The 95,059-nt window shown below is 58.0% G+C and carries 89 protein-coding genes, 1 tRNA gene and 2 pseudogenes; 70 read left to right on the top strand and 22 right to left on the bottom strand.

Annotation, left to right across the window (positions count from 1 at the left end; all coding sequences use genetic code 11):
* Nucleotides 1-48: 48 nt before the first annotated feature.
* The 3 genes from HMPREF3142_RS25035 to HMPREF3142_RS25025 all read right to left on the bottom strand — a co-directional run bounded on the left by HMPREF3142_RS25035 (nucleotide 49) and on the right by HMPREF3142_RS25025 (nucleotide 1,874).
* Complete coding sequence (locus HMPREF3142_RS25035; RefSeq protein WP_008803899.1) at nucleotides 49-531, bottom strand: WbuC family cupin fold metalloprotein; 483 nt, start codon at nucleotides 529-531, stop codon at nucleotides 49-51.
* A 249-nt stretch (nucleotides 532-780) separates the two neighbouring features.
* Nucleotides 781-855 (bottom strand) — tRNA-Arg (locus HMPREF3142_RS25030).
* A gap of 89 nt (nucleotides 856-944) precedes the next feature.
* On the bottom strand, nucleotides 945-1,874 hold the full coding sequence (locus tag HMPREF3142_RS25025) for a formate/nitrite transporter family protein (RefSeq protein ID WP_008803900.1): 930 nt from the start codon (nucleotides 1,872-1,874) through the stop codon (nucleotides 945-947).
* A 289-nt stretch (nucleotides 1,875-2,163) separates the two neighbouring features.
* Here HMPREF3142_RS25025 and mlaA point away from each other — a divergent pair, with 289 nt between their 5' ends.
* A complete protein-coding gene (gene mlaA / locus HMPREF3142_RS25020; protein ID WP_012967489.1) occupies nucleotides 2,164-2,925 on the top strand; it encodes a phospholipid-binding lipoprotein MlaA in 762 nt (253 codons plus the stop codon).
* Nucleotides 2,926-2,986: 61 nt separating this feature from the next.
* On the opposite strand, the gene fadL is transcribed toward mlaA, so the two are convergent.
* Complete coding sequence (gene fadL / locus HMPREF3142_RS25015; protein WP_012967490.1) at nucleotides 2,987-4,309, bottom strand: long-chain fatty acid transporter FadL; 1,323 nt, start codon at nucleotides 4,307-4,309, stop codon at nucleotides 2,987-2,989.
* A gap of 373 nt (nucleotides 4,310-4,682) precedes the next feature.
* Here fadL and HMPREF3142_RS25010 point away from each other — a divergent pair, with 373 nt between their 5' ends.
* From HMPREF3142_RS25010 to sixA, 4 genes are all read left to right on the top strand, one after another.
* On the top strand, nucleotides 4,683-4,967 hold the full coding sequence (locus HMPREF3142_RS25010) for a YfcZ/YiiS family protein (protein WP_012967491.1): 285 nt from the start codon (nucleotides 4,683-4,685) through the stop codon (nucleotides 4,965-4,967).
* 157 nt (nucleotides 4,968-5,124) lie between these two features.
* On the top strand, nucleotides 5,125-6,435 hold the full coding sequence (gene fadI / locus HMPREF3142_RS25005) for an acetyl-CoA C-acyltransferase FadI (protein WP_008803904.1): 1,311 nt from the start codon (nucleotides 5,125-5,127) through the stop codon (nucleotides 6,433-6,435).
* Nucleotides 6,435-8,579 (top strand): fatty acid oxidation complex subunit alpha FadJ, encoded by a 2,145-nt coding sequence (gene fadJ / locus HMPREF3142_RS25000; RefSeq protein WP_070612840.1) that lies wholly within the window; start codon nucleotides 6,435-6,437, stop codon nucleotides 8,577-8,579. The genes fadI and fadJ overlap by 1 nt, the downstream gene beginning before the upstream one ends.
* A gap of 209 nt (nucleotides 8,580-8,788) precedes the next feature.
* A complete protein-coding gene (sixA, locus tag HMPREF3142_RS24995) occupies nucleotides 8,789-9,274 on the top strand; it encodes a phosphohistidine phosphatase SixA (protein WP_008803906.1) in 486 nt (161 codons plus the stop codon).
* An 18-nt stretch (nucleotides 9,275-9,292) separates the two neighbouring features.
* Here sixA and smrB read toward each other — a convergent pair whose 3' ends face one another.
* The gene (smrB, locus tag HMPREF3142_RS24990; RefSeq protein ID WP_008803907.1) at nucleotides 9,293-9,844 is read right to left on the bottom strand and encodes an endonuclease SmrB; all 552 of its coding nucleotides are present in this window, start codon (nucleotides 9,842-9,844) and stop codon (nucleotides 9,293-9,295) included.
* A gap of 167 nt (nucleotides 9,845-10,011) precedes the next feature.
* On the opposite strand from smrB, the gene prmB reads away from it, so the two are divergent.
* From prmB to HMPREF3142_RS24960, 6 genes and pseudogenes are all read left to right on the top strand, one after another.
* Entirely contained in the window at nucleotides 10,012-10,944 is a 933-nt protein-coding gene (gene prmB, locus HMPREF3142_RS24985; RefSeq protein WP_002913346.1) for a 50S ribosomal protein L3 N(5)-glutamine methyltransferase, read from the top strand.
* A 42-nt stretch (nucleotides 10,945-10,986) separates the two neighbouring features.
* A complete protein-coding gene (gene aroC, locus HMPREF3142_RS24980; RefSeq protein WP_012540962.1) occupies nucleotides 10,987-12,072 on the top strand; it encodes a chorismate synthase in 1,086 nt (361 codons plus the stop codon).
* Nucleotides 12,073-12,074: 2 nt separating this feature from the next.
* A pseudogene (mepA, locus tag HMPREF3142_RS24975) lies at nucleotides 12,075-12,898 on the top strand (penicillin-insensitive murein endopeptidase).
* The gene (locus HMPREF3142_RS24970; protein WP_008803911.1) at nucleotides 12,898-13,707 is read left to right on the top strand and encodes a sulfite exporter TauE/SafE family protein; all 810 of its coding nucleotides are present in this window, start codon (nucleotides 12,898-12,900) and stop codon (nucleotides 13,705-13,707) included. Before mepA ends, HMPREF3142_RS24970 begins: the two are co-directional and overlap by 1 nt.
* Nucleotides 13,707-14,255 (top strand): elongation factor P hydroxylase, encoded by a 549-nt coding sequence (locus HMPREF3142_RS24965; RefSeq protein WP_008803912.1) that lies wholly within the window; start codon nucleotides 13,707-13,709, stop codon nucleotides 14,253-14,255. Before HMPREF3142_RS24970 ends, HMPREF3142_RS24965 begins: the two co-directional genes overlap by 1 nt.
* A 31-nt stretch (nucleotides 14,256-14,286) precedes the next feature.
* On the top strand, nucleotides 14,287-14,568 hold the full coding sequence (locus tag HMPREF3142_RS24960) for a YfcL family protein (RefSeq protein ID WP_008803913.1): 282 nt from the start codon (nucleotides 14,287-14,289) through the stop codon (nucleotides 14,566-14,568).
* A gap of 61 nt (nucleotides 14,569-14,629) precedes the next feature.
* Here HMPREF3142_RS24960 and mnmC read toward each other — a convergent pair whose 3' ends face one another.
* On the bottom strand, nucleotides 14,630-16,618 hold the full coding sequence (gene mnmC, locus HMPREF3142_RS24955; RefSeq protein ID WP_008803914.1) for a bifunctional tRNA (5-methylaminomethyl-2-thiouridine)(34)-methyltransferase MnmC2/FAD-dependent 5-carboxymethylaminomethyl-2-thiouridine(34) oxidoreductase MnmC1: 1,989 nt from the start codon (nucleotides 16,616-16,618) through the stop codon (nucleotides 14,630-14,632).
* A gap of 158 nt (nucleotides 16,619-16,776) precedes the next feature.
* Between mnmC and fabB the strand changes: the two genes are divergently transcribed.
* A complete protein-coding gene (fabB, locus tag HMPREF3142_RS24950; RefSeq protein WP_008803915.1) occupies nucleotides 16,777-17,997 on the top strand; it encodes a beta-ketoacyl-ACP synthase I in 1,221 nt (406 codons plus the stop codon).
* Between the two features lie 209 nt (nucleotides 17,998-18,206).
* The gene (locus HMPREF3142_RS24945) at nucleotides 18,207-19,388 is read left to right on the top strand and encodes an MFS transporter (protein WP_070612837.1); all 1,182 of its coding nucleotides are present in this window, start codon (nucleotides 18,207-18,209) and stop codon (nucleotides 19,386-19,388) included.
* Between the two features lies 1 nt (nucleotide 19,389).
* Here the strand turns inward: HMPREF3142_RS24945 and HMPREF3142_RS24940 are convergent, their stop codons facing one another.
* Nucleotides 19,390-20,127 (bottom strand): GntR family transcriptional regulator, encoded by a 738-nt coding sequence (locus HMPREF3142_RS24940; protein WP_012540966.1) that lies wholly within the window; start codon nucleotides 20,125-20,127, stop codon nucleotides 19,390-19,392.
* 195 nt (nucleotides 20,128-20,322) lie between these two features.
* Between HMPREF3142_RS24940 and HMPREF3142_RS24935 the strand changes: the two genes are divergently transcribed.
* The 4 genes from HMPREF3142_RS24935 to HMPREF3142_RS24920 all read left to right on the top strand — a co-directional run bounded on the left by HMPREF3142_RS24935 (nucleotide 20,323) and on the right by HMPREF3142_RS24920 (nucleotide 24,124).
* Nucleotides 20,323-20,637 (top strand): PTS sugar transporter subunit IIB, encoded by a 315-nt coding sequence (locus HMPREF3142_RS24935; RefSeq protein WP_022066023.1) that lies wholly within the window; start codon nucleotides 20,323-20,325, stop codon nucleotides 20,635-20,637.
* Nucleotides 20,638-20,745: 108 nt separating this feature from the next.
* The gene (locus HMPREF3142_RS24930) at nucleotides 20,746-22,092 is read left to right on the top strand and encodes a PTS sugar transporter subunit IIC (RefSeq protein WP_032730862.1); all 1,347 of its coding nucleotides are present in this window, start codon (nucleotides 20,746-20,748) and stop codon (nucleotides 22,090-22,092) included.
* The gene (locus tag HMPREF3142_RS24925; RefSeq protein ID WP_023340577.1) at nucleotides 22,079-22,390 is read left to right on the top strand and encodes a PTS lactose/cellobiose transporter subunit IIA; all 312 of its coding nucleotides are present in this window, start codon (nucleotides 22,079-22,081) and stop codon (nucleotides 22,388-22,390) included. The genes HMPREF3142_RS24930 and HMPREF3142_RS24925 overlap by 14 nt, the downstream gene beginning before the upstream one ends.
* 60 nt (nucleotides 22,391-22,450) lie before the next feature.
* Nucleotides 22,451-24,124, top strand: coding sequence for a carbohydrate porin (locus tag HMPREF3142_RS24920; protein ID WP_046621451.1), 1,674 nt, complete (start codon nucleotides 22,451-22,453; stop codon nucleotides 24,122-24,124).
* A 58-nt stretch (nucleotides 24,125-24,182) separates the two neighbouring features.
* On the opposite strand, the gene flk is transcribed toward HMPREF3142_RS24920, so the two are convergent.
* The gene (gene flk, locus HMPREF3142_RS24915) at nucleotides 24,183-25,163 is read right to left on the bottom strand and encodes a flagella biosynthesis regulator Flk (protein ID WP_048271941.1); all 981 of its coding nucleotides are present in this window, start codon (nucleotides 25,161-25,163) and stop codon (nucleotides 24,183-24,185) included.
* Between the two features lie 110 nt (nucleotides 25,164-25,273).
* Between flk and pdxB the strand changes: the two genes are divergently transcribed.
* The 10 genes from pdxB to HMPREF3142_RS24865 all read left to right on the top strand — a co-directional run bounded on the left by pdxB (nucleotide 25,274) and on the right by HMPREF3142_RS24865 (nucleotide 35,096).
* On the top strand, nucleotides 25,274-26,410 hold the full coding sequence (gene pdxB, locus HMPREF3142_RS24910) for a 4-phosphoerythronate dehydrogenase PdxB (RefSeq protein WP_063266736.1): 1,137 nt from the start codon (nucleotides 25,274-25,276) through the stop codon (nucleotides 26,408-26,410).
* A 63-nt stretch (nucleotides 26,411-26,473) separates the two neighbouring features.
* Nucleotides 26,474-27,487 carry an aspartate-semialdehyde dehydrogenase gene (locus tag HMPREF3142_RS24905; protein WP_012967501.1) on the top strand — a complete coding sequence of 338 codons (1,014 nt, stop codon included), beginning with the start codon at nucleotides 26,474-26,476 and terminating at the stop codon, nucleotides 27,485-27,487.
* A complete protein-coding gene (truA, locus tag HMPREF3142_RS24900; RefSeq protein WP_008803925.1) occupies nucleotides 27,487-28,299 on the top strand; it encodes a tRNA pseudouridine(38-40) synthase TruA in 813 nt (270 codons plus the stop codon). Before HMPREF3142_RS24905 ends, truA begins: the two co-directional genes overlap by 1 nt.
* Before the next feature lie 26 nt (nucleotides 28,300-28,325).
* Nucleotides 28,326-28,985, top strand: coding sequence for a DedA family protein (locus HMPREF3142_RS24895; protein WP_008803926.1), 660 nt, complete (start codon nucleotides 28,326-28,328; stop codon nucleotides 28,983-28,985).
* A 186-nt stretch (nucleotides 28,986-29,171) separates the two neighbouring features.
* Entirely contained in the window at nucleotides 29,172-30,092 is a 921-nt protein-coding gene (gene accD / locus HMPREF3142_RS24890; protein WP_002913220.1) for an acetyl-CoA carboxylase, carboxyltransferase subunit beta, read from the top strand.
* A 75-nt stretch (nucleotides 30,093-30,167) separates the two neighbouring features.
* Entirely contained in the window at nucleotides 30,168-31,436 is a 1,269-nt protein-coding gene (folC, locus tag HMPREF3142_RS24885; protein WP_012540972.1) for a bifunctional tetrahydrofolate synthase/dihydrofolate synthase, read from the top strand.
* Nucleotides 31,426-32,121, top strand: coding sequence for a cell division protein DedD (dedD, locus tag HMPREF3142_RS24880; protein WP_008803928.1), 696 nt, complete (start codon nucleotides 31,426-31,428; stop codon nucleotides 32,119-32,121). The genes folC and dedD overlap by 11 nt, the downstream gene beginning before the upstream one ends.
* A 216-nt stretch (nucleotides 32,122-32,337) precedes the next feature.
* Nucleotides 32,338-32,826, top strand: a complete 489-nt coding sequence (cvpA, locus tag HMPREF3142_RS24875; RefSeq protein WP_002913214.1) for a colicin V production protein — start codon at nucleotides 32,338-32,340, stop codon at nucleotides 32,824-32,826.
* A gap of 33 nt (nucleotides 32,827-32,859) precedes the next feature.
* Nucleotides 32,860-34,377, top strand: coding sequence for an amidophosphoribosyltransferase (purF, locus tag HMPREF3142_RS24870; RefSeq protein ID WP_002913213.1), 1,518 nt, complete (start codon nucleotides 32,860-32,862; stop codon nucleotides 34,375-34,377).
* A gap of 134 nt (nucleotides 34,378-34,511) precedes the next feature.
* The gene (locus tag HMPREF3142_RS24865) at nucleotides 34,512-35,096 is read left to right on the top strand and encodes a UbiX family flavin prenyltransferase (RefSeq protein WP_008803929.1); all 585 of its coding nucleotides are present in this window, start codon (nucleotides 34,512-34,514) and stop codon (nucleotides 35,094-35,096) included.
* 65 nt (nucleotides 35,097-35,161) lie between these two features.
* Here the strand turns inward: HMPREF3142_RS24865 and HMPREF3142_RS29615 are convergent, their stop codons facing one another.
* The gene (locus HMPREF3142_RS29615) at nucleotides 35,162-35,323 is read right to left on the bottom strand and encodes a hypothetical protein (protein WP_163595256.1); all 162 of its coding nucleotides are present in this window, start codon (nucleotides 35,321-35,323) and stop codon (nucleotides 35,162-35,164) included.
* A 45-nt stretch (nucleotides 35,324-35,368) separates the two neighbouring features.
* On the opposite strand from HMPREF3142_RS29615, the gene argT reads away from it, so the two are divergent.
* From argT to hisP, 5 genes are all read left to right on the top strand, one after another.
* On the top strand, nucleotides 35,369-36,151 hold the full coding sequence (gene argT / locus HMPREF3142_RS24860; RefSeq protein ID WP_008803930.1) for a lysine/arginine/ornithine ABC transporter substrate-binding protein ArgT: 783 nt from the start codon (nucleotides 35,369-35,371) through the stop codon (nucleotides 36,149-36,151).
* Between the two features lie 267 nt (nucleotides 36,152-36,418).
* Complete coding sequence (gene hisJ / locus HMPREF3142_RS24855) at nucleotides 36,419-37,201, top strand: histidine ABC transporter substrate-binding protein HisJ (RefSeq protein ID WP_002913209.1); 783 nt, start codon at nucleotides 36,419-36,421, stop codon at nucleotides 37,199-37,201.
* Nucleotides 37,202-37,265: 64 nt separating this feature from the next.
* Nucleotides 37,266-37,952 carry a histidine ABC transporter permease HisQ gene (locus tag HMPREF3142_RS24850; protein WP_004201769.1) on the top strand — a complete coding sequence of 229 codons (687 nt, stop codon included), beginning with the start codon at nucleotides 37,266-37,268 and terminating at the stop codon, nucleotides 37,950-37,952.
* Nucleotides 37,949-38,665, top strand: a complete 717-nt coding sequence (gene hisM, locus HMPREF3142_RS24845) for a histidine ABC transporter permease HisM (protein ID WP_002913207.1) — start codon at nucleotides 37,949-37,951, stop codon at nucleotides 38,663-38,665. The genes HMPREF3142_RS24850 and hisM overlap by 4 nt, the downstream gene beginning before the upstream one ends.
* Before the next feature lie 7 nt (nucleotides 38,666-38,672).
* Entirely contained in the window at nucleotides 38,673-39,446 is a 774-nt protein-coding gene (hisP, locus tag HMPREF3142_RS24840) for a histidine ABC transporter ATP-binding protein HisP (protein ID WP_008803931.1), read from the top strand.
* 5 nt (nucleotides 39,447-39,451) lie between these two features.
* On the opposite strand, the gene HMPREF3142_RS24835 is transcribed toward hisP, so the two are convergent.
* Nucleotides 39,452-39,979: a GNAT family N-acetyltransferase gene (locus HMPREF3142_RS24835; RefSeq protein ID WP_008803932.1), complete on the bottom strand. Its 528-nt coding sequence runs from the start codon at nucleotides 39,977-39,979 to the stop codon at nucleotides 39,452-39,454.
* Nucleotides 39,980-40,098: 119 nt separating this feature from the next.
* Between HMPREF3142_RS24835 and HMPREF3142_RS29610 the strand changes: the two genes are divergently transcribed.
* Nucleotides 40,099-40,215, top strand: coding sequence for a hypothetical protein (locus tag HMPREF3142_RS29610; RefSeq protein WP_004217247.1), 117 nt, complete (start codon nucleotides 40,099-40,101; stop codon nucleotides 40,213-40,215).
* Here HMPREF3142_RS29610 and HMPREF3142_RS24830 read toward each other — a convergent pair.
* The 3 genes from HMPREF3142_RS24830 to yfcG form a co-directional block, all read right to left on the bottom strand.
* Nucleotides 40,195-41,088, bottom strand: coding sequence for a TIGR01777 family oxidoreductase (locus tag HMPREF3142_RS24830; protein WP_070612835.1), 894 nt, complete (start codon nucleotides 41,086-41,088; stop codon nucleotides 40,195-40,197). The genes HMPREF3142_RS29610 and HMPREF3142_RS24830 overlap by 21 nt on opposite strands.
* 18 nt (nucleotides 41,089-41,106) lie before the next feature.
* A complete protein-coding gene (gene folX, locus HMPREF3142_RS24825) occupies nucleotides 41,107-41,469 on the bottom strand; it encodes a dihydroneopterin triphosphate 2'-epimerase (protein ID WP_002913200.1) in 363 nt (120 codons plus the stop codon).
* A 65-nt stretch (nucleotides 41,470-41,534) separates the two neighbouring features.
* Nucleotides 41,535-42,164: a GSH-dependent disulfide bond oxidoreductase gene (gene yfcG, locus HMPREF3142_RS24820; protein WP_012967506.1), complete on the bottom strand. Its 630-nt coding sequence runs from the start codon at nucleotides 42,162-42,164 to the stop codon at nucleotides 41,535-41,537.
* Between the two features lie 190 nt (nucleotides 42,165-42,354).
* Between yfcG and yfcF the strand changes: the two genes are divergently transcribed.
* The 3 genes from yfcF to yfcD are packed head-to-tail and all read left to right on the top strand — an operon-like array spanning nucleotide 42,355 to nucleotide 44,210.
* Nucleotides 42,355-42,999, top strand: a complete 645-nt coding sequence (gene yfcF / locus HMPREF3142_RS24815) for a glutathione transferase (RefSeq protein ID WP_016161591.1) — start codon at nucleotides 42,355-42,357, stop codon at nucleotides 42,997-42,999.
* A gap of 56 nt (nucleotides 43,000-43,055) precedes the next feature.
* Nucleotides 43,056-43,607 carry a phosphodiesterase gene (gene yfcE / locus HMPREF3142_RS24810; protein WP_043876250.1) on the top strand — a complete coding sequence of 184 codons (552 nt, stop codon included), beginning with the start codon at nucleotides 43,056-43,058 and terminating at the stop codon, nucleotides 43,605-43,607.
* Between the two features lie 57 nt (nucleotides 43,608-43,664).
* Nucleotides 43,665-44,210, top strand: coding sequence for an NUDIX hydrolase YfcD (yfcD, locus tag HMPREF3142_RS24805; RefSeq protein ID WP_012540981.1), 546 nt, complete (start codon nucleotides 43,665-43,667; stop codon nucleotides 44,208-44,210).
* 90 nt (nucleotides 44,211-44,300) lie between these two features.
* Here the strand turns inward: yfcD and pta are convergent, their stop codons facing one another.
* Nucleotides 44,301-46,448, bottom strand: a complete 2,148-nt coding sequence (pta, locus tag HMPREF3142_RS24800; protein ID WP_070612833.1) for a phosphate acetyltransferase — start codon at nucleotides 46,446-46,448, stop codon at nucleotides 44,301-44,303.
* Between the two features lie 191 nt (nucleotides 46,449-46,639).
* Complete coding sequence (gene ackA, locus HMPREF3142_RS24795; RefSeq protein WP_008803940.1) at nucleotides 46,640-47,842, bottom strand: acetate kinase; 1,203 nt, start codon at nucleotides 47,840-47,842, stop codon at nucleotides 46,640-46,642.
* 338 nt (nucleotides 47,843-48,180) lie between these two features.
* On the opposite strand from ackA, the gene yfbV reads away from it, so the two are divergent.
* The 4 genes from yfbV (at nucleotide 48,181) to HMPREF3142_RS24775 (ending at nucleotide 51,798) form a co-directional block, all read left to right on the top strand.
* The gene (gene yfbV / locus HMPREF3142_RS24790; protein ID WP_002913194.1) at nucleotides 48,181-48,636 is read left to right on the top strand and encodes a terminus macrodomain insulation protein YfbV; all 456 of its coding nucleotides are present in this window, start codon (nucleotides 48,181-48,183) and stop codon (nucleotides 48,634-48,636) included.
* Between the two features lie 87 nt (nucleotides 48,637-48,723).
* The gene (locus HMPREF3142_RS24785) at nucleotides 48,724-49,218 is read left to right on the top strand and encodes a YfbU family protein (RefSeq protein WP_012540982.1); all 495 of its coding nucleotides are present in this window, start codon (nucleotides 48,724-48,726) and stop codon (nucleotides 49,216-49,218) included.
* An 11-nt stretch (nucleotides 49,219-49,229) separates the two neighbouring features.
* On the top strand, nucleotides 49,230-49,889 hold the full coding sequence (locus HMPREF3142_RS24780; protein WP_008803942.1) for a sugar phosphatase: 660 nt from the start codon (nucleotides 49,230-49,232) through the stop codon (nucleotides 49,887-49,889).
* Between the two features lie 76 nt (nucleotides 49,890-49,965).
* The gene (locus tag HMPREF3142_RS24775) at nucleotides 49,966-51,798 is read left to right on the top strand and encodes an SLC13 family permease (protein WP_008803943.1); all 1,833 of its coding nucleotides are present in this window, start codon (nucleotides 49,966-49,968) and stop codon (nucleotides 51,796-51,798) included.
* A gap of 45 nt (nucleotides 51,799-51,843) precedes the next feature.
* On the opposite strand, the gene yfbR is transcribed toward HMPREF3142_RS24775, so the two are convergent.
* Both yfbR and alaA read right to left on the bottom strand, forming a co-directional pair.
* On the bottom strand, nucleotides 51,844-52,443 hold the full coding sequence (gene yfbR / locus HMPREF3142_RS24770) for a 5'-deoxynucleotidase (RefSeq protein ID WP_002913188.1): 600 nt from the start codon (nucleotides 52,441-52,443) through the stop codon (nucleotides 51,844-51,846).
* Between the two features lie 81 nt (nucleotides 52,444-52,524).
* Complete coding sequence (gene alaA, locus HMPREF3142_RS24765) at nucleotides 52,525-53,742, bottom strand: alanine transaminase AlaA (RefSeq protein ID WP_008803944.1); 1,218 nt, start codon at nucleotides 53,740-53,742, stop codon at nucleotides 52,525-52,527.
* Nucleotides 53,743-54,618: 876 nt separating this feature from the next.
* Here alaA and HMPREF3142_RS24760 point away from each other — a divergent pair.
* From HMPREF3142_RS24760 to nuoN, 14 genes are all read left to right on the top strand, one after another.
* Nucleotides 54,619-55,545, top strand: a complete 927-nt coding sequence (locus tag HMPREF3142_RS24760; RefSeq protein ID WP_008803945.1) for a LysR family transcriptional regulator — start codon at nucleotides 54,619-54,621, stop codon at nucleotides 55,543-55,545.
* 648 nt (nucleotides 55,546-56,193) lie between these two features.
* Nucleotides 56,194-56,640 carry an NADH-quinone oxidoreductase subunit NuoA gene (gene nuoA / locus HMPREF3142_RS24755; RefSeq protein WP_002913181.1) on the top strand — a complete coding sequence of 149 codons (447 nt, stop codon included), beginning with the start codon at nucleotides 56,194-56,196 and terminating at the stop codon, nucleotides 56,638-56,640.
* A gap of 15 nt (nucleotides 56,641-56,655) precedes the next feature.
* Nucleotides 56,656-57,330 carry an NADH-quinone oxidoreductase subunit NuoB gene (gene nuoB / locus HMPREF3142_RS24750; protein ID WP_002913178.1) on the top strand — a complete coding sequence of 225 codons (675 nt, stop codon included), beginning with the start codon at nucleotides 56,656-56,658 and terminating at the stop codon, nucleotides 57,328-57,330.
* Nucleotides 57,331-57,417: 87 nt separating this feature from the next.
* Nucleotides 57,418-59,226, top strand: a complete 1,809-nt coding sequence (gene nuoC, locus HMPREF3142_RS24745; protein ID WP_008803946.1) for an NADH-quinone oxidoreductase subunit C/D — start codon at nucleotides 57,418-57,420, stop codon at nucleotides 59,224-59,226.
* A gap of 2 nt (nucleotides 59,227-59,228) precedes the next feature.
* A complete protein-coding gene (nuoE, locus tag HMPREF3142_RS24740) occupies nucleotides 59,229-59,729 on the top strand; it encodes an NADH-quinone oxidoreductase subunit NuoE (RefSeq protein WP_002913160.1) in 501 nt (166 codons plus the stop codon).
* The gene (gene nuoF, locus HMPREF3142_RS24735) at nucleotides 59,726-61,063 is read left to right on the top strand and encodes an NADH-quinone oxidoreductase subunit NuoF (RefSeq protein WP_002913158.1); all 1,338 of its coding nucleotides are present in this window, start codon (nucleotides 59,726-59,728) and stop codon (nucleotides 61,061-61,063) included. The genes nuoE and nuoF overlap by 4 nt, the downstream gene beginning before the upstream one ends.
* A gap of 31 nt (nucleotides 61,064-61,094) precedes the next feature.
* Complete coding sequence (nuoG, locus tag HMPREF3142_RS24730) at nucleotides 61,095-63,821, top strand: NADH-quinone oxidoreductase subunit NuoG (protein WP_008803947.1); 2,727 nt, start codon at nucleotides 61,095-61,097, stop codon at nucleotides 63,819-63,821.
* Nucleotides 63,818-64,795: an NADH-quinone oxidoreductase subunit NuoH gene (gene nuoH / locus HMPREF3142_RS24725; RefSeq protein WP_002913156.1), complete on the top strand. Its 978-nt coding sequence runs from the start codon at nucleotides 63,818-63,820 to the stop codon at nucleotides 64,793-64,795. Before nuoG ends, nuoH begins: the two co-directional genes overlap by 4 nt.
* A gap of 14 nt (nucleotides 64,796-64,809) precedes the next feature.
* Nucleotides 64,810-65,352, top strand: coding sequence for an NADH-quinone oxidoreductase subunit NuoI (gene nuoI / locus HMPREF3142_RS24720; protein WP_008803948.1), 543 nt, complete (start codon nucleotides 64,810-64,812; stop codon nucleotides 65,350-65,352).
* Between the two features lie 10 nt (nucleotides 65,353-65,362).
* Nucleotides 65,363-65,917: an NADH-quinone oxidoreductase subunit J gene (nuoJ, locus tag HMPREF3142_RS24715; RefSeq protein ID WP_004201743.1), complete on the top strand. Its 555-nt coding sequence runs from the start codon at nucleotides 65,363-65,365 to the stop codon at nucleotides 65,915-65,917.
* Nucleotides 65,914-66,216: an NADH-quinone oxidoreductase subunit NuoK gene (gene nuoK / locus HMPREF3142_RS24710; protein WP_004865088.1), complete on the top strand. Its 303-nt coding sequence runs from the start codon at nucleotides 65,914-65,916 to the stop codon at nucleotides 66,214-66,216. Before nuoJ ends, nuoK begins: the two co-directional genes overlap by 4 nt.
* On the top strand, nucleotides 66,213-68,054 hold the full coding sequence (gene nuoL / locus HMPREF3142_RS24705; RefSeq protein ID WP_012540986.1) for an NADH-quinone oxidoreductase subunit L: 1,842 nt from the start codon (nucleotides 66,213-66,215) through the stop codon (nucleotides 68,052-68,054). The genes nuoK and nuoL overlap by 4 nt, the downstream gene beginning before the upstream one ends.
* Nucleotides 68,055-68,355: 301 nt before the next feature.
* On the top strand, nucleotides 68,356-69,885 hold the full coding sequence (nuoM, locus tag HMPREF3142_RS24700) for an NADH-quinone oxidoreductase subunit M (RefSeq protein WP_008803950.1): 1,530 nt from the start codon (nucleotides 68,356-68,358) through the stop codon (nucleotides 69,883-69,885).
* A 6-nt stretch (nucleotides 69,886-69,891) separates the two neighbouring features.
* Entirely contained in the window at nucleotides 69,892-71,349 is a 1,458-nt protein-coding gene (gene nuoN, locus HMPREF3142_RS24695) for an NADH-quinone oxidoreductase subunit NuoN (RefSeq protein ID WP_008803951.1), read from the top strand.
* A 54-nt stretch (nucleotides 71,350-71,403) separates the two neighbouring features.
* On the opposite strand, the gene rnz is transcribed toward nuoN, so the two are convergent.
* Nucleotides 71,404-72,324 (bottom strand): ribonuclease Z, encoded by a 921-nt coding sequence (gene rnz, locus HMPREF3142_RS24690; protein WP_012967513.1) that lies wholly within the window; start codon nucleotides 72,322-72,324, stop codon nucleotides 71,404-71,406.
* A 57-nt stretch (nucleotides 72,325-72,381) separates the two neighbouring features.
* Here rnz and HMPREF3142_RS24685 point away from each other — a divergent pair, with 57 nt between their 5' ends.
* The 7 genes from HMPREF3142_RS24685 (at nucleotide 72,382) to menE (ending at nucleotide 79,986) form a co-directional block, all read left to right on the top strand.
* A complete protein-coding gene (locus HMPREF3142_RS24685) occupies nucleotides 72,382-72,843 on the top strand; it encodes a GNAT family N-acetyltransferase (RefSeq protein ID WP_070612831.1) in 462 nt (153 codons plus the stop codon).
* Between the two features lie 135 nt (nucleotides 72,844-72,978).
* A complete protein-coding gene (menF, locus tag HMPREF3142_RS24680; RefSeq protein ID WP_070612829.1) occupies nucleotides 72,979-74,268 on the top strand; it encodes an isochorismate synthase MenF in 1,290 nt (429 codons plus the stop codon).
* 82 nt (nucleotides 74,269-74,350) lie between these two features.
* Nucleotides 74,351-76,021, top strand: a complete 1,671-nt coding sequence (gene menD / locus HMPREF3142_RS24675; RefSeq protein WP_012967516.1) for a 2-succinyl-5-enolpyruvyl-6-hydroxy-3-cyclohexene-1-carboxylic-acid synthase — start codon at nucleotides 74,351-74,353, stop codon at nucleotides 76,019-76,021.
* Entirely contained in the window at nucleotides 76,018-76,776 is a 759-nt protein-coding gene (menH, locus tag HMPREF3142_RS24670; protein WP_064171271.1) for a 2-succinyl-6-hydroxy-2,4-cyclohexadiene-1-carboxylate synthase, read from the top strand. Before menD ends, menH begins: the two co-directional genes overlap by 4 nt.
* A gap of 14 nt (nucleotides 76,777-76,790) precedes the next feature.
* On the top strand, nucleotides 76,791-77,648 hold the full coding sequence (menB, locus tag HMPREF3142_RS24665) for a 1,4-dihydroxy-2-naphthoyl-CoA synthase (protein ID WP_032736056.1): 858 nt from the start codon (nucleotides 76,791-76,793) through the stop codon (nucleotides 77,646-77,648).
* Nucleotides 77,648-78,613, top strand: coding sequence for an o-succinylbenzoate synthase (gene menC / locus HMPREF3142_RS24660; RefSeq protein WP_064171273.1), 966 nt, complete (start codon nucleotides 77,648-77,650; stop codon nucleotides 78,611-78,613). The genes menB and menC overlap by 1 nt, the downstream gene beginning before the upstream one ends.
* A complete protein-coding gene (menE, locus tag HMPREF3142_RS24655; RefSeq protein WP_070612827.1) occupies nucleotides 78,610-79,986 on the top strand; it encodes an o-succinylbenzoate--CoA ligase in 1,377 nt (458 codons plus the stop codon). Before menC ends, menE begins: the two co-directional genes overlap by 4 nt.
* Nucleotides 79,987-80,041: 55 nt before the next feature.
* On the opposite strand, the gene nudI is transcribed toward menE, so the two are convergent.
* Nucleotides 80,042-80,467, bottom strand: a complete 426-nt coding sequence (nudI, locus tag HMPREF3142_RS24650; protein ID WP_060619758.1) for a nucleoside triphosphatase NudI — start codon at nucleotides 80,465-80,467, stop codon at nucleotides 80,042-80,044.
* A 137-nt stretch (nucleotides 80,468-80,604) separates the two neighbouring features.
* Between nudI and HMPREF3142_RS24645 the strand changes: the two genes are divergently transcribed.
* The 7 genes and pseudogenes from HMPREF3142_RS24645 (at nucleotide 80,605) to yfaU (ending at nucleotide 88,018) form a co-directional block, all read left to right on the top strand.
* Nucleotides 80,605-81,546, top strand: coding sequence for an Rpn family recombination-promoting nuclease/putative transposase (locus HMPREF3142_RS24645; RefSeq protein ID WP_049162621.1), 942 nt, complete (start codon nucleotides 80,605-80,607; stop codon nucleotides 81,544-81,546).
* A gap of 274 nt (nucleotides 81,547-81,820) precedes the next feature.
* Complete coding sequence (locus HMPREF3142_RS24640; protein WP_004201712.1) at nucleotides 81,821-82,363, top strand: YfaZ family outer membrane protein; 543 nt, start codon at nucleotides 81,821-81,823, stop codon at nucleotides 82,361-82,363.
* A 102-nt stretch (nucleotides 82,364-82,465) separates the two neighbouring features.
* On the top strand, nucleotides 82,466-83,662 hold the full coding sequence (locus tag HMPREF3142_RS24635; RefSeq protein ID WP_070612825.1) for a nicotinamide mononucleotide deamidase-related protein YfaY: 1,197 nt from the start codon (nucleotides 82,466-82,468) through the stop codon (nucleotides 83,660-83,662).
* A gap of 205 nt (nucleotides 83,663-83,867) precedes the next feature.
* A pseudogene (locus HMPREF3142_RS24630) lies at nucleotides 83,868-84,646 on the top strand (IclR family transcriptional regulator).
* Nucleotides 84,647-84,662: 16 nt separating this feature from the next.
* Nucleotides 84,663-85,868 (top strand): L-rhamnonate dehydratase, encoded by a 1,206-nt coding sequence (gene rhmD, locus HMPREF3142_RS24625; protein WP_070612823.1) that lies wholly within the window; start codon nucleotides 84,663-84,665, stop codon nucleotides 85,866-85,868.
* 42 nt (nucleotides 85,869-85,910) lie between these two features.
* The gene (locus HMPREF3142_RS24620) at nucleotides 85,911-87,200 is read left to right on the top strand and encodes an MFS transporter (protein ID WP_038421555.1); all 1,290 of its coding nucleotides are present in this window, start codon (nucleotides 85,911-85,913) and stop codon (nucleotides 87,198-87,200) included.
* Nucleotides 87,201-87,214: 14 nt separating this feature from the next.
* Nucleotides 87,215-88,018, top strand: coding sequence for a 2-keto-3-deoxy-L-rhamnonate aldolase (gene yfaU / locus HMPREF3142_RS24615; protein WP_070612821.1), 804 nt, complete (start codon nucleotides 87,215-87,217; stop codon nucleotides 88,016-88,018).
* Nucleotides 88,019-88,046: 28 nt separating this feature from the next.
* Here yfaU and glpC read toward each other — a convergent pair whose 3' ends face one another.
* Genes glpC through glpA form a run of 3 tightly spaced genes read right to left on the bottom strand, consistent with a single transcriptional unit; the run spans nucleotide 88,047 to nucleotide 92,093 of the window.
* Nucleotides 88,047-89,225 (bottom strand): anaerobic glycerol-3-phosphate dehydrogenase subunit GlpC, encoded by a 1,179-nt coding sequence (glpC, locus tag HMPREF3142_RS24610; protein WP_008803967.1) that lies wholly within the window; start codon nucleotides 89,223-89,225, stop codon nucleotides 88,047-88,049.
* Nucleotides 89,222-90,481 carry a glycerol-3-phosphate dehydrogenase subunit GlpB gene (gene glpB / locus HMPREF3142_RS24605; protein WP_060876315.1) on the bottom strand — a complete coding sequence of 420 codons (1,260 nt, stop codon included), beginning with the start codon at nucleotides 90,479-90,481 and terminating at the stop codon, nucleotides 89,222-89,224. Before glpB ends, glpC begins: the two co-directional genes overlap by 4 nt.
* Nucleotides 90,471-92,093, bottom strand: a complete 1,623-nt coding sequence (gene glpA, locus HMPREF3142_RS24600; protein WP_070612819.1) for an anaerobic glycerol-3-phosphate dehydrogenase subunit A — start codon at nucleotides 92,091-92,093, stop codon at nucleotides 90,471-90,473. Before glpA ends, glpB begins: the two co-directional genes overlap by 11 nt.
* Before the next feature lie 271 nt (nucleotides 92,094-92,364).
* Here glpA and glpT point away from each other — a divergent pair, with 271 nt between their 5' ends.
* Both glpT and glpQ read left to right on the top strand, forming a co-directional pair.
* A complete protein-coding gene (glpT, locus tag HMPREF3142_RS24595) occupies nucleotides 92,365-93,711 on the top strand; it encodes a glycerol-3-phosphate transporter (RefSeq protein WP_070612818.1) in 1,347 nt (448 codons plus the stop codon).
* A gap of 9 nt (nucleotides 93,712-93,720) precedes the next feature.
* Nucleotides 93,721-94,791 carry a glycerophosphodiester phosphodiesterase gene (gene glpQ, locus HMPREF3142_RS24590; RefSeq protein ID WP_023323046.1) on the top strand — a complete coding sequence of 357 codons (1,071 nt, stop codon included), beginning with the start codon at nucleotides 93,721-93,723 and terminating at the stop codon, nucleotides 94,789-94,791.
* Nucleotides 94,792-95,059: the final 268 nt, after the last annotated feature.

Below are 95,059 nucleotides of genomic sequence, written 5' to 3'. Positions count from 1 at the left end.
GGGGGGGGGCAAACAGACGCCAGTCGCGTCTGTTTGGTGTAGCTGTTGTTATTGTGGCGTCGACAGAAAACGGTCCCCCGGCTGCGCGATGGCATACCATGCCATCATCTCTGCGGTGCCCGGTTGGCCTTCGGCAGGCGCCCAGGCCATGGTGTCAACTTCGGCAAGCGGCTGATAAGCACCTTGCTTAACTTCAAAAACCATCCCGCCCGGGTCGAGCGAGAGCACCGTATGCCAGGTACCGGCTTCCATTTCCAGCGCCGTGCAGGTTTCACCCAGCACCACCCGGCGGGTGACTACGCCATTGTCATCAAAATTCAGTACCACAAAGCGGCCTTTCAGCGGCAGCAAAAGTTCGAAGGTATGTCTGTGCCGGTGCGGACGGATATAGGTGCCGGGTTCCATCGCAATGGCGAGGCGCTGTACCGGGTCGCTTAGTTCGGGATGAAAATTGCGATGGGCACGCAAGCGCGGTGCACTGGCTGCCGCTTCGCTCTGCTGCTGCATATCGCTGAGGGTGATCTGTTTCATATCAACGCCTGGCTCCTGTATCGTCCAGAGAAGGTTGCACTGGGGTAGTGGCTTGTGACTGTTTAAGCCAAGGGGCATTGTACGCGGAATGCGCGTTTTTGTCGGTTTATTGTCTGTGCGATTGACTGGGGCGCCCCTTCCTGTCCTGGCTAATCCACTCGTGGATAATTTCGGCAAATTATGATGGCGAGAAGAATATGCCATGGCTGGCGTTTAGGTAATGGTGGGAAATAGCGGTCAACGTTTATATGGTGTCCCCTGCAGGAATCGAACCTGCAACTAGCCCTTAGGAGGGGCTCGTTATATCCATTTAACTAAGGGGACAAGGCGGTGCGAGTATAGCGTTTTTTGCCCGCCTGAGTAAGAGCCATACCGTCTGACTGCTTAAACCCTCGCCACTCACGGCGCTTTTTTTATGCCCGGTCGGCGTTTTTGGCTTTCTCCGCGGCCTGGGCGCGGGCTTCCGCTTTTCGCTTGCTGCTCATATCGTTACGGATCTGCGCATGGCTCAGCAGCGCGAAGATGAAGGTCCCGCCGCAGATATTTCCCGCCAGCGTCGGCAGGGCGAACGGCCAGATAAAGTCGCTCCAGGGCAGGCTTCCGTTAAACACCAGATAAAGGATCTCGACCGATCCCACCACGATATGAGTCGTATCCGCCAGGGCGATAAGCCAGGTCATGAGAATAATCACCACGATCTTGGCCGCACCGGCGACAGGAAACATCCAGACCATGGTGGCGACCAGCCAGCCGGAAATAATCGCATTAGCGAACATCTCCGTCGGGCTGTTTTTCATTACATCTTCGGCGATGCTGACAAAGGCCTGACGAGTTGGTTCATCAAAGACGGGCATAAAATTGAAGGCCCATGCGGCCACTGCGGTACCGATGAGGTTGCCGGCCAGCACCACCGACCACAACCGCATCAGCAAACCGATGTTACCTGGGGTGGGATTGTGCATCACCGGCAGAACGGCGGTAACCGTATTTTCCGTGAACAGCTGCTGGCGGGCCATGATCACGATAATAAAGCCGAAGGTATACCCGAGATTTTCCAGTAAAAACCCGCCCGGGATCCCCTCCAGTTTGACGTGAAAAATCCCTTTTGCCAGCAGGGAGGCGCCCATCGACAGACCGGCCGCAATGGCTGACCACAACAGGGCCAGCGCATCGCGTTCCATCTCTTTTTCCCCTTCCTGGCGAATATGTTCATGGATGGCCATCGCCCGCGAGGGCAGGCGATCTTCATCCACTTCTATTTCCTCTCCGCGCTGTTTTTCTTCACTTTCGACTTCTCGCTCGTCATCCGCTGGTTTTAATTTGTTATTGTCTAGTTCATCCATTTCGTGGCCCTCGCTATCAATCTATATAGATATAGCGTAGCGGCTTTCCCTGCCGTCTGGCTGGGCATACTCTGAAATCGCAAAAATGGTAACGTCAGATTTTTGTTGCTCCGGTAGAATGGGAGCCCCGCGATCTCGTTATTCCCAGGCTATGATCAAATCAACAACTTGGGTGATATAGACATCGTTCAACGTGCTGTTACAATCGCTCACATCTATACGGGCGGAAACGTTGTCTTTCCGTCATGGATGGCAACTCGCGATAGCCATAAAAACCAGGGAGACACCTATGAATTATCGCCTGTCGGCGCTTGCGCTTGGCGCCACATTGCTGGTGGGATGTGCCAGTTCCAGCTCTGGCGATCAGCCGCAGGGGCGTTCAGACCCGTTAGAAGGGTTTAACCGCACGATGTTCAATTTCAACTTTAACGTGGTTGATCCTTACGTGCTTCGCCCGGTGGCGGTGGCATGGCGTGACTACGTCCCGCAGCCGGCGCGCAATGGTTTGAGTAACTTCACCAGCAACCTTGAAGAGCCGGCGGTAATGGTGAACTCCTTCCTGCAGGGCGACCCCTATAAAGGTATGGTGCACTTTACCCGTTTCTTCCTGAACACCATCCTCGGGATGGGCGGTCTGATCGATGTCGCGGGCATGGCGAATCCGCAGCTGCAGCGCGTTGAACCGCATCGTTTCGGCAGCACGCTCGGCCATTATGGCGTCGGCTATGGTCCGTATGTGCAACTGCCATTCTACGGTAGCTTTACGCTGCGCGATGAAGGCGGTGATATGGCCGATGGCCTCTACCCGGTACTCTCCTGGTTGACCTGGCCGATGTCGATTGGTAAATGGGCTGTCGAAGGGATTGAAACTCGTGCCCAGCTGCTGGATTCCGACGGCCTGCTCCGTCAGTCTTCCGATCCTTACATTTTGATGCGTGAAGCTTATTTCCAGCGCCATGACTTTATCGCCAACGGCGGTAAGCTGACCCCGGCGGACAACCCGAATGCCCAGGCTATTCAGGATGAACTGAAAGACATTGATTCACAGTAATCTGCGAACGATAAAAAAAGGGTGAACATGTTGTTCACCCTTTTTTGTTGCGCGCGGCTTATCAGAAGCGGTAGTTGAAGTTGGCGCCGTACAGCCAGGCGGTCCCTTCGGAACGGAAGGTATACGGGCCTTCCTTAATTTCTACGTGCTGGCCGTGCATATAGGAAAGACCGACGTCAACCGACGCATCCTTGTTAAACGCGTAAGTGGTACCCGCGCTCAGCCACAGGCGATCCTGGTCAGGAATGGAGATGGAGCGGTTGTTGGCCGGCACCGGGCTGTCATCGAAAGCGATACCGGTGCGGAAGGTCCAGTTATCGTCGTAATAATACGTGGTCCCCAGCGCAAGACGGTAGGCATCTTTGAAGCCTTCCTCTTTATAGAACAGCGTCTGGCCGTTGCTGCCGGTGGCTTTCAGCTCCTGGAACTGACTCCAGCTGGTGTAGGTCAGGCTATAGTGGACCGCCCACTGCGGTGCCACGCGGTTATAGCCCGACAGCTCCCACATTTCCGGCAGGTTAAGGGTCAGTGAACCGCCGGTGGTCTGGCCGTTAGTGCCCGCTGGCAGACCGAAGTTGCCGAGGATTTGGTTATAGGCCGCCGGCAGGCTGCTGCGGTAGTTACCGTCGAAGTCGATCTTCACCTCGGAACGGTAGGTAAAACCGTAGCGGTTGTTCTTATCCAGCTCATAGAGGATACCGGCATTCCAGCCAAAGCCCCAGGCGTTGCCGTTAAGATGGGCGATCTGCGTGTCGGCAGGGATCTTCGCCACCTGGCCTGCCAGCGCCGGCGGCAGTGCGCCAGAACCAGCGACAATCTGACCCAGGTCACCCGCATAGCGCTCGATCTTCGCCTTGGCGTAGACCGCGTCAAAACCTAAGCCAAAGCTCCAGTTGCTGTCGAGACGGTAGGCGCCGCTCAGGTTGAAGTTCGCGGTGGTCAGGTCGGTTTTACCGCCCATGCTGCCAGCCGCATAGTCATCGTTGTATTCCGTTGCCAGGCCGTAGTTAGAGGTAATAGATGCCCCCCAACCGAATTGATCGTTAATCGGCGCGACAAAGTGGAAGTTGGGTACCCACGCCGTCGGGGCGATATTGTCCGCATTCAGGCTCTTGCCGGTGGGAGAGGTGCCGGAGACATTGACACCCGGGTCAACAAAAACGGCGCCCGCCGACATGGTTGGACGGTCAAACATCATAATTAATGCCGGGTTACGACTGGCATTGCCTGCATCGTCTGCGATAGCCCCTTCACCGGAATAGGCCCGACCCAGCCCTGATGAAGAGAATTCGTTGAGCTGGAAGCCTGCTGACCAGGCCTGGGTGGAAACAAGTGCTACAGCCACTGCAAGGGCAGATTGGGTAAAGCGGGTTTTCTGGCTCATGCCCATAACCTCATTGAGTTATTTTTTTTTAAACTATGTTACATGCCGTAACAGAAGCGCGGAAGTGTAGGGTCTGTGGTACAACAGAGAAATCAGACCAGTGCGCTGAGTATAGGTCTGACCAGATGAGTTGTTGCAAGTTTGTTTATGAAGTTTTTCAATTGTGATAACAGAAACGCGATCCAGCTGGCAAAATTGTCGGGGAGAGTAAGAGGCAGAAGAGGTGATTTTTGTTTTAGATCATTTTTAAGTGTGATTTCTGTCACTTAACGCGGTGATGGCGATTCTCGGCTGGAGGCTCACCGGGGGCAGGGCGTAAAATAGGCACATTATTTGTCTGGCACCGAAGATGCCTATACAGAGGAAATCTACGATGAGTAAATGTAGCGCTGATGAAACCCCGGTATGCTGCTGTATGGATGTTGGCACCATTGTGGACAACACCGACTGCACCGCCTCATACAGCCGCGTGTTCGCCAACCGCGCGGAAGCGGAGCAAACGCTCGCTGCGCTGAGCGAGAAAGCGCGTAATGTGCAATCTGAACCGTGCAAAATCAACCCGACCTTCACCGACGTTGACGGCGGCGTACAGCTGGATATCGATTTTATTTTTAGCTGCGAAGCCGAATCGCTGATCTTCCAGTTAGGATTACGTTAATCCCTCCGTTTAACGCCCCGTAGAAGGGGCGTTACCTTTCTGTTCAATGTGTTTTGGCTCGCAATTTTTCGCTTCCCCGATTGGCTTAATGTAAAAAATTAGTTAAGACTGTTATCAGGTCAGACCACTTGGTTGTTTTGCTTAACAGGGGAGCGTTATGAGTCAGGCATTACCGCTTATCACCCGTCAGGGCGATCGCATTGCCATTGTCAGGGGTTTACGCACGCCATTTGCGCGCCAGGCGACGGTTTTTCATGGCGTTCCGGCCGTTGATTTAGGGAAAATGGTGGTTGGCGAAATGCTCGCCCGGAGTGACATTCCCGCGGACGTCATTGAGCAACTGGTTTTTGGCCAGGTGGTGCAGATGCCGGAGGCGCCGAATATCGCCCGGGAAATCGTGCTCGGCACCGGAATGAGCGTGCACACCGATGCCTATAGCGTCAGTCGCGCCTGCGCCACCAGCTTCCAGGCCGTGGCGAATGTTGCTGAAAGCCTGATGGCCGGCACCATCCGCGCCGGTATTGCCGGCGGCGCCGACTCCTCTTCTGTATTGCCCATTGGGGTCAGTAAAACACTGGCCCGCACGCTGGTGGATGCCAATAAAGCCCGCACGCTGAGCCAAAAGCTGAAGCTGTTTTCCCGTCTGCGGCCGCGCGACCTGCTGCCGGTCCCCCCGGCGGTGGCGGAATATTCAACCGGTTTGCGGATGGGCGATACCGCGGAACAGATGGCGAAAAGTTGGGGCATCACCCGGGAACAACAGGATGCGCTGGCGCATCGTTCGCACCAGCTGGCGGCCAAAGCCTGGGAAGAGGGAAAGTTGTCAGCTGAGGTGATGACGGCCTACGCGCCCCCTTTCCGCGAGCCGCTGGAGCAGGACAACAATATTCGTAAAAATTCAACCCTCGCAGATTACCAAAAGTTACGCCCTGCCTTTGACCGCAAACATGGCACCGTCACCGCAGCCAACAGCACGCCGCTGACGGACGGCGCGGCGGCGGTGATCCTGATGACCGAGTCCAGGGCCAAAGAGCTGGGTCTGACGCCGCTGGGTTATCTGCGCAGCTATGCCTTTACCGCCATCGACGTCTGGCAGGATATGCTGCTGGGGCCCGCATGGTCCACGCCGCTGGCGCTGGAGCGGGCAGGTCTGACGCTGGCGGATCTGACGCTTATTGATATGCACGAAGCTTTTGCTGCGCAGACGTTGGCCAATCTCCAGTGTCTGGCAAGCGAGCGCTTTGCTCGTGAAGTGCTGGGACGCTCGCAGGCCACCGGTGAGGTGGATGAGAGCAAGTTTAACGTCCTCGGCGGATCTATTGCTTACGGTCATCCTTTTGCTGCCACCGGCGCGCGGATGATCACCCAGACGCTGCATGAGCTGCGGCGACGGGGCGGGGGATTCGGTCTGGTGACGGCCTGCGCGGCAGGTGGTCTGGGTGCGGCGATGATCGTGGAGGCTGAATAATGGATACTGTTTCCGCTTTTAAGCTTGAGGTCCGTGCGGACAAGATCGCGGTGATCACCATCGATGCCCCGGGTGAGAAAATGAATACCCTGAAAGCTGAGTTCGGCAATCAGGTGCGGGGGCTGATACGTCAGGTTCGTGATGATAAGTCGGTGCGCGGCGTGGTGTTTATCTCCGCCAAAGCGGATAACTTTATCGCCGGCGCAGACATTAACATGATTGCCCGCTGCCGCAGCGCGCAGGAAGCGGAAGCGCTGGCGCGCCAGGGGCAGCAGATTATGGCTGAAATCCATGGCTTGTCGATCCCGGTGATTGCCGCCATCCACGGCGCCTGCCTCGGCGGCGGTCTGGAACTGGCGCTGGCCTGTCATGGCCGGATCTGTAGCGATGACGAAAAAACCCGACTCGGTTTGCCGGAAGTGCAGCTTGGCCTGCTGCCGGGCTCCGGGGGAACGCAGCGTTTACCGCGGCTGATTGGCGTCAGTACAGCGCTGGATATGATGCTTACCGGCAGGCAGCTGCGTGCGCGCCAGGCGCTGAAGGCCGGTCTGGTGGACGAGGTGGTTCCACAGGCGATTTTATTGCAGGCGGCGGTGGAGCTGGCGCTGAAGGGGCGACCGGCCAGTCGGGATATGCCCGTACGCGAACGCGTGCTGGCGGGGCCTTTGGGCCGCCATCTGTTATTCCATTTCGTCGGCAAACAAACGCAGCGCAAGACCCAGGGGAACTATCCGGCGGTGAAGCGAATTCTGCAGGTTGTCGAGAATGGCCTGACCCACGGTTGCAGCAGCGGTTACGCCGAAGAAGCTCGCGCGTTTGGCGAACTGGCGATGACCCCGCAGTCGCAAGCGCTGCGTTCGATCTTCTTTGCCAGTACCGATCTGAAAAAAGACCGTGGCGCCGAAGCAGAGCCCGGACCGCTGACGAGCATTGCGGTGCTGGGCGGCGGCCTGATGGGCGGGGGGATCGCCTATGTGACCGCCTGTAAGGGCGGGCTGCCGGTGCGCATTAAAGATATCCAGCCGCGTGGGATTAACCATGCCTTAAAGTACAGCTGGGAGCTGCTGAATAAACAGGTCCGCCAGCGTCGTCTGCGCCCCAGTGAGCGCGATCGCCAGATGGCGATGATCTCCGGCGCCACCGACTATCAGGGCTTTGCTCATCGCGACGTGGTGATCGAGGCGGTATTTGAGGACCTGGCCCTGAAGCAGCGGATGGTCAGCGAAGTGGAGCAATATTGCGGGCCGCAGACCATCTTTGCGTCGAACACCTCATCGTTACCGATAGGCGATATTGCCGCCCAGGCCCGTCGCCCCGGGCGGGTGATCGGCCTGCATTTCTTCAGTCCAGTGGAAAAAATGCCGCTGGTTGAAGTGATCCCGCATAAGGGAACCGATCCGCAGGCTATCGCTACCGTGGTGCAACTGGCTAAACGTCAGGGGAAAACGCCGATTGTGGTGGCGGATAAAGCGGGCTTCTATGTGAACCGCATCCTCGCGCCCTATATCAATGAAGCGATGCGCCTGCTGGTGGAGGGCGAACCGGTTGAAGAGATTGATAAGGCCCTGGTTAAATTCGGTTTCCCGGTAGGGCCAATCCAGCTACTGGATGAGGTTGGCATCGATACCGGCACCAAAATTATCCCCGTGCTGGAGAGCGCGTTTGGAGAACGTTTTAGCCCACCTGCAAACATCATTGACGCGATTTTGAAGGACGATCGCAAAGGTAGAAAAAATAATCGTGGTTTCTATCTTTATGAGACAAAAGGGCGTAAAAGCAAAAAACGGCCCGACCCGGCAGTCTATCCGCTGCTCGGCATCGACCGCCCCCAGTCGCGGCTCTCCGCGCAGCAGGTGGCGGAACGCTGTGTGATGATGATGCTTAACGAGGCGGCGCGCTGCTTTGATGAGCAGATTATCCGTAGCGCGCGCGATGGCGATATCGGCGCCGTCTTTGGTATAGGCTTTCCGCCATTTCTTGGCGGCCCGTTCCGGTATATGGATACTATCGGCGCGGGTGAAGTTGCCGCGATCCTGCAGCGCCTGGCCGCCCAGTACGGCCCACGTTTTACACCCTGTGACACTTTATTACGCATGGCCGAACAGGGGACAACCTTTTGGCCAGCGGATGAACGGCTGACCTAAGTTGTGGTCAAAGAAGATAAATCCGGCTGCGGATGACGCTGTTGATTGGCTGTTTTGTAAACAATGATTGACTATACTTACGCCATTGAGGTAAAAAACAGCGTTTCATTCGTTGAATGGATCAGGCACAATGCCCGGCCACCGGGTCACCTGCGTATTGTCTTCGCAGGCCAAACTACGGTGCTTCTGGTTAACAAAAGCGGTGCAATATGCAAGTTTTTATTATGCGTCACGGCGACGCTGCCCTCGATGCAGCCAGCGACTCAGTTCGTCCATTAACCGTATGCGGTTGTGATGAGTCTCGTCAGATGGCAACCTGGCTGAAAGGTCAAAAAGTGGATATTGAGCGCGTTCTTGTCAGTCCCTATCTGCGTGCAGAACAGACGCTGGATATTGTTGGGGAGTGCATGAACCTGCCGAAACATGTCGACGTGATGCCGGAACTCACGCCGTGCGGCGACGTAGGCCTGGTTAGCGCCTATCTGCAGGCGCTGGCGAATGAAGGCGTGGCGACGGCGCTGGTCGTCTCCCACCTGCCGCTGGTGGGGTACCTGGTCTCAGAGCTGTGTCCGGGGGAAACGCCTCCGATGTTCACCACCTCGGCTATCGCCTGCGTGACGCTGGACGCCGACGGCAAGGGTGAATACCTCTGGCAGAAAAGCCCCTGCAATCTCAAGATGGCCAACGCCATCTGACGGCCCCGGAGCCCGCCGTTAAGGCAGCTCCGGCGGTTGCCACTCCTCTACCTCAATCAGCACCAGCAGTGCGGCGTCACCGCCGTACTCTTTTGGTGCCTGGTGAAACGCCATTATATGCGGATGTTGCGCCAGCCACAGCGGGGTTTGCTGTTTGAGAATATGTTTGCCGTGCCCGTGCATCACACAGGCGCAAAACACATGTTCGCGGCGGCAGGCGGCAATCAGCGCGCCCAGTTCCTGTTTGGCCTGCTGCTGGGTGAGCCCATGCAGATCGAGAAACAGTTCCGGCGAATAATCCCCACGGCGCAGCTTTTTCAGCTCAAAATGGCTAACGTCGGCGCGGACATATTTCGTCGAGCCTTCAGTATTCAGTAGCGGCTGAAACTCATCAGAGAAATAGTGGCTGTTATCGGCCTGTTCCTGCAGCAAACGCTTCGGAGCAACCTCAGTGACCTTCTTGCGCTGCGGACGGTGAACGATGGTGTCCTGCTTGATCTTCCGCGTGCCGGTCATTAACTGACGGAACAGCGCCTGATCCTCCTCGCTTAGCGATGTCTTCTTTTTCATTGTCCACTCTCATTAATACTTTGCGCTAGTTTACCCGACTCAATATCCCTTCGGGCAAGGAAAACCTGTTTTTTCCCCGGTCACCCCACGCAAGAATGCTGATTTATCGCCGTCTTCATGGCACACTAGCCGCCGAATTTATAGCAGAGTGTGCCCTGGAGGTTGTCGTGGATAAAATTTTTGTTGATGAGGCAGTCAATGAGCTGCATACCATTCAGGACATGCTGCGCTGGGCGGTAAGCCGTTTCAGTGCTGCTAATATCTGGTACGGTCACGGAACTGATAACCCGTGGGACGAGGCAGTACAGCTGGTGCTGCCGTCGCTCTACCTACCGCTGGATATCCCGGAAGATATGCGGACTGCGCGTCTGACCTCCAGCGAGAAACACCGCATCGTTGAGCGGGTGATCCGCCGCGTGAACGAGCGCATTCCCGTCGCCTATCTGACCAACAAAGCGTGGTTCTGCGGGCATGAGTTTTACGTCGATGAGCGGGTGCTGGTCCCGCGCTCCCCGATTGGCGAACTGATCAACAATCAGTTTGCCGGGCTGATTAACCATAAGCCGCAGCATATCCTTGATATGTGCACCGGCAGCGGCTGCATCGCCATCGCCTGCGCCTATGCTTTCCCGGAAGCCGAAGTCGACGCCGTGGATATTTCCCCGGACGCGCTGGCCGTCGCCGAGCACAACGTGGAGTCCCATGGCTTGATCCATCACGTGACGCCGATCCGCTCCGACCTGTTCCGCGATCTGCCGAAGCTGCAGTACGATCTGATCGTCACCAATCCGCCGTATGTCGATGAAGAGGACATGGCCGATCTGCCGGAAGAGTATGAGCATGAGCCGGTGCTGGGTCTGGCCTCCGGTAGCGACGGCCTGAAGCTGACGCGCCGCATCCTCGGTAACGCGCCGGATTATCTCAGCGATGACGGGATTCTGATTTGTGAAGTCGGTAACAGCATGGTACATCTGATGGAGCAATATCCGGACGTGCCGTTTACCTGGCTTGAGTTTGATAACGGCGGCGACGGTGTCTTCATGCTGACCAAACAGCAGCTGATTGACGCCCGCGCGCACTTCGGTATTTATAAAGACTAAAAAAAACAACACGCCAACATAACGAAAAAGATTGGAGCCGTGATGGCAGGAAATACAATTGGACAACTCTTTCGCGTCACTACCTTCGGCGAATCGCACGGCCTGGCGCTGGGCTGCATCGTCGACGGCGTGCCGCCGGGCATCCCGCTGACCGAAGCCGACCTGCAGCACGACCTCGATCGTCGTCGCCCGGGCACCTCGCGTTACACCACGCAGCGTCGCGAGCCGGATCAGGTCAAAATTCTTTCCGGCGTCTTCGAAGGCGTTACTACCGGGACCAGTATCGGCCTGCTGATTGAGAACACCGATCAGCGTTCGCAGGATTACGGCGCAATCAAAGATCTGTTCCGTCCGGGCCACGCCGATTACACCTACGAGCAAAAGTATGGTCTGCGCGACTATCGCGGCGGCGGTCGTTCTTCTGCGCGCGAAACCGCGATGCGCGTAGCGGCCGGGGCGATTGCCAAAAAATACCTTGCCGCGAAGTTCGGCATCGTCATTCGCGGCTGCCTGACGCAGATGGGCGATATTCCGCTGGCCATCAAAGACTGGAATCAGGTCGAGCAGAACCCGTTCTTCTGCCCGGACCCGGATAAAATCGACGCTCTGGATGAACTGATGCGCGGCCTGAAAAAAGAGGGTGACTCCATTGGCGCGAAAGTGACGGTGGTGGCTGACGGCGTACCGCCGGGCCTCGGCGAGCCGGTCTTCGATCGCCTGGATGCCGATATCGCCCACGCGCTGATGAGCATCAACGCCGTGAAAGGGGTGGAAATTGGCGACGGCTTTGAAGTGGTGAAGCTGCGCGGCAGCGAAAACCGCGATGAAATCACCAAAGACGGATTCCAGAGCAACCACGCCGGCGGCATTCTTGGCGGCATCAGCAGCGGCCAGCAGATCGTTGCCAACATCGCGCTGAAGCCTACCTCCAGTATTACCGTTCCCGGTCATACGATTAACCGCTTTGGCGAAGAAGTGGAGATGATCACCAAAGGGCGTCACGATCCGTGCGTCGGCATTCGCGCCGTACCGATCGCTGAGGCGATGCTGGCGATCGTCCTGATGGATCACTTTATGCGTCAGCGCGCGCAGAATGGCGATGTGACGACGACAATTCCACGCTGGTAACCATGAAAAACACCGTTATCGCACTGCTCGCGCTGCTGGCCAGCGCCGGTAGCCTGGCCGCGACGCCGTGGCAGAAAATATCCCAGCCGATCGGCGGCAGCGCCCAGTCAATCGGCGCATTTTCCAATGGCTGTATCGTGGGCGCCGAGGCGCTCCCTCTGAGCGCCACCGGCTATCAGGTGATGCGTACCGATCAGCGTCGCTACTTCGGTCATCCGGATCTGGTTCAGTTTATTCAGCGCCTGAGTAATCAGGTGCACAATAAAGGAATGGGAACCGTGCTGATTGGCGACATGGGGATGCCGGCAGGCGGGCGCTTTAACGGCGGTCACGCCAGTCACCAGACGGGCCTGGATGTCGATATTTTCCTCCAGCTGCCGCAAACGCGCTGGACATCGTCTCAGCTGTTGAAGCCGCAGGCGCTGGATCTGGTCGCCAGCGACGGCAAGCACGTGGTGCCGTCGCTGTGGAGCCCGCAAATCAGCCAGTTGATCAAGCTGGCGGCGGAAGATAGCGAGGTCACCCGTATTTTCGTCAACCCGGCGATTAAACAGCAACTGTGCCTGGACGCGGGCAGCGACCGCCAGTGGCTGCGTAAAGTCCGTCCCTGGTTCCAGCATCGCGCTCATATGCACGTCCGACTGCGTTGCCCGGCGGGAAGTCTGGAGTGCGAGGATCAGGCGCCACCGCCGCCCGGCGATGGCTGCGGAGCGGAGCTGCAGAGCTGGTTCGAACCACCTAAACCGGGTCTACCCCCCCTGTGAAGAAGACGCCGCCGCCGCTGCCGCCTTCCTGCCAGGCGCTACTGGATGAGCATGTGCTGTAATGGATAGTTTTATCGAGTTGTTTGCCGTATCGCCGTTGGTGCTGGTGGTACTCTTCTTTGTCGCCATCCTGGCCGGTTTTATTGACTCACTGGCGGGAGGCGGGGGTTTACTGACCGTTCCGGCGTTGATGGCGGCAGGAATGCCGCCGGCGCAGGCGCTGGCGACCAATAAGCTGCAGGCCTGCGGCGGGTCGCTATCGGCGACCCTCTATTTTGTCCGCCGTAAGGTGGTCAGCCTCGCCGATCAGAAGCTGAATATTCTGATGACCTTTATCGGCTCAACCGCGGGTGCGCTGCTGGTCCAGCACGTCCAGTCCGATATTCTTAAGCAGATCCTGCCGTTGCTGGTGATCGGCATCGGTCTCTATTTTCTGCTGATGCCGAAACTGGGCGAAGCGGACCGGCAGCGTCGGCTGTACGGTCTGCCGTTTGCGCTGGTTGCTGGCGGCAGCGTAGGATTCTACGACGGCTTTTTTGGCCCCGGCGCCGGTTCGTTTTATGCACTGGCTTTTGTCACCCTGGCCGGATTTAACCTGGCGAAGTCGACGGCCCATGCCAAGCTGCTGAACGCGACCTCAAACGTCGGCGGTCTGCTGCTGTTTATCATCGGCGGGAAGGTCATCTGGGCCACCGGCTTTGTGATGATGGCCGGCCAGTTTATTGGCGCTCGCGCCGGCTCCCGGCTGGTGCTGAGTAAAGGGCAGTCGCTGATCCGGCCGATGATCGTTATCGTCTCGGCGGTGATGAGCGCGAAGCTTCTCTATGACAGCCACGGGGCTGAGATTTTGCAGTGGTTGGGAATTCATTAATGCAACAGCAACACCATTATCAGCAGCTGATTGACCTTTTCGACAGCTGCTTTGCCGAAGAATTTAATACTCGCCTGGTAAAAGGCGACGATGAGCCGATCTACCTTCCGGCCGATGACGACACGCCCTATCACCGTATCGTGTTTGCGCACGGGTTTTTTGCCAGCGCCCTGCACGAGATTTCTCACTGGTGTGTCGCCGGCAAAGCGCGCCGCGAACGAGTCGATTTTGGCTACTGGTACTGCCCGGATGGCCGCGATGCGATGACTCAAAGCCAGTTTGAGGAGGTCGAGGTGAAACCGCAGGCCTATGAGTGGCTGTTCTGCGTGGCGGCGGGATTTCCGTTTAACGTCAGCTGTGACAATCTGGAAGGAGACGTTGAGCCCGATCGCATCGCCTTCCAGCGCCGGGTTCATGCTCGGGTAATGACTTTGCTTGAACAAGGGATCCCCGAACGTCCGGCGCGTTTTATTCGCGCATTGCAACATTATTATCAAACGCCGACATTGACGGCGGAACACTTTCCGTGGCCGGAAGACCTGCACTAAGGCCACACATTACATGACAAGAGGTAAGATGATGATCGCGGAGTTTGAATCACGCATTCTGGCGCTGATTGACAACATGGTAGACCACGCCAGTGATGATGAACTGTTTGCCGGCGGTTATCTGCGCGGCCACCTGACGCTGGCGGTGGCTGAGCTGGAAGGTGAGGGCGAGCATTCTGCTGAAGCGGTAAACAGTAAGGTCAGCCAGAGCCTGGAGAAGGCCATCAGCGCTGGCGAACTGTCGCCGCCGGACCAAATTCTGGTGCAGGGGATGTGGCATAACCTGTATCAACAGGCGAAAAATCAGGCCTGAGCCATATTGTAGCCCGGGTCAGGCGTCAGCCGTACCCGGGAAATTGCCTGCCCTCATGGTTTTATTTCACCGCTTTTCCCTTCAGCAGTTTTCTCACCCACAGCCGATTCGGATTCAGCGCCGCCAGAGTATCGCTATCCAGCGGCAGCGGTTCACCGCTCATCTGCGCCGCCAGCAGCTCAGCGCTTAACGGCGCGGTGCAGAGTCCCCGCGATCCGAGCGCCCCAAGCATAAACAGGTTACGACAGACCGGCGCGCGACCGGCGTGATCCAGCTGTTCGTGGAGGCTGGCGTATTGCGTCAATGTTGCCTCATAGTCTGGCACGTTGCCGACCATTGGCAGGTGATCGCGGGTGGCGCAGCGCACGCCGCAGCGGGCGGCATTGGCGCTGATATCCACGTCCAGCGTCCACTCCGCGTTCGGGAAACAGTCGATCAACCGTTGCCGGTTGTGCTGCTGATCTTCCTCGCTGAAGGTGGTGTCGGTCTTCCCGCGATGGTAGCTGGCGCCAATACAGTGCTGCTGATTTTGCGGATTATGCGGCGTCAGGTAGCCATCGTAGCACAGCACCTGGCGCAGGGCGGAAAGCCGCGGGGTGGTAGGTATATGACTGACCTGGCCGCCAACAGGGTAGACCGGCAGCTGCGCGGTTTGCGCAAAATCCGCGATGCTGTGGCCGTTCGCCAGCACCACCGCCTGATGATTGCGCTGCTGATTGAGCAGCCAGCCATCGCCCTCCGCGCTGAGCGTTTCAACGTGATAACCATAGTGCACGTGCAGTCCGCGAGTTGCCGCCAGCGCCAGCAATTCGGCGGTGAGCTGCTGCGGGCACAGCCAGCCGCCGGCCGGATAAGTGATGCCGCCGCAGCCGGTATCGACGCCGGTCAACCCGACAACCTGTTCCGCCGTCACCGCGCAGGCGATGTCCGGAGGTAAATTCAGCGCCAGCATCTGGGCGATTTTGTGCGCGCTTTTTTCATCCCAGCCGAGCTGGGTGACACCGCACCATTGATGATCGAACATCACCGGCAGCGCGTCATACATTCGGCGGGCGAAGGTAAAGGCTGCCGGGAAAAAGCGCGCCAGCGCCGGATCGTGCTGGCTTAACAGCGGATACAGCGCACCCTGGCGATTGCCGGAGGCGCCCTGCGCCGGGGCGTCGTCGGCGCAGTAGAGGGTCACCTGCCAGCCGCGGCGCAGCAGCGCGAGGGAGAGCAGGGCGCTGGCGATCCCGCCGCCGATGATGGCTACCTCGCGGGCATCGCTGCTACTGCGAGCGAACCAGGGGACGCGCGCAGGAAAGCTCAGCGTTTGCGCCATCTCGCCGGTCAGCATCTCCCGCTTGCGGCCGAAGCCTTTGCTTTTACGCATGGTAAAGCCGGCCTCCTGCAGGCCGCGGCGGACAAACCCTGCGGAGGTAAAGGTGGCCAGCGTCCCGCCGGGCCGCGCCAGACGTGCCATGGCATTGAACAGATCCTGGGTCCACATGTCGGGATTTTTGGCCGGGGCAAAGCCGTCAAGAAACCAGGCGTCCACCTGCTGGTTCAGCGAATCATCCAGCTCCCTGGTCAGCTCATTGATATCGCCAAACCACAAATCGAGCGTCACCCGCCCGCCGTCGAGCAGCAGACGATGGCATCCGCCGAAGGCCGACGGCCATTGCGCCTGCAGCTGGTGCGCCCACGGAGCCAGCTCTGGCCAGCGCTGGTGCGCCAGGCGGAGATCCTCAGCCTTTAACGGATATTTTTCAAAACTGATGAAATGTAACCTTTGCAGGGTAACGTCCGGGTTATCACGAACAAAAACGTCAAACGCCTGCCACAGGGTGAGGAAATTGAGCCCGGTACCGAAGCCGCTCTCCGCGACGATCATCAGCGGGCGAGGGTGGCTGGCGAAACGCTCCGGCAGGCGATTTCCACCGAGAAAAACGTAGCGAGTCTCTTCCAGACCGTTGTCATTGGAAAAGTAAACATCGTCGAAATCTCGGGAAACAGGTGTACCCTCAGCGTTGAATTCCAGGTTGGCGGGTTGTATGGCGTTTTGTTTCACGTAAGTTACTCGAATCACAAGGCGTAGCACGATCTTAACGATGTGTGCCTGAGGGCGCAAATTTATACACAAAATGTCTGATCGGACTTGTTCGGCGTACAAGTGTACGCTATTGTGCGACACGAAACTTAAAATAGTGCGACTTACAGAGGTATTTAATGAAACGTGCAGTGATTACTGGCTTGGGCATCGTTTCCAGCATCGGTAATAACCAGCAGGAAGTCCTGGCATCTCTGCGTGAAGGACGTTCAGGGATCACTTTCTCTCAGGAGCTTAAAGATTCAGGGATGCGCAGCCACGTATGGGGCAACGTCAAACTGGATACCACTGGCCTCATTGACCGCAAAGTAGTGCGCTTTATGAGCGACGCTTCTATCTATGCTTACCTGTCCATGGAACAGGCCGTTGCCGACGCAGGTCTGGCGCCGGAAGCATACCAGAGCAACCCGCGTGTTGGCCTGATCGCAGGCTCCGGCGGCGGCTCCCCGAAATTCCAGGTCTTCGGCGCTGATGCCATGCGTAGCCCGCGTGGTCTGAAAGCCGTGGGCCCGTATGTAGTCACGAAAGCGATGGCTTCCGGCGTTTCCGCCTGCCTCGCTACGCCGTTCAAAATCCACGGCGTTAACTACTCCATCAGCTCGGCCTGCGCCACTTCCGCTCATTGTATTGGTAACGCGGTAGAGCAGATCCAGCTGGGCAAACAGGACATCGTCTTTGCCGGCGGCGGCGAAGAGCTGTGCTGGGAAATGGCCTGCGAGTTCGACGCCATGGGCGCACTGTCCACCAAATACAACGACACCCCGGAAAAAGCGTCCCGTACTTATGATGCGAACCGTGATGGCTTCGTTATCGCCGGCGGCGGCGGTATGGTCGTGGTGGAAGAACTGGAACACGCCCTGGCGCGTGGCGCGCACATCTATGCCGAAATCGTCGGCTACGGCGCAACTTCCGATGGCGCTGACATGGTCGCCCCGTCTGGTGAAGGCGCAGTGCGCTGCATGCAGATGGCGATGCACGGTGTTGATACGCCGATCGATTACCTGAACTCCCACGGTACGTCTACTCCGGTCGGCGACGTGAAAGAGCTGGGCGCCATCCGCGAAGTGTTCGGCGACAACAGCCCGGCTATCTCGGCAACCAAAGCGATGACCGGCCACTCGCTGGGCGCGGCGGGCGTACAGGAAGCCATCTACTCCCTGCTGATGCTGGAGCACGGCTTTATCGCGCCGAGCATCAACGTCGAAGAGCTGGACGAGCAGGCTGCCGGCCTGAACATCGTCACCAAACCGACTGACGCTAAGCTGACCACCGTGATGTCCAACAGCTTCGGCTTCGGCGGCACCAACGCCACGCTGGTGATGCGTAAATACAACGCCTAATCAGTATGCGAAGTGCAGAGGGGAGCCACCGGCTCCCCTTTTTTGTTATCTTGACAGGGTAAGGGCCTGCAGGCACACTGCTGGCGGATCCATTAGTCTCTCCACTAATGCGTAAGCGTTTAACGTCAACCAACGCGCCTTAACCCTGATAATCAGGTGGAGGGGGCGTGTCGCTTTGCTCGCCTTACTCTGCGAATCTGGAGTAATGCATGTCCGCAGTTACTGAAACAACATCCCATTCTTCGGCGAATTTTTCGCTTTTCCGTATTACGTTTGCCGTCTTTTTGACCTACATGACCGTTGGTTTGCCGCTGCCGGTGATCCCGCTCTTTGTCCATCAGGAGCTGGGATTTGGCAACACCGTGGTTGGCGTGGCGGTAGGGATCCAGTTCCTCGCCACCGTTCTGACCCGGGGGTACGCCGGCCGCCTGGCAGACCAGTACGGCGCTAAACGCTCCGTCCTGCAAGGGATGCTGGCCTGCGCCCTGGCGGGCGCGGCATGGCTGGCCGCTGCGCTGTTGCCGCTGCCGGTGCTCGCCAGGCTTGGCCTGCTGCTGCTGGGCCGCCTGATCCTCGGGTTTGGCGAAAGCCAGCTGCTGACCGGTAACCTGAGCTGGGGGATGGGGCTGGTGGGGCCGGCCCGCTCCGGCAAAGTCATGTCATGGAATGGTATGGCGATGTACGGTTCGCTGGCGGTGGGCGCCCCGCTGGGATTATTGATCTATAGCCATTTCGGCGTGGCGGTGCTGGCCTGCGTCACCATGGGTTTACCGCTCGTTGCCTGGCTTATTAACGGTACCGTGCGCAAAGTGGCGGCTCACGGTGGCGAGCGGCCTTCATTATGGAGCGTCATCGGCATGATCTGGCGGCCAGGCATTGGCCTGGGCCTGCAGGGCGTTGGTTTTGCGGTGATCGGCACCTTCGTTTCCCTCTATTTCGCCAGCCATAGCTGGCCGATGGCCGGCTTTACCCTGACGGCGTTTGGCGGCGCCTTCGTCGTGATGCGTATTCTGTTTGGCTGGATGCCGGACCGGTTTGGCGGCGTCAGGGTGGCGATGGTTTCGCTGCTGATAGAGGCGGTTGGTCTGACCCTGCTGGGGCTGGCGCCGAATGCCTGGCTGGCGCTGGCCGGTGCGACGCTAACCGGATGCGGTTGCTCACTGATTTTCCCGTCGCTCGGCGTGGAGGTGGTGAAGCGCGTTCCGGCGCAGGTGCGCGGCACCGCGCTCGGCGGCTATGCGGCCTTTCAGGACATCTCCTATGGCCTGACCGGGCCGCTGACCGGCCTGCTGGCGACCTCGCTGGGCTACTCGTCGGTGTTCCTTGCCGGCGCCCTCTGCGCGGCGCTGGGGATCCTCGTCACCCTCGTCTCTTTTCGCCGCCCGGGTTAAGTTATTGTCCGGTCTTGCTTGCGGGCAGACCGGACGCCGTCTGTCGCGGCAGATAATACTTCACCTGGAATTCAAACATATTGGTATACAGAATGGAATAATCGATAGGCTGGTGGTGTTCATCAATCGCCTGCGTCTGCATGCGGATAATCGGATCTTTAGCGCTGATATGCAGGAGGGTTGCCAGCTCAGGCGTTGGGAGCACCGGCACTATTGATTCGTAACATCCATTTATTCTTACCCCACATTCGTTTTCTATATATGAAAACTTCGATTTCTTCATATGCGCGATGGTCAGATCGGGAAAACGGGTCGCGGAGAGCCAGGTTTCTTCTAATTGCATGGCAATATTATCGATAAAACGTAATCTCTTAGCATAATATACCGCTTCGCCATGCTGCAATTGCAGTCCACGGGCAATTTCCTCCGACGCTGGCTGTAACTCGAATTTGAGGATCTGGCTGGAGGGCGTTTTCCCCTGATTACGGGCAATTTCGGTAAAACTGTCTAAGTGTGTCACCGACGCCTGGAAATGCTTATTTCTAATCCATGTCCCTGAGCCATGTCGGCGTTCGATTAAACCATCCTCTTCCAGGGTTTTCAGCGCCTTACGTAACGTATTGCGCGAAACATCATAAAGTTCTGCCAACTCTTTTTCGGCCGGCAGAAGATCGCCAATGTTGTAGAACGGGCTATTAATTTTGTTTTTAAGCAAATTGACGATATTTTTGTAAACCACTTTTGAACCTCCACAATCCCTTTGGAAACATGGGCTTGCTAACGTATGTTGTTAAATACAGGGCAAGACGTTCATTTTTTGCTTTGCTTCTGCACCACTTTGGTATGGCTAACTGTGATCAAAACCGCGGTTAAGAAAATTAACAATTATTAAAGTGCTCGTCAATTGAGGTCATAAATAAAACAGGAAGGGGTAATGCAAAATATATTATTAGTGTGTGCGGCGGGAATGTCGACCAGTATGCTGGTGAAACGCATGCTGGAGCAGGCTGAAAATATTAAGGCTCAGGTTAATATCAATGCGCTGGCCATTTCTGAAGCTAAAGAAAAAATTAAGAACAATGAAGTAGATGTCGTCCTTTTGGGACCACAGGTCCGCTTTCAAAAAAAGGAAATAGAAGAGGTGGCTCAGGGAAAAATACCCGTGGCGGTGATTGATATGAAATATTATGGGCAAATGGACGGTAAAGCTGTTCTGGAAAGTGCGCTGGCATTATTGGCAAACCAATAGTTTTCTCATTTATCCCCGTTATCGTGTGGGTACTTTCGTTGCTGCCCTGGGCTGCTGCGGCTAAAAAACACGATGACGTTAATAAATTATTATGAATAAGGGTTCGTCATGAGTTTCATGGATACCTTTGAGCGCGGCATGGAAAAAATCCTCGTGCCTGTCGCGATTAAGTTAAATTCTCAGATCCACGTTTCAGCGATTCGCGATGCGTTTATTCTTTCGTTTCCCATCGTCATGGCCAGTTCGCTGATTATTCTTATCAACTTTGCTATTTTGTCGCCTGACGGATTTATCGCCAGTATTCTGCATTTAGGGGCGATATTCCCCCACCTCGCGGAGGCGCAGCAGATTTTCACCCCGGTAATGAACGGTTCGGTCAATATTATGGCGATATTGATCACCTTTCTGGTGGCGCGCAATATGGCGATCAGCTATCAGCAGGACGATCTCCTGTGCGGCCTGACGGCGATCGGCGCCTTTTTTGTGGTGTACACGCCTTATACCATCATTGATGGCCAGGCCTATCTGGCGACCAAATATCTTGGCCCGCAGGGGTTGTTTGTGGCGATTATCGTCGCGCTGATTTCCAGCGAACTCTTTTGCCGCCTGGCGCGCAACCCAAGGGTGACCATCACGATGCCGGCTGCGGTGCCGCCGGCGGTGGCGCGTTCCTTTAAGGTGTTGTTGCCGATCTTCTTCGTGATGATCTTCTTTTCGATCCTCAACTATTTGTTGACGCGTATTTCGCCTAACGGCCTTAACGATCTGATCTATACCCTTATTCAGGCGCCGCTGAAGGATATGGGGACCAACATCGTGACGGTTCTGGTGCTGGGGCTGGTAGCGAATTTCCTGTGGGTGCTGGGGATCCATGGTCCGAACACCGTGGCCGCCATCCGCGAGACCATCTTCTCGGAAGCCAACCTCGAAAACCTCTCCTATGCCGCCTCGCATGGCAGCACCTGGGGGGCACCGTACCCCATTACCTGGACTGGCATCAACGATGCGTTTGCCAACTGCGGCGGGTCGGGTATGACGCTGGGCCTGTTACTGGCCATCTTTATTGCCTCACGGCGCAAAGATTATCGTGACCTGGCAAAAATGGCCTTCGTGCCGGGCCTGTTTAACATCAATGAACCGGTGATGTTTGGCCTGCCGATTGTGCTTAACCCTATCCTGGTGATCCCGTTTATTCTGGTGCCGTTTGTGAATTCATTGATCGGTTATTTCTTTATTAGCATGGAGTTTATTCCGCCGATTGCTTACGCCGTACCCTGGACCACGCCCGGGCCGCTTATCGCCTTCTTTGGCACCGGCGGCAACTGGCTGGCGCTGTTTGTCGGCATTCTGTGCCTCGCGGTTTCAACACTCATTTACTTACCGTTTGTGATTGCCGCTAACAAGGTCAATACCGCGGCGGCGACCGACCAGGAGGATGGCGATGTTTGCAGATGAAAGTACGGTCATGGAGTTGCTGATTTATGCTGGTCAGGCGCGATCAGACGCCATGGAGGCGATTGCCGCCTCCCGGCAGCGGGAATGGGGGCGGGCAGCGGATTTGATGGCCAGCTCGGAAGCGGCCTGTCGGGCAGCGCATAAGATCCAAACGGCGTTGATAGGTCAGGACGAAGGCTGCGGAAAAATCACCGTTAACCTTATTCTGGTGCACGCCCAGGATCACTTAATGACCGCGATGCTGTGCCAGGATTTAGCCAAAGAAATTATTGCCCTGCGCCAGGAGCGCTCTGCCTGATTTACCCGCCTTCAGCCGTTCTGGCTGAAGGCCAATTATAACAATATGTAAAGGTACCCTATGTATTCAAGTCAATTGAAGGTGAGCTTATTGTCTTTATCGGTACTGCTGGCTATTTCGACAAGTGATGTGATGGCGGCTAAATTAACCATTGAACAGCGTCTGGAATTACTGGAGTCTGAACTGTCGGCGAATAAAAAAGAGCTACAAAAAACGCAATCACAATTATCGACCTATAAAGGTAAGGTGGCCGAATTACAAAAAAGTATTAAGGAGAATGAAAAACGTCATGTCACGACGGGTTATCCGACAACAACGTCGCCGGTGGCGGAAAATATAGCCAATGAAAATAATGAACTGAGTAAAAAGGCGGCTCCGGTGCAGGTGAAAGCCACTCAGCAGGTGGCGGTTATTGATACCGAAGGCCAGAAGCCGAAACTGGAAAGCGTCACCCTGAAGGACATCAGTAAATTTGTTAAAGATGATATTGGCTTTAGCTACCAGGGGTACTTCCGTTCCGGCTGGGGAACATCAAATCACGGATCGTCGCAGACCTACGCCCCCGGCTCGCTGGGTCGTTTCGGTAATGAAATGAGTGGCTGGTTCGACTTAACGTTGAATCAGCGGGTCTATAACCAGGATGGCAAAACGGCGAATGCCGTTGTGACGTACGACGGTAACGTCGGCGAGCAGTATAACGACGCCTGGTTTGCTGGCCAGGATACCGACAGCATTTTGCAGTTTAGTGATATTTACCTGACCACCAAAGGCTTCCTGCCGTTCGCGCCAGAGGCGGATTTCTGGGTCGGCAAACATAAACTGCCCGAGTATGAAATTCAGATGCTGGACTGGAAGTCACTGACCACCGACGTTGCGGCCGGGGTCGGGATCCAGAACTGGGCGCTGGGGGGTGGCCAGCTGGATGCGTCCGTCAGCCGGAACGACGTCGACGTATATTCTCGTGATTTTACGCAAACCACCCAGATGAACACCAACTCAGTCGACCTGCGCTATCGCAATATTCCCCTGTGGCAGTCGGGGTCTCTGTCGCTAATGGGCAAATATGCGTTCGCGAATAAAAATGACGAGCAGGAGAGAAACGAGGATAACAACAGCTACTTCCGGTTCAAAGATACCTGGATGGCCACCGCCATTATTCGTCAGGAGCTGGAGCGCAAGGGCTTTAACGAATTTACGCTGCAGGTGGCGAACAACTCGTACGCCAGCAGTTTCGCCAACTTCTCCGGCGCCAGTAACTCCATGGCCAGCGGACGCTATTACTATGGCGATCATACCAACGGCGTGGCCTGGCGTCTGATCTCGCAGGGGGAAATGTATCTCGCCGATCGCATTATCATGGCCAATTCGCTGGTGTGGGCCCATGGCAATGATGTGTATAGCTATGAAAGCGGAGCGCACAGCGATTTCGACAGCCTGCGCGCGGTGATCCGCCCGGCGTGGATATGGGACACCTGGAACCAGACCGGGGTCGAGCTGGGGTGGTTTACCCAGAAAAACAACACCCGTCAGGGCGACGATCTGCAGGAGTCAGCGTATAAAACGACGCTGTACCATGCGCTGAAGGTTGGGCCGAGCCTGCTGGGGTCACGTCCTGAAATTCGCTTTTATGGTACGTATATCAATATTCTCGATAACCAGTTGTCGCAGTTTGCGTTCAACGACGACAGCAAAGATGAGTTTATGGTTGGCGTTCAGGCCGAGGTGTGGTGGTAACCGGCAAATCACTTAACGGGCGCCCGCATGAGGCGGGCGCGCTTTCCTACGGTGTGGGCTACAGCAGGAGCCAAAGCAGGAGGAGCAGGATCAGCACACCGCCCAGCGCCAGCTGCCACGGCTTAGCGGCCCACGCTCGTTTCGGCGCGGGCTTTTCCTGCGGGATGGCCAGAGTCTCCTGGGCGCGGGCTACCCGCAGCACAAACACCTTATTCAACAGCGCCAGGATCTGCGCTGGGCTCAGCGTCGTCTGCGGGGTGACCTGCCAGCTACGACGAGCAAAGTCGACAATCTTTTGCCATTCTGCGGCCTCCAGCGGCTGCTTGAGCGCACCCTGCAGCGAGGTGAGCGTGGGCGCGCTTTGCGCACTCAGCGTTTGCCGCGCCTGCAGCCAGTATGAAAGCGGCGTGAAGTGCGTCGCCGGGATAAGCTCTCCGGATTTGACGCCGCAAAGTTCCAGCATGGATTGCCAAATCAGTTTGCTCGGTTCGCCGGTGGCAGCCGCCAGCTTAGTCACCAGCTGATTGAGCGTGTTGTGCTCGGCCGGCAACAGCGGGCGCAGGGTCGGCGGGCGCTGCTGCGGCTGCGGGATCGATAGCTGGCCGCGCTGCAGCAGGTGCAGAATGTTCTCCAGCTGCGGCTGGCTTAGCGCATGCAGCGCCGTTTGCCCATAATGTTGACGAATATAATCGCTGACCGCCTGACGGTTATTGCCCTGACCCAGCAGATCGCTGAGCTGCGCCAGCGTCTGGCGATGATGATGATTATCCTGAGCGGCGGCTAAGCGCTGGTTGAGACTGGCCTCCGCGGCGCTGAAATGGCAGGCCAGCAGCGGCGTGTCGCCTTTCAGTCCGAGATCATGCTTGACGCAGGCCCACACTTCCGCATTCTGCTGCGAGGTCAGCGCCACCAGGCGCGTGATCAGTCGCTCCAGGACGGTGCGTTGCTGCATGGAAAGCGAAGGTTCGCCGGTGGCGGCAGTGCCTGATGGACCTCGCCCCGGAGGGCGGTCTGGCATATCTGCAAGGGGGTGCGTCATGATTCATCCTTTCGATATCGCAGTGCTGGAACCAGGTGATGAGTATGCCTGGCGGCCAGATTATGGCACACTTCCCCGGTTAACTCTCGTTCTCAGACAGGTACTGAACTGTGAAAATCCTCGTTGATGAAAATATGCCCTATGCCCGTGAGCTTTTTAGCCGTTTAGGCGATGTGCAAGCGGTTCCGGGGCGTCCGGTCCCGGCTGAGGCCCTGACCGATGCGGATGCCTTAATGGTACGCTCGGTCACCCGGGTCAATGAAGCATTGCTCTCCGGTAAGGCCGTTAAGTTCGTCGGCACCGCTACCGCTGGCACCGATCACGTCGATCAGGCGTGGCTGCAGCAGGCAGGGATTGGTTTCTCCGCGGCGCCCGGCTGCAACGCCATTGCGGTGGTGGAGTATGTCTTTTCATCGCTACTGATGTTGGCCGAACGCGATGGTTTCGCGCTGCGCGATCGTACCGTCGGGATCGTTGGCGTCGGCAACGTCGGTGGACGACTGCAAAAACGGCTGGAAGCGCTGGGGATCAAAACGCTGCTCTGCGATCCGCCGCGCGCCGATCGCGGAGACGAAGGCGATTTCCGCTCCCTCGATGCGCTGGTTCAGGAAGCTGATATTCTCACCTTCCATACCCCACTGTATAAAGAAGGGCCATATAAAACCCTGCATCTGGCGGATGAGTCGCTGATTAGCCGTCTGAAGCCAGGAACGATTTTGATCAACGCCTGCCGCGGACCGGTGGTAGATAACGCTGCGCTGCTGAAACGGCTGGAAGCTGGACAGCCGCTGAGCGTAGTGCTGGACGTCTGGGAGCCGGAGCCGGATCTTAACGTAGAGCTTCTTAAGCGAGTGGATATCGGTACCGCGCATATCGCCGGCTACACCCTCGAAGGGAAAGCGCGCGGGACAACGCAGGTTTTTGAAGCCTACAGCGCCTTTATCGGCCATCCGCAGCAGGTGGCGCTGGATACCCTGTTGCCAGCGCCGGAATTTGGTCGCATCACCCTGCATGGCCCGCTCGATCAGCCGACGCTAAAAAGACTGGTCCACTTGGTGTATGATGTGCGCCGCGATGATGCGCCGCTGCGGAAGGTGGCCGGCGTCGCCGGTGAATTTGACAAGCTGCGTAAAAACTATCAGGAACGCCGCGAATGGTCTTCGCTGTACGTACAGTGCAGCGATGCGCAGGCGGCGACGCTATTGCGCCAGCTCGGTTTTAACGCTGTGCATCATCCTGTTCGTTAATGTCTTCTTAATGCCCCTGCCGGATACTCCGGCAGGGCCGCTTTATTTCTGGAGTAAACCACCATGTCTGAAGGCTGGAATATTGCCGTACTGGGCGCAACGGGCGCCGTAGGCGAAGCCCTGCTCGAAACTCTTGCTGAACGCCAGTTCCCGGTGGGGGAGATTTTTGCTCTGGCGCGCAATGAAAGCGCGGGCGAACATCTGCGTTTTGGTGGCAAGTCAGTGATCGTCAAAGACGCTGCCGAGTTTGACTGGACCCAGGCCCAGTTGGCTTTCTTCGCCGCCGGCGTCGAAGCCAGCGCGGCGTATATTGAAGACGCCACCAACGCCGGGTGTCTGGTTATCGATCTCAGCGGCCTGTTTGCGCTGGAGCCAGACGTACCGCTGGTGGTGCCGGACGTGAATCCGTTCGTGTTAGGCGATTACCGCAACCGCAATCTGATTGCCGTGCCCAATAGCCTGACCAGCCAGCTGCTGACGGCGCTCAAGCCGCTTATCGACCAGGGCGGGCTGTCGCGGATCAGTGTCACCAACCTGCTCTCCGCCTCGGGGCAGGGGAAAAAAGCGGTGGATGCGCTGGCAGGGCAGAGCGCCAAGCTGCTGAACGGCATCCCCATCGATGAAGACGATTTCTTTGGCCGCCAGCTGGCGTTCAACATGCTGCCGCTGCTGCCGGATCGGGAAGGTAGCGTGCGCGAAGAGCGCCGTATCGTCGATGAAGCGCGCAAAATTCTTCAGGATGACGGGCTGATGATCTCCGCCAACGTGGTCCAGTCGCCGGTCTTCTACGGCCATGCGCAGATGGTGAACTTTGAAGCGATGCGTCCGCTGGCGGCGGAAGAGGCGCGTGACGCCTTTACCCGCGGCGAGGATATCGAACTTTCTGAAGAGGGAGAATTCCCGACCCAGGTTGGCGATGCCTCCGGCAACGCTCGTCTCTCCATCGGCTGCGTGCATAACGATTACGGCATGCCGGAGCAGATTCAGTTCTGGTCCGTCGCGGATAACGTGCGCTTCGGCGGGGCGCTGATGGCGGTGAAAATCGCCGAGAAGCTGATTGAGGAGTACCTGTACTGATGTCTGAGATGGAACAACAGCCGATCTTTAAAATCGCGCTGGGCATCGAGTACGACGGTAGCAAATATTACGGCTGGCAACGGCAAAACGAAGTGCGCAGTGTGCAGGAGAAGCTGGAAAAGGCGCTCTCGCAGGTGGCGAACGAACCGATTACCGTCTTTTGCGCTGGCCGCACCGACGCCGGTGTCCATGGCACCGGCCAGGTGGTGCATTTCGAAACCCGGGCGCAGCGTAAAGATGCCGCCTGGACGCTGGGGGTAAATGCGAATTTACCTGGTGACATCGCGGTGCGTTGGGTTAAACATGTGCCAGCGGACTTTCACGCCAGGTTCAGCGCTACGGCGCGCCGTTATCGCTACGTCATCTATAATCATCGCCTGCGCCCGGCGGTGCTAAGTCATGGCGTGACGCATTTTCACCAGCCGCTCGACGCCGAGCGCATGCAGCGCGCTGCGCAGTGTCTGCTGGGCGAGAATGACTTTACCTCGTTTCGCGCGGTACAGTGCCAGTCGCGTACCCCGTGGCGGAATGTGATGCATATTAACGTTACCCGCTACGGCGCGTATGTGGTGGTGGATATCAAAGCGAATGCCTTTGTACATCATATGGTCAGGAATATTGTGGGCAGCCTGATGGAAGTCGGGGCCGGAAACCAGCCAGAGAGCTGGATGGCAGAACTGCTGGCAGCAAAAGACAGGACGCTCGCTGCGGCAACGGCAAAAGCGGAAGGGTTGTATCTGGTGTCGGTGGATTACCCGGCCCACTATGATTTACCGGTGCTGCCAATGGGCCCGCTGTTTCTGGCGGACTAATAGAGTCATTAAGGGTAAAGACAAACATGGACTTGATTCACTTTTTAATTGATTTCATCCTGCATATTGATGTGCACCTTGCCGAACTGGTTGCCCAGTACGGCGTCTGGGTTTATGCCATTCTGTTTTTGATTCTGTTCTGCGAAACCGGGCTGGTGGTGACGCCATTCCTGCCGGGCGATTCCTTGCTGTTCGTCGCGGGCGCGCTCTCGGCGCTGCCGACGAACGATCTCAATGTTCACCTGATGGTACTGCTGATGGTCATCGCAGCCATCGTCGGCGATGCGGTCAACTACACCATTGGCCGACTGTTCGGCGAGAAGCTGTTTAGTAATCCGAACTCGAAGATTTTCCGTCGTAGCTATCTGGATAAAACCCATAGCTTCTATGAACGTCACGGCGGAAAAACCATTATCCTGGCGCGCTTTGTGCCGATAGTCCGAACCTTCGCGCCGTTTGTGGCGGGAATGGGGCATATGTCCTATCGTCATTTTGCAGCCTATAACGTGGTCGGGGCGCTGCTGTGGGTGCTGCTGTTCACCTACGCCGGCTATCTGTTTGGCGATCTGCCGGTGGTGCAGGAGAACCTGAAGCTGCTGATCGTGGCGATCATCGTCCTCTCCGTCCTGCCGGGTGTGATTGAGATCATCCGCCATAAGCGGGCGGCGTCAAAGCAGGCGAAGTAGTTCGCCCTGCGCTGCGCGTGACCGAGCATGATCGTCGCGCGCAGCGGTTTGACCACTTTTTTATCCCATGTTCCGGGATGATATGATTTAATGTGCAACATTCATGGTCTGTAAGAGGCAAAAATGGCATTATGCGCCCCTTACGACAAAACTGGCATCGACCAGGTTCAGGCAGAAAGGTTATCAATGAGCTGGATTGAACGAATTAAAAGCAACATCACTCCCACCCGCAAGGCGAGCATTCCTGAGGGTGTATGGACCAAGTGCGATAGCTGCGGTCAGGTACTCTACCGCGCCGAGCTGGAGCGCAACCTGGAGGTTTGTCCTAAGTGCGATCACCATATGCGCATGTCGGCGCGTAATCGCCTGCATAGCCTGTTGGATGAAGGTTCTCTGGTAGAACTGGGTAGCGAACTTGAGCCAAAAGATGTGCTGAAGTTCCGCGATTCAAAAAAATACAAAGACCGCCTGGCGTCCGCTCAGAAAGAGACGGGCGAGAAAGACGCGCTGGTGGTAATGAAAGGTACGCTCTACGCGATGCCGGTGGTTGCCGCCGCCTTTGAGTTCTCCTTTATGGGGGGCTCGATGGGTTCCGTCGTCGGCGCACGCTTTGTGCGCGCCGTGGAGCAGGCGCTGGAAGACAACTGCCCGCTGATCTGCTTCTCCGCCTCCGGCGGCGCCCGTATGCAGGAAGCGCTGATGTCGCTGATGCAGATGGCGAAAACCTCCGCCGCACTGGCGAAAATGCAGGAGCGCGGGCTGCCGTACATCTCCGTGCTGACCGACCCGACCATGGGCGGCGTATCGGCGAGCTTTGCGATGCTGGGCGATCTGAACATTGCCGAGCCGAAAGCGCTGATCGGCTTTGCCGGTCCTCGCGTAATTGAGCAGACCGTACGCGAGAAGCTGCCGCCGGGATTCCAGCGCAGCGAGTTTCTGATTGAAAAAGGGGCGATCGATATGATCGTTCGCCGCCCGGAAATGCGTCTCAAGCTGGCCAGCATTCTGGCGAAGCTGATGAACCTGCCGGCGCCGGTTGCCGTTTCGGAAGCGCCTCATGAAGGCGTGGTGGTGCCGCCGGCACCGGATCAGGAACCTGAGGCCTGATAAAGCAGAGGGCAGGGCCTGGCGGCGCTGCCCTTTTTTATTCATACGCGTTAACCGTCAATTCTTACGGGCATCATGGAAAAAGATCCTATTCCTCAGGCCACGTCGCCCCTGGCTACGTGGCTTTCTTATCTGGAACATCTGCACAGTAAAACCATCGACCTGGGGCTGGCGCGCGTCAGCGAGGTCGCCGGGCAGATGGATATCGTTAAACCGGCGCCATTTGTTTTTACCGTCGCGGGCACCAATGGCAAAGGCACCACCTGCCGCACGCTGGAAACCGTCCTGATGGCGGCCGGCTATAAAGTGGGGGTCTACAGCTCCCCGCATCTGGTGCGCTACACCGAACGCGTGCGCATTCAGGGAGCGGAACTGCCGGAGGCCGCGCATACGGCCTCGTTTGCTGAAATCGAAGCCGCGCGCGGTGACATCTCGTTGACCTATTTTGAGTACGGCACGCTCTCGGCGCTATGGCTGTTTAAGCAGGCGCAGCTGGATGTGGTGATCCTTGAGGTCGGGCTGGGTGGCCGTCTCGACGCCACCAATATCGTAGATGCCGACGTCGCGGTGGTCACCAGCATCGCCCTCGATCATACCGACTGGCTGGGGCCGGATCGCGAAAGTATCGGCCGGGAAAAAGCGGGTATCTTTCGCGCCGGTAAACCGGCGGTGGTGGGTGAGCCGGATATGCCGCACACCATTGCCGACGTGGCCAGCGAGAAGGGCGCGCTGCTCCAGCGCCGCGGCGTCGACTGGTGCTATGAGGTGGAGGACGAGACTTGGTCCTTCCGCGACGCGGCCGGGGCGTTAAGCCGCCTGCCGTTGCCTCAGGTGCCGTTGCCGAATGCGGCGACGGCCGTGGCGGCGCTGCGCGCCAGCGGGCTTGCCGTGGATGACGCCATCCTCCGCGATGGGATCCGCGACGCGATGCTGCCGGGCCGTTTTCAGATAATCAGCGATGCCCCGCGGGTGATCCTCGATGTAGCGCATAACCCGCACGCGGCGGCCTATCTCGCCGGGCGTCTCAAAACGTTAGCGAAAACGGGACGCGTGCTGGCGGTTATTGGTATGCTGCATGATAAGGACATTGCCGGTACGCTGGCCAATCTGGCCCCGGAAGTCGACGCCTGGTACTGCGCGCCGCTGGAAGGCCCGCGCGGCGCGACGGCGGAGCAGCTGGTGGAACATTTGCGTGGCGGCACAGTCTATACCAGCGTGGCGCAGGCGTGGCATGCGGCCATGGCTGACGCTAAAGTGGAAGATACCGTGCTGGTGTGTGGTTCGTTTCACACCGTAGCGCAGGTTATGGAAGAGATAGACGCGGGGAGAATCGGTGGCGAGTAAGTTTCAGAACCGTTTAGTCGGGACAATCGTGCTGGTGGCGCTGGGGGTGATTATCCTGCCAGGGCTGCTGGACGGGCAGAAAAAGCATTACCAGGATGAGTTTGCCGCGATCCCGCTGGTGCCGAAACCGGGCGATCGCGATGAACCGGATATGTTGCCAGCGGCGACCCAGGCGTTGCCTTCGCAACCGCCGGAAGGGGCGGCGGAAGAGGTGCGGGCGGGCGATGCCGCCGCGCCATCGTTAGATCCATCGCGTATTCCGGTGAACAGCAACAGCTTCGATGACGTTCAGGAGCCGGTGGTGGCCGCGAAACCGCAGCCCAAGCCGCAGCCGAAACCACAGCCGCAGCCGCAACAGCAGGCCGCGACGCCAACGCCGCCGCCGGCTAAGCCACAGCAGCAACAGCCACCGCAGCAGCAGGCGGCCCTGCCGGCGCCGACCGGGAAAGCCTATGTGGTTCAGCTGGGCGCGTTGAAGAACGCCGATAAGGTGAATGAGATTGTGGGTAAACTGCGGGCCTCGGGTTTCAAAGTCTATACGTCGCCTTCGACGCCGGTACAGGGTAAAATTACCCGCATCCTCGTCGGCCCGGATGCGTCAAAAGACAAGCTGAAAGGCCAGCTGGGCGATCTACAGCAGATCTCCGGGCTTAGCGGGGTCGTGATGGGCTTCACCCCAAACTGATTGTTTTTTCCGCCATGCGGAGAGAACGTGGCGGGGAGAAACGCCCCGCAAACCCTGTCTCAGCCGCCCTCAAGAGGCGAAAGGCAGTCTGGCGTTGAATGTTTTTTCAGCGCCATTTTTATTTCTGTAGGGCATGGAAATCCCTACGCAAACGTTTTCTTTTTCTGTTAGAATGCGCCCCGAACTGGACGACAGGGCGTAAATCGTGGGACGTATATGGTCTGGATTGATTACGCCATTATGGCGGTGCTGGGTCTTTCTTGCCTGGTCAGCCTGATCCGCGGCTTTGTTCGCGAAGCTTTATCGTTAGTGACGTGGGGTTGCGCGTTTTATGTCGCCAGCCATTACTACGCTGACCTGTCTGTCTGGTTTACGGGCTTTGAGGATGAACGGGTTCGAAATGGGATTGCTATTGCGGCGCTGTTTATCGTGACGCTCATCGTTGGCGCTATCGTGAACTATGTGATAGGCCAGCTGGTGGAGAAGACCGGTTTGTCAGGAACCGACAGGGTATTGGGGATCTGCTTCGGCGCGCTACGTGGGGTGCTGATCATCGCCGCTATCTTGTTCTTCCTGGACACCTTTACCGGAATGGCGAAGAGCGATGACTGGCATCAGTCGCAGTTTATTCCCTATTTTACCCCCGTCATCAGATGGTTTTTTGAATACCTGCAAAGCTCGTCAAGTTTCTTGCCTAAAGTATAGACTTTGGGTCGTTGCTGAACGAGGAAAAGACGTATGTGCGGTATTGTCGGTATCGCCGGTGTTATGCCGGTTAACCAGTCGATTTATGATGCGCTAACGGTGCTCCAGCACCGTGGACAGGATGCCGCTGGCATCATCACCATTGATGCCAACAACTGCTTCCGGTTGCGTAAGGCTAACGGGCTGGTAAGCGACGTATTCGAAGCCCGCCACATGCAGCGTATGCAGGGCAATATGGGTATTGGCCACGTGCGTTATCCTACGGCGGGCAGCTCCAGCGCCTCCGAGGCGCAGCCGTTTTACGTTAACTCGCCGTATGGCATCACATTGGCGCATAACGGCAACCTGACCAATGCGCACGAGCTGCGTAAAAAGCTGTTTGAAGAAAAACGCCGCCATATCAATACCACCTCTGATTCCGAAATCCTCCTCAATATTTTCGCCAGTGAGCTGGATAACTTCCGTCACTACCCGCTGGAAGCGGACAACATCTTCGCTGCGATTGCGGCGACCAACCGCCTGATCCGCGGCGCGTACGCGTGCGTCGCGATGATCATCGGTCATGGCATGGTGGCCTTCCGCGACCCTAACGGCATTCGTCCGCTGGTGCTGGGTAAACGTGACGTTGGCGACGGTCGCACTGAGTATATGGTGGCCTCGGAAAGCGTGGCGCTTGATACGCTTGGTTTTGAATTCCTGCGCGATGTCGCGCCGGGCGAAGCGGTCTATATTACTGAGAAAGGCCAGCTGTATACCCGTCAGTGTGCCGATAATCCGGTCAGCAACCCATGCTTGTTCGAGTACGTCTATTTTGCCCGTCCGGACTCGTTTATTGACAAAATTTCCGTCTACAGCGCCCGCGTCAACATGGGGACTAAGCTGGGCGAAAAGATTGCCCGCGAGTGGGAAGATCTGGATATTGACGTCGTTATCCCGATCCCGGAGACCTCCTGCGACATCGCGCTGGAAATCGCCCGCATTCTCGACAAACCTTATCGTCAGGGCTTTGTGAAGAACCGCTACGTCGGCCGGACGTTTATCATGCCCGGTCAGCAGCTGCGTCGTAAATCTGTTCGTCGTAAGCTCAACGCCAACCGTGCGGAATTCCGCGATAAGAACGTGCTGCTGGTCGATGATTCCATTGTACGCGGCACCACCTCGGAGCAGATCATTGAGATGGCGCGCGAAGCGGGGGCGAAAAAAGTGTATCTGGCCTCCGCTGCGCCGGAAATTCGTTTCCCGAACGTGTACGGTATCGATATGCCGACCGCCAACGAACTGATCGCCCATGGCCGCGAAGTGGATGAGATCCGCCAGATCATCGGCGCCGATGGCCTGATTTTCCAGGATCTCAACGATCTGATCGACGCGGTGCGCGCGGAGAACCCGGATATTCAGCAGTTTGAATGCTCGGTGTTCAACGGCGTATATGTGACCCGGGATGTCGACCAGCAGTACCTCGACTATCTTGACTCCCTGCGTAACGATGATGCCAAAGCGGTCCAGCTGCAGAACGAAGTCGAAAACCTCGAGATGCACAACGAGGGTTAACCCGTTCGCGCGTCGCGGCCCGCCGCTCCTGAGGGACGGCGGGCTTTTTTTCGCCCCTCAACTGCGCATCAATAGTTGCGCCACAGGCTATAATCCGGCAAAGTCTGCGGCACACGCGCAAGGGGTAACAGAACGTGAAACGACTGATTATTGGCATTTCTGGCGCCAGCGGCGCTATCTATGGCGTGCGGATGCTGCAGGTGTTGCGGGATGTGCCGGAGATTGAGACCCATCTGATCCTCAGCCAGGCGGCACGGCAAACGCTGGCCCTCGAGACCGACTTCAGCGTGCGCGACGTGCAGGCGCTGGCCGATGTGGTGCATGACGCCCGCGATATCGCCGCCAGTATCTCTTCCGGTTCGTTTAAAACCGCCGGGATGGTGATTTTACCCTGCTCAATGAAAACACTCTCGGGTATTGTCCATAGCTATACGGATGGCCTATTGACGCGGGCGGCCGATGTTGTGCTGAAGGAGCGTCGTCCGCTGGTGCTCTGCGTGCGGGAGACCCCGTTCCATCTCGGCCATCTGCGACTGCTGGTTCAGGCCGCGGAGCTCGGGGCGGTGATAATGCCGCCGGTGCCGGCCTTTTATCATCGGCCGCAAAGCCTGGATGATGTCATCAACCAAACCGTCAACCGGGTGCTCGATCAGTTCGATATTAGCCTGTCTCAAGACTTGTTTACTCGCTGGCAGGGGGCACAGGACTGCACTAAATAAGTGCAGTCAATGTACGCTTGCGCCGCAGTGGTGCAAATTTGTCGTCCCGATCAAATCCTCGACATTTATTTCGTCTTTTTGCGCTGAGGCACTGCGGTTTCGCCAGTAATGCTGGTATCTTCCCTTCCAAGACAATCCTGCAACTTTATTTTAACAAATTTAACCCTGTTCCCGGCACGCATCGGGAAGATGGCACAAAAACTGCAGGATTGATCGGCAATCACCATAACAAGCAACGCACCACATCACGACACGACACTTAAGGGTACTGTATGAAGAAGACGATTCTGGCTCTCTCTTTACTCGTGGGAATGAGCAGCACAGCCAGCGTGTTTGCTGCTCTGCCGCAGAGCATTCGCATTGGCACTGACGCGACCTATGCGCCATTTTCGTCGAAAGACGCAAAAGGGGACTTTGTTGGTTTTGATATCGATTTAGGCAATGAGCTGTGCTCCCGAATTAAGGTGAAATGTACCTGGGTCGGCAGTGATTTTGACTCCCTGATCCCCTCCCTCAAGGCGAAGAAAATTGACGCCATCATCTCTTCGCTCTCCATTACCGAGAAGCGTCAGCAAGAGATCGCTTTCTCTGACAAGCTTTATGCCGCTGACTCGCGTCTGATCGCCGCCAAAGGGTCGCCGATCCAGCCGACGCTGGAGGCGCTGAAAGGCAAGCACGTCGGGGTGCTGCAAGGTTCTACTCAGGAAGCCTATGCCAATGACCGCTGGCGCAGCCAGGGCGTTGACGTGGTGGCCTACCAGAACCAGGATCTGATTTATTCAGACCTCGCTGCTGGCCGTCTGGATGCGGCGCTGCAGGATGAAGTCGCCGCCAGCGAAGGCTTCCTGAAACAGCCTGCCGGGAAAGATTTCGCCTTCGCCGGCCCGTCGGTGAAAGATAAAAAGTACTTTGGCGATGGTACCGGTATCGGTCTGCGTAAGGACGACGTCGAACTGAAAGCCGCGTTTGATAAAGCGCTGGGCGAGATACGTAAAGACGGCACCTACGACAAAATGGCGAAGAAATACTTCGATTTTAACGTGTACGGCGACTAAGACTGCTGCAGGCCCGCACGATAGTGTGGGCCTGACGCCATACTCGTGATCCTGCCCCAGAACGGTGCAACAAAAAACGCTGTGGATCATTTCAGTGCAAAAGCAGCCAGTTTTTTGGCTAAAAAATGCATAGTTAAGCGTTTCTGATGCAAAAAATCGGCCTTTCTGGTGCATAAATCTTTGCCCTCAAGGGGCGAATAATGGCACGATAACTGGCGTAAATAGTTCTAATAAACCCGTTAGAATGACAGTCTGTCGAGGATAGTTATGAAAAAACTGGCGTTGTCTCTCTCTTTAGCGCTGGCCCTTTCCAGCGTTTCCACAGTCTTTGCCGCCATTCCGCAAAAAATTCGTATTGGCACCGATCCGACTTATGCCCCCTTCGAATCGAAGAATGCGCAGGGGGAATTGGTGGGTTTTGATATCGATCTGGCAAAAGAGCTGTGTAAGCGTATTAATACCCAATGTACCTTTGTTGAAAACCCGCTGGATGCACTGATCCCCTCCTTAAAAGCGAAGAAAATCGACGCGATTATGTCTTCGCTGTCGATTACCGAAAAGCGCCAGCAGGAAATTGCCTTCACTGACAAGCTGTACGCGGCAGATTCGCGTCTGGTGGTGAAAAAAGGCAGCCCGGTAACGCCGGATCTCGCCACCCTGAAGGGTAAGCGCGTGGGTGTGCTGCAGGGGACGACTCAGGAAACCTATGGCAATGAGCACTGGGCGCCGAAAGGTATCGAAATTGTCTCCTATCAGGGGCAGGACAATATCTATTCCGACCTGACCGCCGGCCGTATCGACGCCGCGTTCCAGGATGAGGTCGCGGCCAGTGAAGGGTTCCTGAAACAGCCTATCGGTAAAGATTACCAGTTTGGCGGACCATCGATTAAAGACGAGAAGCTGTTCGGCGTCGGTACCGGTATGGGGCTGCGTAAGGAAGACAACGAACTGCGTGAAGCGCTGAATAAGGCGTTTGCAGAGATGCGTAAGGACGGCACCTACGACAAACTGGCGAAAAAATACTTCGATTTTAACGTATACGGCGAATAATTCTCACGCCTCGCCATTGCGTGCGTTTCGCGCGCAATGGTGAATGACAGACAGGGTAGGCAGCATGCTGTATGGGTTTTCACAGGTTATTTTGCAGGGTGCGCTCGTCACCCTGGAGCTTGCGCTCAGCTCGGTCGTTCTCGCCGTCCTGATAGGGCTGGCGGGCGCTGGCGCAAAGTTATCGAGCAACCGTCCTCTGGCGCTGGTATTTGAAGGCTATACCACACTGATTCGCGGCGTGCCCGATCTGGTGCTGATGCTGCTGATTTTCTATGGCCTGCAGATTGCGCTGAACAGCGTCACCGATGCGCTGGGCATGGCGCAGTTTGATATCGATCCGATGATCGCCGGGATTATTACCCTCGGCTTTATCTATGGCGCCTATTTTACGGAAACTTTCCGCGGCGCCTACCTTGCGGTGCCGAAGGGGCATATCGAAGCGGCTACCGCCTTTGGCTTTAGCGGCGGGCAGACGTTCCGGCGTATTCTGTTCCCGGCGATGATGCGCTACGCGCTGCCGGGGATCGGCAACAACTGGCAGGTTATTCTCAAGGCAACGGCGCTGGTCTCGCTGCTGGGGCTGGAGGATGTGGTCAAAGCCACGCAGCTGGCCGGGAAAAGCACCTGGCAGCCGTTCTATTTCGCCATCGTCTGCGGCCTGATTTATCTGGTGTTTACCACCCTTTCTAATGGCGTACTGCTGCTGCTCGAACGCCGCTATACCGTTGGCGTGAAGAGGGCTGACCTGTGATTGAAATTATTCAGGAGTACTGGAAATCACTGCTGTGGACCGACGGCTATCGCTTTACCGGCGTGGCGATTACCTTATGGTTGCTGATCTCTTCGGTGGTGATGGGCGGCATTCTGGCGGTGTTTCTGGCCATTGGCCGCGTCTCGAGCAATAAATTTATCCAGTTCCCCATCTGGTTGTTCACTTACATCTTTCGCGGCACGCCGCTGTATGTACAACTGCTGGTTTTTTACTCCGGCATGTATACCCTGGAAATCGTCAAAGGCACGGAGCTGCTGAACGCTTTTTTCCGCAGCGGGCTAAACTGCACGGTGCTGGCGTTAACCCTGAATACCTGCGCCTATACCACTGAAATTTTCGCCGGGGCGATCCGCTCAGTACCCGCCGGAGAAATTGAAGCGGCACGGGCCTACGGCTTCTCGTCCGTCAAACTGTACCGCTGCATTATTCTGCCTTCCGCGCTGCGCATTGCGCTACCGGCCTACAGTAACGAAGTGATCCTGATGCTGCACTCCACCGCGCTGGCGTTTACCGCTACGGTGCCGGATCTGCTGAAAATCGCTCGCGATATTAACTCCGCGACCTATCAGCCGTTCACCGCCTTTGGCATCGCCGCGGTGCTCTATTTAATTATCTCGTATGTGCTGATTAGCTTGTTCCGTAAAGCGGAAAAGCGCTGGTTGCAGCATATCAAACCTTCTTCGACGCATTGAGAACGCCATGTCCGACAATAAATTAAACGTTATCGATCTGCACAAACGCTATGGGGAACACGAGGTGCTGAAGGGCGTCTCCCTGCAGGCGAAAGCCGGGGATGTTATCAGTATCATCGGTTCATCGGGTTCCGGAAAAAGTACCTTTTTGCGCTGCATTAACTTCCTTGAAAAACCGAGCGAAGGCACGATCGTCGTCAGTGGCCAGAATATTGGCCTGGTGCGGGATAAGGACGGCCAGCTGAAGGTGGCTGATAAGAACCAGCTGCGCCTGCTGCGCACCCGCCTGACCATGGTGTTCCAGCATTTCAATCTGTGGAGCCATATGACGGTGCTGGAGAACGTCATGGAGGCGCCGATTCAGGTGCTGGGCTTAAGCAAACAGGAAGCGCGCGATCGCGCGGTAAAATACCTGGCCAAGGTCGGGATTGACGAACGTCAGCAGGCGAAATACCCGGTGCATCTCTCCGGCGGCCAGCAGCAGCGTGTCTCGATTGCCCGCGCGCTGGCGATGGAGCCGGAAGTGCTGCTGTTTGATGAGCCAACGTCCGCTCTGGATCCGGAACTGGTGGGCGAAGTGTTGCGTATCATGCAGCAGCTGGCGGAAGAGGGAAAAACCATGGTGGTGGTGACCCACGAAATGGGCTTTGCCCGCCACGTCTCTTCGCATGTTATTTTCCTGCATCAGGGCAAAATTGAAGAAGAAGGGCATCCGGACGCGCTGTTTGGCGCGCCGAAAAGCCCGCGCCTGCAGCAGTTTCTGAAAGGGTCGCTGAAATAACCGGCTCACCCGGCGTCTGTAGGCGTCGGGTGAGCTTCCCGCTCCAGCCGATAGATCCAGTCATCGTAATCGATGCCGTTCAGATGATAGGCTTTCTCCAGCACCTGGGTGCGCACAAAGCCTTGCTTCTCCAGCAGGCGCGATGAGCCATGATTTTCACTCAGCACCCAGGCATTGATGGCCTGCACCCCCAGCGTGCTGAAACCATAATCGCAGATCGCGCGCAGCGCTTCGCTGGCATAGCCTCTTCCCTGAGCCTGCGGTAACAGGGCGTAGCCTACGTCAGCCTCGTGCGGATTTTTCGGACTGATGCGTAGCCCAATATCGCCCAGCGCGTCGCCGCGTTTATCACGTAAAACAAACACCCCGGGATCGGCACAGCGGCTGGCAAACACGCTGCGTAGCGCCGTCTCGCTTAACACTTCCCCCATAAAACGCATCACCAGCGGATCCTGGCGCAGGCGCAGAAAAAAGGGCCAGTCATCGGTAACAAAGCGGGTAAGTGAAAGGCGTGGTGTGGTGATGGTTGTCATAAAGCAGTCAATACGCAGAAAGAAAAGCCTACCTTAGCACTTTGCTTTGCCAGGTAACACCGGCGAACCGGCCGGCTGGCGGTGAATTCAGGCGATTAAGGGCGCTGGTTGTCCTGAATATGGCGATGCTGCAGCGCCAGGGGGAGGCCATCCAGGCGTGGAGCATGAGCCAGCAGAATGGAATCAGGGGAGCCAATGCTCCCCTGTGTCAGCCATTAACTCAGCACATCCTTTAGCGCTTCGTCCAGATCGTACCAGCGGAAGGCGAATCCAGCGGCTTCCAGACGCTTAGGCAGCGCGCGCTGGCCACCGAGCACCAGGACGGCAGACTCACCCATCAGCAGGCGAATAGCAGCGGCAGGAACGCGGAAAATGGCTGGTCGATTGAGCGCATGACCCAAGGCGTGGGCGAACTGTTCGTTATGCACCGGGTAGGGAGAAACCATATTGAACGGACCGCGTAGATCGTTATCCAGCAGCCACAGAATGCCGTTAACCATATCGTCGATATGGATCCAGGCCAGATACTGTCTGCCGCTGCCGATAGGCCCACCGAGGCCGAGCTTAAAGGCGGGCGTCATTTTGCCGAGAATACCGCCCCGCGGGGCCAGTACCACGCCGGTGCGCAGCAGGCAGACGCGGGTACGTTCGCTTTGCGCTTCGCAGGCAATTTGCTCCCAGCGGGCGCAAAGCTTATGGGTAAACTCATTGTGCGGTGGTTCTTCTTCGGTCACCACCACCTCGCCGAGATCGCCATAGTAGCCGGTGGCAGACCCGCTGATCAGCACGGAGGGAGGCGTGTCGCTGGCGTGGATCAGGCCCACCAACCGCTGAGTGAGATCCCAGCGGCTATGGCACAAGCGTTGTTTTTGCTCAGCCGTCCAGCGTTTATCAGCAATGGGCTCACCTGCCAGATTAATCACGGCATCCATATCATTGAGGTGGTGATGGCCTTCGAAATCGCGCCACAGCGTGACGCGCGGATCGAGGCGGGCGCGGGCGCTATCCGGGTGCCGCGTGGAAACCGTGACGCTATGCCCCAGCTCCAGCAACCGGGGTATCAGATGTCGGCCAATCAGGCCGGTGCCACCCGTAAGCAGGATCTTCATACCACCTCCCTGACATCGTTATCGCCGCCAGCTCATGGTCATCGACACCGAGTCGGCATAGCGTAGCGCATGAAGTTTATCGATCTCCACTTCAGCATATGTGACCCAGTGATGTTCGCATGCGATATTCAGCACATCCTGAGTTAATTTTTCCAGCAACGAGAAACGGCCATTCTCAAGATGGCTGATGATGCGCTTGGTAATGGTGCGGTAGTTCAGCGCATCATTGATGTCTTCGCTATCGCGCGCCTTATCGGCGGGATAGTGAATCGCCACATTCACCACCACGTCCTGGCGGTTGGCGATCTCTTCCTCTTTAATTCCAATAAAAGTACGCAGGCGCAGGTTCTTAATACGAATAATGGCGTCTGGTTGAGACATTGCAGGCTTCCTCCGTGTTGTAAGTTCTGCAATCATACAACAAAGCGCGACGGGCGAGCAGGGGGTTAATAAGGCTGAATTTTTAGCATCGCTTCAATGGTCGCCGGTCGCTGCTTAATGCGCTCATACCAGTTATGCACCGCCGGATAGTTCGCCAGATCGATACGCTGTCGGACATGGTTGTTGACCCAGGGCCAGGCGGCAATATCGGCGATGCTGTAATGGTCGCCGCCAAGCCACGGACTGGCTTCGAGGCGGTGGTTGAGAACCCCGTACAGTCGCTGGGTTTCCACCTGAAAACGTTCAATGGCATAGGGCACCGTTTGCGGCGCCGAGTGGGCAAAATGCTGATTTTGTCCCAGCATCGGCCCAAGACCGCCGACCTGCCAGAATAGCCATTGCAGAGTAATATAGCGCTCCCGCAGCTCACCGCTCAGCAGCTTGCCGCTTTTCTCCGCCAGATAGAGCAGGATGGCGCCGGACTCGAAGACGCTCAACGGCGCCCCGCCATCGACAGGCATATGGTCGACAATCGCCGGGATTTTGTTATTCGGCGAAATCGCCAGAAACTGTGGATGAAACTGTTCCCCTTTGCCGATATCGACCCGAATTAGCCGATAGGCCAGCTGCGCCTCTTCGAGAAACAGGGTGATTTTGTGGCCGTTTGGGGTGGGTGCATAGTAGAGATCGATCATAATATTTCCCGCCGTCGTGGGTCGCAAACTGTTCGAGTATAGGTGAAGCTGCGCAACCCGGGTGGAAATCCGCGAGCGGCGCATCGGTCTGGAGGCAGCCACGTGATGCTGACGCGCGGACGAGCAGTGACATCCCCGGCAAGCCAGGCTATGTTGGCTTATTGTCCTGTCTACCATCCTTGAGGAAGCCATGAGCCAGCCTGTGATTACCCTGTGGTCCGATGCCGATTTTTTCTCACCGTATGTGATGTCTGTCTATGTCGCCCTGCAGGAAAAGAGCCTGCCTTTTAGCCTTAAAACCGTCGACCTGAACCGCGGCGAACATCTGCAGGCCGGCTGGACGGGCTATACCGCCACCCGTCGCGTACCGCTGCTGGAGGTTGATGATTTCGCGCTGAGCGAGTCCTCGGCGATTACCGAGTATCTGGATGAGCGTTTCGCCCCGCCGGAGTGGGAGCGTATATACCCGCATGATCTGCAAAAACGCGCCCGCGCCCGGCAGATCCAGGCCTGGCTGCGCAGCGATCTGGTGCCGATTCGTGAAGAGCGATCGACCGCCGTGGTGTTTGGCGGGGTGAAAATGCCGGCCCTCAGCGAGGCAGGCAAGCAATCTGCGGAAAAACTGTTTACCACCGCCGCCATGCTACTGGCCCACGGCGGGCAAAATTTATTTGGCGAATGGTCCATTGCCGACGCCGACCTGGCGCTGATGCTCAATCGTCTGGTTCTCAATGGCGATGAGGTGCCGGAGACGCTGGCCGATTATGCGACTTTTCAGTGGCAACGGGCCTCAATCCAGCGTTACGCCGCGCTTTCCGCCAAACGCGCAGGCTGATCGCCCGCCGCGCTTCCGCTATCATAGTGGCATTGTAACCAGTGGAGATGGAATCTATGAAACTGATGTTTGCCTCCGATATTCACGGTTCGCTGCCCGCTACGGAACGCGTGCTTGAACGATTCACGCAAAGCGGCGCCAGGTGGCTTATTATTCTCGGCGATGTGCTCAATCACGGGCCACGCAATGCGCTGCCGGAAGGGTATGCGCCGGCGGAGGTGGCCGAGCGGCTTAACAGCGTGGCGGAGCGCATTATTGCCGTTCGCGGCAATTGCGACAGCGAAGTGGATCAGATGCTACTTCGTTTTCCCATGACCGCGCCCTGGCAACAGGTGCTCAGCGAACGCTACCGCCTGTTTCTGACCCATGGCCATCTTTATAGCCCGGAAAATTTGCCGCCGCTGGACGCTGGCGATGTTCTGGCTTACGGCCATACTCATATTCCGGTTGCGGAAAAACGCGGTGCGATCTACCTGTTTAATCCTGGCTCAGTGAGTATCCCGAAAGGGGGATATTCCGCCAGCTATGGGCTGCTGGATCAGGGCCGTCTGCAGGTTTTAGCACTCAATGATAATCAGGTTATTGCAGAGGTCGCAATTTACCCGTAATTTAGCCCTCAATCATAAAGACGCGCCGCGAGAGCGCTTTCAAAGTAAGGTTTCCTGATGGCGGAACAGAATCATTTGGCAAGCACAGAATGGGTCGATATTGTTAATGAAAACAATGAGGTGATAGCACAATCCAGCCGCGAGCAGATGCGCGCGCAGTGCCTGCGTCACCGGGCGACCTATATCGTCGTTCACGACGGAATGGGAAAAATTCTGGTGCAGCGACGCACCGAGACAAAAGACTTTCATCCGGGCATGCTGGATGCGACCGCCGGCGGCGTCGTTCAGGCCGATGAGCAACTGCTGGAGTCTGCCCGTCGCGAGGCCGAAGAAGAGTTAGGCATCGCGGGAGTACCGTTTGCCGATCACGGTCAGTTTTATTACGAAGATAAGTTCTGTCGCGTCTGGGGAAGCCTGTTCAGCTGCGTCTCGCATGGGCCATTTGCGCTGCAGGAAGAAGAGGTCAGCGAGGTGTGTTGGTTAACCCCGGAAGAGATCACCGCCCGCTGCGATGAATTCACGCCGGACTCGCTGAAAGCGCTGGCGCTGTGGATGACCCGTAACGCGGGTAATGAGTATGATGACGCGGAAGAGGGCGAGTAATACCGCAATCGCGCAGCAGCAACAGCTGCTCGCCTCCTGACGAAAAAAGGCAGCCATCTGGCTGCCTTTTGCTTTTATCTCAGCGGGGAATTACTTCTGCTGCTGAGCTGACTGGATCGCGGTCAGAGCGATGGTATAGACGATATCGTCAACCAGGGCGCCACGAGACAGGTCGTTGACCGGCTTGCGCATACCCTGCAGCATCGGCCCGATGGAGATCAGGTCGGCAGAGCGCTGTACCGCTTTGTACGTGGTGTTACCGGTGTTCAGATCCGGGAAGATGAAAACGGTCGCGCGGCCAGCAACCGGCGAATTCGGCGCTTTGGATTTCGCCACGTCAGCCATGACGGCGGCGTCGTACTGCAGCGGGCCATCGATCATCAGGTCAGGACGTTTCTCCTGCGCCAGACGGGTCGCTTCGCGGACTTTCTCGACATCGCTACCCGCGCCGGAGGTACCGGTGGAGTAGGAGAGCATCGCTACGCGCGGTTCGATACCGAAAGCAATGGCGGAGTCAGCGGACTGAATAGCGATTTCCGCCAGCTGTTCTGCCGTCGGATCCGGGTTGATCGCGCAGTCGCCGTAGACATAAACCTGTTCCGGCAGCAGCATGAAGAATACGGAAGAGACCAGCGAGCTGCCCGGTGCGGTTTTGATCAGCTGCAGCGGCGGACGAATGGTGTTGGCGGTGGTGTGAACCGCGCCGGACACCAGGCCGTCGACTTCGTCTTGTTCCAGCATCAGGGTGCCGAGAACCACGTTGTCTTCCAGCTGCTCGCGAGCGACGGCTTCGGTCATGCCCTTGCTCTTACGCAGTTCGACCAGGCGAGCCACGTAGCTTTCGCGAACCACTTCCGGGTCGACGATTTCGATACCCGCGCCCAGCTCAACGCCCTGCGCTGCGGCAACGCGGTTGATCTCATCCGGGTTACCCAGCAGCACACAGGTGGCGATGCCACGTTCCGCACAGATAGCGGCGGCTTTCACGGTACGCGGTTCGTCGCCTTCCGGCAGGACAACGCGTTTGCCGGCTTTGCGCGCCAGCTCGGTCAGCTGGTAGCGGAAGGCTGGCGGGGAGAGACGGCGGCTGCGCTCGGAGGTCGCGGTCAGCGATTCGATCCAGTCGGCGTTGATGTAGTTGGCCACGTATTCCTGAACTTTCTCGATGCGCTCGTGATCGTCAACCGGTACTTCGAGGTTGAAGCTCTGCAGGCTCAGGGAGGTCTGCCAGGTATTGGTATTGACCATAAACACCGGCAGGCCGGTGGCGAAGGCACGTTCGCACAGCTTGCTGATGCGCGCGTCCATTTCATAGCCGCCGGTCAGCAGGATGGCGCCGATTTCCACGCCGTTCATCGCGGCCAGGCAGGCAGCGACCAGCACGTCAGGACGATCTGCCGAGGTGACCAGCAGCGAGCCTGCACGGAAGTGCTCCAGCATGTGTGGGATGCTGCGCGCGCAGAAGGTCACGGATTTCACGCGGCGGGTGTTGATATCGCCTTCGTTGATGATGGTGGCATTCTGGTGATGCGCCATGTCGATCGCGCGGGTGGCGATCAGATCGAAGCTCCACGGCACCGCGCCCAGTACTGGCAGGGAGCTGCCTTTCTGCAGCTGAGCCGGGTCGATCTTCACGACTTTCGCTTTCGACGAGTCGTCGAAGATTTCGGACAGGTCAGGACGGGTACGGCCCTGCTCGTCGACCGGTGCATTCAGTTTGTTGACGATAACGCCGGTAATGCTGGTGTTTTTCGCGCCGCCAAAGCTGTTGCGGGTCAGTTCAATACGCTCGTTCAGCTGCTCTGGCGTATCGGTGCCCTGCGACATCACGAAGACGATTTCCGCGTTCAGCGTTTTGGCGATTTCAAAGTTCAGCGCCTGCGCGAACTGATGCTTACGGGTCGGCACCAGGCCTTCCACCAGTACTACTTCCGCATCCTGAGTGTTCGCGTGGTAGTTGGCGATGATCTCTTCCATCAGCACATCTTTCTGATTGCTGGAGAGCAGAGATTCAACGTGGTTCATCTTCAGCGGTTCAGCGGCGGTGGTCGTGGAGGAGCTGGCGCGAACGATGGTGGTGGTCTGGTCTGGCGCATCGCCACCGGAGCGCGGTTGGGCGATTGGTTTAAAGACGCTCAGACGAACGCCTTTGCGTTCCATAGCACGGATCACACCGAGGCTGACGCTGGTCAGGCCTACGCTGGTACCGGTAGGAATTAACATGATAGTACGGGACACGGTATATCCTCTTTCGTTACCGCCAGTATCAGGCGGGATACAAAACAGCACCACCAGCTACCCGTCATACTTCAAGTTGCATGCGCGTTGGCTCTACTTGCTCACCCCGGTGGCGTACGCCACCGGGGATTTGCTGCGTCGCCGCCTTCCTGCAGCTCGAATTATTGAAGGTTATGGCTGGCGGTGTGGAATTAAGCGGTCAGACGGCTGGCGTCTTGCGCGATGACCAGTTCTTCGTTGGTCGGGATAACCACGGCAGGACGGGTGCCTTCTTTGTTGATGAAGCCAGACTTGCCGAAACGGGCAGCCAGGTTACGTTCGTGGTCAACTTCGAAGCCCAGGACGCCCAGTTTGCCCAGCGACAGTTCACGCACCATCGCGGCGTTTTCACCGATACCGCCGGTGAAGATAACGGCGTCGAGACGACCGTCCATCAGCGCGGTGTAGGAGCCGATGTATTTCGCCAGGCGGTGGCAGTAGACATCCATCGCGCGTTTAGCGTCGGCTTTTTCCTGGTAGTTGTCTTCCACGTAGCGGCAGTCGCTGGTGACTTCGGTCAGACCCAGCAGGCCGGACTCTTTGGTCAGCATTTTGTTGATCGCGTCAACGCTCATGCCCAGGGTGTCGTGCAGATGGAAGATGATTGCCGGGTCGATGTCGCCGGAGCGGGTACCCATCACCAGACCTTCCAGCGGCGTCAGCCCCATAGAGGTATCAACGCATTTACCGTTACGGATAGCGGAAACAGAACCACCGTTGCCGAGGTGGCAGGTGATGATGTTCAGCTCTTCCACCGGCTTGTTCAGGATCTTAGCGGCTTCCTGAGTCACATAGAAGTGGCTGGTGCCGTGCGCGCCGTAACGACGAACGCCATGCTCTTTGTACAGGCTGTACGGCAGGGCGTAGAGATAGGATTCTTCCGGCATGGTCTGGTGGAACGCCGTATCGAATACGGCCACGTTTTTGTCTTTCAGATGCGGGAAGGATTTCAGCGCTTCAGCGATGCCGATCAGGTGCGCCGGGTTGTGCAGCGGTGCGAAAGACGCTGCGTCTTTAATACCCTGAATCACAGACTCGTCGATCACCACGGAGCTGGTGTATTTTTCACCGCCGTGTACGATACGGTGGCCGATTGCGGTCAGCTGAGCAGACAGTTCTGGTTTTTGTGCCAGAATAGTGTTAACGATAAAGTTCAGTGCTTCACTGTGCGCGGCACCGGCGCCTAATTCAGCTTCTTGTTTGCCGCCGTCAATTTTCCATTTGATACGGGCTTCCGGCAGGTGGAAGCATTCCGCTAAACCGGACAGATATTCGTCGCCGTTAACGGCATCAAGGATAGCAAATTTCAGAGAGGAGCTACCGCAGTTCAGAACCAGTACTAACTTACTCGACATGGAAGTACCTTTTTATGATACGTGGCTAAAAAAACGTCAGTGTGTCATTAGCGTAGCGCAGGATGACCTCGACATTTATGATTAACATCATGCCTTGTTCTGTTTTCGGGCACGATGAGAGAAGTACATTTGATTTTATGCCATTTTGCATAATTTTCAGCCAATGGCAGAATATGCGATAATTTGACTAGCCTGGCAAAAGAGTCTATCCGCCCTTTCAGGCGGGCACAGGATACCTGATTGCGGCATCCTTTGCCAAAATCTTTTGAACGATGTCATGCATAGTTGGTGTTTTGCACGAATTTTTTAAGTTTTATATGTAAAGTTGAGGTAAAGCCATGTCGACCCCTGAGAAACGCCCCGTTAGCTTCTTTAGCTTGTTCAACCGCGGGCAGCATTACGCAAAGACCTGGCCTCTCGACAAGCGCCTCGCGCCGGTGTTTATCGAAAACCGCATTATTCGTGCCACCCGCTATGCTATCCGTATCATGCCGCCGATCGCCATTTTTACGCTGTGCTGGCAGATAGCCCTGGGCGGCCAGCTGGGTCCCGCTGTCGCCACCGCGCTGTTTGCCCTGAGCCTGCCGATGCAGGGATTATGGTGGTTGGGTAAGCGTTCGGTGACGCCGCTGCCGCCCTCCATTCTTAACTGGTTTTACGAAGTGCGCGGCAAACTGCAGGAGGCGGGGCAGGCGCTGGCGCCGGTCGAAGGCAAGCCCGATTATCAGGCGCTGGCTGACACGCTTAAGCGCGCCTTCAAACAACTGGATAAAACTTTCCTTGATGATTTGTAATTCACTACGGAAAACGCATATAAAAGAAGGCGCATGATTTATGCGCCTTCTTTATTTCACGCCCTACCGTGCTACAGGAGTCACAACATGGAAATGACCAATGCGCAGCGTCTGATTTTATCCAATCAGTACAAAATGATGACGATGCTCGACCCGGACAATGCGGAACGCTACCGTCGTCTGCAGACCATCATTGAGCGTGGGTATGGGCTGCAGATGCGCGAACTGGACCGCGAGTTTGGCCAGCTGACGGAAGAAACCTGCCGTACCGTTATCGATATCATGGAGATGTACCACGCGCTACATGTCTCCTGGACCAACCTGAAAGACGCGGCGGGTATCGACGAGCGTCGGGTTACCTTCCTCGGATTTGATGCCGCCACCGAAGCGCGTTTTCTCGGCTATGTACGCTTTATGGTCAATATTGAAGGCCGCTACAGCCATTTTGACGCCGGCACTCATGGCTTTAACTCGCAGACCCCGATGTGGGAGAAATATCAGCGGATGCTGAGCGTCTGGCACGCCTGTCCGCGCCAGTATCACCTGAGCAGTAATGAAATTAACCAAATTATCAATGCCTGAGGGAGGTGCCCGTGCAGTGTAAAGGTTTCCTGTTCGATTTAGACGGGACGCTGGTGGATTCCTTGCCGGTGGTGGAGCGTTCATGGTGTAAGTGGGGCGATCGTTTCGCCATTGACCATGATGAAATTCTCAGTTTTATTCACGGCAAGCAGGCCATTACCTCTATTCGCCATTTTATGCCGGGTCGTAGCGAGGAGGATATCCAGGCCGAATTCCGCTTCCTCGAGCAGATTGAAGCCACTGATATCGAGGGCATTGTCGCTCTGCCGGGGGCGTTAACCCTGCTGAGTACCCTCAATGAGGCTGGGATCCCATGGGCGATTGTCACTTCCGGGTCGGTGCCGGTTGCCCACGCGCGTCATCGCGCGGCAGGCCTGCCGATGCCGGAGGTCTTCATCACCGCTGAGCAGGTAAAACACGGAAAACCGGCGCCGGACGCCTATCTGCTGGGCGCCGAGCGGCTGGGACTACCGGCCGATCAGTGCGCGGTGGTAGAAGATGCGCCGGCGGGGTTGCTCTCCGGCCTGGCGGCGGGGTGTCGCACCATCGCGGTCAACGTGCCTGCCGATGCCCCTCGACTGGATGAAGCCGACCTCGTGCTGAGTAGCCTGGACGATCTGGTGATCGAACGCCAGGCGGACGGCTATGTTAATGTGCGTCTTAAAGCGTAAACGTATGATTTCGCCCCGCGTTGCCGGGGCTTTTTTATGCCACTATGTCGACTCCCACTTGTGACAAGGAAACGTTGTGAACGGTGAATTGATTTGGGTTTTATCCCTTCTGGCTATCGCGGTTGTGCTGTTTGCTACCGGCAAGGTGCGCATGGATGCTATCGCCCTGATGGTCATTGTCGCCTTCGTCCTCAGCGGCACGCTGACGCTGAATGAAGCCTTTTCCGGGTTCAGCGATCCTAACGTGATCCTGATTGCCGCCCTGTTTATTATCGGTGATGGCCTGGTGCGTACCGGGGTGGCCACCAAGATGGGGGCGTGGCTGGTGAGTGTGGCGGGCAACAGCGAAACCAAGATGCTGGTTTACCTGATGCTCACCGTCGCCGGGCTGGGTGCGTTTATGAGTTCAACCGGGGTGGTCGCCATTTTCATTCCGGTAGTGCTCAGCGTGTCGGCGCGGATGAATACCTCTCCCTCGCGGCTGATGATGCCGCTGAGCTTTGCCGGACTTATCAGCGGGATGATGACTCTGGTCGCAACGCCCCCCAACCTGGTCGTCAACAGTGAACTGCTGCGCGAAGGGCTGCACGGCTTCAGTTTTTTCAGCGTCACGCCGATTGGCCTGGTGGTGCTGATCCTGGGCATCGTCTATATGCTGGCGGTGCGCTTTATGCTGAAGACAGAGAATGGCGAATCCGCGCGTGATGGCCGTAAAAGAAGCACCTTCCGCGACCTGATCCGCGAATATCACCTCACTGGCCGCGCCCGCCGGCTGGCGATCCGTCCTGGTTCGCCGATGATCGGCCAGCGTCTTGATGATTTAAAACTGCGTGAGCGGTACTGTGCCAACGTCATCGGCGTCGAACGCTGGCGGCGGTTCCGTCGGGTGATTGTTAACGTCAACGGGGTATCGGAATTCCGCGCCCGCGACGTCCTGCTGATCGATATGTCCGCCTCCGATGTCGACTTACGCCAGTTCTGTGGTGAGCAGATGCTCGAGCCGATGGTGCTGCGCGGCGAGTATTTTGCCGATCAGGCGCTGGATGTGGGCATGGCGGAGGTGTCGCTGATCCCGGATTCGGAGATGATTGGTAAAACGGTGCGTGAGATAGCGTTCCGCACCCGGTTTGGTCTCAATATCGTCGGCATGAAGCGCGATGGCGAGGCGATGGATGGTTCCGTGGTCGATGAGCCGCTGCAGCTCGGCGATATCCTGCTGGTGGTCGGCAACTGGCGGCAAATTGCCCTGCTGGCGAAGCGTGGGCGTGATTTCGTGGTGCTCAATATGCCGGTTGAAGTGGATGACGCTTCGCCGGCACACAGCCAGGCTCCGCACGCGATTTTCTGTCTGGTGTTGATGGTAGCCCTGATGCTCACTGATGAAATTCCCAACCCGATTGCCGCGATCATCGCCTGCCTGCTGATGGGCAAATTCCGCTGCATCAACGCCGAAAGCGCCTATAAGGCGATCCACTGGCCAAGCATTATTTTGATTGTCGGGATGATGCCGTTTGCCCTGGCGTTGCAGAAAACCGGCGGGGTAGATCTGGTGGTCAAGGGACTGATGGACGTCGCCGGAAGCGAGGGGCCTTATCTGATGCTCGGCTGCCTGTTTGTAATGTGCGCGGCGATAGGCCTGTTCATCTCTAATACCGCGACCGCGGTCCTGATGGCGCCTATAGCCCTGGCAGCAGCGAAGTCAATGGGGGTGTCGCCCTATCCCTTCGCCATGGTGGTGGCGATGGCGGCTTCGGCGGCGTTTATGACTCCGGTTTCCTCGCCGGTCAACACCCTGGTGCTTGGCCCGGGTAAGTATTCCTTCAGCGACTTTGTGAAGATTGGCGTGCCCTTCACCGTACTGGTGATGGTGGTCTGCGTGCTGCTGATCCCGGTATTGTTTCCGTTTTAAGGGTGTCAGGCCGGGTAGGGCGCAACCGCTGCCCGGCCTGAAAAATTACAGCGGCGAATCCTGGCTTATTTCATCCAGCGACAGCTGGAAGCTCGGGACAAACACCTGCATAAAGTAATCCATCTCTGCGCTTCGCCGCGACGCCAGCGTCTTTTCCAGACGGCCTTTGGCCAGCAGAAATTCGTTGTTACCCGCAGACAGCTCTTCGAGGCACTTCAGGTAAGCGCAGAGGGCGTCAGCCTGTTTAACGATCGACTGCTCTTCCTCACTGTAGTGATGCTCATCAATCAGCGGCTCGAAAATATCGCGCAGCTCGTCAGGGACCATATCCACCAGCTTTTGCTGAGCAATTTTCTCAATCGCCTTATATTCCTGGGCAATCTGGGAGTTGAAATATTTCACCGGGGTAGGGAGGTCGCCAGTTAATACTTCGGAGGCGTCATGGTACATCGCCAGCAGGGCGATACGTTCTGCGTTGACCTGGCCGCCAAATTTACGGTTTTTAATTGCCGCCAGCGCATGGGCGACCATCGCCACCTGCAGACTGTGTTCGGAGACATTTTCGGTGCGCACGTTGCGCATCAGCGGCCAGCGGTTAATCAGTTTCAGGCGGGAGAGGTGGGCAAAGAAATGACTCTGACTCATAGGAACCCTTAATCAGTGACAACATCGGGTTCCATTGTGCGCAGGGATCGCCGCCGGATGCAAATGCCGGCGGCGTAGCGATTAAAGCTGGTGGTAGCCGGAGAGGAAGCGGCCAAAGCGGGAGATCGCCATCTCCAGGTCGTCTTCACGAGGCAGCGTCACAATGCGCACATGATCCGGCCACGGCCAGTTGAACGCGGTACCCTGCACCAGCAGGACTTTCTCCTGCAACAGGAAGTCGAGCACCATTTTCTGGTCGTCGTGAATATTGAAGCGTTTGGCATCGATTTTCGGGAACATATACAACGCGCCTTTTGGCTTCATGCAGGAGACACCCGGAATATCGTTGATCAGCTCCCAGGCGCGGTTGCGTTGTTCATACAGGCGCCCGCCGGGAATGATGAATTCGCTGATACTCTGGTAGCCGCCCAGCGCCGTCTGGATAGCATGTTGTGCCGGCACGTTGGCGCACAGACGCATCGACGCCAGCATCTCCAGGCCTTCGATATAGCCCTTCGCGTGTTTTTTCGGGCCATTCAGCACCATCCACCCCTGACGGAAACCGGCAACACGGTAGGTTTTCGACAGTCCGTTGAAGGTCACGGTCAGCAGATCTGGCGCCAGAGCAGCAATCGAGTGATGCTGGGCTTCGTCGTAGAGGATCTTATCGTAGATCTCATCGGCGAAAATAATCAGGTTATGCTGCCGGGCGATCTCGACGATCTCCTGCAGCAGTTCTTTGGAATAGACCGCGCCGGTGGGGTTGTTGGGGTTAATGATCACGATCCCGCGGGTGCGCGGCGTGATTTTTGCGCGGATATCGTCAAGATCCGGGAACCAGTCAGCGGATTCGTCACACAGATAGTGGACCGCTTTGCCACTGGAAAGCGACACCGCCGCCGTCCACAGTGGGTAGTCCGGCGCGGGAACCAGCATCTCATCGCCGCTGTTTAACAGCGCCTGCATCGCCTGCACAATCAGTTCGGACACGCCGTTGCCGATGTAAATATCTTCTACCGTGACATCACGCATTCCCCGGGCCTGGTAATGCTGCATGATGGCTTTGCGCGCCGAATACAACCCTTTCGAATCGCAGTAACCCTGGGCAGTAGGCAGATTGCGGATGACGTCGACGAGGATCTCGTCAGGGGCCTCGAAGCCGAATGGCGCCGGGTTGCCGATGTTCAGTTTCAGAACTTTATTGCCTTCTTCCTCAAGACGTTTCGCTTCTTTCAGAACCGGGCCACGGATGTCGTAACAGACGTTCTCTAACTTGCTGGATTTTTCGATGGGGGACATGAATCTTGACCTTTTAGCTGTTATCGCCACTCCCTGCCGTGGAAGTCAGCACGGAACAATGTACTCCGCATCCCCGCTGTTTTGAAGGCTTTGCAGGAGAAGATTTTGCTAACGCAGGATTTTAAGCGTAATTGATTTATCTGCCGCTTACGGTTTTAGGTTGTAGGTTATACCTGCTTATGATGCTTTTTTTGGTCGTATATGTAGACCATATGCCTTTTTTGCCATCATTTATCTGGTTTGTTTGTGTGACGAAGGGGCGAACGAAGAATGTTGGCAGACTAAACAACGCTATCCTTAATACAATAGGGACTGATTTGTAATTTTGATGTTAAATAATATCAATAAAAAACAGTCCGCGGGGGCATTATTATTATTTTTGACAGGTAATAATCTGAGGTTTGTTAATTTATATAAAACGTTGAAAAAAATTTAAAATTATCTGAGTTAATCCTTATTTAGGCTTATAAAAAGGGCGGGAATCGGTTAGAATATCGCCGTTAATATCAGTGATAGCCGGTAAGCACTCCGGTTGGATTGATGTTTAATATATTGTTATTACAGGATTTTATTGTTCATTCTTCCCTGTGTGAACGCGCGGTGGAAGAGAGACTTTCTCACCACCACTGGCCGCTTTTCCGGAGCGACGCATGACACCTGGCTGGCCGTGGTAATAAATAACAATGAGAAATACGAACAATATATTACTCCGTGGTTCTGCGCATTTGCCCAGACGAGTACTTTGGCATGTAATAACGTTCGTCCAGTTGTTTATCCGCCATCTGACGGTGAGCACGAGGCTCAGGGAATAGCCGGAAACCTGGCGCAAAGCATCAACAAGGCAGGTCAGCGTTAGCCACCTGTAAGTGAAGAAAGATGATTAATACAACACGTCCGATACTCAACCTTGATCTCGATCTGCTGCGCACCTTTGTGGCGGTCGCTGATTTGAACACCTTCGCCGCCGCCGCCGCCGCAGTGTGTCGTACCCAGTCCGCGGTCAGCCAGCAAATGCAACGCCTGGAGCAGCTGGTCGGCAAAGAGCTTTTCGCCCGTCACGGGCGTAATAAACTGCTGACTGAGCAAGGCATCCAGCTACTGGGCTATGCCCGCAAGATCCTGCGTTTTAACGATGAAGCTTGCATGTCGCTGATGTATGGCAGCCTGCAAGGTGGATTGACCATCGGCGCGTCGGAAGAAACGGCCGATACCATCCTGCCGTTTTTGTTAAACCGCATCGGCTGCTTCTATCCCAGAATGACGCTGGAGATCAAAGTGCATCCCCATGCCGCCATCATGGCGATGCTGGCCGAGGGGCGGGTGGATCTGGCGCTGACCACCCATCAGCCTCCCGGCTTTACCTCTTTCATCCTGAGAACGTCACCGACCCTCTGGTACTGTGCGGCGGAATATGTGCTGGCGAAAGGGGAGTCTATTCCCCTGATCCTGCTCGAAGAGCCAGGTCCATTCCGCCAGGATATTATTGCCGCGCTGGAGGCGGCCCGCGTCCCATGGCATCTGGCCCATGGCGCTTCGTCTCTCTCCGGGGTGAAAGCGGCGGTCAAAGCCGGGCTGGGCGTCACCGCGCGACCCGTCGAAATGATGAGCCCCGATTTGCGCGTGGCTGGCATCAGCGATGGATTGCCTGGCCTGCCGGATACCCGGTATGTGGTCAGTTGCAATCCGCAGACGGTGAGCGAGCTGCCGCAGGTGATTTTTCAGTCACTGAGTCAGGAGAGCGACCCCTGGCGAACGGGGCCGGCACTTACTCCGCAAGAGGGAGATAACACCTTCATTTTGTGAGGGCAATTTTCTAACAAAGATCACAAAAACTGGTAACAGAATGTAAGTGAGCAAAAAGAGCCTCAGGGGAGGGTTTCTCGCCTGGTGGCTCTTTTTTTTGCACTATTATTGATGTTTTGAAAGTTTTTTTTATTTCTTTCCTGAAAAATCAGCGTATTGGCGTGACCTGGCGCTCACCTTGTCGACTTTTCCCTGCACTTTCAACACTTCCTGCTAATGTTAAAAAACCGGACGGATTGTTGCCGATTTCCTGGGGTAATTAACAAAACCGTGTCACAGATCAAGAAAATACCCCTCTTTGGGGGGAGGAATCGAGGCTAAATCCTGTCAAAATAGAAGGGATTTTTGATTTACGACGGAAACGGACACGATTCAACAACACTAAAACCGAACAGTATGCAAGGTTATTTCGCATAAAAGGGCATTTAATGTTAATGAAAAGATTCCAATGTAAATTAATGTTATGAAAACTTTTGTTAAAGTTGACAAAAGGTTAAAGAAAGGGGTAAAAAGCCACGGCATCTGGGCTTCTCACATCAACCAGGGACGCTTTTTTGCACGGTTTTTTTATTCCTCCCGTGAAACGCTGTGGCGTTCATCTGCCAGTAAGAGCAGAGGGTTTTGGCGCTACACTTTTTTGGTTAAGCAATGCGTATGTCAACATCCACTGAAGTCATCGCTCATCATTGGGCATTCGCTATATTTCTCATCATCGCTATCGGCCTGTGCTGCCTCATGCTCGTCGGCGGCTGGTACCTTGGCGGTCGCGCGCGCGCGCGTAGCAAAAACACGCCGTTTGAATCGGGGATCGACTCCGTTGGTTCGGCCCGCTTACGTCTTTCTGCGAAGTTTTATCTGGTTGCCATGTTCTTCGTTATCTTCGACGTGGAAGCCCTGTATCTCTACGCATGGTCGACTTCTATCCGCGAGAGCGGCTGGGTCGGCTTTGTGGAAGCCGCAATTTTCATTTTAGTGCTACTGGCTGGTCTGGTTTATCTCGTTCGCATCGGCGCACTGGACTGGACGCCTGCGCGTTCCCGTCGCACGCTGGTTAACCCGGAAACAGACAGTCCCACTAACCGTCATATGCAGTAAAAGCGAGGCAATAAGATGGATTATACGCTCACCCGCATAGATCCTAACGGTGAGAACGACCGTTACCCCCTGCAGAAACAGGAGATCGTCACCGACCCCCTGGAGCAGGAAGTCAATAAAAGCGTGTATATGGGGAAACTCGAGCACGCGCTGCATGACATGGTGAACTGGGGCCGTAAGAACTCAATTTGGCCGTATAACTTCGGCCTTTCTTGCTGTTATGTGGAAATGGTGACGTCATTCACTGCGGTGCATGACGTTGCGCGTTTTGGGGCAGAAGTCCTGCGCGCCTCTCCGCGTCAGGCGGACCTGATGGTGGTCGCTGGAACCTGCTTTACCAAAATGGCGCCGGTTATTCAGCGTCTGTACGATCAGATGCTGGAGCCGAAGTGGGTGATCTCCATGGGCGCCTGCGCTAACTCCGGCGGCATGTACGACATCTATTCCGTCGTCCAGGGCGTGGATAAATTCATTCCGGTCGATGTGTACATCCCGGGCTGCCCGCCGCGTCCAGAGGCCTATATGCAGGCGCTGATGCTGCTGCAGGAGTCCATTGGTAAAGAACGTCGTCCGCTCTCATGGGTGGTTGGCGATCAGGGCGTTTATCGCGCCAATATGCAGTCGGAACGCGAGCGTAAACGCGGCGAACGTATTGCAGTGACCAATCTGCGGACGCCGGACGAGATTTAATTTGCGCCTGCGGGCGGGAGTACCACTTCGCAAATCAATCTACAACAACGCGAAGTCTCGCCCGGCAGTCACCACGGACCTTTTGCAATGGTGAACAATATGACCGATTTAACCGCGCATGACGCCGCACCAGCCTGGCAAACCCGCGATCACCTTGATGACCCGGTGATCGGCGAACTGCGCAACCGCTTTGGGCCGGATGCCTTTACCGTTCAGCCAACCCGCACCGGCGTACCGGTGGTGTGGGTGAAGCGTGAGCAACTGCTTGAGGTGGGTGATTTCCTGAAGAAATTGCCGAAGCCTTACGTGATGCTGTTTGACCTGCACGGCATGGACGAACGTCTGCGCACCCACCGCGATGGCCTGCCCGCCGCGGATTTTTCCGTTTTCTATCATCTGATTTCTATCGACCGCAACCGCGACATCATGCTCAAGGTGGCGCTGTCTGAAAACGATCTGCATCTGCCGACTTTCACCAAACTGTTCCCCAACGCCAACTGGTATGAGCGTGAAACCTGGGAAATGTTTGGCATGACCTTCGATGGCCACCCGAACCTGCGCCGTATCATGATGCCGCCGACCTGGGAAGGCCACCCGCTGCGTAAAGACTATCCGGCGCGCGCTACCGAATTCGATCCGTTTGAGCTGACCAAAGCCAAGCAGGATCTGGAGATGGAAGCGTTGACCTTCAAACCGGAAGAGTGGGGCATGAAGCGCAGCACCGACAACGAGGACTTCATGTTCCTCAACCTCGGTCCGAACCACCCGTCTGCCCACGGTGCATTCCGTATTATTCTGCAGCTGGATGGCGAAGAGATCGTCGACTGCGTACCGGACATCGGTTATCACCACCGCGGCGCCGAGAAGATGGGCGAGCGTCAGTCCTGGCACAGCTACATCCCGTATACCGACCGTATTGAATACCTCGGCGGCTGCGTCAACGAGATGCCGTACGTGCTGGCGGTGGAAAAACTGGCCGGGATCACCGTGCCGGATCGCGTGAATGTGATCCGCGTGATGCTCTCCGAACTGTTCCGCATCAACAGCCACCTGCTGTATATCTCGACCTTTATTCAGGACGTCGGCGCGATGACGCCGGTCTTCTTCGCCTTTACCGATCGGCAGAAAATTTACGATCTGGTGGAAGCGATTACCGGGTTCCGTATGCACCCGGCGTGGTTCCGCATCGGCGGTGTCGCGCACGATCTGCCGCGTGGCTGGGATCGCCTGCTGCGGGAATTCCTCGAGTGGATGCCGAAGCGTCTGGATTCTTACGAGAAAGCCGCGCTGCGCAACACTATTCTGAAAGGCCGTTCCGTCGGCGTGGCAGCCTATACCGCCAAAGAGGCGCTGGAGTGGGGCACCACCGGCGCAGGCCTGCGCGCCACCGGTATCGGCTTCGACGTGCGTAAATGGCGTCCTTATTCTGGCTATGAAAACTTCGACTTCGAAGTCCCGACCGGGGGCGGCGTCTCTGACTGCTACACCCGCGTGATGCTGAAAGTCGAAGAGCTGCGCCAGAGCCTGCGCATTCTTCAGCAGTGCCTCGATAACATGCCGGAAGGCCCGTTCAAAGCGGATCACCCGCTGACCACGCCGCCGCCGAAAGAGCGCACGCTGCAGCATATCGAAACCCTGATCACCCACTTCCTGCAGGTATCGTGGGGCCCGGTGATGCCGGCCAACGAATCCTTCCAGATGATTGAGGCGACCAAAGGGATTAACAGTTACTACCTGACCAGCGACGGCAGCACCATGAGCTACCGTACCCGCGTGCGTACGCCGAGCTTTGCGCATCTGCAGCAGATCCCGTCGGCGATCCGCGGCAGCCTGGTATCCGACCTGATCGTCTATCTGGGTAGTATCGATTTTGTTATGTCAGACGTGGACCGCTAATTATGCACGAGAATCAACAACCACAAACCGAGGCTTTTGAGCTGAGTGCGGCTGAGCGTGAGGCTATTGAGCACGAGAAGCACCACTACGAAGACCCGCGTGCGGCGTCCATCGAAGCGCTGAAAATTGTCCAAAAACAGCGCGGCTGGGTGCCGGATGGGGCGATCTATGCGATCGCCGATGTGCTGGGGATCCCGGCCAGCGACGTCGAAGGCGTGGCAACATTTTACAGCCAGATTTTCCGTCAGCCGGTTGGCCGTCACGTGATCCGCTACTGCGACAGCGTGGTGTGCCATATCACCGGTTATCAAGGTATTCAGGCTGCGATTGAGAAGAAGCTCAATATCAAGCCAGGGCAGACCACCTTCGATGGCCGCTTCACGCTGCTGCCGACCTGTTGCCTGGGCAACTGCGACAAGGGACCGACCATGATGATTGATGAGGATACTCACAGTCATCTGACGCCGGAGGCAATTCCTGACCTGCTGGAGCAGTACAAATGAAAACCGTAATTCGTACTGCGGAAACGCATCCGCTCACCTGGCGTCTGCGCGACGACAAGCAGCCGGTATGGCTGGACGAATATCGCAGCAAAAACGGTTACGAAGGGGCACGTAAAGCCCTGACCGGGATGGCGCCGGATGAGATTGTCACGGCGGTAAAAGACGCTGGCCTGAAAGGGCGTGGCGGCGCGGGCTTCTCCACGGGTCTGAAGTGGAGCCTGATGCCGAAAGACGAATCCATGAACATCCGTTACCTGCTGTGTAACGCCGATGAAATGGAGCCGGGCACCTATAAAGACCGTCTGCTGATGGAGCAGCTGCCGCACCTGCTGGTGGAAGGCATGCTGATCTCCGCGTTTGCGCTGAAAGCGTACCGCGGCTATATCTTCCTGCGCGGCGAATATATCGAAGCGGCCCAGCATCTGCGTCGTGCGATTGCCGAAGCCACTGAAGCGGGCCTGTTGGGGAAAAACATCCTTGGCACCGGGTTTGACTTCGAACTGTTTGTCCACACCGGGGCAGGGCGCTATATCTGCGGTGAAGAGACGGCGCTGATCAACTCCCTGGAAGGCCGCCGTGCTAACCCGCGCTCCAAACCGCCGTTCCCGGCAAGCTCCGGCGTGTGGGGCAAGCCGACCTGCGTCAACAACGTGGAAACCCTGTGCAACGTGCCGGCGATCCTCGCCAACGGCGTCGAGTGGTACCAGAACATTTCCACCAGCAAAGATGCTGGCACCAAGCTGATGGGCTTCTCCGGCCGGGTGAAGAATCCAGGCGTCTGGGAGCTGCCGTTCGGCACCACCGCGCGTGAGATCCTCGAAGATTACGCCGGCGGCATGCGCGATGGCCTGAAGTTTAAAGCCTGGCAGCCGGGGGGGGCAGGGACCGACTTCCTGACCGAAGCGCACCTCGATCTGCCGATGGAGTTCGAAAGCATTGGTAAAGCGGGCAGCCGTCTGGGCACCTCGCTGGCGATGGCCGTTGACCATGAGATCAATATGGTCTCGCTGGTGCGTAACCTCGAAGAGTTCTTTGCCCGCGAGTCCTGCGGCTGGTGTACGCCGTGCCGTGATGGTCTGCCGTGGAGCGTGAAGATCCTGCGCGCCCTGGAGCGCGGCGAAGGCCAGCCTGGCGATATCGAAACGCTTGAGCAACTGTGTCGATTCCTGGGCCCGGGTAAAACCTTCTGCGCGCACGCGCCGGGCGCAGTCGAACCGCTACAGAGCGCGATTAAATATTTCCGCGAAGAATTCGAGGCTGGCATTAAGCAGCAGTTCAGCAATACCCATGCAATCAACGGGATTCAGCCGAACCTGCTTAAGACGCGCTGGTAATCAAAGGTTTTTTATTTTTGGAAGCACGCAAATGGCTACGATTCATGTAGACGGCAAAGAATACGAGGTCAACGGGGCGGACAACCTGCTAGAGGCTTGTCTCTCTCTTGGTCTTGATATTCCCTACTTTTGCTGGCACCCGGCGCTAGGGAGCGTCGGTGCTTGCCGCCAGTGTGCGGTGAAGCAATATCAGAACGCGGAAGACACGCGTGGTCGCCTGGTGATGTCCTGTATGACTCCGGCATCCGACGGCACCTTTATTTCTATTGACGACGGCGAAGCGAAGCAGTTCCGCGAAAGCGTGGTGGAGTGGTTGATGACTAACCACCCGCACGACTGCCCGGTCTGTGAAGAAGGGGGCAACTGCCACCTGCAGGATATGACGGTGATGACCGGCCATAGTTTCCGCCGCTATCGTTTCACCAAGCGTACCCACCGCAATCAGGATCTGGGGCCGTTTATTTCGCACGAAATGAACCGCTGCATCGCCTGTTACCGCTGCGTGCGCTACTACAAAGATTATGCCGACGGCACCGACCTGGGCGTCTATGGCGCGCACGACAACGTCTACTTCGGTCGCCCGGAAGATGGCACCCTGGAAAGCGAGTTCTCCGGCAACCTGGTGGAAGTCTGCCCGACCGGCGTCTTCACCGACAAAACGCACTCCGAGCGTTACAACCGTAAGTGGGACATGCAGTTTGCGCCGAGCATCTGCCAGCAGTGTTCCATCGGCTGCAACATCAGCCCGGGCGAACGCTATGGCGAGCTGCGTCGTATCGAAAACCGCTATAACGGGACCGTTAACCGCTACTTCCTCTGCGACCGCGGTCGCTTCGGCTATGGCTATGTCAACCTGAAAGACCGTCCGCGTCAGCCGGTGCAGCGCCGCGGCGACGATCTGATCACTCTCAACGCCGAGCAGGCGATGCAGGGCGCGGCAGATATCCTGCGCCAGTCGAAGAAAGTGATCGGTATTGGCTCCCCGCGCGCCAGCATCGAAAGCAACTTTGCGCTGCGTGAGCTGGTGGGCGCCGACAACTTCTATACCGGCATCGCCAAAGGCGAACAAGCGCGCCTGCAGATGATGCTGAAAGTGCTGCGTGAAGGTGGGGTCCATACCCCAAGCCTGCGCGATATCGAATCCTACGATGCGGTACTGGTGTTGGGCGAAGACATTACCCAGACCGGCGCGCGCGTGGCCCTGGCAGTCCGCCAGGCGGTGAAAGGGAAAGCACGCGAAATGGCAGCGGCGCAGAAAGTAGCCGACTGGCAGATCGCCGCGATCCTCAACATCGGGCAGCGCGCCAAGCACCCGTTATTCGTCACCAACATCGATGACACCCGCCTGGATGACATTGCCGCGTGGACCTACCGCGCGCCGGTGGAAGATCAGGCGCGTCTGGGCTTCGCTATCGCCCATGCGCTGGATGACAGCGCGCCGGCGGTTGATGGCCTGAGCCAGGACCTGAAGGGTAAGGTTGACGTGATTGTCCAGGCGCTGGCCGGAGCGAAAAAACCACTGATTATCTCCGGAACCAACGCTGGCAGCATGGAGATCATCCAGGCCGCCGCTAACGTCGCAAAAGCCCTGAAAGGCCGCGGCGCCGACGTCGGCGTGACCATGGTCGCCCGCGCGGTGAACAGCGTCGGTCTGGGCATGATCGGCGGCGGCTCGCTTGAAGAGGCGCTGGACGAACTGGAAAGCGGCGCCGCCGACGCGGTTATCGTGCTGGAAAACGACCTTCACCGTCATGCTTCCGCCGCGCGCGTTGACGCTGCGCTGGCGAAAGCCCCGCTGGTGATGGTGGTTGACCATCAGCGCACCGCGATTATGGACAAAGCGCACCTGGTGCTCTCTGCCGCAAGCTTTGCGGAAAGCGACGGGACTGTGGTGAACAACGAAGGCCGCGCCCAGCGTTTCTTCCAGGTTTACGATCCGGCTTACTACGATGCGAAAACCGTGATGCTGGAGAGCTGGCGCTGGCTGCATTCGCTGCACAGCACCGTCAACAACCGTCAGGTTGACTGGACGCAGCTGGACCACGTCATCGATGCGGCGATTGCCGCGCTGCCGCAGCTGGCGGGCATTAAAGATGCCGCGCCGGATGCGACCTTCCGCATCCGCGGTCAGAAGCTGGCGCGTGAACCACACCGCTACAGCGGCCGCACGGCGATGCGCGCCAACATCAGCGTGCACGAGCCGCGTCAGCCGCAGGATAAAGACACCATGTTCGCCTTCTCCATGGAAGGGAACAACCAGCCGTCCGCCCCGCGTTCGCAGATCCCGTTCGCCTGGGCGCCGGGCTGGAACTCCCCGCAGGCATGGAACAAGTTCCAGGATGAAGTGGGCGGGAAACTGCGCCACGGCGATCCGGGTGTTCGACTGTTTGAAGCGTCCGCCAACGGGCTGGAGTATTTCACCGCGGTGCCGGCCAGCTTCCAGGCGGAAGAGGGCAAATGGCGTATCGCGCCGTATTACCACCTGTTTGGTAGCGATGAGCTGTCACAGCGCGCGCCGGTGTTCGAGAGCCGGATGCCTGAGCCGTACATCAAGCTGAATCCGGCGGATGCCGCGAAGCTGGGCGTTAACGCGGGGGCAATGCTCTCCTTTAGCGTGGAAGGCCAGACCCTGCGTCTGCCGCTGGTTATCTCTGAAGGCCTGACCGCAGGACAGGTTGGCTTACCGATGGGCATGCCGGGCATTGCGCCGGTGCTGACCGGATCGCGTATTGATTCACTGCAGGAGGCGAAAGCATGAGCTGGTTAACGCCGGATCTTATCGACATTCTGTTAAGCATCCTGAAGGCCGTGGTCATTCTGCTGGTGGTCGTCACCTGCGGCGCGTTCATGAGCTTCGGCGAGCGTCGTCTGCTCGGCTTGTTCCAGAACCGCTACGGACCTAACCGCGTCGGCTGGGGCGGTTCGCTGCAGCTGGTCGCCGACATGATCAAGATGTTCTTCAAAGAGGACTGGATCCCGCGCTTCTCCGATCGCGTGATCTTTACTCTGGCGCCGGTTATCGCCTTTACCTCGCTGCTGCTGGCCTTTGCTATCGTGCCGGTCAGCCCGACGTGGGTGGTGGCTGACCTGAACATCGGCATCCTGTTCTTCCTGATGATGGCAGGCCTGGCGGTCTATGCGGTGCTGTTCGCCGGCTGGTCGAGCAACAACAAATACTCGCTGCTGGGGGCGATGCGTGCTTCCGCGCAGACCCTGAGCTACGAAGTGTTTCTCGGTCTCTCCCTGATGGGCGTGGTGGCGCAGGCGGGGTCATTCAATATGACCGATATCGTCAACAACCAGGCGCATCTGTGGAACGTCATTCCGCAGTTCTTCGGCTTCGTCACTTTCGCCATCGCCGGCGTGGCGGTGTGTCACCGTCACCCGTTCGACCAGCCGGAAGCGGAGCAGGAACTGGCCGATGGTTACCACATTGAATATTCCGGCATGAAATTCGGTCTGTTCTTCGTCGGTGAATACATCGGTATCGTCACCGTTTCAGCGCTGATCGTCACGCTGTTCTTCGGCGGCTGGAATGGCCCGTGGTTACCACCTTTCATCTGGTTCGCGCTGAAAACCGCGTTCTTCATGATGATGTTCATTTTGATCCGCGCATCATTACCGCGTCCGCGCTATGACCAGGTAATGTCCTTTGGCTGGAAGGTATGCCTGCCGTTAACGCTGGTCAACTTGTTGGTAACGGCGGCTGTCATTCTCTGGCAGGCGCAATAAGGGGTGAATTGAACATGACCTTAAAAGAATTATTGGTGGGGTTCGGCACCCAGGTCCGTAGTATCTGGATGATTGGCCTGCATGCCTTCGCCAAACGTGAAACCCGGATGTATCCGGAAGAGCCGGTCTATCTGCCGCCGCGCTACCGCGGCCGCATCGTGCTGACCCGCGATCCGGACGGTGCAGAGCGCTGCGTTGCCTGTAACCTGTGTGCGGTAGCCTGCCCGGTGGGCTGTATCTCGCTGCAGAAAGCAGAGACCAAAGACGGCCGCTGGTATCCGGAGTTCTTCCGCATCAACTTCTCACGCTGCATTTTCTGCGGCCTGTGCGAAGAAGCGTGCCCGACCACGGCGATCCAGTTGACCCCGGACTTCGAACTGGGTGAATACAAGCGTCAGGATCTGGTGTACGAAAAAGAGGATCTGCTGATTTCCGGTCCGGGCAAATACCCGGAATATAACTTCTACCGGATGGCGGGTATGGCAATCGACGGCAAAGATAAAGGTGAAGCGGAAAACGAAGCTAAGCCAATCGACGTCAAGAGCCTGTTACCGTAAGGAGAGGGCAATGGAATTCGCTTTTTATATCTGTGGCCTGATAGCCATCCTCGCAACCTTGCGGGTCGTCACCCACACCAATCCGGTGCATGCGCTGCTGTACCTGATTATTTCGCTGCTGGCGATTGCCGGGGTGTTCTTTTCGCTGGGCGCTTACTTTGCTGGTGCGCTGGAAATCATCGTCTACGCCGGGGCCATTATGGTGCTGTTCGTCTTTGTGGTGATGATGCTCAACCTGGGCGGCAGCGAGATCGAACAGGAACGCAAATGGCTGCAGCCGGGGATCTGGATTGGCCCGGCCATCCTTTCCGCGGTGCTGCTGGTGGTTATCGTTTACGCCATCCTGGGTATTAACGACCAGGGTATCGACGGCGCGGCGATCAACGCCAAAGAAGTGGGTATTGCGCTGTTTGGGCCGTACGTCCTGGCGGTGGAGCTGGCCTCCATGCTGCTGCTGGCGGGCCTGGTGGTCGCCTTCCACATCGGCCGCGAAGAGCGTGCCGGTGAGGTACTGAGCAACCGCGTGAACGACAGCGACAAAAGAAAAACGGAGGAACACGCATGATCCCCTTAACACATGGACTGATCCTCGCGGCCATCCTGTTTGTGCTTGGTCTGACGGGGCTGGTGATCCGCCGCAATCTGCTGTTTATGTTGATTAGCCTGGAAATCATGATTAACGCCGCCGCGCTGGCCTTTGTGGTAGCGGGTAGCTACTGGGGCCAGACTGATGGTCAGATAATGTATATCCTCGCCATCAGCCTCGCGGCTGCGGAAGCGAGTATCGGCCTGGCGCTGCTGCTGCAGCTCCATCGTCGCCGCCAGAACCTGAACATCGATTCAGTAAGTGAGTTGCGTGGATGAACATGCTTGCCTTAACCATTCTTTTGCCATTGATTGGCTTTGTGCTGCTGGCCTTTTCCCGCGGGCGCTGGTCGGAAAACCTTTCCGCTACCGTTGGCATGGGGTCGGTAGGCCTGGCGGCGTTGGTCACCGCGTACGTTGGCGTCGACTTTTTCGCTAACGGCAAACAGGCGGTCAGCGTACCGCTGTGGAACTGGATGTCGGTCGGTGATTTTAACATCGGCTTCAACCTGGTGCTGGATGGCCTGTCGCTGACCATGCTCTCTGTGGTGACCGGCGTCGGCTTCCTGATCCACATGTTCGCCTCCTGGTACATGCGCGGCGAAGAGGGCTACTCTCGCTTCTTCGCTTACACCAACCTGTTTATCGCCAGCATGGTCGTTCTGGTGCTGGCCGATAACCTGCTGTTGATGTACCTGGGGTGGGAAGGCGTGGGTCTCTGTTCTTACCTGCTGATCGGCTTCTACTATACCGATCCGAAGAACAATGCCGCAGCGATGAAAGCCTTCGTGGTCACCCGCGTCGGCGACGTGTTCCTCGCCTTCGCGCTGTTCATTCTTTATAACGAACTGGGTACCCTGAACTTCCGTGAAATGGTTGAGCTGGCGCCGCAGCACTTCGCTAACGGCAGCACCACGCTGCAGTGGGCGACGCTGATGCTGCTCGGCGGCGCGGTCGGTAAATCCGCTCAGCTGCCGCTGCAAACGTGGCTTGCCGATGCGATGGCGGGCCCGACGCCGGTCTCCGCGCTGATCCACGCGGCCACCATGGTGACCGCGGGCGTGTACCTGATTGCCCGTACCCACGGCCTGTTCCTGATGACGCCGGAAGTGCTGCATCTGGTGGGTATCGTTGGTGCGGTAACGCTGGTGCTGGCGGGCTTCGCCGCGCTGGTGCAGACCGACATCAAACGTGTGCTGGCTTACTCGACCATGAGTCAGATTGGCTACATGTTCCTCGCGCTGGGCGTGCAGGCATGGGACGCGGCGATTTTCCACCTGATGACCCACGCGTTCTTTAAAGCGCTGCTGTTCCTGTCGTCTGGCTCGGTCATTCTGGCCTGCCATCACGAACAGAACATCTTCAAGATGGGCGGCCTGCGCAAATCCATTCCGCTGGTGTATGTCTGCTTCCTGGTGGGGGGCGCGGCGCTGTCCGCTCTGCCGCTTATCACCGCAGGCTTCTTCAGTAAGGATGAGATTCTGGCGGGCGCGATGGCCAACGGCCATATCAATCTGATGGTGGCGGGCCTGGTCGGCGCCTTTATGACCTCGCTGTACACCTTCCGTATGATTTTCATCGTGTTCCACGGTAAAGAGCAAATTCACGCGCACGCAGGGAAGGGGATTACCCATCATCTGCCGCTGATCGTGCTGCTGGTGCTGTCCACCTTTGTTGGCGCGCTGATTGTGCCGCCGCTGGAGGGCGTACTGCCGCAGACCACTGAGCTTGCGCACGGCAGCGTGATGACGCTGGAAATTACCTCCGGGATTATCGCGATTGCCGGCATCCTGATCGCCGCGTGGCTGTGGCTGGGTAAACGTACCCTGGTGACCTCCATCGCCAACAGCGCGCCTGGCCGCTTCTTCGGTACCTGGTGGTTCCATGCCTGGGGCTTCGACTGGTTATACGACAAGGTGTTCGTGAAACCTTTCCTCGGGATTGCCTGGCTGCTGAAGAGCGATCCGCTGAATGCGTTGATGAATATCCCGGCGATTCTGTCCCGCTTCGCAGGCAAAGGTCTGCTGGTGAGCGAGAACGGTTATCTGCGCTGGTATGTGGCATCAATGAGCATCGGCGCGGTGGTGGTGCTGGCGCTGCTGATGGTATTGCGTTGAGTTTGAGGATTGTGATTGTTTTGCCCGGCGGCGCGGTGCTTGCCGGGCCTACGGGACTGTAGGTCGGGTAAGCGTTAGCGTCACCCGACAAAACAAGCCTCAATCCGAAGTGAATTTTCTGTGAGAATTCGTTGAAAATCAGGTCGTAAAGGACAGGCGTTATCGGCGAAGTCAGAGTGGACACCGCCTGCGCGGAGCAACCGGAGCGTATTAAAATGCGTGAGGATTGTGAGCACAGCCGACGTTCGCTATGACGAGTAAGATAGCCTGAACCGGACTTAAATAAGGAATAAAAATCACCATGTTATTGCCTTGGTTGATATTAATCCCCTTTATCGGCGGCTTCCTGTGCTGGCAGACCGAACGCTTTGGCGTGAAAGTGCCGCGCTGGATCGCGCTGATTACCATGGGACTGACGCTGGCGCTTGGCCTGCAGCTGTGGATGCAGGGCGGCTATTCTCTGACGCAATCCGCGGGTATTCCGCAATGGCAGTCGGAATTCGTGCTGCCGTGGATCCCACGTTTCGGCATTAGCATCCATCTGGCGATCGACGGCCTGTCGCTGCTGATGGTGGTGCTGACCGGCCTCCTCGGCGTGTTGGCGGTGCTCTGTTCCTGGCGCGAAATCGAAAAATACCAGGGCTTCTTCCACCTCAACCTGATGTGGATCCTGGGCGGCGTCATCGGCGTGTTCCTCGCCATCGACATGTTCCTGTTCTTCTTCTTCTGGGAAATGATGTTGGTGCCGATGTACTTCCTGATCGCGCTGTGGGGTCATAAAGCCTCGGACGGTAAAACACGTATCACAGCGGCCACCAAGTTCTTCATCTATACCCAGGCGAGCGGTCTGGTGATGCTGATCGCCATTCTGGCGCTGGCCTTCGTCCACTTCAACGCGACCGGCGTGTGGACCTTCAACTATGAAGATCTGCTGAAAACGCCGATGTCCCACGGCGTGGAATACCTGCTGATGCTGGGCTTCTTCATCGCCTTCGCGGTGAAAATGCCGGTGGTACCGCTGCACGGCTGGCTGCCGGACGCCCACTCCCAGGCGCCGACTGCCGGTTCCGTCGACCTCGCGGGCATCTTGCTGAAAACCGCGGCCTACGGTCTGCTGCGCTTTGCGCTGCCGTTGTTCCCGAACGCCTCCGCCGAGTTTGCGCCAATCGCCATGTGGCTGGGCGTGATCGGTATCTTCTACGGCGCGTGGATGGCCTTCGCCCAGACCGATATCAAACGTCTGATCGCTTATACCTCCGTTTCCCACATGGGCTTCGTGCTGATTGCTATCTACACCGGCAGCCAGCTGGCTTATCAGGGGGCGGTGATCCAGATGATCGCCCACGGTCTGTCCGCGGCGGGTCTGTTTATTCTGTGCGGCCAGCTGTACGAACGTCTGCACACCCGCGATATGCGTCAGATGGGCGGTTTGTGGAGCAAAATTAAATGGCTGCCGGCGATGTCGATGTTCTTCGCTGTCGCCACCCTGGGGATGCCGGGCACCGGTAACTTTGTCGGCGAATTTATGATCCTGTTCGGCAGCTATAAAGTGGTGCCGGTGATCACCGTTATCTCGACCTTTGGTCTGGTATTCGCTTCCGTTTACTCGCTGTCGATGCTGCATCGCGCTTACTTCGGTAAAGCGAAAAGCGAAATCGCGGCGAAAGCGCTGCCGGGGATGTCCCTGCGTGAACTGTCTATCATCCTGCTGCTGGTGGTGCTGCTGGTGCTGTTGGGCTTCTTCCCGCAGCCGATCCTCGACACCTCGCATGCTGCGATGAGCAACATTCAGCAGTGGTTTGTTAATTCTGTTTCTACTACAAGGCCGTAATTCGCCATGACAATAACTCCACAACAACTGATCGCACTGCTACCGCTGCTGATCGTCGGCTTGACGGTGGTGGTTGTGATGCTCTCCATTGCGTGGCGACGCAATCATTTTCTCAATGCCACGCTGTCGGTTCTCGGGCTTAATGCTGCGCTGGTCTCGCTCTGGTTTGTTGGTCAGAACGGGGCGATGGACGTCACGCCGATGATCCGCGTTGACGGCTACGCCATGCTCTACACCGGGCTGGTGTTGCTGGCGAGCCTCGCGACCTGTACTTTCGCCTACCCGTGGCTTGAGGGTTACAAGGACAACAAAGAAGAGTTCTACCTGCTGGTGCTGATCGCCGCGCTGGGCGGCATTCTGCTGGCCGGTGCGAATCATCTGGCGGCGCTGTTCCTCGGTATCGAACTGATTTCGCTACCGCTGTTCGGCCTGGTCGGCTACGCCTTCCGCCAGAAGCGTTCGCTGGAAGCGAGCATCAAATACACTATCCTCTCCGCTGCAGCCTCGTCTTTCCTGCTGTTCGGTATGGCGCTGGTGTATGCGAACTCCGGCAACCTGTCCTTCCTCGCGCTGGGTAAAAGCCTGGCGGACAATACGCTGCACGAGCCGCTGCTGCTGGCGGGCCTCGGTCTGATGATCGTCGGTCTTGGCTTTAAACTGTCGCTGGTGCCGTTCCATCTGTGGACGCCGGACGTTTACCAGGGCGCGCCTGCGCCGGTCTCCACCTTCCTGGCGACCGCCAGCAAGATCGCCATCTTCGGTGTGGTGATGCGTCTGTTCCTGTACATGCCGGTGGGCAACAGCGAAGCGGTACGCGTGGTGCTGGGCCTGATCGCCTTCGCCTCTATCATCTTCGGTAACCTGATGGCGCTGAGCCAGACCAACATTAAGCGTCTGCTCGGCTACTCTTCCATCTCCCACCTCGGCTATCTGCTGGTGGCGTTAATCGCCCTGCAGAGCGGCGAAATGTCGATGGAAGCCGTTGGCGTCTACCTGGCCGGTTATCTGTTCAGCAGCCTTGGTGCGTTCGGCGTGGTCAGCCTGATGTCCAGCCCGTACCGCGGTCCGGATGCGGACTCGCTGTTCTCCTACCGCGGCCTGTTCTGGCACCGTCCGATCCTGTCAGCGGTCATGACGGTGATGATGCTGTCGCTGGCCGGTATTCCGATGACCCTCGGCTTTATCGGTAAGTTCTACGTGCTGGCCGTCGGTGTGCATGCGCACCTGTGGTGGCTGGTTGCCGCAGTGGTTGTCGGTTCGGCGATTGGTCTCTACTACTATCTGCGCGTGGCAGTGAGCCTGTACCTGAGCGCACCGGAGCAACTGAACCGCGATGCGCCGTCGAACTGGCAGTACAGCGCCGGCGGTATCGTGGTGCTGATCTCCGCCCTGCTGGTGCTGGTGCTCGGTATCTGGCCGCAGCCGCTGATTAGCATCGTGCAGCTGGCGACGCCGCTGATGTAAGTTGATTGACTCAATAAAAAACCGCCGGGATGGCGGTTTTTTTATGCCCGGATTTTACGCCATCTTGTAGACCATAAAGTCTTCCGCCAGTAGCGTATTGGCGAAAATCTCCCGGCATTCCGCCAGCATCTTCAGGCAGCCTTCGGCATCGTAGCGCGAGCTAAAGTGGGTAGCGATTAGCGTGCCGACCCCCGCTTCTTTGGCAAGCGCCGCGGTCTGCTGGCTCGAGGAGTGGCCGCGGCTATTGGCTTTCTCCGCCATCGCCTGCTCAAGGGTGGTTTCGTGGACCATCACATCCGCCCCGCGAGCCATCTCCAGCGCCTGCGGGCAGGGGGCGGTATCGCCGAAGATGGCCAGCGTTTTACCCGGCGTCGCTGGCCCCAGATAGCGGCTGCCGTCGATGACCCGGCCATCTTCCAGCTCAACGCGCTGGCCGAGCTTGAGTTGATGAAACAGCGGCCCCGGACGCACGCCATCGGCAATCAGTTGGGCGGCGTCGAGGGTGCCGGGCTTGTCATGCTGCTCAATGCGATACCCGTAGCACTCCACCGGATGGCTGAGCGGGTACGCAGTGACCCGATAGCCCTCTTCGTCGAACACCAGACCAGGGCCGACTTCGATGATGGTGAGCGGATAGTCGGTCCACGAACCGCTCAGACGCAGCGCGGTCTCAACAAACTCTTTGAGCCCTTTTGGCCCGTAGAGGGTGAGGGGCAGAGAGTTCCCCTGCATCGAGCGGCTGCACAACAGGCCGGGCAGGCCGAACAGGTGGTCGCCGTGCAGGTGAGTGATGAAAATTTTATTCAGTTTGCCGGGGTGATAGGGCGTGCGAAGAAACTGATGCTGGGTCCCTTCACCGCAGTCAAACAACCACATTTCGGCGCGGGTCGGCTGTTGCAAATTCAGTATTATCGACGTCATATTACGCGTACGGGTCGGCACCCCGGCGGATGTTCCTAAAAAAGTTAATTCCATCGTCCAGTGTCCTCAGGGCGAGTCGCAAAGTATCAGTATATCAATAAGGAGCTACAGATGATGACCTGGCAGGATCTCCACCATAGTGAACTCACCGTTCCCCAGCTGTATGCGCTGCTGAAATTGCGCAGTGAAGTTTTTGTCGTGGAGCAGCAGTGCGCCTATCAGGATGTCGACGGCGATGATTTGGTCGGTGAAAATCGCCATCTGCTCGGCTGGCGCGATGGCGAACTGCTGGCCTACGCGCGGATCCTCAAAAGCGAAGAGGCGTTTGCGCCGGTGGTGATTGGCCGGGTCATCGTCAGCCCGGCCGCCCGCGGTGAGAGGCTTGGCTATCAGCTGATGGAGCAGGCGCTGGCCAGCTGTCAGCAGCACTGGCCGCAAAAGGCAATTTACCTCGGGGCGCAGGCGCACCTGCAACCCTTTTACGCCCACTTCGGTTTTACGCCGGTGACCGAGGTCTATGATGAGGATGGCATCCCCCACATTGGCATGGCGCGAGAAAAGCGCGCTATCTGACCCCTCTGCACCCTCGTCCACACGCTGCCTTGGCCCGGCGAGCGGGTAAGATAAAACCCGCTCCCTCGTCATGGGTACTGCTATTCCGCCGTCGAACCCCTTATAATGTGGGGTTTTACTACCGTGGAGGTTTGCGTGCTGTCTGTTTCCACTGCGCTGGCCCGTTTGCAAGACGGCCTGGGTGAGTCTTTTCCAGACTCGCCCGGCACGCGAATTATCGATATTGCCTTTCCGCTGAATGATGCCTTCGATCCGCTACTATGGTGCGGCCAGCAGGCGCAATGGCCGCAGTTTTACTGGCAGCAGCGCAATGGCGATGAGGAACTGGCGACGCTGGGGGCGGTAAAAACCTTTCCCTCGCTCGACGCGGCCAACCGCTTTTTACGCCAGACCGGGCGGCAGAATCTGCGCATCTGCGGCCTGAACGCGTTTGAACCGCAGCAGGGCAGCCTGGTGCTGCCGCGTCTGGAGTGGCGCCGGTGCGGCGGCAGGGCCGTGCTGCGGCTGGTGCTGCATAGTGATATCTCCCTGCGTGAGGATGCCGCGACGGCCCGCGCGTTTCTCGCCAGTCTGACCACCACTCAGGCGACCCCTGGCGCTATCCCGCCGCTACTGAGCGAGCGCCACTCATCCGACTATTCTCAATGGCAGGCAATGATTGCGCGGGCGACTAAGGCGATTAGCGCCGGTGAAATGGATAAAGTGGTACTGGCGCGGGCAACCGACCTGCAGTTTGCCGCGCCGCTGGACGCCGTGAGCATCATGGCGGCCAGCCGCCGCAGCAATCTTAACTGTTTTCATTTCCTGATGGCGTTTAATGCCCGGCAGGCATTTTTCGGCTCCACGCCGGAACGGCTGTGGCGCCGGCGCGGCGCGCTGCTGCGCACCGAAGCGCTGGCGGGGACCGTCGCGAACCATCAGGAAGACGCGAAGGCGCAGCAACTGGCCGACTGGTTGATGAAAGACGACAAAAACCAGCGGGAAAATATGCTGGTGGTGGAAGATATTTGCCAGCGTCTGCAGAGTGAGGCCTCGGCGCTGGACGTCCTGCCGCCGCAGGTGGTGAGGCTGCGTAAGGTGCAGCATCTCAGGCGCTGCATCTGGACCGAGCTGGCGGCGCCTGACGACAGCCGCTGTCTGCTGCAGCTGCAGCCCACCGCCGCAGTGGCCGGCCTGCCGCGTCGGGCGGCGCTGGCATTCATTCAGCGCCATGAACCCTTTGCCCGCGAATGGTATGCCGGGTCCGCCGGCTATCTGTCGCTGGCGCAAAGCGAGTTTTGCGTGGCGCTGCGTTCGGCGAAAGTGGACCTCGACACCCTGCGGTTGTATGCCGGAGCGGGGATCGTCAGCGGCTCCGATGCGCAGCAGGAGTGGCAGGAGATTGACAACAAAGCGGCCGGGCTGCGCTCGCTGCTGTGTCCATAAGGCGGGAATGACGATGCATATCAAAACGTCGTCACTTTGCCTTATCTATACTTAGCATCAATATTTGATACCGGACAATTTCATGTCAGTAAGCGCATTTAACCGACGCTGGGCGGCGGTGATCCTGGAAGCTTTAACGCGCCATGGCGTGCAGCATATCTGCATCGCGCCGGGTTCGCGCTCGACACCCTTAACCCTGGCGGCGGCGGAAAACCGCGCCTTTATCCATCATACCCATTTCGACGAACGCGGCCTCGGCCACCTGGCGCTCGGCCTGGCGAAGGCCAGCCGGCAGCCGGTGGCGGTGATAGTCACCTCCGGGACCGCCACCGCAAACCTCTATCCGGCGCTGATTGAGGCGGGCCTCACCGGCGAAAAGCTGATCCTGTTGACCGCCGACCGTCCACCGGAGCTGATCGACTGCGGCGCGAACCAGGCGATCCGCCAGCCCGGAATGTTTGCCTCCCATCCGTCGCAGACGATTTCTCTGCCGCGTCCCTCGCAGGATATTCCTGCCCGCTGGCTGGTCTCAACCATCGACCAGGCGCTGGGGGCGCTGCACGCCGGCGGGGTGCATATCAACTGTCCGTTCGCCGAACCGCTGTATGGCGATATGGATGAGACCGGCGTGGAGTGGCAGCAGCAGCTCGGCAACTGGTGGCAGAGCGATAAACCCTGGCTGCGTCAGGCGCTGCAGTTAGAGAGCGAGAAGCAGCGCGACTGGTTCTTCTGGCGGCAAAAACGCGGCGTCGTCGTGGCGGGGAGAATGAGCGCCGCGGAAGGGAAAAAAGTGGCTGAGTGGGCGCAAACTCTCGGCTGGCCGCTGATCGGCGATGTCCTGTCGCAGACCGGGCAGCCGTTGCCGTGCGCCGACCTGTGGCTGGGCAACGGTAAAGCGGTCAGCGAACTGGCGCAGGCGCAGATCGTGGTGCAGCTCGGCAGCAGCCTGACCGGTAAACGCGTCCTCCAGTGGCAGGCGACCTGCGAGCCGGATGAATACTGGCTGGTGGATAATCTGCCAGGCCGCCTCGACCCGGCGCAGCACCGCGGCCGCCGTCTGCTCGCCAGCGTTGAGCGCTGGCTTGAGCTGCATCCGGCGGAAAAACGTCAGCCGTGGGCGACGGTGATCCCACAGCTTGCCGGGCAGGCGTGGCAGGCGGCGGTTGCCAGCAATGAGCCTTTTGGCGAAGCGCAGCTGGCGCAGCGTATTCGGCGCTATCTGCCGGAGCAGGGGCAACTGTTTGTCGGTAACAGTCTGGTGGTGCGCCTGATCGACGCCCTGGCGCAGCTACCGGCCGGGTATCCGGTTTACAGCAACCGCGGCGCCAGCGGGATTGATGGTTTAATCGCCACCGCCGCCGGCGTGCAGCGCGCCAGTGCGCGGCCGACGCTGGCGATCGTCGGCGATCTGTCGGCCTTATACGATCTCAACTCGCTGGCCCTGCTGCGCCAGGCGTCGGCGCCGCTGGTGCTGATCGTGGTGAATAACAACGGCGGACAGATTTTCTCTATGCTGCCGACGCCGCAGGACGAGCGCCGCCAGTTCTATTTAATGCCGCAGGACGTGGATTTCAGCCACGCGGCGGCGATGTTCGGCCTGGCCTATCATCGTCCTGATGACTGGCAGTCGCTGGATGAGGCGCTGGCGGGCGCCTGGCGCAGGGCGGGGGCGACGGTGATTGAGCTGGCGGTCAACGAGACTGACGGCACGCAGACTCTCCAGCAGCTGCTGGCGCAGGTAAGCCGCCTGTGATACTCAGCGCGGCGGTCGACAACGGTCAGTCAGGTTATCCCTGGCTGGTGTTTCTGCACGGGTTTTCCGGCGACCGCGACGAGTGGCGGGGGGTGGGCGATGCCTTTCCCGCGTGGCCGCGGCTGTATCTCGATCTGCCGGGCCACGGCGGCTCCGCGGATATCGCGGTGCAGGACTTTGCCGGGGTCAATACTCTGCTGCTGGCTACGCTTAATAGTTACAACATCCTTAACTACTGGCTGGTTGGCTACTCCCTGGGCGGCCGGGTGGCGATGAATTTCGCCTGCCAGCCGCGCGCGGGCCTGCGCGGCCTGATCGTTGAAGGCGGCCATCCGGGCCTGCAGGATGCAGAAGCGCGGCAGGCGCGGCGCAGCAATGACCGCGCCTGGGCAGAACGTTTTCGCCGCGAACCGTTAGCGCAGGTCTTCGCCGACTGGTATCAGCAACCGGTTTTTGCCTCACTGGATGCGGTGCAGCGCGCGTCATTGGTTGCCTTACGTAGCCGCAATAACGGCGCCACGCTGGCGGCGATGCTGCAGGCAACCTCCCTTGCCGGGCAGGCCGATCTGCGCGCGTCTCTGCAGGCGCGCGATTTTCCTTTTCACTACCTGTGTGGCGAACGCGACGCGAAGTTTCGCGCCATCGCGCAAGCGCTCGCTGCCGATACCCATATCATTCACCATGCCGGACACAACGCGCACCGGGACAACCCCGCGGCGGTGATTGCTTGTCTGGCGCAGATTCTGGCAAGTTAACTGAAGGACATTCTATGATCTCTCTTGATGAAGCAATGCTCTATGCCCCTGTGGAATGGCACGATTGTTCCGAAGGCTATACCGATATTCGCTATCACAAATCGGCCGACGGCATTGCCAAAATCACTATCAACCGCCCACAGGTACGCAACGCCTTCCGCCCGCTGACCGTCAAAGAGATGATTCAGGCGCTGGCGGATGCCCGCTATGACGACAATATCGGGGTGATTGTCCTGACCGGTGAAGGTGAGAAAGCCTTCTGCGCCGGCGGCGACCAGAAAGTTCGCGGCGACTACGGCGGCTATCAGGACGACTCCGGCGTTCACCACCTTAACGTGCTCGACTTCCAGCGCCAGATCCGCACCTGCCCGAAACCGGTGGTGGCGATGGTGGCCGGCTACTCTATCGGCGGCGGCCACGTGCTGCATATGATGTGCGATCTGACCATCGCGGCGGACAATGCCATCTTTGGCCAGACCGGGCCTAAAGTCGGCTCCTTTGATGGCGGCTGGGGCGCCTCCTATATGGCGCGTATCGTCGGGCAGAAAAAAGCGCGCGAAATCTGGTTCCTGTGCCGTCAGTATGACGCCCAGCAGGCGCTGGACATGGGGCTGGTGAACACTGTAGTCCCGCTGGCTGATCTGGAAAAAGAGACCGTGCGCTGGTGCCGTGAAATGCTGCAAAACAGCCCGATGGCGTTGCGCTGCCTGAAAGCGGCGTTGAACGCCGACTGCGATGGTCAGGCCGGGCTGCAGGAGCTGGCGGGTAACGCCACCATGCTGTTCTACATGACGGAAGAAGGGCAGGAAGGCCGCAACGCCTTCAACCAGAAACGTCAGCCGGACTTCAGCAAATTTAAACGGAATCCATAATGCGCGTTACGCAGGTTTACCGCTGGCAGATCCCGATGGACGCGGGCGTGGTTCTGCGCGAACGGCGGTTAAAAACCCGCGACGGGCTGTTCATCCGCCTGCAGGAGGATGAACGCGAAGGCTGGGGGGAAATTTCTCCCCTGCCGGGATTCAGTAACGAGACGCTGGAAGAGGCGCAAACAGCGCTGCTGGCGTGGGCGCAGGCCTGGCGCGACGGCGCGGAACCGCCGCTTCCCACACTGCCTTCTGTCGCTTTTGGTATTAGCTGCGCGCAGGCGGAGCTTTACGGCGAACTACCGCAGGCCGCGGATTATCGCGCGGCGCCGCTCTGTTCCGGCGATCCGGATGAGCTGTTCGCCAAACTGGCGGCGATGCCCGGCGAGAAAGTCGCTAAGGTGAAAGTGGGGCTGTGGGAGGCGGTACGCGACGGCATGGTGGTTAATCTGCTACTGGAAGCCATCCCCGATCTCCAGCTGCGGCTGGATGCCAACCGGGCGTGGACGCCGCTTAAAGCGCAGCAGTTCGCCAAATATGTCAATCCCGCATATCGCCAGCGCATTGCGTTTCTTGAGGAACCCTGCAAAACGCGGGAGGATTCGCGGGCCTTTAGCCGCGAGACGGGGATCGCTATCGCCTGGGATGAAAGCCTGCGCGAGGCGGATTTCCGCTTTGTCGCGGAGCCCGGCGTGCGCGCGGTGGTGATCAAACCGACGCTGACCGGCAGTGTGCAAAAGGTTCAGCAACAGGTCGCCGCGGCACACGCCCTGGGGCTTAGCGCGGTGATTAGCTCGTCAATCGAGTCCAGCCTCGGGTTAACCCAGCTGGCGCGGGTTGCCGCCTGGCTGACGCCGCAGACCATCCCCGGACTCGATACGCTGGCGCTGATGAGCGCCCAACTGGTACGGCCGTGGCCGGAAAGTACGCTGCCGATGATCAACATTGATGCGCTGGAGCCGCTGCTGTGATGTTTTCCGACTGGCCCTGGCGCCACTGGCGCCAGTTACGCGGTGAGGCGCAGGCGTTACGCCTGAACGATCGGCTGCTGACCTGGCGTGAGCTATGCGCTCGGGTTGACGCGCTGGCGGCCGGCTTTGCCGCGCAGGGCGTTATGGAAGGTCAGGGCGTGGCGCTCCGGGCCTACAACCAGCCGGAGACGCTACTCGCCTGGCTGGCATTGCTGCAGTGCGGGGCGCGGGTGCTGCCGCTGAATCCGCAACTGCCGGCGGTGTTGCTGCAGGAACTGCTGCCTGCGTTAACCGTCCAGCATCAGCTGGTGCTGAATGGTGCTGCGCAGCCGGGGGATTTACCGGCGTTAACTCTGCAGGCGGCCGAAGGCGTCCATGCCGTTTGCTGGCATGGCGAACGGCTGGTGTCGATGACGTTAACCTCCGGCTCAACCGGCCTGCCGAAAGCGGCGGTACATAGAGCCAGCGCCCATCTGGCCAGCGCCGCTGGCGTGCTGGCGCTGATGCCGTTTGCCGCAGAAGACGACTGGCTGCTGTCGCTGCCGTTGTTTCATGTCTCCGGGCAGGGGATCGTCTGGCGCTGGCTGCTGGCCGGCGCGCGAATGACGGTGCGCGACAAGCAACCGCTGGCGCAGATGCTGCAGGGCTGTACCCATGCTTCGCTGGTGCCGACTCAGCTGTGGCGCCTGCTGAATGATAATGCTGCGCTTTCCCTCAAGGCGGTGCTGCTCGGCGGCGCAGCGATCCCGGTCGAATTGACTGAGCGTGCACTCGCGCAGGGAATACGCAGTTTCTGCGGCTACGGCCTCACCGAGTTCGCTTCCACGGTCTGTGCCAAAGCGGCCGACGGCGCGGCGGATGTGGGCGAACCGCTGCCGGGGCGGGAGGTGAAAATTGTCGCCGGCGAGATCTGGCTGCGGGCGTCGAGTATGGCGGCGGGTTACTGGCGCGACGGTCAGTTATTGCCATTAACCAATGATGAAGGCTGGTTTGCGACACGCGATCGCGGGGAATTACACAATGGTCGGCTGACGGTTGTTGGGCGACTGGATAATCTTTTTTTTAGCGGCGGCGAAGGTATTCAACCGGAAGAGGTCGAGCGCGTGATACTCGCATATCCAGCGGTACAACAGGTGTTTATTGTACCGCTGGATGATGTCGAATATGGTCAACGCCCGGTCGCGGTGGTGGAATGCGATGACGGCTGCGAGTTGAGCGCGCTGGCGACATGGAGCGCTGAGCGGTTAGCGCGCTTCCAGCAGCCAGTGCGTTGGCTACGGCTGCCGGACACGTTAAAGAACGGTGGGATTAAGATTTCCCGTCAGGCGCTGCGCGAATGGGCCAGACAGCAGACGTATGCGACCGTATCGTAGCCACCCGCCATATCCCGCGGCATAACGCCGGGTGGGTTGAACGTGGTATGCTGGACTAAAGTACCCCTTTCTGGCTGAGCGTAACGCGGGTGGCGGCATTGAGATCGTAGTTTTTGAGATCTTCTGCTTTGACCCAGGCGTAATCGTCAAACTCCTCGTTGATCGTCACGTAGCGATTGGCGCTGACGCAGTCGAAGATCAGGTAGATCATATAGATCGTTTCCTGCCGACCATCCGGGTAAGTTTTGACGCGGGTATCATCGCGAAAGCTCCACGGCGCGATATGGGTAAGAATGAGTTTTTCGCCAAGCTCTTCGCGTATCTCCCGCCGCAGCGCCTCTTCAATACGCTCCCCTGGCTCCACGCCGCCGCCGGATAAGGCCCATTGCCCGGGGAAAACCCCGCGGTCGGCGGCCATTTTGCAGAGCAGATAATGGCCTTCATTCTGGATAAGCGGGCAAACAATCGTCCTTTGACGCACGGTTTTTCTCCTTCAGAGGGATGGGGCGGTATGCCGATGAAACAGTTTGCGAGCCGCCTCGGTAAACCGCAAGCGAAATGCGGCCCTGGTCCTGTTGGGTGTTAAGTTAGGTGAAAATAATCGCATGGAGTTTCGCCATGGACAGGGCGCCCCATTCCCCGCATGACGCCGTATTTAAACACCTGTTGTCGCACCGGGCGACGGCAAAGGACTTCCTTGACATTCATCTCCCCGGACCGCTGCGCGCGTTATGCAACCTGAATACGCTGCAACTGGAATCCGGGAGCTTTATTGACGATGAGCTACGAGCGAGTCATTCCGATATCCTTTACTCGCTGCAAACGCAGGCGGGGGAGGGCTATATCTATCTGTTGATTGAGCACCAAAGCTCGGCGGACCGCCATATGGCCTTTCGCCTGATGCGCTATGCCATCGCCGCGATGCAACGTCATCTGGATAAGGGGCATACGCAGCTGCCGCTGGTTATCCCCCTGCTGTTTTATCATGGCCGCGTTTCGCCCTGGCCGTACCCGATGTGCTGGCTGGCAGGCTTTGCCGATCCGGACGTTGCGCGGCGGATCTATGGTGATGATTTTCCCTTAATCGATATCACCACCACCCCGGATGATGAAATCATGCGCCACCGGCGTGTGGCGATGCTGGAGCTGCTGCAGAAGCATATCCGCCAGCGCGACATGATGGACCTGCACGAGCAGCTGGTCAGCCTGTTAGCTCTGGGATACACTAGCCGCAGGCAGCTAAAGACGCTGCTGCATTATCTGTTACAGGCAGGAAACGCCGCCGATCCGGTCGCTTTTTTGCGCCATCTTGCGCAAAGCGTTCCCCGGCGGTCGCACAAGGAGACGCTCATGAATATTGCCCAGTTTCTGGAACAACGCGGCCATCAGCAAGGGTTAAAGCAAGGTCTGCAACAAGGTCTGCAACAAGGTCTGGAGCAAGGTGAGCAGCAGACCGCGGAGCGTATTGCCCGGGCGATGCTCGCTAACGGGCTTGACCTGTCGCTGGTGGCGAAACTGACCGGCCTCGCCCCGGAATGTCTGGCCCGGCTGCAGCATTAATTATTCCCTTATCCACCCGCGCCGCGCCGATCGTGCGGCGTCAGTTCTCTGTTTTCGTCAATGTGTCAGCGTTAATCATAATAAACATGAATATTCATGGCGCTGAACGGGCGGTTCGTTATTCCGACAACGCCCGATGCCATAAAAAAACGCAACTGGTTACACTCTTGTGAAAATTCATTTCGCCAGGTCATTGATTCCTGACGGGTGCGCAGTAGAATTTTCAGGTTTTTTCGGGACTTCTTTGATTTTAATTTTCTGGATAGAGTAAATAATGAAAAAAAGCATTTTTATGGCGCTGGCTGGCGTCATGCTGGTTTCTTCCGCGGCCCATGCGATCAGCGTTACCGGTGAAGCAGGCGAGCATTACACCAATCTTGGCGTCGGGTTTGGCACGGAGTCTACCGGCCTGGCCGTTTCCGGTAACTGGTTGCACAGCGATAACGACGGCGACGCCGCGGGTTTAGGCCTGGGGCTCAATATTCCGCTGGGGCCGTTCCTCGCGACCGTGGGCGGTAAAGGCGTATACACCAACCCGAAACAGGGCGATGAAGGTTATGCGGCAGCGGTCGGCGGCGGCCTGCAGTGGAAAATCGGCGACAGCTTCCGCCTGTACGGCGACTACTACTACTCGCCGGATTCCCTCTCCAGCGGCATTGACAGCTATCAGGAAGCTAATGTCGGCGCCAGCTGGACCATCATGCGTCCGCTCAGCATCCAGGCAGGCTATCGCTATCTGAACCTGGCGGGCAAAGATGGCAACCGCGATAACACCATCGCCGACGGCCCGTACATCGGCGCCAGCGCCAGCTTCTAATCTCCTCCGGCGCGGTATCTTCTTGCCGCGCCAGATTTTCCTCCTCGTCAGCATCCCGCTTTGCGTTATAGTATTTGCCACCTGGCAGGCAAGGAGTGAGCAATGTTGAATGTGGAAATGCTGTCCACTGGCGATGAAGTGTTGCATGGTCAAATCGTTGATACCAATGCGGCATGGCTGGCGGATTTCTTTTTTAATCAGGGGTTACCGTTAACGCGCCGCCATACCGTTGGCGACGATCTTGATGCGCTGGTGGCGATTCTGCGCGAACGCAGCGAACAGGCGGATGTGCTGATCGTTAACGGCGGCCTAGGGCCGACCAGCGACGATCTGAGCGCGCTGGCCGCCGCCACCGCGAAAGGCGAAGGGCTTATTTTGCATCCGGAGTGGCTGGAAACCATGACCCGTTTCTTTGCCGAGCGCGGCCGGCCGATGGCGGAAAGTAACCGCAAGCAGGCGGAAATCCCCGCCAGCGCCGAAATGATCAATAACCCGGTCGGCACGGCCTGTGGCTTTGCCGTTCAGCTCAACCGCTGCCTGATGTTTTTCACCCCCGGTGTACCTTCTGAATTTAAGGTGATGGTCGAGCAGGAGATTTTACCGCGTCTGCGTCAGCGCTTTACGCTGCCGGAGCCGCCGGTATGCCTGCGTTTGACCACCTTTGGCCGCTCGGAGAGCGAGCTGGCGCAAAGCCTCAATCCGCTGACGTTACCGCCTGGCGTGGTGATGGGTTACCGTTCGTCGATGCCGATTATCGAACTCAAGCTAACCGGACCGGCTGACCAGCGTGACGCCATGCTGGCCCTGTGGCCGGAAGTCCGCAAGGTGGCTGGCGACAGTCTGATTTTCGAAGGCACGGAAGGGTTACCGGCGCAGATTGCGCGCTGCCTGCAGGAGCGGCAGCTGAGCCTGACGCTCAGCGAGCAGTTTACCGGCGGCCTGCTGGCGCTCCAGCTGTCCCGCGCCGGCGCGCCGCTGCTGGCCAGCGAAGTGGTCCCGGCGCAGGAGGAGACGCTGGCGCAGGCGGCTCGCTGGGCGGCCGAGCGGCGCATAAACCATTTTGCCGGTCTGGCCCTGGCGGTGAGCGGCCAGGAGAACAATCATCTCAATGTGGCCCTGGCCACCCCGGACGGCCCCTTCGCGCTGCGGGTGAAGTTCAGCGTCACCCGCCACAGCCTGGCGGTACGCCAGGAAGTCTGCGCCATGATGGCATTAAACATGCTGCGTCGCTGGCTGAATGGTCAACCGCTGGCCAGCGAACATGGCTGGATTAACGTGGTGGATTCCCTCTCGCTGTAAGTCGTTTCCCCCGGCGCGCGGGCTTCTCCCGGGCGCCGGTTGTCCAGCCTGTTGTACTCTCCTGAAAAAATTCTGTGCGTTAAGTCGCAATAATCTGCAGCGGATGGTCCAGCATACGGGAAAACGATTGCCCCGCGATATCGCTCACACTTTACCGCCCGCACAATCGCAACACTGATTCCAGTATTCAGGATTGGAGTCCAGTATGTTGGAATCAACAAAAGTCCCGGCGCTGACCCGCGCGATTGAGATCCTCAATTTAATCAGCCGGATTGGCCCCTGCAGCGCAGCCACCATCATTGCCGAACTGGGGATCCCGAAAAGCACGGTTTATCTGCTGCTGGGCGAGCTAAAAAAGCAGCGCTTCATCAGTATGGATAATCAGGATAACTACTGCCTGTGGACCAAGCTGGTGGAGCTGGCCGGGCAGGCGCTGAGCAAAATGGATCTGCGCGAGCTGGCGCGTCCGCGCCTCACCCGGCTGATGGACGAGTGCGGCCTGCTTTGCCATCTGGGCATCATCGATCAGGGTAACGCCTACTACATTCTTAAAATTGAGTCTCCCGCCACCATTAGCGTGCGTTCGCCGAAGGCAAGAGCCTGTCGCTTTATCGCTCCGGGATCGGCAAATGTTTGCTGGCCTGGCAGCCCGCCAGCGTTCAGGCGTCGATTATCGACGACCTGCAGTGGGAGCGGGCCACGCCAACGACCATCATCGATGCTCAACAGCTGCGGGAGGAGCTGGGGCGCATTCGCGCTCGGGGCTGGAGCTTTGATAATGGCGAGGACTATCCGGATGTGCGCTGCGTGGCCGCCCCGGTATTTAACGCCAATAACGACCTGACCGCCGCCATCTCGGTGGTGGGCACCCGTCTGCAAATCAATGAAGACAATCGCGATTATCTGGCCGGTAAGGCGATTGCCTGCGCGAAAGATATTTCCCGTCTGCTGGGGTGGAAAAGCCCCTTCGAACAACTCGCCTGATCATAAGGAGAACATCATGACCCTACCGAAAATTAAACACGTCCGCGCCTGGTTCATCGGCGGCGCCACGGCAGAGCAGGGCGCCGGCGGCGGCGATTACCACGACCAGGGGGCTAACCACTGGATTGACGATCATATCGCCACCCCGATGAGCAAATATAAAGAGTATGAGCAGTCCCGGCAGTCGTTTGGCATCAACGTGCTGGGGACGCTGATTGTGGAAGTGGAAGCCGACAACGGACAGACCGGCTTTGCGGTGTCGACGGCCGGGGAGATGGGCTGCTTTATCGTGGAAAAACATCTCAACCGCTTTATCGAAGGCAAATGCGTCAGCGATATCAAACTGATCCATGACCAGATGCTTAACGCCACCCTTTACTACGCGGGATCCGGCGGCCTGGTAATGAATACCCTCTCCTGTGTCGACCTGGCGCTGTGGGATCTGTTCGGGAAAGTGGTTGGCCTGCCGGTCTACAAACTGTTGGGCGGGGCGGTGCGCGACGAAATCCAGTTCTATGCCACCGGCGCGCGTCCGGACCTGGCGCAGGAGATGGGCTTTATCGGCGGCAAAATGCCCACCCACTGGGGGCCGCACGATGGCGACGCCGGGATCCGCAAAGACGTCGCCATGGTGGCGGATATGCGTGAAAAGTGCGGCCCGGATTTCTGGTTAATGCTGGACTGTTGGATGAGCCAGGACGTTAACTATGCCACCAAACTTGCCCATTCCTGCGCCCCTTATAACCTCAAGTGGATCGAAGAGTGCCTGCCGCCGCAGCAGTATGAAGGCTATCGCGAGCTGAAGCGCCAGGCGCCGGCCGGGATGATGGTGACCAGCGGCGAGCACCACGGCACACTGCAGTCCTTCCGCACCCTGTCGGAAACCGGCATCGATATTATGCAGCCCGACGTCGGCTGGTGCGGCGGCTTAACCACCCTGGTGGAGATCGCGGCCATCGCCAAAGCGCGCGGGCAGCTGGTGGTGCCTCACGGCTCGTCGGTTTACTCCCATCATGCGGTGATCACCTTCACCAACACGCCGTTCAGCGAGTTTCTGATGACCAGCCCGGACTGCGCCACGCTGCGTCCACAGTTCGACCCGATCCTGCTCGGCGAGCCGGTGCCGGAGAGAGGGCGCATTCATAAATCGGTCCTGGATAAACCCGGTTTTGGCGTCGAGCTCAATCGCGACTGCAACCTGAAGCGTCCTTATCAACACTGATTGCATCGGGCCGCCCGGCGGCCCGCGCCTGAGGATATTATGATGAGCAACACTCTGCTGGAGAGCGTGGTGAAGAAAAACCGCGCCCGCTTAATCCCCTTTATGCTGGCGCTGTACGTGCTGGCGTTTCTTGACCGTTCGAATATCGGTTTCGCCAAAGAGACCTACCAGCTGGATACCGGGCTCAGCAATGAGGCCTACGCGCTGGGGGCCGGTATCTTCTTTGTGGTCTATGCCTTCCTCGGGGTGCCGGCCAATCTGCTGATGCGCAAATTTGGCGCCAGAAAATGGATCGGCTGCACCACGCTGCTGTGGGGCGTGCTGTCGGCGGCGATGGCGTGGGCGGATACGGAAGCGAAATTCCTGCTGGTACGTACCCTGCTGGGCGCGGCGGAGGCGGGATTCTTTCCCGGAATGATCTACCTCACTTCACAGTGGTTTCCTCAGCAAAACCGCGCCAGCATTATGGGGCTGTTTTATATGGGGGCGCCGCTGGCCCTGACGCTGGGATCGCCTTTATCCGGTGCGCTGCTGGAGATGCATGGGTTTATGGGCCATCCCGGCTGGTTCTGGATGTTTGTCATTGAAGGCCTGCTCGCCGTCGCCGCGGGAGCGTTCACCTTCTTCTGGCTGGACGATTCGCCGCAGCATGCCCGCTTCCTGAGCATAGAGGAGAAACAGGCGCTGATCGGCGAGCTGGCGCGCGAGGAGGAGAAAAAGATTGCCTCGCGCCTGTCCGATGCGCTGCGTAACGGGCGGGTCTGGCAGCTGGCGCTGATTTATCTGACCATTCAGGTGGCGGTCTATGGTCTGATTTTCTTCCTGCCCACCCAGGTTGCTGCGCTGCTGGGCACCAAAGTTGGCTTCGTTGCCTCGGTGGTGACGGCTATCCCGTGGGTGGCAGCGCTGTTTGGCACCTGGCTTATCCCTCGCTACTCCGATCGCACCGGCGAGCGGCGCAATATTGCCGCCCTGACACTGCTGGCGGCGGCGGTCGGGATTGCGGTGTCCGGACTGGTGGCGCCGGTGCTGGCTATCATCGCGCTGTGCGTGGCGGCGGTTGGGGTGATTGCCGTGCAGCCGGTCTTCTGGACGATGCCGACGCAGCTGCTGTCCGGCACGGCCCTGGCCGCCGGGATTGGCTTTGTTAACCTGTTTGGCGCCATCGGCGGCTTTCTGGCGCCGATCGTGCGCGTGCAGGCCGAAACTTTGTTCGCCAGCAGCGCCGCCGGACTGTTAACCCTGGCCGGCGTCGCCATTGTCGGGGTGGTCATTATCTTTTCATTGAGCCTTACCCGCGCGGTACCCCAGCGCGGCAGCGTACAGCATTGAATAAAGGAATCGCTATGAACGCACTGTTATCTAACCCCTTCAAACGGGGATTATTACGCGGTGAGACGCAAATCGGCCTGTGGCTGAGCTCCACCTCCTCCTACATGGCCGAGATCGCCGCGACCTCGGGATACGACTGGCTGCTGATCGACGGCGAGCATGCGCCGAACACCATTCAGGACCTTTATCATCAGCTTCAGGCGATTGCCCCCTACGCCAGCCAGACGGTCATTCGTCCGGTCGAGGGCAACCGCAGCCTGATAAAACAGGTGCTGGATATTGGCGCCAGAACGTTGCTGGTGCCGATGGTCGATACCGCCGAGCAGGCGCGGGAGGTGGTCTCAGCGACCCGTTATCCGCCCATCGGTAGCCGCGGTGTTGGCGCTGGCGTGGCGAGAGCGGCGCGCTGGGGAAGGATAGAGAATTATATGGCGGAGGCGAATGACGAACTCTGTCTGCTGATACAGGTCGAGAGCCGAACCGCGCTGGAGAATCTGGACGCGATTCTTGAGGTGGACGGCATTGACGGGGTGTTTATCGGTCCGGCGGATCTTTCCGCCTCACTGGGTCACCCGGACGATGCCGGCCATCCTGACGTGCAGCGGGTGATCGAGCAGAGCATCCGGCGCATTCGCGCGGCGGGGAAAGCGGCCGGATTTCTGGCGGTCGACCCGGCGATGGCAGAAAAATGTCTTGCCTGGGGGGCCAACTTCGTCGCCGTCGGGGTGGACACCATGCTGTATACCCAGGCGCTGGACCGCCGGCTGGCGATGTTCAAACCCACCTGCGCCCAGCCGCAGGAGAAAGCGAGCTATTAACTATTGATGGCGGAGGCTGGCGCTGGGCTCAGGCGAGCGCTTGCGCCAGTACCGTCAGCGGATGCTCGCAGCGTTTGCGGGTGGACATCTCAATCTGCCACTTGCAGGTCTCGCAGTCGGTCACGACGATGTCGGCGCCGCTCTCCTCAATCTGGCGGAACAGCGGGGCGCCGATAGCCTGGGATACCGCATAATTCTCAGTTTTAAACCCGTAGGTGCCCGCGATGCCGCAGCACTGTGAATCCAGCACCTCCAGCTGCAGGCCGGGGATCAGCCGCAGCAGCTCGAGGGTATACAGCGACCAGCCCATCTTTTCCATATGACACGGGGTGTGATAGACCACCTTCAGCGGCAGCCGGCGCAGCGGTAGCGTCTTGCCGGCATCCAGCTGTTTCCAGATCCAGCGGGTGGCCAGCTCGACCCGATCGCGAAGATCGCTGTTGTCGACATCGAGGAGATGAGGGTATTCATCACGTAGCGTAAAGGTGCAGGTCGAGGAGGTGGCAATGATCGGCAGCGTGTTTTCCCGCATCGCAGCGACGTTACTCTGCGCCTGTTTACGCGCCTTGTCGAAAAAGCCGTTGGCGATCAGCGGCACGCCGCAGCATTTTTCCTTCGATAACAACTGCACGCCGGTACCCAGCGCGTTGACGACGCGGATCAGATCCTTACCCAGCTGCGGATGGTTATAGTTGACGTAGCAGCCATGAAAGAAGACCACCTGCTCAGGGTACTGCGCCTGTCTGGCCGCGAGCTGGCGGTAAGCGCGGCGGAAGGTGCCGAAGCCATATTTCGGTAGTGTGCGCCGGTGGTCGATTTTAAGCGCCGCGTCGAGCAGGCGGCGCACCGGTTTTAAACCGGTCGTGGCGTTGACCAGGGGGGCAAAGGGAGTGGAAAGGGTGCCCATCAGGTCGGTATGGCTGAGGATGGCGTCGCGCAGGGTCGGCTTTTGCTGGCCGTACTGTGCCCGGGCGCGCTGAATGATATCGCCAATTTTCACATCCGACGGGCAGGCAACCTCGCAGCGCTTGCAGTTAATGCAGTACTTCAGCGCCTCGTCGTACAGCGCGCCATCCTTCAGACGCAGACGTTCGCCGTCCGGCCCCGCCTGTTTCGGGCCGGGATAGCGTGGATTGACCCGACTTACCGGGCAGGTGGTGGTACAGACCGTGCACTTAATGCAGCTTTCAAAACGGGTATCGTTCATGGCCGGTCTCCGGCAAGGGCGTGGATCTGTCTGGCGGCGTGCAGCGCGGTGACGGCGCAGACGCCGCCGCCACAGCCGAGCTGAATGGCATCGAACCCGCCGATCAATGAGCCAATGGCGAACAGATTATGGAACGGCTGCCCGCCCAGCACGGGGCGCAGCAGGGCATCGGTTTTCACGCCGAAGCGCTGCCACGGTTGTGAGACGAAGAAATCGCGCTGGTACCAGCTTTCCCGTGGCAGGGTCTGCTGCAGGTCGAGGCCGAGGATCGGCTCGCGCACGCTATCGCGAGTGGCGACAAGACCGTTGCTGAAAAAGCTGCCGCTGGCCAGCACGGTGAAACGCGGACGCAGCGCGACATCGCCGTGATTTCGCGTCCAGACGGCCTCGACGGCGCCCTGTCGATGGCTGATTTTCACCACTTCATCGCCAGCAAGCCAGGTGCCGCCCTCGCGAATGAACTGACGCTGAAGCTGGCTATGCAGGCGCATCCCCGGCACCGAAGGCGGCAGCGTCGGCAGCAAACGCAGCGGGCAGGGCAGACGCGTCTGCAGCCAGCGGTACAGGCGATCGTCGGCGAGGCCAAAACAGGCGGGCATGATCAGCAGGTCATGCTGCTGCGCCAGCGGCAGCAGCGCTGCATGCAGGGCCGGCCATAGATTCTCATCATCCAGCACGCGGGCGATGTTAGCGGCGCGAAACTCGGTGGGGTTGTCACGCAGCACATCCAGCACCGGTAACTCGATTTCCACCGCCGCGGCGGTAACTCCGTGTTGACCGAGCGCGGCGGCGGCGAGATGTGGCTGAAAATCAGCAAAACCGCTAATCCCTACCAGGCATACGTGTTGCTGCGCGAAGGGTGCCAGCGGAACCTCTTCCGGCGACAGCCACGCCGGTCGCAACGTCCCCAGCGGCGTCACCCGCAGATGAGGTTGGCGCGCTTCGCCTTGCATGTTCGCGCCGCAGGCGGCCAGCAGGGCTTCGGTCTGTGTCGCGTATTCGAGTACCGCCCCGGCGCCGAGCCGGGAATAAGGGTGTTCAGGAAGCTGTTCAGCGAGTTGCTGCAGACCTTGTGCGACGTCAGTAACGTTATCGCCGTTGGGCAGCGCCGAGAGCAGGTCTAACGACGCGGAGGAAAAATGCAGCGCGCTCTGCCCGCGGCTGATAATGACGCTGCGCAGGCCGTACTGATTCAGCGCCAGCCCGCACAACAGGCCGGCGAGCCCGCCGCCGACAATTGCGCAATCAAACTTCATCCTGGTGCTCCTGTGGCAGTCCGCACAGGCCGAGGTAGACCCAGCGGGTAAATTCGCTTTCGCGCAGTGCATCGCCCCAGGCGATGGGCTGAACGCCCTTCCAGCGTTCATTGAGAAACGCCGAGAGCTGGGTCAACGACTGCGCGGGGGTGGTGACGTTAAAGCGCTGCAACAGTCCGGCAGCGCGGCAGGCGCAGAGTTCTCCCTGGCAGGTGCCCATGCCAATCCGGGTGCGGCGGCGCAGGTCGAGGAGGGTGTTGACCGCCAGATTTTCCACCGCGTATTTCACTTCGCCAGCGGTAACGGCTTCGCATTCGCAGACCAGGCTACGGTGCTGGCGGCTGTCGCCAAGCCAGGCAGGAGTGCGATCGCCGTGACGGTAGACGGCCGAGCCGCGCAGCGGGGTGGGGAGGGAGATAATTTTTTGCAGGGTACTTTCCGTTGGCTCCTGTGAACCGGGCAGCGGGGTCTCGGCCGTGCTACAGGGGGTGGTGTTTCCCAGCTTACGACAGACGGCGTCGGTGGCCCACTCGGCCATCAGGCGATAGGTCATCAGCTTGCCGCCGGTGATAGTAATGAAGCCTTCCATACCGTCACGCTGGGCATGGTCGAGCAGGACGATGCCGCGGCTGACGCTGCGCCCGCTGGGATCGTTATCGCTGGCCACCAGCGGGCGGACGCCGGAGTAGGCTCGGAGGATCCGGGTGCGGCCCATGATCGGCGCCAGCTTTTCGCCTTCGCGCAGCAGGGTATCGACTTCCGCCGTCGTTACCCGGTTGTCGTCAATGTCGTCATAAGGAATATGCATTGAGGTGGTGCCGATCAGCGAGATGGTATCCCCGGGCACCAGAATATCGGCGTCGGCCGGCTTACGGCAGCGGTTGATCACCAGGTTGTTAATCCGGTGGTCAAGGATCAACAGCGATCCCTTCGCCGGGAACATGGTGATGCGCAGGTCGGCATATTCCGCAATGCGCTGCCCCCAGATCCCGGCGGCGTTAACCACCACCCCGGCGTACAGCGTGCGGGCCTGGTGAAGTTGGCGGTCGTATACCTGAACGCCGCAGACGCGATCGCTCTGGCGTAGCAGGCCTGTCACTTCGCAGCCGGTAAGGATCTGCGTGCCGTGTTCGCGGGCGTCGAGCATATTGGCTGCGGTGAGGCGAAACGGGTCGATGGTGCCGTCCGGGACCTGCACTGCGCCCAGTAGCGTCGGGTTGACGGCGGGCTCCTGGCGCAGCGCGTCCTGCGGCGAGAGCGGCGTGGCCTCTATGCCAGCCTGCTGACAGGCGTCGATAAAGGTTTGCTGCCAGGCCATGTCATCTTCAGGCAGGGTGATAAACAGCCCATTGGTCGGTTCAATGCAGTGGCGGGCGATGCGGCGCAGGATGCGGTTCTCACTGATGCATTCGCGGGCGGATTCGTTGTCGGTCACCGCATAGCGGGCGCCGCTGTGCAGCAGTCCATGATTACGGCCGGTGGCCCCGGTGGCGATATCATGGCGCTCAATGAGCAGCGTTCGTAATCCGCGCCGGGCGCAGTCGCGGGCGATACCGGCGCCGGTTGCTCCGCCGCCGATGATAATGACCTCGCTATCAAGACGTCCCGTCATCTTCAGCTCCTCTGCTTTCGTTTAACGCCATTTAGCCACAATTCATAAGGTTATTGTTTGATTTCGAGCATATTCGCGCGTTATTTGAGCGTGTTATGTGATTTCGTGCTCACATTAGAACGTTTTGTCATATTTCTGTAACAAATTGTGCGATGTTTCACAGTATCAACTCTACGTATTGCCTACCATCGCGACCATATTTGAAGTTGGTGATTAATCTGGGATTTTGTCGTGACGTCAGTAGAAAACAGCAAGGGCCACGGAGGCTGATATGTTAAGTATTTTTAAACCCGCCGCGCATAAAGCGCGTTTGCCAGCAGCGGAGATCGACCCGCTGTATCGTCGATTACGCTGGCAGATTTTCATTGGCATCTTTTTTGGTTATGCCGCTTACTATCTGGTTCGTAAGAACTTTGCCCTGGCGATGCCTTATCTGATTGAGCAGGGCTTCTCCCGTGGCGACCTCGGTTTCGCCCTTTCCGGCATCTCCATCGCCTACGGATTTTCGAAATTCATCATGGGCTCGGTCTCTGACCGCTCGAATCCGCGCATTTTCCTGCCGGCCGGCTTGATCCTCGCCGCGCTGGTGATGCTGGTGATGGGCTTTGTACCGTGGGCGACTTCCAGCATCATGATCATGTTCGTATTGCTGTTTCTTTGCGGATGGTTCCAGGGGATGGGCTGGCCGCCGTGCGGCCGGACCATGGTGCACTGGTGGTCGCAGAAAGAGCGCGGTGGGATTGTCTCGGTGTGGAACTGCGCGCATAACGTCGGCGGCGGTATTCCGCCGCTGCTGTTCCTGCTGGGGATGGCGTGGTTTAACGACTGGCACGCGGCGCTGTATATGCCGGCTTTCGGCGCGATCCTGCTGGCGATTTTTGCCTTCGCGATGATGCGCGATACCCCGCAGTCCTGCGGTCTGCCGCCGATCGAAGAGTATAAAAACGACTATCCGGATGACTATAGTGAAAAGCACGAAGAAGAGCTGACGGCGAAGCAGATCTTTATGCATTACATTCTGCCGAACAAGCTGCTGTGGTACATCGCTATCGCTAACGTCTTCGTTTATCTGCTGCGCTACGGCATTCTCGACTGGTCGCCGACCTACCTGAAAGAGGTCAAACACTTCGCGCTGGATAAATCCTCCTGGGCCTACTTCCTCTATGAGTACGCGGGGATCCCGGGCACGCTGCTGTGCGGCTGGATGTCGGACAAAGTGTTTAAAGGCAACCGCGGCGCGACCGGCGTGTTCTTTATGACCCTGGTGACCATCGCCACTGTCGTTTACTGGCTCAATCCGCCGGGCAATCCGGGCGTCGATATGGCCTGTATGATTATTATCGGCTTCCTGATCTACGGCCCGGTGATGCTGATCGGTCTGCATGCCCTCGAGCTGGCGCCGAAAAAAGCCGCCGGTACCGCCGCGGGCTTCACCGGCCTGTTTGGCTATCTTGGCGGTTCCGTGGCGGCGAGCGCCATCGTCGGCTACACCGTCGATTTCTTCGGCTGGGACGGCGGCTTCATGGTGATGATCGGCGGCAGCGTGCTGGCGGTTATCCTGCTGGTTATCGTGATGCTTGGCGAGCGTCGTCATCATCAACAACTGAAACAAGCCTAAGGAGCGACGATGAACATGAAACTCACCGCGCTAATGAGCGGCATGATTTTGGCCAGTTCGGCACTGTGCTTCAGCGCTGTCGCAGCGGAGAAAATGGTCATCGCCCACCGCGGCGCCAGCGGGTATCTGCCGGAACATACCCTGCCGGCGAAAGCGATGGCTTACGCTCAGGGGGCGGATTACCTTGAGCAAGATCTGGTGATGACCAAAGACGACCGGCTGGTGGTGTTACACGACCATTATCTCGATCGGGTGACTGACGTTGCGCAGCGTTTCCCGCAGCGGGCGCGTCAAGATGGCCGTTTCTACGCCATCGACTTTACCCTGGCCGAGATTAAGTCGTTGAAGTTTACCGAAGGTTTTGAGCCGAAAAATGGTAAGAACGTGCAAACCTATCCCGGGCGTTTCCCGATGGGCAAATCCGATTTTCGTATTCATACCTTTGAAGAGGAGATTGAGTTTGTCCAGGGGCTGAACCATTCGACGGGTAAAAATATCGGTATCTACCCGGAAATCAAAGCGCCGTGGTTCCACCATCAGGAAGGGAAAGATATTGCTGCCAGTACCCTGAAAGTGCTGAAGGAGTATGGCTATACCAGCAAGCAGGATAAGGTTTATCTGCAGTGCTTTGACGCCAACGAGCTCAAACGTATCAAAAATGAGCTGGAACCGGAGATGGGCATGGATCTCAATCTGGTGCAGCTCATCGCCTACACCGACTGGAATGAAACTCAGCAGAAACAGGCGGACGGTAAATGGGTGAACTACAGCTATGACTGGATGTTTAAGCCGGGAGCGATGGCGCAGATCGCGCAGTACGCCGACGGTATCGGCCCGGATTACCATATGCTGGTAGCGGAAGGCTCGAAGCCGGGCGCGGTGAAGCTGACGGCGATGGTGAAAGAGGCGCATGCCAGCCATCTGCAGGTGCATCCGTACACCGTGCGCGCGGATCAGTTGCCGGAGTACGCCACTAACGTTAATCAGCTCTATGACCTGCTGTATCACCAGGCGGGCGTCGACGGCTTGTTTACCGATTTCCCGGATAAAGCGGTGCAGTTCCTGAACGCTAAACGCTAAAAAGCCGGGTGGCGGCTACGCCTTACCCGGCCTACGGTCTGGCTGAAACTGCCGGTGTTGCGGCCTCAAAATCGCTGAGACGTTCCCGGAAGGCAGGGGGAGCCCGCATGAATGCGGGCTGAGGGCCGTGTTTTGCACGGACGCTGCCTCGGCCCGACCCGAAGCCTGCAGGGATAAGTCGAAGGAACCACGAAGTGGCGATTTTGGCGGCCAGAGCCCGGGAGTACAGAGGGCGGCGGCGACTGGCCGCCCTCTGTGCGCTCCCTGC

Source organism: Klebsiella sp. HMSC16C06 (genome assembly GCF_001808325.1).
GTDB classification, from domain to species: Bacteria; Pseudomonadota; Gammaproteobacteria; order Enterobacterales; family Enterobacteriaceae; genus Klebsiella; species Klebsiella variicola.
Note: the sequence above shows the minus strand (reverse complement) of the source record. Positions and strands in the feature narration are given on the sequence as shown.

Excerpts from the sequence above, each read along its gene's own strand:
- HMPREF3142_RS24930 (WP_032730862.1), top strand. The coding sequence starts at position 20,746 with ATGAGTTTCATGGATACCTTTGAGCGCGGCATGGAAAAAATCCTCGTG.
- fadL (WP_012967490.1), bottom strand. The coding sequence starts at position 4,309 with ATGAGCCAGAAAACCCGCTTTACCCAATCTGCCCTTGCAGTGGCTGTA.
- HMPREF3142_RS24635 (WP_070612825.1), top strand. The coding sequence starts at position 82,466 with ATGTTGAATGTGGAAATGCTGTCCACTGGCGATGAAGTGTTGCATGGT.
- nuoH (WP_002913156.1), top strand. The coding sequence starts at position 63,818 with ATGAGCTGGTTAACGCCGGATCTTATCGACATTCTGTTAAGCATCCTG.
- menD (WP_012967516.1), top strand. The coding sequence starts at position 74,351 with ATGTCAGTAAGCGCATTTAACCGACGCTGGGCGGCGGTGATCCTGGAA.
- ackA (WP_008803940.1), bottom strand. The coding sequence starts at position 47,842 with ATGTCGAGTAAGTTAGTACTGGTTCTGAACTGCGGTAGCTCCTCTCTG.
- folX (WP_002913200.1), bottom strand. The coding sequence starts at position 41,469 with ATGTCTCAACCAGACGCCATTATTCGTATTAAGAACCTGCGCCTGCGT.
- nuoG (WP_008803947.1), top strand. The coding sequence starts at position 61,095 with ATGGCTACGATTCATGTAGACGGCAAAGAATACGAGGTCAACGGGGCG.
- nuoJ (WP_004201743.1), top strand. The coding sequence starts at position 65,363 with ATGGAATTCGCTTTTTATATCTGTGGCCTGATAGCCATCCTCGCAACC.
- HMPREF3142_RS29610 (WP_004217247.1), top strand. The coding sequence starts at position 40,099 with ATGGCGATGCTGCAGCGCCAGGGGGAGGCCATCCAGGCGTGGAGCATG.
- yfcE (WP_043876250.1), top strand. The coding sequence starts at position 43,056 with ATGAAACTGATGTTTGCCTCCGATATTCACGGTTCGCTGCCCGCTACG.
- HMPREF3142_RS24965 (WP_008803912.1), top strand. The coding sequence starts at position 13,707 with ATGCAACAGCAACACCATTATCAGCAGCTGATTGACCTTTTCGACAGC.
- HMPREF3142_RS24835 (WP_008803932.1), bottom strand. The coding sequence starts at position 39,979 with ATGACAACCATCACCACACCACGCCTTTCACTTACCCGCTTTGTTACC.
- smrB (WP_008803907.1), bottom strand. The coding sequence starts at position 9,844 with ATGAAAAAGAAGACATCGCTAAGCGAGGAGGATCAGGCGCTGTTCCGT.
- nuoF (WP_002913158.1), top strand. The coding sequence starts at position 59,726 with ATGAAAACCGTAATTCGTACTGCGGAAACGCATCCGCTCACCTGGCGT.
- yfcG (WP_012967506.1), bottom strand. The coding sequence starts at position 42,164 with ATGATCGATCTCTACTATGCACCCACCCCAAACGGCCACAAAATCACC.
- rnz (WP_012967513.1), bottom strand. The coding sequence starts at position 72,324 with ATGGAATTAACTTTTTTAGGAACATCCGCCGGGGTGCCGACCCGTACG.
- HMPREF3142_RS24685 (WP_070612831.1), top strand. The coding sequence starts at position 72,382 with ATGATGACCTGGCAGGATCTCCACCATAGTGAACTCACCGTTCCCCAG.
- aroC (WP_012540962.1), top strand. The coding sequence starts at position 10,987 with ATGGCAGGAAATACAATTGGACAACTCTTTCGCGTCACTACCTTCGGC.
- HMPREF3142_RS25010 (WP_012967491.1), top strand. The coding sequence starts at position 4,683 with ATGAGTAAATGTAGCGCTGATGAAACCCCGGTATGCTGCTGTATGGAT.
- yfaU (WP_070612821.1), top strand. The coding sequence starts at position 87,215 with ATGAACGCACTGTTATCTAACCCCTTCAAACGGGGATTATTACGCGGT.
- yfbV (WP_002913194.1), top strand. The coding sequence starts at position 48,181 with ATGTCGACCCCTGAGAAACGCCCCGTTAGCTTCTTTAGCTTGTTCAAC.
- nuoA (WP_002913181.1), top strand. The coding sequence starts at position 56,194 with ATGCGTATGTCAACATCCACTGAAGTCATCGCTCATCATTGGGCATTC.
- nuoL (WP_012540986.1), top strand. The coding sequence starts at position 66,213 with ATGAACATGCTTGCCTTAACCATTCTTTTGCCATTGATTGGCTTTGTG.
- HMPREF3142_RS25025 (WP_008803900.1), bottom strand. The coding sequence starts at position 1,874 with ATGGATGAACTAGACAATAACAAATTAAAACCAGCGGATGACGAGCGA.
- nuoI (WP_008803948.1), top strand. The coding sequence starts at position 64,810 with ATGACCTTAAAAGAATTATTGGTGGGGTTCGGCACCCAGGTCCGTAGT.
- HMPREF3142_RS24935 (WP_022066023.1), top strand. The coding sequence starts at position 20,323 with ATGCAAAATATATTATTAGTGTGTGCGGCGGGAATGTCGACCAGTATG.
- HMPREF3142_RS24850 (WP_004201769.1), top strand. The coding sequence starts at position 37,266 with ATGCTGTATGGGTTTTCACAGGTTATTTTGCAGGGTGCGCTCGTCACC.
- nuoE (WP_002913160.1), top strand. The coding sequence starts at position 59,229 with ATGCACGAGAATCAACAACCACAAACCGAGGCTTTTGAGCTGAGTGCG.
- hisP (WP_008803931.1), top strand. The coding sequence starts at position 38,673 with ATGTCCGACAATAAATTAAACGTTATCGATCTGCACAAACGCTATGGG.
- folC (WP_012540972.1), top strand. The coding sequence starts at position 30,168 with ATGGAAAAAGATCCTATTCCTCAGGCCACGTCGCCCCTGGCTACGTGG.
- mlaA (WP_012967489.1), top strand. The coding sequence starts at position 2,164 with ATGAATTATCGCCTGTCGGCGCTTGCGCTTGGCGCCACATTGCTGGTG.
- fabB (WP_008803915.1), top strand. The coding sequence starts at position 16,777 with ATGAAACGTGCAGTGATTACTGGCTTGGGCATCGTTTCCAGCATCGGT.
- HMPREF3142_RS24920 (WP_046621451.1), top strand. The coding sequence starts at position 22,451 with ATGTATTCAAGTCAATTGAAGGTGAGCTTATTGTCTTTATCGGTACTG.
- yfcD (WP_012540981.1), top strand. The coding sequence starts at position 43,665 with ATGGCGGAACAGAATCATTTGGCAAGCACAGAATGGGTCGATATTGTT.
- HMPREF3142_RS24905 (WP_012967501.1), top strand. The coding sequence starts at position 26,474 with ATGTCTGAAGGCTGGAATATTGCCGTACTGGGCGCAACGGGCGCCGTA.
- nuoB (WP_002913178.1), top strand. The coding sequence starts at position 56,656 with ATGGATTATACGCTCACCCGCATAGATCCTAACGGTGAGAACGACCGT.
- HMPREF3142_RS25035 (WP_008803899.1), bottom strand. The coding sequence starts at position 531 with ATGAAACAGATCACCCTCAGCGATATGCAGCAGCAGAGCGAAGCGGCA.
- nuoK (WP_004865088.1), top strand. The coding sequence starts at position 65,914 with ATGATCCCCTTAACACATGGACTGATCCTCGCGGCCATCCTGTTTGTG.
- HMPREF3142_RS24960 (WP_008803913.1), top strand. The coding sequence starts at position 14,287 with ATGATCGCGGAGTTTGAATCACGCATTCTGGCGCTGATTGACAACATG.
- HMPREF3142_RS24925 (WP_023340577.1), top strand. The coding sequence starts at position 22,079 with ATGTTTGCAGATGAAAGTACGGTCATGGAGTTGCTGATTTATGCTGGT.
- HMPREF3142_RS24645 (WP_049162621.1), top strand. The coding sequence starts at position 80,605 with ATGGACAGGGCGCCCCATTCCCCGCATGACGCCGTATTTAAACACCTG.
- alaA (WP_008803944.1), bottom strand. The coding sequence starts at position 53,742 with ATGTCCCCCATCGAAAAATCCAGCAAGTTAGAGAACGTCTGTTACGAC.
- yfcF (WP_016161591.1), top strand. The coding sequence starts at position 42,355 with ATGAGCCAGCCTGTGATTACCCTGTGGTCCGATGCCGATTTTTTCTCA.
- hisJ (WP_002913209.1), top strand. The coding sequence starts at position 36,419 with ATGAAAAAACTGGCGTTGTCTCTCTCTTTAGCGCTGGCCCTTTCCAGC.
- yfbR (WP_002913188.1), bottom strand. The coding sequence starts at position 52,443 with ATGAGTCAGAGTCATTTCTTTGCCCACCTCTCCCGCCTGAAACTGATT.
- glpC (WP_008803967.1), bottom strand. The coding sequence starts at position 89,225 with ATGAACGATACCCGTTTTGAAAGCTGCATTAAGTGCACGGTCTGTACC.
- glpA (WP_070612819.1), bottom strand. The coding sequence starts at position 92,093 with ATGACGGGACGTCTTGATAGCGAGGTCATTATCATCGGCGGCGGAGCA.
- fadJ (WP_070612840.1), top strand. The coding sequence starts at position 6,435 with ATGGATACTGTTTCCGCTTTTAAGCTTGAGGTCCGTGCGGACAAGATC.
- HMPREF3142_RS24640 (WP_004201712.1), top strand. The coding sequence starts at position 81,821 with ATGAAAAAAAGCATTTTTATGGCGCTGGCTGGCGTCATGCTGGTTTCT.
- HMPREF3142_RS24830 (WP_070612835.1), bottom strand. The coding sequence starts at position 41,088 with ATGAAGATCCTGCTTACGGGTGGCACCGGCCTGATTGGCCGACATCTG.
- HMPREF3142_RS29615 (WP_163595256.1), bottom strand. The coding sequence starts at position 35,323 with ATGGTGATTGCCGATCAATCCTGCAGTTTTTGTGCCATCTTCCCGATG.
- nuoC (WP_008803946.1), top strand. The coding sequence starts at position 57,418 with ATGGTGAACAATATGACCGATTTAACCGCGCATGACGCCGCACCAGCC.
- HMPREF3142_RS24895 (WP_008803926.1), top strand. The coding sequence starts at position 28,326 with ATGGACTTGATTCACTTTTTAATTGATTTCATCCTGCATATTGATGTG.
- HMPREF3142_RS24760 (WP_008803945.1), top strand. The coding sequence starts at position 54,619 with ATGATTAATACAACACGTCCGATACTCAACCTTGATCTCGATCTGCTG.
- purF (WP_002913213.1), top strand. The coding sequence starts at position 32,860 with ATGTGCGGTATTGTCGGTATCGCCGGTGTTATGCCGGTTAACCAGTCG.
- HMPREF3142_RS24785 (WP_012540982.1), top strand. The coding sequence starts at position 48,724 with ATGGAAATGACCAATGCGCAGCGTCTGATTTTATCCAATCAGTACAAA.
- nuoM (WP_008803950.1), top strand. The coding sequence starts at position 68,356 with ATGTTATTGCCTTGGTTGATATTAATCCCCTTTATCGGCGGCTTCCTG.
- truA (WP_008803925.1), top strand. The coding sequence starts at position 27,487 with ATGTCTGAGATGGAACAACAGCCGATCTTTAAAATCGCGCTGGGCATC.
- flk (WP_048271941.1), bottom strand. The coding sequence starts at position 25,163 with ATGACGCACCCCCTTGCAGATATGCCAGACCGCCCTCCGGGGCGAGGT.
- glpQ (WP_023323046.1), top strand. The coding sequence starts at position 93,721 with ATGAACATGAAACTCACCGCGCTAATGAGCGGCATGATTTTGGCCAGT.
- fadI (WP_008803904.1), top strand. The coding sequence starts at position 5,125 with ATGAGTCAGGCATTACCGCTTATCACCCGTCAGGGCGATCGCATTGCC.
- glpT (WP_070612818.1), top strand. The coding sequence starts at position 92,365 with ATGTTAAGTATTTTTAAACCCGCCGCGCATAAAGCGCGTTTGCCAGCA.
- glpB (WP_060876315.1), bottom strand. The coding sequence starts at position 90,481 with ATGAAGTTTGATTGCGCAATTGTCGGCGGCGGGCTCGCCGGCCTGTTG.
- argT (WP_008803930.1), top strand. The coding sequence starts at position 35,369 with ATGAAGAAGACGATTCTGGCTCTCTCTTTACTCGTGGGAATGAGCAGC.
- menC (WP_064171273.1), top strand. The coding sequence starts at position 77,648 with ATGCGCGTTACGCAGGTTTACCGCTGGCAGATCCCGATGGACGCGGGC.
- rhmD (WP_070612823.1), top strand. The coding sequence starts at position 84,663 with ATGACCCTACCGAAAATTAAACACGTCCGCGCCTGGTTCATCGGCGGC.
- accD (WP_002913220.1), top strand. The coding sequence starts at position 29,172 with ATGAGCTGGATTGAACGAATTAAAAGCAACATCACTCCCACCCGCAAG.
- HMPREF3142_RS24620 (WP_038421555.1), top strand. The coding sequence starts at position 85,911 with ATGAGCAACACTCTGCTGGAGAGCGTGGTGAAGAAAAACCGCGCCCGC.
- HMPREF3142_RS24945 (WP_070612837.1), top strand. The coding sequence starts at position 18,207 with ATGTCCGCAGTTACTGAAACAACATCCCATTCTTCGGCGAATTTTTCG.
- menB (WP_032736056.1), top strand. The coding sequence starts at position 76,791 with ATGATCTCTCTTGATGAAGCAATGCTCTATGCCCCTGTGGAATGGCAC.
- HMPREF3142_RS24970 (WP_008803911.1), top strand. The coding sequence starts at position 12,898 with ATGGATAGTTTTATCGAGTTGTTTGCCGTATCGCCGTTGGTGCTGGTG.
- sixA (WP_008803906.1), top strand. The coding sequence starts at position 8,789 with ATGCAAGTTTTTATTATGCGTCACGGCGACGCTGCCCTCGATGCAGCC.
- cvpA (WP_002913214.1), top strand. The coding sequence starts at position 32,338 with ATGGTCTGGATTGATTACGCCATTATGGCGGTGCTGGGTCTTTCTTGC.
- nuoN (WP_008803951.1), top strand. The coding sequence starts at position 69,892 with ATGACAATAACTCCACAACAACTGATCGCACTGCTACCGCTGCTGATC.